We start from the raw sequence: 115,343 nt of genomic DNA on the forward strand, positions 1-115,343 counted from the left end.
TCACTCCGACTAGAATTTAACGGGATGAAAGGAAGAGACTGGTTAATGAAATGGCTTCCGGCGCGTGCTTATGATAATGGAATTTATGTCGTTTTTTCTAATCCTATCGGCATGGACGATGACCAACTTAAAAATGGCTGCTCCATGATTATTGACCCTTTTGGCGATATTTTGAATGAATGTCAAAATTTTGAAGACAGCTTTGTCTCTTCTGTGCTCACAAAAGAAAAGCTGCAATTGGCAGGCGGTTATCGTTACCGGAAAGCGAGGAGACCGGATCTGTACCGCGATATTATCGGGCAGATACACCAGCCGGAGCAGAAAGTTATCTGGCTTCATAAAGATTCTGAGTAACAAATTTTTATTTTTGTTTTTTGCGTGGTAATTTTGCAAAAAAAGATTTGTACAAACTTATACCCCGTATTTTACTATTCCTTTTCATTCTGGCGCAATTATATTTTGTCATTGCTATTGTAAAAGAAAAGAATATTAATACCTGGTTTGTAGTGGTATTTATCCTGATGGCTGTGATTTTGTTTTTCGCATACCGAAAGCCACAGCGACTACATATAGAACATGAGAAAGAGCTCCATTATGAGCTTTTTCTCTTCTTTTTAGCTGGCAGCTTTACCACTTACTTTCTGCAACATAATATCGGATTCAATACAGTATTTTCTGCCGGACTTGTGGGTTTTACCGGAAGCTTGCTTCCTAAAATCAAGAAATTCAGATCTTCTAAAAACTGGCCTATAGCTATTTATTGCGGTGCATTCGTCGGAATGAGTAAACTGGAATTTGGTTATTATTACTTGTTTACCGCTACTTTCTTCACGGCTGTTTTTTATGCATTCACACAGCACCTCTTTCACGGAATTGGCGGAAAGTTAGGCACTCTGGCTTTTATGGGTGTAATGTACTCTTATATTATTTTTAAATTTTTCATGTAATGCTGCTTATTCTTCATATCCTTATCGTTATATCAGGCAGCTGGCTTACCTTTTATCTGAACCGCTATCTGAAACTCGGGGCTGTAAAATCTTCCAGTCTTTTAGCTCTTATTATTGGCGGAATATATCAGATTAATGAAAGTTTCTTACATTATGACTTACCACGGGATATTCCTTTTCTGGTAATAGGATCTACCTTCATTGGAATGATTACTTCCAGAAAACACTATAAAAATTTCAATCTGTTTATTGCTCCAATCGTCTTCACTATTATTTATTACAACATCAGTAAAGAGTTCAACGGCTTTGGTGGAGCGCTAGGTACAGCAGCATGTATTTCATTATTAATAAGTATATACCTTCGCTCATTAAAAGCAACAAAGAAAGTCATCAAACCTTTTCGGCATGTAAAAGTGGAAACAATGAAAAGAAACAGACATAGAAAACTAAAAGAGGCATTCAAATAACAAATTTTACTGGTAAACCTCCATAGATAAACAAATCCCTCACTTTTCAGTGAGGGATTTATTCTTTTAGTTACTTTTACGTTTAAACGGTCCCTGAGGAGCAATAATCTCTAAATTTGTTCCGTCCGGATCGCGAAAATAAGCTACAGCAGTACCAAATCCGGATTTCAATCCATCTTCTTCCTGAAATACAATAGGTTCACCTTCCGGTTCTATACCAATCTCTTTCAAACGTTCCATAGCAGCATCAATATCATCTACTTCAAAACATAAGTGCATTGCACTAATCTGATTGTTCTGATAAGATGTTTTTTCAGGAGCGGGCAACACATACTCCAAAATATCAATGTTCAGGTTATCCAGATGCAGATTGGCATATTTAATCCGGGTATCTTCCAACCCTTGAGTTTTAGCCATTCTTTCACCCCCAATTTCATCGATATTGGAGACTTTGACTCCTGTTAATGCTTCATAAAAAGCAATAGATTTTTCCAGGTTACTTACTGTGATTCCAACGTGATTAGCGCGTGAAAATCCTGTTAGTTTGTTTGACATTTGTTTTTGTTTTTAGTGATTCTGTAATTTGTTTGATTATATTCCTAATTTAAGAAAGTTTTCATTAGTAAATAGCAACCGGATTAACATTTACCTGGGTAGACCCCACATATAAAGGCTGTCCTAATACAAACAAAAATTCCCATACTTTTTCCTTAATCAAAGGTCTTGTATCTATTAGTTCAAGATTATAAATTCCTCTTTTAGCCAGCATAAACTGGTTAATAGGAAACTCTTCTTTACTCTTGGGATTCGGATAAATTTCGGATGCCCATGTATCACCTCCAAAAGCAATAATTCCTTGGTCAGCCAGCCATTGTGCAGCCTCCATTCCTATCCCGGGTTCTGTCTCCAGAAATTGATTGTTATCTTTTCCGATCAGTTCCAACCATCCGGTGTTAAATAACACAACATCTCCTTTTCTAAGGCTTAATCCTTCTTTTTTAAGAACATTCTGAATATCGGTTACCGTAAATTCAGTCCCTCCCGGAACAATTTCTTTTCCATAATATGCCGTCATATCCAGTACTACAGCGCGGGTAACCATTGGTGGGACTTTTTCTACTCCCAATTTTCTAACACCTTCTACAGTTACAAAGTCTGTCGCTTTGTTTCCGTTGTAATAGACGTTATCAATACCAATATGGCCAATACCATTTAGCTGTGTCCCAACACCGGTCCAGGCATTTACAAGTTCATCATTAAAGCTGAACTTATTTGTACCCAATGTCTTCCCTCCCTGTTCTCCGGGCTGAATATTATAAAGGTTAAAACTACGGTGGCGGAAAGCTGGTAAATGTTTGTCAACCGGAACAGCTAAAGGAAGTGTTTTACCTTTCTTCACCAGCTTTACTGATTGTAAAACCAATTCTGGCGTCATCAGATTAGCGGCTCCTATTTCATCTCCTTTTCCATAAGGCGAAGTATACCAACTGGTATCTTTAGGATCTATTAATGTTTTGTTCTGGGCATATATACCGGAAAATCCTGATATGAGCATTCCGGATAGCAATAATTTGCTAATTATATTTTTTTTCATTTGTATATTTTATGTTTCTAATAAAAGGAACTTAGCATATACTCCTCTTTATCGGAGTTCTAGCGTATATGCTATGTCCATCTTTTTTAGATTTTAGAAAGTTCAGTATTGATAAATGCTAATTCTTCAGCAGTAAGATCGATATCCATTGCTTTAGCATTTGCAGCAGCTTGTTCAGCATTTCTCGCTCCTGCCAGAACTACTGTAATTGCAGGTTGCAGACTTGTCCAACGCAATACCAGCTGAGAAAGTGTTGCATTTTTATCTTCAGCAATCGGGGTAATAGTTTCCAGGAATGTTTTCACTTTTTCAAGATCAAACTGTTGGAAGTAACCGTTTCTGTGGTCATTATCTTTTAGCTTACCATCTTTAAAATACTTCCCTGTCAACAATCCTCTTTCCATTGGACTGTAAACAATAATTCCAAGATCATTTTCCAATGCATATGGTACCAGGTCATTTTCAACACCACGATTCAGCATGCTGTAACCAATCTGGTTGCTGGCAATATTCAGACTTTGACGAGCCTCTGCAACCTGTTCTACACTATAGTTACTGACTCCGGCAGCACGTATTTTACCTTGTTGTAATAAGATTTCCAAAGCTTCCATTGTTTCTGAGATCGGAGTTGTAGCATCTGGCCAGTGAATCTGTAACAAATCGATATAATCGGTCTGCAGACGTTTTAAACTATCTTCTACTTCTTTAATTACACTAGCTTTAGAAGCATATTTGTATACAGGAATTGTTTTTCCCGCTTCTTCAGCATCGAAGAAGAACTCTCCTTTTCCCTGGTTGCTTCCATCCCATACCAATCCGAATTTAGTCAATAACTGAATTTTGCTTCTGTCGTAACCTTTAATAGCTTCACCTATCATTTCTTCACTAAGTCCGAAACCATAAAAAGGAGCTGTATCTAATGTTGTTACACCATTATCAATTGATGCTCTTACAGATTCTATTGAGTCTTTTTTTTCATTACCTCCCCACATATTACCGCCAATAGCGAATGCTCCATAAGTAATTGCTGATAACTCTAAATCTGTATTTCCTAATTTTCTGAATTCCATTTTTTATATTTTAATTATTTTGATTAATTTTTGTTGTATACTTCCCAATCGAGGTAGCCTTCCATAGTAAGACCATAATGCAGCTCTCTTTTAGGGGGTGTTATCGGCCAGTTATTTTTTAAACGTTCCACTAGATCAGGATTGGCAATAAAGTCTTCTCCAAATGCAGCAATATCAATAATTCCGGCATCCAAAAGCTCCTGAGATTTTTCTTTAGTCATTCCACCCGCAAGAATAATAACACCATCGTACCAATTACGGAAACGTTCCATAAAGCCTTCAGGTAAAGCAAAACTTCCTCTTGATTTCTGATCCATAATGTGGATATATGATATATTTCTTTTGGAAAGCTCCACTGCAAGATATTGGTAAGTCTCTTCTATTTCCTCATAATGCGGAAGTTCGTGCAGTCCTCCATATGGCGTTAATCGAATTGCAACTTTATCTGCACCTATAGCCTCAATACTGGCATCTATAGCTTCAAGTAAAAAGCGGGATCTGTTTTCAATACTTCCGCCATACTCATCTGTACGGTTATTGATAAACGGATTCAGGAACTGCTCGATAAGGTAACCATTCGCTCCGTGAAGCTCAACACCATCGAAACCCGCCTTTACAGCATTTTTAGCCGCTGCAGCAAAATCCTGAACTATTTTTTTTACTTCATTTGTTTCCAAAGCCCGTGGTTTAGAACTAATCACAAAACCTTCTTTTCCATTTTCATCATAACCCCAGGCGTTAGAATTTGCTGCCTGAATATCCGATGGTGCTACCGGAGCCTGTCTATCCGGCTGATTAGAAACGTGTGAAACTCTTCCTACATGCCATAACTGTGTATATATTTTACTTCCATTTCCATGGACAGCATGGGTTACCTGCTTCCATCCTTCTGTTTGTTCAGCAGTATATAATCCCGGAATATGAAGTACTCCTTTCGAAGTTGATGAAATTGCAGTTCCTTCAGTAATAATAAGACCTGCACCTGTTCTTTGCGCATAATATTCTGTATTAAAACTCTTTGGAATACCGTCTTCATTTCTGGCTCTGGTCATAGGAGCCATTGCAATTCTGTTTTTTAGTTGTAATGAACCTTTAGTTACTTCTTCAAAGATGTTAGTGTTCATGATAATAATATTTTATGAATGAATAATCTTATAATTAACATGCTTCAACAGCATATTTTTGTTTTTTGTTTCTCCGTAGATATAGTAGGGATATTACAATCCCGGCTGCTGCCATTGCTGCTCCTATCAACACTGGAGAAGTGTAGCCATAACCTTTTTCAATAGGAACACCACCAAGAAAGGCCCCTAAAGCATTTGCTATATTGAAACAGGCTGGTCCCAGGGATGCTACCAGCATTTCTGCATCGCTTTTTACTGAATTCAGTAATAATAATGTAAGTGAAGGTACAAGTGCAAAAGTGGTAACTCCGGTAAGGAAGGTCATTACAAGTGATGCCCAGGCGTTGGCGGCTGTGTAATAAATAGTCATCATACACACAATCTGAAATACAAGCACTGCAATAACAATAACTGAAGGTGAAAAGGCATCTGTCAGTTTTCCGCCTATAAGGTTGCCTACAAACATTCCAAGTCCGGCTAAGACCATAATATAAGGGAGATGTTTCTCTGCAATTCCGGACACGTCACTCATTAATGGAGCTATATAACTTATCCAGGCAAAAAGTGCCCCCGGAGCAACTGAAAAGATCAGTACCATAAACCATACATTACTGCTGCGGAAAATGGAGAAGTTTTTCCATGGACTTTGTTTGCTTTCTCTTGCTTCTGTCTTTGGCATCCATAACTTTAGAGCCAGTATTGTGAGTAATCCTATAATTGCAATAAGCAGGAAAGTATAACGCCATGAAAAATGATGTCCTATATAAGTTCCCAGTGGAACTCCCAAAAGATTAGCCACTGTTAGTCCGGAAAACATTGTAGCTACGGCCTGTGCTTCTTTTCCTTTATCAGCCAAACGGCTGGCAACAACAGACCCTACTCCGAAAAATGCGCCATGTGGTAATCCTGAAATAAATCTTGATACCATTAAAAGTTCATAGTCCGGAGCTATAATAGATAAACCATTAAATACCGTAAATAAAATCATTAACAGAATCAAAGTTTTGGTAGGTGAAAACTTATTCAGACCCACCACTAAAAGCGGAGCTCCTACAACTACTCCAAGTGCATAGGCTGTTATAAGATAACCTGCCTGTGGTATAGAAATACTAAGGTCTCTTGCTACGTCGGGCAGCATTCCCATAATGGTAAATTCTGTAATCCCGATTCCTAATCCTCCTAATGCGAGAGATAGCAGACTCTTTTTCATTTGTATAATTTTAATAATTGATAGTGCAAATTTCTATCAGAATATTTTATAATACAAATAATTTAAATTGTATATTTGTATCATAAAAATTATAGTTATGCGTTGGAATCTGGAATGGCTTCGTACTTTCAAAGCTATATACGAAACAGGAACCCTGTCTGCAGCTGCACAGGAGCTATTTATATCACAACCGGGAGTTAGCCTGCACCTCAACTCTCTGGAAGCATTTACCGGAAACAAATTATTTGACCGGCTTGCACGAAAGATGGTCCCTACAGAAAAAGGAAAGATCCTCTATAATTATATATTGGATTCCATGAAAAAGCTGGAGGAAGGAGAGCAACATTTTCATAAACGCACACAAAATGAACGCCCTACAATTAGTGTAGGAATGTGTTTTGAAACCTTTCAATATACACTGGAAGAACATATCTCCGAACTTCCTTTTAATCTGATTATTAAATTTGGGGAGTATCCACAAATGCAGCATGATCTGGATAGTGGTATGCTGGACCTGATCATTACTCCACAAAAAGGATCTCAGCAAAATCTTCAGTATCAACCTTTTTCCAAGGAAAGAATTGTTTTGATTGCCGGAAATGAAACGGATACAGCTGATTTGGAAGAACTACTGCATGAGGGAAAGATCAAAGACGCAGCCAATTTACTAAAGCAACAATTATGGTATAGTACCGCTGCTGATATGGAACATCTTAAAAACTTCTGGTTAAAACATTTCGGCGAACATCCTGACTTTAGTCCTAATTATATTGTTCCGAATATAAGCTCAATTATCCGCTGTCTTAGCGATAGTAAAGGTTTTTCAGTAGTTCCGGATTTTCTTTGTGCCGATGTTCTTAATTCCGGAAAAATAAAAATGGTCTGGGAAGGAACACATCCTGTAGAAAATACGCTGTACTTCGGTACCAGAAAAAAAACAATGTATCAGGAGGAAATTAATCAGCTTGAAAAGCTACTAAAGGAAAAATGGGAAATGATTGAAGAGATTCTGTAAAATCAATTTCTGTCCATTATAAATAAAGAATGCAGCTTTTTGGGGCTGCATTCTTTATTATGTAAATTCTTGTCTTCTAGTTTTCCATAGACTTCGGCCAGCTCTTAGGATCCTTTCCAAAGTTCTTATTAGGTGTTGCTCCCATATTAAAGATTAGATTACCACCTTTCAGCATTTCGTCATGGGTAATATATACTTTATCGTATGGTTTACCATTTAAGGTTACCGACTGGATATAGATATTCGTCTGCGAGTTATTTTTAGCTTCAATTGTAAAGGCTTTACCGTTAGGCATTTTGATTTCAGCTTTATCTAGCGAAGGACTTCCAAAAACATATTCCCCGGTTACCGGATTTGCAGGATATAATCCCATAATAGACCATACTGCCCAGGCACTCATTTGTCCTGCATCTTCGTTACCCGCATATCCATCCGGTTTATCACTGTACATGGTATCTATAATCTGTCGGATGCGTTCCTGTGTTTTCCATGCCTCACCAATATAGCTGTACATGTAAGCTATGTGATGGCTTGGTTCGTTACCATGAGCATACTGTCCAATAAATCCGCTAGCATCCGGAGAGGTAAAATCTCCATGCATTACAGAAGGTGCTACAAAAAGAGCATCCAGCATTTTACTCAGTCCGTTTTTAGCCGGGAATAGTTTTGCAAGCCCTCTTACATCATGAGGCACAAAGAAGGAATGCTGCCATGCAGTACCTTCAATATATTGGCTCTTATCGAATTCGTGTTCGGAATAAAAAGGATCAAAAGGCTCTACAAACTTACCATCTTTGTATCTGGCTCTCATAAATCCGGTTTTAGGATCGAAAAGCTTCTGGTAATTTTTTGCTCTTTTACTAAAAGTTTCAAAGTCTTTTGTTTTACCTAATTTCTTAGCGACTAAAGAAATTGCATAATCATCGAAGGTATATTCCAATGTTTTGGTTACGCTACCTCCTCCTATATCCTGAGGAACATAACCATATTCATTATATGCTGGTACTTCTCTTACTTTCTGGAAAGCGCTCGCCAGCATTGCTTTGTATGCTTTTTCTTTATCAATTCCCGGAATGTCTTTCAGTATCGCGTCTGCCAATACAGGAATAGCATGATATCCCGTCATTGTATTGGTTTCGTTTGTACTTAAATCCCATACCGGAAGCAGACCATATTCATCATAGAAAGCAAGCATACTATTGATAAGAGAGGTATATTTTTCCGGTTGTGTAATTGTTAACAAAGGATGTTCAGCACGGAAAGTATCCCATAAAGAATACAATGTATAGCGTTGTTCACCGTTCGACATTTTCTTTATTTCATTTTTATAATTGCCATATTCTCCGTCTTTATCCGAATACAAAGTCGGCGTCAGGGCTGTATGATACAAAGCAGAATAGAAAATACGTTTCAGAGATTTGCTTTTAGCTTCGATTTTAATTTTGGAAACTTCATTTTCCCATACTTTATCTGCGTTAGCTGCTACCTGATCAAAATTCCAGTTCGGAATTTCATTTAGTGCTGCCAAAGCTTTATCAGCACTGGTTGTAGAAAGTGCTACTTTTATTTCTACTGCATCCGAAGGATTAAAAACTAACTGTGCATTTACACCTGTTTCCTTAGATGAAATTTCTTTGTCTTTAGATTTCTTACCGTTCAGCAAAATTTCTTTGATCGGTTTAGATGTTTTTAAAGCAAAAAAAACTCTCTGGTTTTGCGCCCAGCCTTTAGAGAATCGTTGTCCAATAATGGTATTATTATCTACAATAGTTAACTTGGTATCTGTTGGCTTATCCCAGTTAAAAGCATGATGCAGATCCAGACGGATAGTTGGTTCAGTTGTTCCTGCCGGGAATGTATACTGGTGATATCCTACTCTTTCTGTAGATGTCAGTTTTGCTGTTATTCCGTTATCCAACTTTACCTGATATAATCCGGCGGCAGCTTTTTCATTTTTATGTGAATAGAATGTACGTGTATCTACTACAGACTGTTCTACAGGTTTTAATAAGGGCATTACAGCTATATCCAGCCAGTCACCAATTCCGGTTCCGGAAAGGTGCATATGGCTAAACCCCGCTATATAATCGGATGTATAATGATAACCACTCACCCAATCCCAATCGCCACGCCCGTTATCCGGACTTAGCTGGACCATGGAAAAAGGAAGTGATGCCCCCGGATACGTATGGCCGTGTCCTCCTGTTCCGATCAGTGGATCAATATATTGGGTTAATTTTTCCTGTGCAGAAAAGTTAGCAATGGCTAACGACGTTAATAAAATGAGTATCGGTTTCTTAGTTTTACTTTTCATTCTCAGATTTTAAACGACTAAAATACTGGATTTTTAACTGAAAAAAAACTATGTCTCTAAAAATGATAAGCTTTTTAAGCTTTTCGATGTTAATTAGTTTTATTAAGCAGAAAGTTTTTGTCAGCTTCAACATAAGGAGGCAGATTCTTTCGGATCATCGCCTGAAAATCTTTGGTCATTTTGGTAAAATCCTGTACTTTCATTTCTTTATCTTCATAAACAATTTCATTACCTTTCTGAGCAGATTCCCTTTCTTTTTGGTAAGGATTTTCATAAAAGTCAGATAATAACTTATTATATTTTTCCCAGGTAATATTAACTGCATTTTTAACATTTAATGTTGGCTGTACCGAGGATTTGGACAGATTTTCAATTTTCATCAATGAATATTTAAATACCCCATCTGTATCTTCTGCTTCAAAGACCAACCCTGGTAATCCGTTAAATTTATAAGGCCCTTCTGCAAGCGGAATTTCATTACAAAACCAAACATTCCAATTTCTCCCTCCGAATGATGCCGTTGCTTTCTGTAATTTGTATTTCTCTACAGTTTTATAATCATTCGTGAGCTTCCAATCCAAAATATCGGTTGTTTTGATTCTGAAACTATTGAGTTTAAAATCCTGTACCAGAATTGTATTTTCAGATGTACCACTTTTTCTTTCTATAGCCTGTACCAGACCAGAAGGCTTTTGTCCCGGTGTTATAAACCTGGCCTCATAAAAATCAGCTTTATCATTATTAATGTCCAGATATACGGTGGAATTCTTTTTTAAGCCATCAGGATAAGTTACCTGAATATTGTATAATATTCTTTTCTGAGCTTGCAGGCTTAATCCCGATAAAGTTAGAATGAAAAGAAAAAAGTGAATAATAGTTTTAGTCATATGTTATTAGTTGATAAAACGAAAATAGCAGATTTTCAGAATATAAAAAAACTCTGCCATTTTTAATGGCAGAGTCCTTATATATTTTATACTTTCTGTAAGCTTAGTATTCGAATAAAACACTACCCCATGTAAATCCACTACCAAAAGCGGAAAGACATACAAGGTCACCTCTTTTCATTCTTCCTTCTTCAATGGCTTCACTTAGTGCGATAGGAATAGAAGCTGCAGTTGTATTTCCGTATTTCTCAATATTCACCATTACTTTCTCGTCCGGAAGTCCGAGTTGCTGCTGTACATATTGTGCAATACGCTTATTCGCCTGGTGTGGGATAAGAAGATCGAGGTCTTCTACTTTTTTACCAGCTTTCTCCAGTGCTTCATGAATAGTTTCCGGGAAACGTGTAACAGCATGCTTAAATACAAAATTACCATTCATGTGCGGGTAAATTTCTTCATCCGGAATAGCATCAGGTTCGTTTTTCAAACGTACACTCCATCCGTATTTTGTTCCCGGGAATTTTGTACAAAGTTCATCAGCATACTTTCCTTCAGAGTGCATATTCGTTGCAAGAATTCCCTGTACGCTGTCATCTTCTGATGCAGATAGTACAATAGCACCGGCCCCATCACCAAAGATTACAGATACACCTCTTCCGCGATCGGTGAAGTCTAATCCAAAGGAATGAATCTCTGCACCAACCACTAAAATATTTTTATACTGCCCCACTTTAATAAAAGCATCGGCAACACTCATTGCATAGACAAAACCGGAACATTGATTCCTTACATCTAATGCACCAATAGTATCGCATCCCAGCATTTCCTGTAACAATACTCCGCACCCCGGAAAATAATAATCCGGAGAAAGTGTTGCAAATACGATGTAATCAATATCTTTGGCGGTAAGCCCTGCGCTTTCGATAGCTTTCTTTGATGCCTGCAAACCTAAATAAGCAGTCGTCTCTTCAGCATCATTTATATTTTTACGGTAATGACGTTGTTTTATACCCGTTCTTTCGGTAATCCACTCGTCGTTTGTGCTCATTAATTTAGCCAGATCGTCGTTTGTCACAACTTTTTCCGGCACATAATAACCAAAGCCTTTTATGACACTTTTCTTCATGTTTCTTTTTTTATTTATAGGGTCTTATACAATTTTGGAACAAACATTATGGCCCTAAAAATTGCATTCATTTAAAAAGTTCGGCAAAAATAGCACTTTATTCTTTACATAGTAATATTTAGTTTTAAATATCTGTGGACATGTTGGTTATGAAGGTAAATTTGACTCACAAAATAGCTGATAGTAATACATCGAAAGAAATTTTATATTACATTTGTCTCATGCCTATCAAAACTTTATTTCACAATCATAACTGCGAATGGATAGATGTAGAATCGCCTACAGAGGAAGATTTAAACTTTCTGCAAAACAGATATGAAATTAATAAACTCTTACTTCAGGATACAGTAGATCCGAATCACCTTCCAAAATATGAGGAGGCAGATCATGTTAAATTCTTTCTGACAAGGGAGAATACAGAACTGGAGCGGATAAATCTAAATTCCATTAGTGATGTAAGCACCAAACTGGGCATATTTATTATAGGCCAGACCATTATTACTGTTCACAGACTTAGTACCAGCAGTGTAATAAAAACTAAAAATGAACTGGACAGCAGTAAAACTCCGGATTTGATTACTGTGGAAAGAATTGCACTAAGATTGGCACACAAGGTTATTAAAACTTTTGATGCAGAAAGTGAAAACCTTCTGGAGCTTCTTGATAAAATTGAGTCTGAAATATTTTTGAAGAAAACATCTCATACCAATCAGATTAAGCGTCTGTATAAACTAAAACGTAAAACAGGACTGAATCTCCGTATTCTGAATATTTCGTCTGACTGGGTTCAGAATTTCAATAAACTTCCGCTGGAACATGTAGAAGTAATGGACCTTGTAGACAAACAGAAAGATGCTATTGCCGATTTTGAACATCTGAACCAGCAGGTAACTAACCTTATCGGTATGTTCCTGGCGATCAGTGATCAGAAAAACAATGAAGCGATGAAGATCCTTTCCATGTACTCTATCTACTTTCTACCCATTACTTTTATTGCCGGAGTATACGGAATGAACTTCGATGTTATGCCGGAACTTCACCATAAAAGTGGTTACTACGTAACTTTAGGTGTTATGGCACTGGTTGTTATTATTACCTTTATTTATATGAGAAGAAAAAGGATGTAATACATTTGTATTTCTTAGAGCCTGTTTAAATTTTAATTCAAAATAATATTAGACTTCGTCAGGCTTACTATAAATTCAGCTCGGTAAGACATTATAATAGTTCACCTCAGGTACTTTAGATTAATAATCTCAAGTACCTGAGGTATTTTCTATTTAAAACTTGAACAGGTTAATCAGCTTCATATAGCAGTTAACTTGCCGACCTATGGATATAACGGGTTAATTTGATTCCCATATCTGTCCATATAATCTTAGCATTTCCGTTTCGGTGCAGGTGAAGATTTGCTTCTGATAATTCTTCCAGAATAGATTCAATGTTAGCACCATGGATAAAGCGGGAAAAACCTTCCCATTTAAATCCATTTTTATTTAATGATTTGTATACCAGATCGTCTGCAGCATAATTGTGTAATAATGCCAAGCGGAATATTTCTGCACAATAGTCCAGGAATTTTTTCTGTTTCTCTCTGCTCCATGAAGAAATTTCACGAGCCCATAAGATAAGATCTTTTATAACGCCTGGTTTTGTTTTAGCCTGAAATGCATTTCGAACCCACTGGATAAAAAGGGCCTCAAATTCTTCATTTGCAGCATTATCAGACATTAATTTCATGGCGAGATTCCAATCTCCCTGTGCCTGAAAAGCCAAAGCTCTGGCATTATCCTCAGAAATATTAAATTGCTCTGTCAAAGCATTTTCTAAGTCGGCAGGCGGTAGTTTGGGAACATTGACCAGCTGGCAACGCGATAAGATTGTAGGTAAGACGAAATCTATACTTTCTGCCAGAAGCAAAATAATAGTTTTTTCAGGTGGTTCTTCCAGAAATTTCAGAAACTTATTGGCCGCCTGATCATTCATCTTTTCAATCTTGGTCATTACTAAGACTTTATAGCCACCTTCAAAACTTTTAAGCTTAAACTTGTCAATAATTTCTTCCACTTCATGAACTGAAATGATCATTTGCTTTTTTTCAGAATCCAGACGCATAATCCAGTCATCGTCACTGGAATAAGGATTTTCCAAAATCATGTTTCTCCATTCCTGCAGAAAATTCTTGCTTAGAGCTTTTCCTCCTTCTGTATAACTTGGGAAACTAAAATGAAGATCGATATGGTTAAGGTTTTCTACCTTGTGTCCGGCAGATGAATTTTCTTTGCCAAGAATCTCTTTTACATAAGCTAAAACCAGTGGTAATCCTCCGTATCCTTCTTTCCCGACAAATAATTGGGCGTGACTGATACGGCCTTCTGTTACCGAATCCTGAAGCATTTTCTTTATGGCATTCTGCCCGACAATTTCATTCCAGTGCATAGCACAAAGATAAGCACCGTAATAACAAAACACAAACCTAAATGAAAGGCAAAAGCAACAAATGAAGTATCAAATTATACTGCTAAAGCAATAAATTGTAGTAGAAACTGGCATAAGCCTTTAGCTTTTTCACATTATTTAACTTATTTTAAGGGGTAAATAATTTTTAGCTTTCATTATTTATTATGATATTTGCGCTTTGTTAAGCAAATCGTACATGAACAAAATCTTTGTTTTCGCTTTAGTCGCATTAGGAACAACTCTTAGTGCTCAGTCTATCGGAAATTCTCCGTATGCAGTATTTGGGCTTGGAGATGTTAAATATAATAATGACCTCAATATATCTGCTATGGGTGGTATTTCTGCAGCATATATCTCAGATTTCACCAACTCATTTAACTTCGGCAACCCGGCAGCCAATTTCAATTTAGAGCTTACTTCTTTAAGAGGTCAGGTTACTAATGAGAACAGCTTCTATAAATCCGATTATAATAATTATAGTAAGACTAAACACTCTAACTATCTTTCTAATATATCGATAGCAGTTCCATTATCTTCTAAAGTTAAATTTGGTCTGGGCTACCAGCCATACAGCTCCAAAACCTACAATATCTTAACAACTAAAGATATAGGAAATGAAGGTAATCAGCAGGCTAATTTCTTTAAAGGTGAAGGAACAATCAGTACAGTAGAGGCGGCTTTATCTTATCAGGTTATACCTGGTTTAGGTTTAGGTTTAAGAACTAACTTCTATTTCGGTAAGGTATCCGATATCGAAGAAGTTACTTTTAAAAATGCCGAACTTATTAATGGTTATCAGACTACCAATAAAGTAAAAAGTTTCAACTTCACTTTAGGTGCCGCTTATCAGCATAAAACAAGTACTGATCATAAAATTACAGCCGGTGCGACTTATCAGTTCGGAAACGGAGGTACAATGGAATCTACATATACCAATAGTACATATTTCTACACTGGTGAAAACAGACAGAATGTAAATATTATAGACCAAAACGTAAGTAAGTCTAAAAACCTAATTCCTCAGATATTTACAGCTGGTATTGGTTATGGTAGAGACGCGAGATGGTTTGCTTCTGCTCAGGTAGATTACACAAAAGGAAGAACCATTAATTTCCTTGGAAATCCTTTCGAGTACAAAGATGGTTATAAAGTATCTGCCGGTGGATGGTTTATCCCGAACGCAAATGACTTCAGAAGTTATTTTTCTCGTGTGATTTACAGATATGGAGCGTTCTATGAAAAAGGAGGACTTAACATTAATGGTAAAGACATCAATGGTTACGGATTAAGTCTTGGTGCTAATTTCCCTATCAAACCTTCTATTAATTCATTCAGCAGTATAGATTTTGCTGTAGAATTAGGTAAGAGAGGAACTGTTCAAAATAATCTTGTACAGCAAGGATTTATCAACTTCAAAATTGGATTTAATTTTGCAGACCGTTGGTTCATTAAAAACTTATACAACTAAGATGAACATCTTACATAAGATATTTTTTAAAAATTTAGCCGGAGTATTTCCTTTGGCTATTTTTTTTCTGCTTGTATCTTGTGAGGAAGACCAGAGTAAAGCTGGTGGAAAAAAGAAAACAAATTTCCCGGCACAGGTCTTTTACAATGCCAAAATCATTCAACGTGATTCCGGGCGTATTTCTATGAGATTCAATGCGCCACTAATCGAAAAGTATGAATTTCTTGATACCCCTTATGTAGAAACCAGAAAAGGTCTTTACATAGAGTTTATAGATCATAAGAAACCAAAAACTCCTGGCAAACTATGGGCAAACTATGCCAAAATGATAGAAAAAAAGGATTTTTATTTTGCAAAAGGTGATGTGAAAATCATCAATCCGGAGGGACAGACTTTCAAAATGCAGAGTATCTATTGGGATAAGAAAAATAAAAAAATGTATACTAAAGATACAGTATTCATTACCGATAAAGACGGAAACATACTGATTGGTTCTCACGGTATGAAAGCTAAAGACGATTTTAGTCAATACAGCTTATACAGCAGCTTCGGAGAAGCAAACTCCGAAACGATGCCGGATATGAAAAAATAAATGAAGGATTACCACTGCATAGGTCTTATGTCCGGTACCAGTCTGGATGGACTGGACATCTGCTATGTTCGGTTTACTAAAAATCCGCAATGGGACTTCAAAATACTTAAAAGCTCTACATTACCCTACTCTTCTGTATGGAAAGAAAAGCTAAGGTCTGCTGTAAATTTATCATCAGAAGATCTTCTGGCACTGCATTCTGAATATGGCTTTTATTTAGCAGAATGTACACAAAACTTCGTTCAGGAAAATAAAATAGAGAAGCTTGATGTAATTGCTTCCCATGGGCATACTATTTTTCATCAACCACAAAGACATTTTACCCTTCAGATTGGCGATGCAAGGGCTATAAAACATATCACCAGTAAAACTACGGTATACGATTTTCGTTCTCAGGATGTTCTGATGGGCGGAAATGGCGCTCCATTAGTGCCGATTGGTGATCATTTATTATTTTCAGAGTATTCAGCCTGTCTAAATTTAGGTGGGTTCACCAATATCTCTTACGATGAAGCAGGTAAGAGAATAGCATTTGATATTTCTCCGCTTAATGCCGTTTTAAATACTTTGTGCAATAAACTGGGACAGGAATATGACCGAAACGGAGATATTGCCAGAAACACAGCTATTGATGAGGTTCTTCTCCAAAAGCTTAATGCCTTATCATTTTATAAACAGCCTGCACCAAAATCACTAGGCATAGAATGGGTAAATGCTGAAATTACACCTTTGCTGCAAAATGTCTCTGTTGAAACTGCTCTGGCTACATTAACCCATCATTCTGCGGAACAAGTAGCAGCTGTATTAAATCAGAAACAACTCAAAAATATTCTGGTTACCGGTGGTGGTGTTTACAATCGTTTCTTTATAGAGTCTTTACAAGCTTTAACTTCAACTCAATTAATCATTCCGAACCAACAGACCATAGAATTCAAAGAAGCGCTGATATTCGCTTTTATGGGGCTTTTAAGGATATTGGGTGAAAACAATGTCCTGGCATCTGCGACAGGAGCAGCAAAAGATCACAGCAGCGGAATTATTGCTTAGTACTTTCTTTTATTTTCAAATCAAGACATTGGGCTACAAATCCGAAACATCCTTCTTTTTTGGATTAAATAGCCTTGCCAAGGTATTAAATAAAAAAACCGAAAGAAACTTCTTCCGGTTTATACTTTCTGATAGAAAATTTATATTTATAAGCTTTCGATCTTGTCGGTTAATGAGTTGATGAAGTTTTGAAGTGGTTTTTCAACCATCATTTTAAGAAACGGATTGAATTTTCCTTCGAATAATAATTGTACCTCAGTCTGGGTATCATTTACCGGATTCATCACCCCTCTTAATGCAAAATCCAAAGAAGAACTTGCTGAAGCCAATACTACACCTTGGTCTGTAACCTCCTGAATCTTAAGACCAATCTTAGGAAGACCACTTAACTCAAAGTTAAAGCCACCTTCTTTTACTTCAAAAGTTTTAAGACTGTCTGGCATTAGCGCTTTATAGTCCTCCGGCTTTTGCAGCATTTCTTTTAATTCAGCAACCGATTTATTTACGACAACTTTTCTACCTTCTAAATTCATTATTTTTATATTTTTGTACTTAATTATAAACCCTAACAAATGTATAAAGTTTTTATCAATGAACGAAAATTATCCTTCACAAATGCTATTCAGCAAATTGATAAAAATTTAGAATTTGTGGATGTCAATACTTTTAGTATTGCTATAGACCTGTTAGAGAACACTTCAACTCCTTCTGTCAATATTTATGCTGAAAATGTAGAAGAGGTTTGGAATACTTTTTCTGCCACATTCAGAAACATCGAAGCTGCCGGTGGTGTTGTACTGAACACAAAAGATGAAGTTCTTTTTATCTACCGCATGTCCAGATGGGATCTTCCGAAAGGAAAAATGGAAAAAGGAGAATCTAAAGATTTAACAGCTTTGAGAGAGGTTGAAGAGGAATGTTCTATTACAGATCTTTCTCTGGAAAAATTCCTGAGTTCTACCTATCACATGTATACAGAAAGAGATGGCAGCAAGATTTTAAAGATCACACATTGGTACAAAATGCGTCACCAAGGCAATCAGCAGCCATTACCACAGGAAATAGAAGGCATTACCAAAGCGGAATGGAAACCACAAAGTGATATTAAAACAGAAGTTTTCCCAAATACATTTCAGAATATCCGTCTGATATTGGATGAAGCACTGGATTGGGAATAACAATAAGTAATAAATAAAGGGCAATGAATATTCATTGCCCTTTATTTATTATCTGTAATTTCTTTTATAAAAGCTCAATTAGTCTTTCCAAAGCTATCCCACGGGAACCTTTAAGCAATATGTTCTGAGTAAGAACAGGGTTTTGTTTCAGATAATCTCCGGTAAGAGCTGTAGTTTCAAAAGCCAGCTCGGAAGCATTAACTTCTTTAAACTTGGGACCTACAGTGATAATACTGTCAAAATTTAAGCTTTCCGCCAGGGCAAGAATTCTTTCGTGTTCTCCCCTGCTTTCATCGCCAAGCTCCAACATATCCCCTATAATAATAGTTTTGGTACCTTTATACTGACTGAAATTTCTGAGTGAAACTTCCATGCTGCTTGGATTAGCATTGTAAGTATCTAATACCAATGTTTTTCCTTCTCTTTCTACGATCTGGGAGCGCATATTCGTTGGTGCATAAGTCTCTATAGCTGTTTTCACTGCTGTGTCTTCTACTCCGAAATATTTGCCCAAAGAAATTGCCGCACAGATATTATTGAAATTATACTCTCCTGTTAATTGAGAAAGTGCTTTCTGGTTATTAAATAAAATACCAATCCTGTTGTTTTCTGTAAACATCTGAAACTGGTAATCGGAAACATCAATGCCAAAAGTTATTTTTTTACTGTAAGCAGCTGTCTTTTCTTCCTGTATAGCATCTGCCTGATTAACCAGAATAGTTTTATCATTGGCTTTTAGGTAATCGTATAACTCCGATTTACCTTTAATTACGCCTTCAAAACCTCCGAAACCTTCTAAATGTGCTTTACCAAAGTTGGTGATATAGCCATAATCCGGTTGAGCAATACTGCAAAGTAGCTCAATTTCTTTTTGATGGTTGGCTCCCATTTCCACTACAGCCATTTCATGTACTGGCTGAATAGATAAAAGTGTTAAAGGAACTCCAATATGATTATTCAGGTTTCCCTGTGTATACTGAACATTATATTTCTGAACTAAAACAGCATGAATAAGCTCTTTAGTTGTTGTTTTACCATTACTTCCCGTTAAACCTATAATTGGAATATTTAGATTTTTACGGTGTTCTTTTGCCAGATCCTGTAAGGTCTGAAGTGTAGACGGAAAGCTGAAAATATTATTTTCCGGATTATTAAAATCAGGATTTTCAATTACTACAGCTATAGCGCCTTTATTTATAGCCTTTTCAGCTTGTGTTGCCGCATCAAAACTTTCACCCGAAAAAGCAAAAAACAAATCTCCTTTTTCAATTTTTCTGGAATCTATTACAACCTTATTACAAGTTTTGTAAATAGCGTATAACTGTTCAGTATTCATGGGCTCAAAATTATAAAAAAGAAATAAAATATTGGGCAATCAAAGCAAAAGTATTGTTTGTATAAGCCTACATTTTTTCTAAAAATTCAATATAAGTCGGAATGCTTTTTTCAATCCATTCCGGTGATGCATTCCGCTCAATCCCATAATATGCATATAATGGTTTATAATCAGCTTTAATATATTTAAAAGTAAGTTCAAATGGTGTTGTCAGTTCTTTAAGTGTATAACTGTAAATACCCGCTTTAGAATATTCTTCTTCATCAATTCCTACGCTGATTGCCAAGGCAACCTTCTTCTCTGCAAATTTATACCCGCTTTTACTGCCATAAGCCCAACCGTATACCAATACATCGTCTAACCATTTCTTCAATAAAGGCGGAGCACTAAACCAATAAAACGGAAATTGAAAAACAATTTTATCATAGTCTTCTATAAGCATCTGTTCCCTTTCAATGTTTAACTTCTCATCCGGATAAGCTTTATATAAATCATGAATATCGTATTGATCAGGGTATTTTTGCAGCTCTTCTATCCATCGTTTATTAATTACTGATTTTTCGATATCAGGATGAACCAGAATCACTAATGTCTTTTCTTCTTTTTTCATATTAAAACTAGAATTATATTGAACAAAAGTATTTACAAAACCCTTAATTCACTATATTGTACACCCATTGTAAGGTCCTATAAAAAATGTAAGTGATGACAAAAATTAAAGACACTTCAACAAATTTTGCCAATAAAAAAGCCCTGGCTGAAGAATGTCAGGAAGTATATGCAGTTAATATTATTGGCGGACAGTGGACACTCGCCATTTGCTGTTACCTCATAAACGGAAAACTACGTTTTAGTGAGCTAAAACAATGCCTTCCCAATATTACAGAAAGAATGCTAGCACTGGAATTGAAAAAGCTGGTTAAGCATAAAATAATTCAAAAGTTTGTATATGCTGAAGTGCCTGCACGGGTAGAATATGAAATGACTCCTATAGGCTATAAGCTTCATAATATTATAAAAGAATTAGGCACATGGGGTAATGAACATCAAGAATTAACAGGAAGCAATAAATTTAATTGAAGATGATTTAACAAAAAAATCATATTACCCCGTCATAATCGCTTTCATTCTTATACCAGCTTTGCTAAATTTGCAAAATGAACCGAATCGCCGAATTGAAAAAATTCATGACCAGCCAGTATATCTATTATGGCATCAGAATGACCTTTGCAGTAGTAGTTCCCTGCATTATTATGGCCTACTATGGTATTCTGGCTGAATACTTTGCTTTCCCGCTTGGTACCATGCTGATGACAAATATGGATCAACCCGGCCCTTTTGTAAGACGCCGGAATACTTTTATTATCGGGATTGTATGTTTTTTCATCGTATCACTGGCTATTGGGCTTACCTACCAATACCCCGTTATTGTTGCCGGAGAAATTATCCTCTTTGGGATGTTCTTCTCCCTTATCGGTATTTATGGTACCCGGCTTTCCGCAATGGGATCATTAACCCTTGTGGTATTTGCAATTCTTATCGATGGGCATTTTGGCGGTGGAAAAGTTATTCAGACATCGGTTACACTAACTTTGGGAGGCTTATGGGCTTTTCTTCTGTTTTTTATACTATCTAAGATTCAGCCTTATATACTTGTAAAGCAAATCCTGGGAGAAAACTTTATAGAACTGGGGAATTTTATCCGGATAAAATCTAAATTTTACCGAACAAAGCCTGATTTTGATGCACTTTTTCATGAAATGATGTCTTCACAGATCAAATTGAAAGAACATCATGAGGATCTGCGTGAAATACTGTTTACTACCCGGACATATGTTAACGAATCCACGACTACCAGCCGTATCATCATGCTGATGTTTCTGGAGAGTATAGATCTTTTTGAGCAGATACTTACTTCTCAGCAGGATTATAAAACCATGCATGAAAAGTTTGACGATAAAAATATTCTCCCTTCTATTCATCGCTATATTGAAATTATTTCATCTGAACTTATCAATATTGGTATAGCAGTACAGGCTAATCAGAAAGCTTTTCCTATTGCCAATCTCGACAAGGAGCTTATGAAATGTTATCAGCTGTATTATGATCTTCGTAATACAGAAATGAATCATGAGAACTTTCAGGACTTTATGATGCTTCGTCAGATTCTGATGAACCTTAGTGAAATTACCAAAAAGGTGAAAACTGTATACCGTGCATCGGGCTATGACGAGAAGCTGGCAAAGAGTTTATCTTTTGGTCTGGACTTTGAAAAATTTGCACCTAAGACTGAAAAGATCAATCTGAAGCTGCTGAAATTTAACTTGTCTTTAAAATCAGCCCACTTCAGACACGCCTTGCGTATAACCATTGCATTGCTCATCGGTTATATTGTTTCGTTGGTAACATTCGTACAAATCGGGCATTCCTATTGGATTCTAATCACAATACTGGCAATACAAAAACCTGCATTCAGCATTACTAAATCCCGAAATTTGCTAAGGCTTGGCGGAACACTGGCTGGTGCTACGCTCAGTTTTGCTATTTTATACTATATCAGTAATACAACTGTACTCTTTATTATCCTTTTGGTTAGTATGGTATTGTGCTATACTTTCCTTAAGCATAAATACATGACTGCTATTTTCTTTATGACAATCTATGTATTTATGTCCTTTAATTTCCTTTCACCAGGAAACTTTCAGATAATCTTTGCAGACCGTATTATCGATACGCTTATTGGTGGGGCTATCAGCTTTTTGGTTTCTTATTTTGTATTTCCGGTATGGGAAAGAACACAGAATAAATCCTATGTTATCGACGCTATTAATGGCAACAAAGCTTACTTTAAAATTGTCTGTGAAATGATTACTGAGAAAAATGTTAATATTACTCAGGATTTCAAGGAAACCAGAAAAGATGCAATCATTGCATTGGCCAATCTTTCAGATAACTTCCAGAGAATGCTGTCTGATCCTAAATTCCAGCAGCATTTAAGAATAAAACGCATTCACCAGTTTGTCAATACCAGCCATCTTCTCACAGCATATATTGCTTCGCTTTCTATGTATGCTCAGAAAAACGATACTTTCTCTGAAGTGGATCTGAAAAACTGGAGGAAGAAGATTATGCTGGAATTCACCAAAATGCAGCTTCTGTTAAATGTAGAAGGTATTACTGAAGATAGTCTGAAAGAATTCGAAGATTATCAGGAGCCTTCCGACAAAATAGAAACCTTACTGGAAAAACGCCGTCGTGAGATTATGGAAAAAGAAGTTCCTTTTATTTCCAATCCGGAAAAAATAAGCAGATTAACAGAGCTAAAAAGCATGAACGAGCTTCTAGCTCTTATCAATAACGTAACGGAAGAACAGGTAAAAGTGATTGAAAGATTCCTTCGGAATCAGGATTCCACAACTATGGAGAAAAAGAAATCATCAAATCTCTTCAGTTGGGCCCAAAAGTAATCGGAGAAAGTATCATCATACACCTTACACTTTACATTATCCAGATAGTGTAACTGAAAAGCTTCAACTTCATAATTCTTTTTCAGGGACCAGAATTTGGAGTGATGCAACTTGTAAAGAGATTCTTTTACACACCAAATGGCAGTGAGATATTCTTTTTCCTCTTCAGGTACTATAAAAGAAGATTCGTTAAGGGTAAATTTGTGCTTTATTTTCACAATTTTATCCTTTACCATTTCCAGATCTATTCCTACTTTTTTATCTGAAATAGCAATAGCTGCTAGAGGGAAAGAATGACTTATTGATATTTCTTTATCAGCAGGCATCAGATAAGGTTCTCCATTCTCTTTATACAGTATTTTATGCTCTGGTAAAAGCTGCTTCAGCATTTTGCGGACCATCAGCACTTCTGCTATTTTTTTAGGATGATAATGGGTAACTTTCTCATAATTTTCGGGCTCCAGAAGTTCCTGTGGGTTCAGTTCTTCACTCTCATCATACTTCCATACCCATACAACGGCTTTATTATCGGAGAAATTCTGGTACAACGGCATATTTTGCTAATAGGATTATAGATTGTAAATTTGCAAAAATATATTAATTCAAATTAATGGAAACTAAAACACAATACGTTCCTTACAAAGTTAAGGATATTTCTCTTGCTGAATGGGGAAGAAAAGAGATAGAACTAGCTGAGGCAGAGATGCCAGGTCTTATGGCTATCCGTGAAGAATATGGTCCACAGCAGCCTTTAAAAGGTGCTCGTATCGCAGGATGTCTTCACATGACGATCCAGACAGCTGTTCTTATCGAGACTTTAGTTGCTCTTGGAGCTGACGTTACATGGTCTTCTTGTAATATCTTCTCTACTCAGGATCATGCTGCTGCTGCTATTGCTGCTGCCGGTATCCCTGTATATGCATGGAAAGGTATGAACGAAGAGGAATTCGACTGGTGTATCGAACAGACTCTTTTCTTCGGAGAAGACAGACAGCCACTAAACATGATCCTTGATGATGGTGGTGACCTTACCAATATGGTTTTCGACAAATACCCTGAATTAACAAAAGACATCAAAGGACTTTCTGAAGAAACAACTACAGGAGTTCACAGATTATACGAAAGAATGCAGAATGGTACATTAGTAATGCCTGCAATCAACGTAAATGATTCAGTTACCAAATCTAAATTCGATAACAAATACGGATGTCGTGAATCTGCAGTAGATGCTATCAGAAGAGCAACAGACGTTATGCTTGCTGGTAAGCGTGTTGTAGTTTGTGGTTTTGGAGATGTAGGTAAAGGTACTGCAGCTTCTTTCAGAGGTGCAGGTTCTATCGTTACTGTAACTGAAATTGATCCAATCTGTGCATTACAGGCTGCAATGGAAGGTTACGAAGTAAAACAACTGGATACAGTTGTAGACAATGCTGATATCATTATTACAACTACTGGTAACTTCGGTATTGTAAGAGGTGAGCATTTCGAAAAAATGAAAGATAAAACTATCGTATGTAACATCGGTCACTTCGATAACGAAATCGATATGGCATGGTTAAACAAAAACCACGGTGCTACTAAAGTAGAGATCAAACCTCAGGTTGATAAATACAACGTTAATGGCAATGATATCATTATCCTTGCTGAAGGACGTTTGGTAAACCTTGGTTGTGCTACTGGCCACCCTTCATTTGTAATGTCTAACTCTTTCTCTAACCAGACATTAGCTCAGATTGAACTTTGGGTACATTCTGACAAATATGAAAACAAAGTATATACTTTACCTAAGCACTTAGATGAAAAGGTAGCTGCACTTCACCTTAAAAAATTAGGTGTAGAGCTTGAAACACTTTCTGAAGAGCAGGCTAAATATATCGGTGTAACTGTAGATGGACCTTTCAAACCAGATTACTACAGATACTAAGATATAGTATACTAAAACTTATAAAAAAACTCCCGGAATATTCCGGGAGTTTTTTATTTTTATTATCCTGTTCAGAAGGAATGCTGTAATACAATTATAAATATATAAAACTATAATCAGGATTATGAAAACATCGCGTTTAGAAGCGTTTAGTGACGGCGTTATTGCCATTATTATAACGATTATGGTTCTGGAGCTAAAAGTTCCTGACACCACTAGCTGGTCTGCTTTATACAGTTTACTGCCTAAATTTATCTGTTATATCCTCAGCTTTATCTATGTTGGTATCTACTGGAACAATCACCACCATATGTTGCATTATTGTACCTGTACTAATGGCAGAATTATGTGGAGTAATCTGTTTTTTCTATTTTGGCTATCCCTTATGCCATTTGCTACTGCCTGGATGGGAGAACACCACTTTGATAAAAACACAACCATTACCTACGGCATCCTCCTGATACTTGTCGCTATAGGCTATACGATACTTTCCTATCAAATACTGAAACAGGAAGGAAAAGACTCTCCATATGCAAAAGCTATTGGCAGCAGTTATAAAGAAAAAGCATCCATAATACTATATATTTTAGGAATTGCCAGTTCATTTTATCAGTCATATCTGGCACTTTTCTTTTATTATGTCGTTGCCATTATATGGATTATACCAGACCGCAGATTAGAGAAAAATGTAAATCATAAAGATTAGTCGGATAGCAGGAAAATGTTTTGTGTAAGCAAAGCATTTTTTTATTAACTTCACATAACATGAAACGCTTTGTTATTATTTTACTAATCTTTATAACTGCTTTTTCTAAAGGCCAGAATAAAATGGAATTTGGAAAAGCTACAAAAGCTGTTATACCGTTTCAGTTAATCAATAGTCTCATCTTTATCCCAGTACAGCTTAATGGTGTAAACCTAACTTTCCTGCTCGATTCGGGTGTCAGCAATACTATTATATTCAGTACTCAGGACAAGGATCTTAGTCTCAATGACGTTTCAAAAATGAAATTCACGGGATTAGGCGGTTCTGCAGAAATAGAAGGTGTTCTTTCCCAGAAAAACATTCTTAGCTTCGGAAAGGATCTCACAGACAAGGAGCATACAATATACCTGATACTGAACGAAGAATTCAACTTTTCTTCTCATATCGGTATTCCTGTCAATGGTATTATCGGATCAGAATTTTTTAAAGACTATCCTGTTAAAATTGATTATCTCAAAAAGAAAATTACTGTATTTTCCAATCAGAAGGATTTTGAAAAAGCAGCCAGGAAAGCATCTCCTTTCAATATCACTTTAGAAGGAGAAAAACCATATATTATGGCAGATATCCAGATGACTACAATACCCAAACCTTCTAAGCTTCTCATAGACCTGGGAAATGGCGATCCTGTATGGATATTCCCGAGCCTGATTAAAAATTTCGTTTACAACAGACCCAATATTGATGACTATCTGGGCAGAGGCTTTAATGGTGATATTTTTGGAAAAAGAAGCCGGATCAGAAAATTTTCCATAGGTGAATTCAGTTTTGATAAACCTTTAACTGCTATGCCCGATGAATTTTCAATTCAGCATCTGAAGCTTGTTCCGGACAGAAAAGGTTCAATAGGTGGGGAAATACTAAGACGGTTTACTGTTTTTTTCGATTATCCGAATTCTAAAATATACCTGAAGAAAAACAGAAATTATAACGACCCTTTTCATTTTAACATGAGTGGCCTGGATCTTCGTCATGATGGTATGATATGGGATAAAGATCTGGTTTCTATACCTACCACCAAAAGTAAAGACTCACCCAGAGAAGGAACGGAAATTAATCTAGGTGATAGTTTTCAGTATAGATTTGTACTCAAACCTTCTTATTCTATTGCGGGATGCAGAGAAGATTCCCCTGCTTATAAAGCCGGATTAAGAAAAAATGATAAATTAGTAACGGTAAATGGTAAACCTGCTGGCAGCTATACACTGGAACAGCTCAATGAATTATTCAAATCCGAAGAGTTTAAGGTTATTAAAATAACAGTTACCAGAAATAGTGAGACACTTAGTTTCAGTTTCGCACTGGAAGACCCTATACCATACCAGGAAAATTAAAATTATGGAAGAAGCCACACTCAATAGTATACGAAACAGACCCCGGTTCAAATTCAGTACAAAACTCTCTCCGGTTGAATACGAGCAGCACCTACTGGACATGATACGGGCAAATCCTCTTATTCACGGAAAAATAAACAGAGAGGTTGCCAGTATATGGGTGAATAATAACATCGATAACTACTGGAAGCCTTACCTAGCCATAAGAATAGAAAAAAGCAGTGAACAGGAAGACCATACCGAGATAAGAGGTATATTCGGTCCAAGTTCTGCTGTATGGACATTCTTTATGTTTTTATATTTTCTTTTCGGAATATTTTTCATGGTTTTCATTTCGTTATACTATGTTGAAATTCAGATTAAAACCGAAAATTATCCATGGGCTATTCATGCCAGTATAGCCTGTATTATATTGATTCTGTTGACCTGGCTGGCCTCACAGTTTGGTCAAAAACTAGCAAAAAAAGAAATGGAAATTCTGAGAAAGTTTGCTGAAGAAACTTCCGACAGTATAGAAGTTAAAAAAGAAGAATCTTTATAAAGTTAGAAGTACGAAGTTAGAAGTATGAAGCTGGAAACTCAGATACAATTATCTACTTTGATTGAACCACAAAAGAAACAAAAGCTTTACAAATGGTGATACCATATACCATCTTCCAAAATATTAAGGGCCAGTTTAAATTTTGATTAAAAAATATTAGACTTCGACAGGCTCAGCCTGACACTCCTAAAAGGAAGATATATTGGACGAATAATGTCACTCTGAGCCTGTCGAAGAGTATTAACAATAAAATTTAAACAGACCCTAACTATTCTATTGGACATAAAAAAACCGGAGATTACTCCGGTTTTTTCAATTATATTGTAGTTTTAGGCTTTGCAGTATCCTGCTGTTGCTTCGCCTGTTCTTTTTCTTTTTTAACTTCATCAAGAACTTTTACCCTGTTGTCCTGCTGTTTTTTAATTTCCGCAAGAAACGGTGTTACAATTTCGGTTAGCTGTTCTTCAGAAATATCATTCGCTTTAGGATCATCCATTAGCTTTTTCCAGGGCCTTCTTTGTCCCCATGGATAATCACCGTATACAATAACCGGATTTCCTTTTGCACGTACTGTTGCTCCGCCTTTATTCAGTACCCATTGATCGCCCCAGTCATACATCCATTTAGCATCTTCTTCCAAAAGTCTCAGACATGAATGCGATGCCGGATAGCCAGGCATTGAATACTGATGCCAGCCTATACCTTCCTGATTAGCTATATTAAAGTTCCATTTCAGCTTCCATTCATCACTTACAGTACTGATAACCTCTTTGCCTTTCCAGTTAGTAAAATGCAGTCCTCTTGTTGTTTGGTGAGCTTTGGATCCCATACTTGTAGGTCCCCACTTTACCAGTTTTCCGTTTTCATATAAAGCATAAGCCTGGATAGGATAAGAGAAAAAAGCAATTTTTGGTATTGAAGTCATGGCTTCAACATATTCCGGGAATGGTGAATAAGCTAGGAAATTAGACTCCAGCTTATTAGGTACAATCAATGTATCTGCCTGTCCCATATTCTTTCTGTCCAGACGGTTTAGCGCCAGGATATTGTGAAGTTCTTCTCCTTTATAAGTATTCAGAAAGACTTTTCTCAGCGAGTCATTTCCTTTCATAGGCCATGCGCTATAATCAGAATTACTTTTAATGCTAACTGTAGGTCTTTCAACTTTTACAATTGTGTCTTTTTTCGGAACCTCAACAGAATCTTTTTCCTGTTTAGGATCATCTACTACAGTAGATGTAGTGTCGGTGTGATCGGGTGTAGATGATACTGTTTCATTTTGCTTTTTACACTGCAATACGATAGCACTTATCATCACTAAACCAGCAAGTTTAAAACTTTTTTTCATAAACTGATAGTTGTTAAAGTTTTGTTAAAACAATAATGATACCAAGATTTAAAAATTACGAAAAAATAAAATATTAATTCCCGATAAAGTGATAAAAAAATATAAAATTTATATTATAACCCGACAAAAATCATTTAACAATCAAATTCAGATATCCTTGCTTTTTAGTATCTTAGTTTCATTAATAAGAATTTTCATTTATAATATATCCGGAAAATGTTTCAAATCTTCAGAGCCCATGTGGACAAATTTATTGAAATAGATGATCAGGAATTTAAAAAAATTTCTTCCTTTTTCCGGGTTAAAAGATTCCGAAAAAAGGAAGACCTGATGACTGCAGGTGAAATTTGCAGGTATCATTTTTTTGTTCTGAAAGGATGTCTCAGAAAATTTTATATTACCTCGAAAGGTTCTGAACAGACTACAGAATTTGCTATTGAAAACTGGTGGCTTACCGATAATATGGTTTATGAACACCAACTAAGAACGGACTTCAGCATTCAGGCTGTTGAAAATTCAGAGGTTTTGGTCATAGAACATCAGGATCAGGAACGTCTGTTGAAAGAGTATCCTGTAATGGAGCGTTATTTCAGATATGTTTATCAGCGTTCCTATGCAGCAGCACAAATGCGGGTAAGATACATCTACACATTTTCCAAAGAGGAAATGTATCTTCACTTTCTGGAACAACAACCTCAGTTTGTACAGCGGATACCACAATATCTGATTGCTTCTTTTCTGGGGCTTACACCTGAATACTTAAGCGAAATAAGGGCTAAAAAGATTTCTTAAACCAGCTTAAGATTTTTCAGATGCAGATTTTTCAACTTTGTAACATCAATATCAAAATACTTGGAAACAATGGAAAAACGCATCAACATTGCTCAGACAGAGCCACAATTGTACAAAGCGATGTACGGTCTGGAAGCAGCGACTGCCAAAACGGAATTATCAAAAACGTTAAAAGAGTTAATAAAAATCCGCGCCTCACAAATTAATAATTGTGCGTATTGCCTGGATATGCACACTAAAGATGCTATCAAAAATGGTGAAACCCAACAACGTATATTTGTACTAAGTGCATGGCGGGAAGCGACATACCTGTTTACTGAAGAAGAACAGGCAGTACTGGCTATGACTGAAGAAGTTACATTAATAAGTAATAACGGAGTATCCGAAGAGACTTATCAAAAAGCATTAAAACATTTTACTAAAAATGAAGTAGCTCAGATTATTATGGCAATTATTACCATCAACGCATGGAACAGAATAGCTGTCAGCACTCATTTACATATTGGTGAATAACCAATACTCAGTAAAACTTAGAAATCACGAAGGCACAGGTATAATACCCGTGCCTTCGTGATTATATTTATAAAGATTTCGGCTACATAATCTCCTGCCACCATTTATCCCATTTTTTATTAAGCTCATTCAGGTTCAGCTTCTCTCCTATTCTGGGAGTTGCTACCGGAATACTTTCCGTTTCTGCAGCAGCGGTTACCTTTTCCAATGGTTCATACCATGGGTGCTGTGCCAGTTTAAACTTGGAATTGTGTACCGGAATAAAGCTTTTTGCTTTCAGTTCTTTTACTTCGGTCATCATTTCATCCATAAGCGTATGGATATATGGCCATTTATCACCGTATTGTCCACATTCCAGTATAGCAAGATCAAAAGGTCCGAATTTCTCTCCAATATCTTTAAAATGCGGCCCGTAACCACTGTCTCCTCCTAAAAATAATTTCATTGCAGGAGTCTGTAATACAAAAGAAGTCCACAAAGAAATATTACGTTTAGTCAGTCTTCCGGAGAAGTGTCTTGCTGGTGTTAGGGTTACATTGAAACCATCTCCAAGATCAATACTGTCATACCAGTTTTTTTCAATAATTCTGTTTCTGTCCCAGCCCCAGTATTCAAAATGCTGAGCTACTCCAAGTCCGCAGATTACCGTTTTAACTTTAGATTTTAAAGCCTGTACTGTTTTATAATCTAAATGATCCCAATGGTCATGGGAGATAAATAGAACATCTATCACCGGCATATCTTCTGCCTGATAATGATTGGATCCTTCAAATGCTTTTACAGAGCCTGGTACAGGCGAAGCATTGCCACTGAAAACAGGATCCACCAGGAACCTTTTCCCATCCAGTTGAATAAAGTAAGAACTATGGCCAAACCATATCATAACATTTTCTTCCGGCGCAAGATTCTTCAGATCAGTATTCACAAAGGGAATCGCCTTTTTAGGTCTTGTATCCGGGTATTTTGTTTTCAGAAAAGTCCACAATACTTTACCCATTTTCTCTCCTTCTGCCAATGCAGGAGTAGGAATAAGATTATGAAACTGCCCATTTTTATAGTTAGGTAATGTCTCGAAGAACATTCTCCGTTCGTTATCGGGGAATTGCCCCATCTGTTTTATCAAACTCATTTTGTCGTTTTCAGCCGCTTATAATGCAGCCTTTGAAATTTATATTCTATATCTTAATACAGACTGTGAATAGCCCAATATTATAGTAAGACGATTAAACTTATAAAATACTTTAACCAATCTTTAATCTTTCTTCTTCAAGATCCAGTTTTACCAGATAATGCCTTACATACTCTTCGTCAATTTTCGGATTATTACGGTTTTCTTCTCTTAGCCATATCCTTTGCTCTTCTAAAGCATTGAGATACATTTCTCTTGTTTCATCCGAAATTTTACGGGAAGATTCTTCCTTGTCTTCTTTTTCCCATTGATCCATCATCTTCCGAAAATATTCATTATCACTTTTCTTATGCTGGTAGTTTTCATTCAGGTAGGTAAAAGCGGCATGCCGCATTCCTTTTCTTAAGAATTCTTCTGTCTCATCTTTTGATAAATAATCACCTTCCCTTTCTGTAATGTTTAAAACATTAATAAGTCCCGGCAAGGTTAATCCCTGCAAAATAAGTGTCACCAGAATTACAATAAACGTAATAAAAAGTATCAGATTCCTGTGCGGAAACAATTCACCATTATCCATTTGCACAGGAATAGATAATGCCGCCGCCAGCGAAACCACTCCGCGCATTCCTGTCCAGCCAAAAAGTATTGGCGCTTTAAATCCCGGATTCCTGTCCGCTACATTAATAAAATTACGGGCTATAAGGGTTACAATAACTGCACCAAAGGCTGCAATGAATCTTACAATAATCAAGGTAAGGGTTATTATTAATCCATATCCTACAGCTTCAGAAAGCTCCACTCCTTCATTTTGTAATCCTTCCTGAATTTCAGGCAAATCCAGACCTATAATAAGGAAAACAATACCATTGATAAGAAAAGCAAAACTTTCCCATACATTCAGCCCCCTAAGGCGTGATTCGGAGGTACGTAAAAATTCATGTCTTCTTACGGAAAGAAATAAACCTCCACTAACTACAGCCAGTACACCGGAAGCATGAACTTCTTCTGCCGCGATGTACATAATATATGGTGTTACAAGGCTTAGGATAGTATCCATATTGACATCGGAAGGGAATATCTTGTGAACTTTTAAAAAGATAAAAGCAAGTAAGACCCCTATTCCAATTCCACCAATAATCATCCAGCCAAAGCTTGTAGCGGCATCCTGCCAGATCAATTGTCCTGTAGCTACTGCTACCATTGCAAAACGGAAGATAATAAGTGAGGAAGCATCATTAAATAAACTTTCACCTTCCAGTACTGTAGAGAAGTTTTTGGGTACTTTCACAAATTTTAGAATAGCTCCGGCACTTACTGCATCGGGTGGTGAAACAATCCCGCCCAATACAAATCCTAAAGCCAATGAAAATCCGGGGATATAAGAATTGGCTACAAAAGCTACGGACAAAGCGGTAAGAAAAACCACGATGAAAGCAAAGCTGGTAATAATACGCCTCATGCGCCATATCTCTTTCCACGAAACGGAAAAGGCAGCTTCATAAAGCAACGGTGGCAGGAAAATTATAAAGATTAATTCAGGATCTATTTTTATTTTAGGAATACCAGGAACGAAACTAATCGCCAAACCGGCTACTACCAGTAATATGGGATAAGCAATTCGCAGCTTATTTGCCAACATTATAGCGAGTACAATTACGATAACCAGTCCAAGGTAAAAGACAAAATTTTCAATCATACGAATATTTATAAAGTATTAAATGATTTGGTTTATAGTACAATATTATTTTTTGGAGTAATAGGTTGTGGAAGGTCTTTTTCATCCAGCATATCCCGCATATCGATTTCTATGGTCCGGCTAATCTGAGTAATCGGAACATCATTCGCACTTCCTTCAAAAGGATTAACCGAACTCTCCCCCACCGTATCCAGTGTATGAAAAGCCCAGGCAATAATTGCGGAAAACGGAATATTAAACCATACTGTATAGCCTTGCAAAAAGGTTCCTTCACCCAATTTATCCATTTCTTTTACCAGTCCAAAAGGTGCCAGTATTACAAAAATAAAAAGCAGATAGGTAGCAATAGAAGCAAAATTTCGGGGATATGGAAAATTCTTGATACGCTCTGCTTTTCCCTGATCATCTGTAAATTTTATAATAGATTGCTGTAGCAATGTCCACTGAAAGTCATTGATCTCACCTGCTTTTTTTAGTTCTCCAAACTCTTCAGATTGTAATGCGGTAAGCTGTGTTGCCTTATTTTTTTTAGAAAGAATATACTCCAGTTCTTCTCCGGATAGGTATTGCTTTAGCTCTTCTTCCAGATTAGAGTTGAGTTCAGGAATTTCATACCTGCTGTTGCGATAAACAGAATTACTTTTTTGGCTCATATTCTCCCATGTACGAGGCTCCCGCAGTTGAAATCTAAGTGCCGTAAGCCAAGCAAAATGCCGGTAGAAAATTCTTTTCACAACAGAAGATTCTTTTCCCCCCAGTGTATCCCGGACTGAATAAGCAAAACTTCGGCTATCATTAATTATTGCGCCATAAATTTGCCTCGCTTCCCAAATCCTGTTGTAACTGGCATTGTTTTTAAATCCGACAATGAAGGCTACTGCAGTACCCAAAATAGCAACAGGCTGCCAGGGCAATCCTATAAATTTCCATCCTATAACATATAGAACCGTCGGAACTGTAGCAATAATCAACATTAAAAAGGTATCTCTTTTAGTCCATTTTGCGAACTCAAAAGGGGTGTAACGTTTTCCGGTGTGCATCGTGTGTTTTTTGTTAGTGTTTTTATTCTGTTTCTATTAATTATTTCTCATCATATTTAATCTGAAAATACAGGTGACAGTTCTTCCTGATACTTTTGAGGAAGAATTATTTTTTTGTTCTCCATATCTACCCGAAATTTATATAGTTTCGTTCTGTCTTGATTTCTAAGATCGATCCACTGATTATTATACTTTATATCCCAAATGCCATAATCACCATTTACTACAAAGCTTTTACTAAGGTTTTTCCGGTTCCAAATCTTTGTTTTTCCACCTGTGGATTTTCCTTTCCACCAAAAATCGCCCGCAAAAACATTGCTGACACTTGGAGGCCGCAATACCTGTTTGTAATCCTTTTCCATTATGTCGTTAAGATCTCCCAATCCGGAAGCATTTCCTTTGTAGCTTTTAATCAGTTTTAGATGATCGTTATATACATTTACTATTCCTTCACCGTAAAATATATGCAGTTGCTTTACCTCCGAAGTTCCGGTTTTTGTATAAAAGTCTGTAAAATATTCAGATGCTTTCACATCTTTTATCAAAGGTTTTGTTATATCAGAACTCTTATAAATATCCAGTTTATGGTCGTGTACGCCGACAAAATATTTTCGCCCTTCTTTAAAAAACTGATTGCCCACAGCCGAATATTTACGGGGCAAAACTATTTTTTCTTTAAATCGGTCAGCAATAAGGTAACTATTATTGGCATCCTGAAAATGTTCATATTTCTTATCATTCAAATAAACATTCTGCCATTTTACTCTGTCCAATACTGTTTTTTCTCCGGTTTCTCTGGAATAAAAACTTACCTGATTCCCATTTTGGAGTGACAGATAATCTGTAACCAATAAGTTAATATCGCTGTAATCAGGCGTCACATATTCTTTTTGATTCTGTATATCTACAATACCATATTTATTATTAACACCAAAAGCTTCATAGCGCTCCTGTGCTCCGACAAAAGCGGTAAACAAGCTTATACTCCATAAATATATTTTCCTCATACTTATTTGGTAAACTATACTTTAAAATTATCCAATTGAGAGTTTCTTGATATCACCCACTTCCAGTACATGTTTTGGGTAGCCGCGCAATGTAGCATTAATCATTGCCTTTCCTACTTCTTCCAGTGTAAGGAAATAGGTGGAACTAATAGCTCTTAAAAGCGGATAAACAGCATTAATAAATTTAAAGAAGCCTTTTATATTTTTAGCACCTTTCGTAGGTTTCATAAAGCCTGGACGGAAATTGTAAACAGCTTTATACGGAAGTTTCATCAGGTCATTTTCTGTTTTTCCTTTTACCCGTGCCCACATTTGTTTTCCTTTCTCGGTGCTGTCGGTACTGGCTCCTGAAACATAACAGAAAGTCATTTGTGGATTTACTTCTGCCAGTGTCTTAGCAAATCCCAGTGTAAGATCATAAGTAACTTTGGTATACTGCTCTTCATTCATTCCTATAGAAGAAACCCCAAGACAGAAAAAGCAAGCATCATATCCTGTAACCTGACTGGCAAGCACCGATATATTACTGAAATCGCTATGCAGTATTTCTTCGATTTTAGAATGGGTATAGCCGCTCGGCTTTCGGTTAATTAAAAGAATTTTCTCTATATTCGGATTACTGATGCTTTCCTGCAGCACGCCCTCTCCTACCATTCCTGTTGCTCCGGTTATAATCACCTTTAGTTTCATATCGTATTTTTGTTATTTAATCAAATTTAATTATTCTCATTTAATTTTTCACATCCACATTTTCATTACTTTATGCTTTATCGATGTAAAGCAAAAGTAAAATAACCACAGCATAAATCATTTAAACAAATCACGGTAATTATGAAACTTATTACTGGTAAATAAACTCCTTACCAGTGATGCTTTACAAAGTATATACAGAATATCAATTGGGTAAATAATATTAATTTATCAAAATTAAATTGTGTACAATTTAATTTTGATAAATTTGTATAAGAAATTAAGAAATGAAAAACCTACAGCAGCTAAAACTAGACAATCAGATATGCTTTCCAGTGTATGCTTTATCCAGAGAGATTGTAGGGCGCTATCGTCCACTTCTGGACCAACTGGATATTACCTATCCCCAATATCTCGTTTTGCTTGTTCTTTGGGAATATCAGGAACAGTCTGTTTCTCAGCTTGGAGAAAAATTATATTTAGACAGCGGTACCCTTACCCCACTACTAAAGCGTCTGGAACAAAAAAATTTGATTACCCGATCCAGGAGTAAAGAAGATGAGCGAATCGTGAAAATAAAGCTAACGTCTGAAGGCCAAAACCTGCAGAAAAAAGCAGCTAGTATTCCAAAACAGCTTTTTGAAGATATGAAAGTACCTGAAGAAGAGCTTAAACAACTGAAAACAACAATAGAAAAAATATTAACAACTTTAAATCAGTAAAAAATGAAAACATTGTATACCATAGGTGCTACAGCTACCGGCGGAAGAAACGGACATGTAAAAAGTGATAATGGCGTTTTGGAACTTGAAGTACGCTATCCAAAAGGATTAGGCGGCGCTAATGATGACTATGCAAATCCTGAGATGTTATTTGCGGCTGGTTATTCTGCATGTTTTGACAGTGCTTTGAATTTAGTTATTAAATCTGCTAAAATTCAAACCGGTGAAACAACAGTAACGGCTAAAGTCGGAATTGGACAGATTGAAAACGGTGGATTCGGTTTAGAAGTTGAACTTCATGCCAATATTCCCGGAGTTACAATAGAAGAGGCTCAGGATCTGATTGAGAAAGCACATCAGGTATGTCCTTACTCAAATGCCACAAGAGGAAATATTGAAGTAAAGCTTACCGTATCTAATAACTAAGGCCTGAAAAATGCAGATCATCGCTATTATCCTGACAGCTATTGTAGCAATAGAGCATTTATACATTCTCTGGATGGAAATGTTTGCATGGGAGACTGCTGGTAAAAAGGCATTTGGACGGGCTTTGCCTCATGACTTATTTAAGCCTACCAAAGGATTGGCAGCCAATCAGGGGCTTTACAACGGTTTTTTGGCCGCGGGTCTGGTCTGGTCATTTTTAATTGAGAACCCGGAGTGGAGCATCAACGTACGTATATTCTTTCTTGGATGTGTTGCTATTGCCGGAATCTTTGGAGCAATAACAGCCAGTAAAAAGATCTTTTTTGTACAGGCATTGCCAGCATTATTAGCGCTTGCATTTGTTCTGCTTTCGAGATAAAATTATTCATTATACTATTTAGCCTTGTCAAAGTTTGAAACTTTGACAAGGCTTTTCTTATGATATTTTCAATTATTAAATAACCCTTTATGTTGTTTACTTAATGCTCTAAATAACTAAATGGTAAAATAATTTTGTTCTTTTTTGGTTTGATCCAAAAGTCACAAAAGGAATTATTCAGGGTAAGGTGGAAAATAGTTATGCATCAAAAACTTCCGGTACTAGAAGTCCCTACTCTCTATTTTATAAATCACTCCTTTATGCCCATCAAAGTCAAAATCTCTTAAATACTTCATTCCCAATTTTTCCAAAACCTTTACAGAAGCAGTATTATCCTGCATTGCTCTTCCTATAATAGTATTCAGGTTAAGTTTTTTAAATCCGTAATCTATACATGCTCTGGCACTTTCAGTTGCAAAGCCTTTATTCCAGTAATGTTCAAAAAAGCGAAATCCAACATCTGTTTCATCTGTACTGCTGTTATATTTTAATCCGCACCACCCCAGAAATTCATTATTTACTTTACTTATTACAGCCCAACGTCCATATCCATTGAGTCTATAATCTTGGTAATTTTCCAGAAATTCTCTGGCTTCATCAATATTCTGAAACGCTTTATCTCCGGTATATTTTATAACATTTGGATTTTCATTCAGATTAAAGAAACCTCCAGCATCATCAGGATTGAGTTCTCTGAGCAATAATCTTTCTGTTTCTAATATTGGTTTCATAACTACTTTTCTTTCTTCCATTTTCTGATTCTTCCTCGAGCGTTGTTATAAGGTGAAGCTGTGTTAAACTGTATCATTCTGCCCAAAGTCCATTTCTCGTACCATCCGACTCCATATAATTCATCATTGGTTTTACTTTGAATAAGAGCTGTAATTTTCTTTACCGTATCATCAAGCTTTTGAATCAGCGTATTAAAATCATCGTTCTGATAATCTGCATAAAACTTTTGTGCCAGTTTACCCAGCTCATTCCATTTATAACCTGTTTCCGGAAAATCTACAGGTCTATTTTCAGCCCTGCTTTTATTCCATTTTAGCACTAGTTCACCCCATCCGATAAGGTAAGCTAAAAGATTATCAATGCTCATCAATGTACCTTTTGCATGGCCATCTAATTCTTTTACTGCCGTCTCCTCAACAGAAATAGTTTCCAGCTCTTTTTTTAGTTTGCTGTAATTTGTTTCTATAGCTTTTAATAGTTCTTCTTTATTTGTAGGAACAGGCATTATATTTGACTTTATTTTAATAAAAATTATGGAAATAAAATTAATCTTTTCATAATAAAAATGAATCAGCTTAATCTTTGTCGCAAAAATTTAAAAAAATTGAATTTTATTTTTTTATTATTTCCATTTCGAAGATTGCAAATTGTTTCTGTTTCAATTTTATTTCCCCTATTTTTAATGACTGTACCCGAGTGGTGGTCAAAATCTGAATTGATTTTTTCAAACTTTCCGAGGTCAGTCATAGTTTGATTTATTCTCACTCCGTCATGATAATCTTCATAAATTCCAATGGGTAGAGGATAATATTTAGAAGATGATTTTATATATTGAGTAAAAAAATAAGGATCAAGATCACCAAACTCTAATCCAAAAACAATAGAAACTTCAACATACTGCTTTGTTTCTGTATTAGTAAAGCAACAATGAAATCCATGAAAATAAAAATCCCATTCACCTAATCTGCCTTTTTGCTTATATTTTTGCCAATATCGAAGAAAAGCAAAATATGGAATTTCATTATGAATATCTACCTTTAAATAACCAGCTAAATCAAAAATTAATTGTGTTGCCAATTCTCTATAATCATAAGCGCACTTTTCAAAAAAATCCTGATTTGATATAATTTCTTCTTTTGTAATGAGTTTCCTTATTATTATTTCCGGTTTTATTGTATGTATACCGATTATATGATTAGGGAAAAATTCTTTAAACCTTTCTCCAATTTCATTTCGTTTATGTTCATTTTTTTCAGAAAACTTCAAGACTACCTTTTTATTTCTAGGTAGATTTAAAAAATATTCATCTGATGGAATATCATCAAATATTTTTATTTCTATGGTTTCTGTTATTGGCTCTAATGACATCTTCTTTGATAATTAAATTTTTTCAATAGTATGATTAAAAACTATTCCTCAATATTTAAATCAAGTAGGGGAAACACTGTCTGTTTTACATATCTCGCCAAATTCTTCTCTACAGAATAAACTACTGATTTACGTCTTCTTAATTCCCTAAGCAAACTCTTGACAATAGTTTTTCTTCGCTTATTTTCCTCAATTGTATAATCTTTCTCATTTCCAATATTATCATATAGAAGAATACATAATGAACAAATTAGTATCGTCATTTTTTTATCACTAAACTTCTTTTCGTCGATAAATCTCAGAATGATTTTATAATTATCATTTCCTGCTATTAAAATCTCTTCGTCCTGTCTATCAAATACATAATCTGGATTCCGCCCCCATAATTCAATCAATGATTTATCTATTTCAGGACCAATTAATGAAGTAAATTTTGCTTCTGATGAGCCACACTCAGAACAAGATGTTTCCCAGATTTGTTTAGCGTTATATAATCCAAATGCTGCTTCCTCTTTACTTAATGGGAATATATCTATGTAATTACAATTTCTACAGACACGTTCTATTCTATAATCTTTTATATTGATAATATTAAACATTTCCTCTTCAATCTCTTCTCTGTCAATTATTTTTTCAATAAAAGTAACTTCTATGGTTGGCTTTTTCCAGAAAGGATATAATAGTGGTCGTGAGCTACTCAGTGGATTAAAAGTACCATCAGGGAGTTCCATATCTACAGTTATTTTCGTCATATAACTTCCTCTGATTTCTCTGGTAATCCGTATTTTGCAAGTGAGCAAATTAAAAACTTCCTCAATACCCGAATCCAGATTATCATAATCCTCACTATAATGGCTATGATTTATTCCATAGCCAACAATCAGTTCCGTTTTGTTTGCTGTAAGCCAAAACTCTGAATCTTCTATTTCCAGAGTTTTATTATCATATTCTTCAGAAAAATTTACCCGCTCTCCAAGCTTTGAGATCAGAAGGTCCTTGATTAAATTAAATTTCTTTTGGTGCGATTCCATTATCCTCAAAGATATTCATAATATTAACAAACAAAAAACAAGTCCCTGTAGAGAGACTTGTTCAGAAGATATTTAAGGTTAAAATGGTTTACATAAAAGCAGGCTTATCACCTTCAGAGCCAGGTTTTTGAACACCTACACTGGCTTTCAGATCCTTATCGGGATTCAGAATAATGTTTGCAATGTAGCTGGCTACAGCTTTTCTGGAAACTTCAGTTCCGGTGAAGTCCTCACCCTTTTGTGTTGTTTCATAGTCCGTTTCTTCTTTATCCGTTAGCCACGATGGACGCACTATCGTATAATCGAGATCCGAGTTTTCTATAATGTCTGCTGCCTGACGGTAACGGACAAGATCGGCTCCGATAATGGCTTCATTCCATTCTCCGAATTTCCCGGGTACTTCTTTATAGATTCCCAGAGAGGTTACAAAGATGAGACGCTTTACAGCTTCATCATCCATTGTTTTTACAATTGCCTGAGCAAAGTGATTCATGGGTCCGGAAAGATTGGCGTATACAATATCCTGACCTTTTATGGCTTCCTCCAGATCAGCGGGATTTAATACATCACCTTTTATTATTTGTGCATCTTCATTTAATCCGTTAGTATTTCTGGCAAATAATGTTAATTCTATATTGCTGTTGTCCTTAAGAAAACTGACAACATGTTGTGCGATGGCGCCATTGGCACCCAATATTAATACTTTAGTCTTCATAATGTTTGGTTTTGAGTAAATATTCTCAATCATTTACAGACGGAATTATATTCCTTAATCTCTCAATCTAACCGGCACTGTTATAAGCCTCGTCGGCTACAGGCTCCTCCCAATTAACCAGCCCTTTTTCTGCATTGATACCAATAGCAGTATGAATCATAACGCCGTCGGGAGAAGCACCATGCCAATGTCTGATACCAGGCATGATATTCACATAACCTCCGGCTGAAATTTTCTGTACAGGCTGACCTTCTTCCTGATAGAAACACACTCCTTCACGGATCAGTAAAATCTGATTGCTGCCATGTGTATGCCAGTTATTTCTGGTACCCGGCTCAAATAGCACTTCACCAACATAAGCATCTGTTGTATCATCAGGAAAAACATATGTTTTTAACCATGCCTTTCCGGTAAAGTATTCCTGCTGTGCCGGAACAAAGCCCATATCTTTTATTTCCTGTTCTGTATACTTTTTCATTTTACAAATTTTCTTTAAAGAAAGGTATTGCTCTTTCCAACGCCTGCCTTACTGGTTCAGGCTGATCATAAAGATCATAATGGGAATATCCCTTCACAATTAAAAGTTCTTTCTTCTCAGACGCTGCACGGCGAACAACTTCAAAGCCGTCTCTGTATGCTCCAAAACCACCCGGCTTATCTCCGACAACAACCAATATAGGCTGTGTCAGCAAGGTTTCACACAGGTGGAAAGCATCCCAGCCCATTCCAATACCCATTCTGGAATACACGGCACTGGTTGCTCCTCCTGGAGTCTGTCCTCTGGATGTTTTATAATAATCTGTAGCCTCCAATACATCGATATCCTCAATTCCGGATTGTTTTCCTGCTTCAACAGAATCCGGTAACATATTGATCGTTAATAGATCTCCGCCTTTAGCTTCACTTGACCGCTGCTGTGCTACATTGTCAAGCACCTCCATAGGGCTTTCTCCTGCAAAACCATCACGTAATAGGCGTCCAAAATTAACTCCTGTAATAGATACTACAGCTTTAATACGTCTCTCGGTCATGGCAATGTTCAGTGCATAAGCTCCGCCTCCACAAACACCTAAGATCCCTATTCTCTCTTCATCGACATAAGGGAGGTTAATCAAATAATCGACAGCATAACGGACATCATCTGTACGCTGATATGGATTTTCAATATACCTTGGCACACCACCGCTTTCTCCCTGAAAAGAAGCATCGAATGCAAGTACTACAAATCCTGCTTCTGCTAAAGCTTTTCCGTATACATTTCCCGCTGTTTGCTCTTTGCAGCTGCCAATTGGGTGCATTGTAACAATTGTTGGGTATTTTTTGTTCTGGTCAAAATTTTCAGAAAAATAAAGAATTCCTGCATTTTCCCATGCTATATTACTGAATGTTATTGCTTGTGTATTCATTACATCTATTCTTAAGAATATTATTTTATATAAAGCCATGCCGAAGCCTGAAACTCTGACATGGCTTTACCGGATTAAAGTTTTTCTGCAAAGAATGGTGCCAATTGTCCAACCGCTTCATTTACATAGTTTTCTCTGTCATATAATGACATATGATTGGCTCCCTCTACAATATATTTTCTTTTATCAGTGGATGCTGCAATATTCAGCAAGTCATCACTCATCCATGCACTTCCGGCTACACTACCTACTACAGCTAATAATGGCTGGGTAAAGAAAGCTTCAGCTTTGTTATATGCATCGTAAGAAATAATTTGAGTTAAGCTCCTTGCCGTGGCAAAACCTGGCGCTGTTGGATACTGGCAACGATCGGTATGGTAATATTCCCATGCTTCTCTTAATTCTTCATTTGGCGCATCTTCTTCACGCATTGGTGCTAAAGGAATTGTCTGAATTCCTTCTTTTGCATCTGCAGTTCTTGCATTGGATCCTACGATTAAATAAGGAAGTGCATCGGCATCTTTTACATTATTTTCCCATCCGTTGCGGAACATAGAACCAATATTTACAGCACTTACCATTCCTACAGCTTTAATGCGATGATCATTAATCGCGGCATTAGCTGTATAACCTGCTCCGGCACAGATTCCCATAGCACCGATTTTTTCTGTATCTATATAAGGGAGTGTTGTTAAATAATCAATCACTGCACTTACATCTTCTGTCCGGATATATGGATTTTCGAGCTGACGTGGTTCTCCGGTACTTTCACCCTGATAAGAAGCATCATAGGCTATAGTAACAAATCCGTTTTCGGCTAATTTACGGGCATACAAACCAGCTGTTTGTTCCTTGACTCCACCACCGGGATGAGAGACAACTACTGCAGGATATTTTTTATTCTTGTCGAATCCTTCAGGGAAATTGATAATTGCTGATAAGGTAATTCCCTGTCCATTTTTGTTTTCAATGTTGATTTTTTCTTGTGACATGACTTCTGTTTTTTAATATTAAACTTTTAATGAATTATCTGTTTCTGATTTCTGAAGCAAAGTTATATCAGCTATGGAAGGAATAATGAAAACAAATTACGGGAATGATGAAACAAATTACTGTGACTGTTTAAAATTCCTTTCAATAAAGTCTTATAGCAAAATGAAAGAGCCAAGTTTCTTTTGTAGAGCCTGATTATCGCTATAAATATTCACAAATAAAAAATCACATCAAAGAGAATTAAGATATAAACTCTATATTTGTAATTCTAATAACATTAAATGAAAATCTGGATTTTAATTATTTCATTCCTTTTTACCAGCCTTATTTATGGCCAAAATTCAAAACAATTAATAGATCAATCAATTGTTTATCTAAAGAATAAAGATAATATAAAATTTGATCAGACCAGAGACAAAGTATGGTTTGCCTTTCTGAAAGAAAATATATCATATTACAACAACGCTATTGAAAATATAAAGAAAAAGCAGTATCCGGATGCATTTAAAAATCTTGACAGTATAATTTCCGAAGACTATTTTATCGATACAATTCTGGCTGATAAAAATTTCTCAGCATTACATCATATGGAAGGCTGGAAAAAATTCACCAATCAGATTAAAGCTAAAAAATCAAAATACAATAACGATGTCCGTTTAAAATTACTTGATGTACAGAGCAAAGATCAAAGTATCAGATTGATTTATCAGGAATTGAAAAAAACTTATACAGACGATAGTGATCTGGTAAAATCTGCAAGTGAAAAAATGAAAAAAATTGATCTTGAAAGTGTGGATATTGTTGCAAAAATAATTGACAAATATGGTTGGCTTGGAAAAGATAAGATCGGAAAAGAAGCTAATGAAACTCTGTTTCTGGGAATACAACATATAGACGATTTGGTTGTACAATCCAAATATCTGCCGGCTATTAAAGATGCTGTAAAAAAAGGAAATGCTGAGCCATGGCATCTGGCATTTTTAACAGACAGAATTTTAATGAATCAGGGTAAAAAGCAGATTTACGGAACACAGAAAATTATCACGAAAAAACCTGAAACTTCCTATATCATTCCTTTGGAAAACCCTGAAAAAGTGGATGAACTAAGAAAAGAAATTGGTCTGGATCCATTAAATGATGATCTGCAGGAAGATGGACTTTCCTGGAATCTTGAAGATTATAAAAAAGATTTACCCAGAATAGAAAAGCTCTATAAAGAAAGGGTTGAAAAACTCCTGATTAATAAAGGCTAATTGTTTATTTCTTAAGATCTTCCAATTGTTTTAGAGCCCTGTTCAGACTTCTTATAGTAATTCCTAAATAGGCAGCCATGTCTTCTTTGCTCATTGGTGTCCCCAATTGATCTTGCAGCGTAAGCAAACGGGACAGACTGTGTTCTGTTGTGTATAACTGCTGATAAGAAGCTCTGCTGGAAGTATTGACAATACGTTTTGAAAAGACTTCGAGTAACAGATTATTGAATCCAAGGTCTTTGGTGAGTAAGCTTCTGAAATATGGAACTGAAAGTGCATAAACAGTAACGTCCGTCATTGCCTCGATATTACACAAACACGGAATATGCTGCAACAGCTCTATCTCTCCAATAATTTCTCCTTTCCCAAGGAATTCCAGAATAAAATCTTTGTCATTTTCTTCCTTTACAAAACATTTGGTAATCCCTTCTTTTATCAGCATTACTTTGGTAATACTACTTCCCTGTTCCAGTAGTTTACTTCCTTTTTTAAATGTTTTTACAATAATGTCTTCTTTACGCTGCTGTTCTTCGTAAAGCTGTGCCATATAAGCTAAAAATGACTGATGGGTACGTAACATATTTTTGTCAGGACAAATGTCCTTTTCTGTATGGATTTTGTTTCCGAATTTTGAACCTGAAAATTACGAATTAAAATGAAAAATAAGATAAAAACCATTGCCTTTGATGCCGATGATACACTTTGGATAAACGAACCTTACTTTCAGGAAGCTGAAAAACAGTTTTGCAATATGCTTCAGGATTATTTGCCACATCATACTGTATCCCAGGAATTATTCAAAACGGAAATGAAAAACCTCCACTTATATGGTTATGGTGTAAAGGGATTTATGTTGTGTATGATAGAAACCATCGGCAGAATATCCGGAAATACAGCTCCAATAAACCTTGTAAATAAAACCATTGAACTGGGACAGGAATTATTACAAAAGCCTATTCAGTTACTGGAGGGTGTACAGCATACTCTGGAAAGCCTTAATGGTAAATACAGATTGGTAGTGGCAACAAAGGGAGATCTTCTGGATCAGGAACGCAAGCTTAAAAATTCGGGATTGCAGGATTATTTTCACCATATAGAAATTATGAGTGATAAGCAGATCAGTGATTATACAAAACTACTGAAACACCTGGACTGTCAGCCGGAAAATTTTCTGATGCTGGGGAATTCCATAAAATCGGATATACTACCTGTACTGGATTTGGGCGGCTATGCTGCACATATTCCATATCATATCACATGGGCACATGAACAGCACGAATCTACTCTGCAGCACAAAAATTTCATGGAATTGAAAAGAATAGATCAGGTATTGGAGTATTTGGATTAGCATTTAAAGAACATAGCTTTTCCCAACTATACAGCAATGTAAAACATTAAGAAATTAAGATTATTAAGGTCTCTCTTGTATAATTATCTTAATACCTAAATGATAAAATCTTGTGCATGAATACTAAAAAGCCCTGTAGAGGATTCTGACAGGGCTATATTTTTTAAGATTCTTCTGATTCTTCATCACTTACAAGGCTTAATTCTCCACGGAGATAAGCTTCATTCAGACTGTCAATATTCCGTTCCAGTCTGTTCCAGTAGCGGATTGCATTCTTATACTTATCTACAGCTGTAACAGATACCTCATAAAGCCTGGATTCGTAATCGTTGCCTTCCTGACTAAATAATACCGGAGCTATTCTTCCATCTACAGTTTCAACAAGATCAAAATGCCAGAAATCAAAAATCTCTTCATCACCTTCACTATATTCCTGACGGATTACACTTATACGGCTGCAATAATCTTCTTCAGAATTCCTTTGTCGGAATTGTAAATGCAGAGAGCCTAAATCCAGTGAAGCATCATCGGTATAATATTGCTTACTCTTTTCCTGTACCAATGGCAGGTTGAGTATTCTTTCTATTTTTTCGCGGGTAACAGTCTCCCGGAACAAATTTTTCAGATGTACCATTTCTGAATACTGCCATAAAAATACATTCCACTGGGTGTTCATAAAATCCTGAAGCTCCTGGGGTGCATTTTTATCCAGAACCAGCCATTTGTCTTCAGGGAAAATCTTATAAGCCTGTTCCACACGGTATTCTTTTCTTCCGGTTAATTTGCCCAGCATGTTCTGGTGTTCTGTAAAATAAACCATACAGGCAAACTTTTCTTCATACTGAAAGTATACAGCGGTTGTTTCGGGGCTACCAATAATTGTATAAACCCTGCGGAATACAGGTCCATCCCAATATTCCAAAGCAAAGCTATTCCCCTCTACAGGTGCTTTCCCTACAAGGATATCACTATCCAGAAAACGTTTCAGATTTTGTTCACTGGGGATATTATCTGCAAAAAAGAAAGTAAAATCTTCTTCCGGTCTTTTATAAGGTTTTATATTGTCCTGCAAAACAGGAAGATTTTGTTCCATAGCCTTCATTAACCCAGAAACAAACAACCAGTCTTTCCATGAATAAATTTCTTCTTCTATTAAGTCTTCTACAGGCAGCATATACTCGGGACGTAATAACTGGCGGATATGTTCGTCGTCTTCATAATCATCTTCAACATCATCCCATAGTAAGTGATCTATAAAAATATTTCTACGTTCTTCAAAACGTTTATAGTCTACTCCATAATCTGTATTAATAAAAACTTTTGCCTGTATAGAACCTTTTACCTGTAGATCACCGTGATTATAGTCACCCCAGAAAAGTTCATTTACAGTCAGATTGCCACCAACAAAAATTTCCTGACCACCGACAACTATATTATCAGCCGTAAGATTTCCCATCACCACAAGTCCTGTAGATCCGTCGGTTTCGTTGTTATAAATATTACCTGCTTTCACATTTCCTTCTACGAAAATAAAATAACCGGTATCTTCAGGTTCTTCTCCATCGAAAAAATAAGAATGAGGATTATCGAGATCCAATGGTCTGTCCAATACCAGATCTCCCTGATAATGTAAAACGTATGCTTCCTGAGAGTCGTAATACCTCTCATTTTTATAATGGGTATCCTCCGGAAGAAGATGTCTGATATCCTGATATTTTACTAGCTTCATCATAGCCTGACTTATAATTATTTATTGGTGTTTCAATTATTTTGCAAAGACATTGTCCATTGTTCTATTTCCTGCATCAAAGGAGCTAAACTACGCCCTTTATCTGTAAGTCCATAATAAACTTCCGGTGGAAATATGTTTACCTGCTTTCTATGGACAATACCATCCTCTTCAAGTTCTTTAAGCTGCTCCAGCAATACTTTTTTAGAAACAACAGGCATAATACGCCATAAATCGGTAAATCGTATATCACCGGATTCAAAAAAATGAAATAGAATAAGAGGTTTCCATTTTCCGGAAAATAATTTCATAAACCTGTTAAAAGCACAGTTTTCAAATTCCTTATAATTCATAGTGGTTACAAAATTGTGAACAGTTTACCTGAAAGTTCATTTCTTGAAAAGCCGAAACAATCGGATGATCTTTGCCCTATACAAACTTAAAGAAAATATTATGAAAGCAAGACTTATCAGAAACGCCACATTATGGATAGAAATTGAAGGGATTAAGATACTCGTTGATCCTATGCTTGGGCAAAAAGGCAGCCTTGGGTCATTTCCATGGACAGAGGATAATCGTACCAATCCTCTAAGCGATCTCCCATTTGATTCTGAAGAATTGTCGAAGATCATTCAGAATACAGATTTCGTACTACTCACACACCTGCATCCGGATCATTGGGATGAGGCTGCCCAACAACTACTGCCTAAGGATATGCTTATCTATTGTCAGCCTATGGATGAGGAACTGGTCAGAACTTCCGGATTTACCCGTGTGATTCCGGTTACAAACGAAATCACTTATAAAGATGTCTCGATTATAAGAACCGGAGGAAAACATGGCTTGGGTAAGATCGGTGAACTTATGGGTAAAGTATCCGGTTATATCCTGAAAACAAAAAATGAAAGCCTCTATATTACTGGCGATACAATCTGGTGCAAAGATGTTTCTAATGCTCTGGATATACACAATCCGGAATATATTATTGCAAATGGCGGCGGTGCCCGGTTTAATATTGGGGAGCATGTTACTATGAATGGTGAGGATATAAAAACTATGGCTGCATATACGAGTTCAGCTTATATAGCAATTGTGCATCTGGATGCTGTAAGCCCGGTAAGAGAAGATAGAGAACTCTTGAAGAAGTTCCTCAGCCTGCATGAGATTACTCAAAATATTATTATACCTGATGACGGAGCGGTAATATTTGATTAATGATAAAAGCCGGCTAATATTAGCCGGCTTTTATACTGAAGTAATATATTTTCACTGAAAATTAAATAGATGATTAGACCAGTCTTTACTTATTAAATCCTACTTTTGCATAAGTCATGCATACTCAGCTTATCCATCTCATTACACAACGGGTAAACCTTTCCATACAGGAAAGAGAATGGTGTGCTGCCAGTTTCGAGCCCGTGAGTATTGCAAAAAACACAATAATAGAAAAAGAAGGAAAAGTTCCCGAATACCTCTATTTTATTGTTTCCGGCTATATCCGTATTTTTCATCTCAATGAAAAAGGTGAAGAAATAACAACACATATCAATTGCCCACCGGGCTTTATCACTTCTTATTTCAATTATATCAATCAGGTTCCTTCAGATGAAAATCTGGAATCTATAACAGATTGTCAACTGCTAAGAATTACCAAAACTAATCTTGAATCACTAATTGGTAAAAGTACTGCCTTCAAAGATTTCAGTATTTCGGTATTTCAGGAATCAATTTCATACAATGAAAGTCGTTCCAGAGAACTCGCAACACTTACTGCAGAACAACGTTATCTGAAACTGATAAAAGAATATCCGGATATCCTCCAGAATGTCCCGTTACAATATATAGCCTCATTTCTGGGGATGAATCCAAAGAGCTTAAGCCGAATCCGCAAGCAAGTGATTAGGTAACATTTGTGAAGTGATTTTGAATCTGCAACGCTGAACTTTGCAGTATCAATTAAAATCAGCTACACATGAGTAATCATAATCTGGCACTGGTTTCCGGTGCCAACGGACATTTGGGAAATAATCTGGTGCGTTTATTACTAAAGAAAGGTATTCCGGTACGTGCCTCAGTCCGAAATACTAAAAATAAGGAGCCTTTTAAAGGGCTGAACTGTGAAGTCGTTCAGGCCGATATTACAGATAAAGCATCTTTTGTAAAAGCCTTACAGGGCGTTGAAACTTTCTATGCTGTTGGAGCATCTTTCAAATTATGGGCTAAAAATCCCGAAAAAGAAATCTATGATGTAAATATAGAAGGAACCCGTAATACTATAGAAGCAGCTGTAGAGGCTGGTGTAAAGCGTATTGTATACGTAAGTTCTATTGCTGCATTGGATTATACAAAACTCCCGACTAAAGAAAGCAATGGCTATAACCCTGACAGACGGGACATGTATTACAATTCTAAAAACGATGGTGAAAAACTGGCTTTTAAGATGGCCAAAGAGCTGGGAATAGAATTAGTCTCGGTAATGCCAGGAGCCATGATTGGCAGTGAAGCATTTTTTCCGTTAAATGTTTCATATGGCATTCTGAAGCTTATACTGAATAAAGAAATCCCGATGGATACAAGGATTACATTAAACTGGGTAGACGTAAAAGATGTAGCCGAAGGCTGTTTTCTGGCTGCCGAAAAGGGTCGCTCGGGGGAGCGCTATATCCTGGCAAATGAACAGTGCATGACCATTACGGATACCACTGTACTGGCGGGTAAACTATATCCGGAACTTCAGTTAAAGAAGCCTGCTGCCGTTCCAAAATTTATGCTGTATACCCTTGCGGGGATTATGCAATTCTCCGCAAAACTTAATGGCAAACCTCCTGTCCTTACTATAAAAGATATTGCAATGTTCTCGGGTTTGCAGCAAAATTTTGATATTTCCAAAGCCAGAAACGAATTGGGCTTTAATCCTAAAAAACCAGAACAAATTCTGAAAGAGTCATTTGCTTACCTAATGGAGCATAAAGAGCTTTTATAAACACAATCCTTATATATTACAGCTCGGTCCGATCGGGCTGAGCTGTTTCTAAACTAGTCTTTCAATATACTATTGATAAATGATTCTGTGGCCTTCAAAGTAAGTTCCGGTGATTCTTTATGAGGGGTATGCCCTGTTTCCGGTATTATATATTTTTCAGACCGTCCGCTTACCTGACTAATCGTTCTGTTTACCTGATCCATTGTCCCGTATTCATCTTTTTCTCCTTGTATGAATAACAGCGGACAACTGATCTTTGGCAGAAAATGCTCAATATTCCAGTTTCTGTAGTCACTTCCCGTCCAGGTTTCTGTCCATGCGCGAAATAAGGTTTCTGTTTTTTCTCCGTGATACTTTTTCAGACGTTCCGGCAGTGTTGTATTTTTATAAGCATCCATTGCCTCATAAATTCCTTTCAGAGTAACATCTTCCACAAATATGTGGCCGGCTTCACAGATTACCCCTGCTATATTTCCGGGATATTTAGCCGCAGCCAGCAGTGCTATAGTACCACCATCACTGTGTCCGAATAAAATAGCATTGGTGATCTTTAATTTTGTCAATATTTCTTGTAATACATCAGCTTCCAATTCCATATAATTCACTGCCCGTTCGTGTGTCGGCATCGGATCTGATTTTCCGTATCCCAAGCGGTCATATATCAGTACATTACACTGCGTGGCAGCTGCCAGCTGATGCGGGAAATTCCGCCATAGCTGTGTACATCCCAGACTATCATGCAAAAAAACTAAAACCGGACGATTCTCATATTCATTAACAAACTCAGTATATAATTGTTTGGCATTAACAGTCATAAAAGTTTCTGCATCATGTATCATAAATTCCATTTGTATGAAGCTGCAAAGATAATCATAATGCATTATAACAATCTAATTACAGAGCTTTGATCAACCCATATGTATATTAGTTTACAAACAAATAATACCAGTTTATAAGGCTTCGACAAGCTCAGCCTGACAATTTCAAATAATCAGTCTTTTGGTATTATAAACTCATTATTTCAGTTGATTTAAATTTTAATATATTATGTTTTATCTTCGTTCCAATAATAGCTGTCGGGATAAATCCGTTGACCAAATATGGCTGTTCCGACTCTCACTATAGTTGCTCCCTCTTCTACTGCGGTTTCCAAATCTCCGCTCATCCCCATAGACAGCTCTTTCATTTCTACTCCCGGAATATTATGAGATATAATCTGTTGTTGCAGCTCTTTTAACAAACGAAAACATGTTCTCACTTTCTCTGTCTCTGCACTAAACAAGCCTATAGTCATCAATCCTTTTATTTTCAGAGCATTTAATTCTGAAACTCGCTCAACCAACTGCAGCGTCTCTTCCGGAGAAATACCAAATTTACTTTCCTCACCGGAAGTATTTACCTGGATTAATACTTCTATTGTCCGGCCTTCAGCCTCTAATCGCTGCTGCAGCTTTTTTGCCAGATCAATGCGGTCAAGTGACTGTATACAGCTTACATCGTACTTCAGGATGTCTTTTATTTTGTTGGTTTGCAAGTGTCCTATAAAATGATTGATATGGGGTATTTCTTTTAAATCATCATATTTCTCTTTTAGTTCCTGAACTTTATTTTCAGCAATAAGTGTACTGCCTGCTACAAGTGCCTGCTTGATCCTACCTGCAGGAACTGTTTTTGTTGCCAGTAATAACCGGACTTCATCCGGACTCCTGTTACTACAGATACAGGCTGTTTCTATCCGCTGAAGAATATTTTGTAAATTATTAATGATCTGATCCTGCATTTTACATGAAGTATTTTAGTTTAAACAAAATATGGCGGACTTTAAAAATCCGCCATTTACTTTTTATTTCCACCAGTGATAATAGTTATGTAATCCGTCGTATTCAAAACCGCACCGTGGATATAGTGTATTGCCTATATCATTTGTTTTCTCTGTTTCCAGCATCAGCCCGCAAGCTCCGGTTTCTTCACACCATTGTTTACTTCGGTCAATTAACGCAACCGAAAGTCCTTTCCCTCTGTAATCCGGGTGCACAAACAAATCGCTTAACAGCCATTGTTTTTGCAGTTTTGTATAGTGGAAAAGCTTGTAAAGCTGAACAAATCCAACAGCCTTACCATCTACTACCGCTAAAAAGATATCGGATTCACTATTCAGAAATCTTTCTTTCAGAAAAGCTTTTCCTTTTTCCACATCAGATTCCTGTCTGTAGAAAACACGGTAAAGGTTAAATAGTTCAGCTGTTTCATTTAAGTCCTCAAGACTTGCTTTTGTAATTTTGTAATCCATAGTTAAATATTTTATTCTGATGCAAAAGTATCAGTTAACAGGACTACCAAACTGGTCCAGAATTAATATAATATCTGATCCAGCAAATTCACAAATTGTTTATCTAGTGAAAATTACACTTTTAATACCCCGCGAAATCCTCGCGCAGCATAATAAGAATCGGCTCCGTTATGGTAAAGAAATACTGTATTGTAGCGGCGATCACAAAAAACAGCTCCACCAAGTTCACGAATACCGGCAGGTGTTTTTACCCAGCTTGAAGTCTTCAGATCAAACTTTCCCAATTCCTGCAATAATCTGTACTCTTCTTCAGTTAATAATTCAACACCCATTTCCTGAGCGATATCTATGGCTGTATTCTCTGGTTTGTATTGTTTTCTGGCTTCCCAGGCTTCCCGGTCATAGCAAAGACTTCTTCGGCCTTTAGGGCTTTCTGCCGAACAATCGTAAAAGATATATTCGCCTGTCTTAGCATCATATCCTACAACATCAGGTTCTCCTTCTGTTCTTTCCATTTCATTCAGCGACCATAATTTAGCGGGATTAGCTTCCAATTTTTCCTGAATTTTATTCCAATCCAGCCCCTTATGGCGCGGAGTATTTTTATCGAAACGGGTTTTAAGGTTTTTTAATAATACTTCCTGTTGTTCCGGAGATAATACATTTTTACGGGTACTCATATAAGTTTTATTTTGTGATGGTTACAATGATACAAATATAATTATTTGGAAAATTTATAACCATAAAAGTTATAGGAGTATTCTACTGTTTTTCGGAGCATAAAGATTTAGAGCCTGTTTAAATTTTGATTAAAAAAAATATTTAGACTTCGATAGTTCGTCATGCTCACTATAAACTCAACCCAGCCTGACATTCCTAAAAGGAAACTATTTTGGACAGGCAATGTCACTCTAAGCCTGTCGAAGAGTATTAACAATATTATTATTTCCAACATTTAGGTATTAAGAATTTTTAGCCGCCTTCCGAAGTTTCATTAAATTTTCAAACCTTTACAAGACTATACTCTATTTTACAATCCTGTATCTAATAATCAAAACAAACCTCATAGGTCTTAGAGACCTATGAGGTTTAAATACAAAATTATTTTAAACATTTACATTAACTACTTTTGATACAAAAAACCCCGCCATAGCTTTATACTCTGACAGGGCCCTAAAAAAACTGATTTTTTCAATGTGAAATATTGTTATAAATACTTCACACTATATATTTTGATCGAACTTATGGGTGGCTTTCAATCTAAAGCCAGATATCGTATTGTTTATTTTGAATTTTTAAGCTGCAATGCCCGCTGATAGAAAGACTGGTTTGCGATTTTCTCTTCAGCTTCGTCAATGGCTTTCAGCAGGTTATTTTCATTATCTGCAATATCTCCCAGAATTTTTGACATAAGCTCCCATACCGGCTGCATTTTCTCAATAAGCTCTTTACCTTCAGAGGTAAGCATAAATAATCTTTTGCGTTCATCCTGCTTATCTTTTTCCCATTGTATCAGCTTTTTCTTTTCCAGCTCTTTTAGCAGGTTTATTGTAGAAGGATGGGTATAACCTATTTCGTTTGCAATCTCTACAACACCGGCTACTTCCTTTTTATAAATAGTGAAAATAACAGGGAACCATTTGAGTTCGAAGTCTATTCCGAAAGTCTGATAAATCATAGCACCATCTTTTCTGAGCTGTTCACTCAGGCGGTGAAGTCTCGTGGATATGGCAAGAATTCCTGCTTCATTGATTACATTCATACCTTAGTTAATATTTAAATGATAGAAAACATCATCCGCACTCATTAACGGAAAATGTACCGGAAGTTTCTCTTTCAGGGTTTTCACAAAATGATTTCGCTCATAGAAGCGCTGTGCTGCTTTTAGTACCGATACTGTCCCCAAATATATATTATCGATTTCATTCGCTTTACAATAAGAGATCAGAGTTTCCAGCAAATTCTGAGCAATATTATACTCTCTGCCTCTGAATTCTTTTTTTACAAACATCTTCCGTACCGCTCCTGCCCTTTCGTCAAATTTCACTACAGCAATAGATCCCACCAATTCTCCATCAATAAATGCTCCCCAGAAATTTCCTCCGGAAGCCTGATAAAAGTTTTCTATTTCAATAAGATCCGGTTGATCTTCTATGCTGACAGGTATATTAAACTCTTTCTGCTGAATGGTCAGAATAAGGTCAATAAGCGGTTCAGAATAAGAATTTCCTATAGAACGGATATCTGATTTCATCGTAATTTATTTTAAAGTACAAAACTACGTAGTTAAATACATATATCCAAATAAAATTTAATATTGGGTACATTACAGTTCCCTAAAGATCTTTGGAGCCATCCCTGTTCTCTTTCTGAAAAATCTGGTAAAATATGTAGGATAATCAAAGCCTAATTGATAAGAAATCTCGTTGACAGTCATTTCTGAGGTTTTCAGCATTTGTTTTGCTCTTTCAGTAATGTAATAATGAATATGATCTAATGGTGATTTTCCGGTAAAATGCTTGATAAGATCACCAAAATAATTCGCCGATAAATTTGCTTTTTGAGCAAAGTATGCTACAGAAGGCAACCCCGATACTTCTTCTCTGTTATTGAAATAGATTTCCAGTTCTTTTTGAAAGCTGTTGACTACTTTGTGATAAATACGGCTTCTGGAATCAAATTGCCGGTTATAAAAATGCTGAGTATAAGTAAGAATAAGAACGATATAAGAGATAAGGATATTCCTTTGAAAATCTTCTTTACAGAATTCGTAGTAAGCCTTATCAAATAAATCCCACAAGAGCACTTCTTCTTCCCTAGTCAGAAAAAGAGCTTCATGGCTATTATAATGCATAAAATTATAATCTTTCACATGTTTGCTCAAATAATCTGCACTGACCATAATACTGTATCCCGAAACTGGCGGTGTAAGATCCCATTCCATTGTATTATACGGGCAATCCAGATAAAGATATGAATCTGAAGTAAATTCTTCCTTTACAGGATTCTCTATGATGATATCTTTTGTGGATTTTATGGAAAGAAAATAAAAATCTATTCCTACCGGAGGCGACTGGTTACGCAGCTTACTTTCTTCATTGTATTTACAAATATGAAGTGTATCATTTTTCAGCCCGTGTATATTGACATATCGGGCAAATTCCGGAATATTAAAAAGATTTTTCAATTTCGTATATTATTACATATACAAAATTAGATTAATGCCTTACCACGGTGATGAAACAAACTCCCGAAATACTGAAACTATTTACAGATAAAATATTAATGTTTAAACTTTATAATTCTTCTTTCTTAATCCATTTGCTTACTTCCGGTGCTTTGTAACTTCTCATTTTATTGATCAGCCCCGCTATAGAGTCATCTACTAATAGCATGTCCTGATTGACAGATTTCAGAAAACCTTTATTTACCATTGTCTGAACAAATGCCAGCAGCTCATCATAAAATCCATTGATATTTAGTATTCCTATCGGCTTCTGGTGTAATCCCAGTTGTGCCCATGTAAGCATCTCGAAGAACTCTTCTAATGTTCCATAGCCTCCGGGAAGAGTGATTACTCCATCGGATAATTCATTCATTTTAGTTTTACGCTCATGCATTGTATCAACCAAAATCAGATCAGTAAGGTTTTCATGGGCGATTTCTTTTCCCTTCAAAAAATGCGGAAGAACTCCTATTGCTTCCCCTCCATTTTCGATAACACCATCGGCTACCGCTCCCATCAATCCCACATTAGCGCCACCATACACTAAGCCTATAGTATTCTGTACCAATATTTTTCCAAGCTCATAAGCCTGCTCTTCATATATCGATTCTGTTCCGAAGCTTGAACCACAAAACACTGTTATTCTTTTTATTTCATTATTCATTATATCGTTTGTGTAATTATTGGTTTCTGTATACTGAAGGGGTAAACCCTGTTTCCTTTCTGAAAAAACGGGTAAAATAAGTCGGATAATCAAAACCCAGACTATAGGCAATTTCACTTACCGAAAGGCTGGTCTGGCTTAATTTATTTTTTGCTGTCTGTATAATATTGTCCCGGATATGATCCTGAGGAGAAATTCCGGTAAAATGCTTGATGACATCTCCGAAATAATTAGCCGATAAATTCGCTTTTTCAGCAAAATAGGTAACAGACGGTAATGTAATTGTATCCTGATTCTCATTAAAGTAGGCATTCAGACGTAAATAAAAATCATCAACTACTTTATTATAAGCTGTTTTGCGGGATTCAAATTGCCTTTTATAAAAGCTTTCCACATAAGAAAGTATCAGTGAAGCATAAGAAACAATGATTCCCTGAGCATAATTTTCCTTTTCATATTCCTGATATGCTTTTTCAAATAGATCCATAAGAATCTGTTTCTCTTCCCATGTCAGAAATAAAGCCTCATGATTATTATAATTCATAAAGTTATATTCCTTCGCATATTTGTCCAAAAGCTCTTTGCATACAAAGATTCCATATCCTGTAAAAGAAATTTCGAAGTCCCATTCCAGAGCATTATCAGGGCGGTCAAAATAAGCAAACGCATCCGACATTTCTTCCGGCTGAACATCATTTGGATTTATCTTAATTGCCAGCATATAAAAATCTACCTCTATCGGATCGGACTTGCGCAAGACTTGATTTCCATGTACATAACTGGCAACATGAACCTTATCATTTTTAGGTTTCTCCAGATTGATGTATTGTAAGAATGCAGGAATATTATACTTGATGCTCATTTATAAATATCTTCTTTGCAATTTACAAAAAAGCCGGGAGAAATTTCTCCCGGCCAGAACTGTATTAAGTGGTTTTAATATGGCATTTAATTCTGAAAAAACGATCAATTATTTAACAACAGCAACGGGCTTTTTCTTATTCCGTCTCCCCCACCATATAAGAACACCTGTAATAGGTAGGCTGGAACAGATAATTCCTACAATAAAAGTTATTGTCTTCCCGATATAACCACCCCAATAACCTACATGCAGGTCGAAATTGGTATGTTCTATTTTTTCATGGTTTTCTAATATTTCAGGCATTTCTATTTCATTTCCGGTATACCTGTTCAGATTAATATCATGTCCGTCAACTGCACTTTTCAGCCCTATAAACTTTCCGACCAAAATAGAATAAGTTGTCGAATCATCACCACCGAAGAAACTCACACGTACCTGGTTATTTTCCGGATGTCTTACCCTTGTAATATCTATAGCGTCCTGCATTGTTATAAAGTCTTTGCCTTCCACAAAGGCAGGTTCATATTTTTTAGACAGCTTTCGGGCTTCAACAGCAGGCACGCCACCGAAAGTTTTCTGTGTAAAGCTTTCCAATACCTCATAAGCCATAATAAGTCCTGTAACAGTAACAAATATAGCCGGAATAACGACGTAAAATCCCAGCACATTATGTAAATCATAGTTGCGTCGTTTCCACTTTACCCCTCTTTTAAATTTGAATGATGAAGTTCTCGTTGCTTTAGTCCATTTCTGCGGCCACCAAAGAATAAGACCGCCCACAAGCTGAATAAAAAATATAATTGAAGCTATCCCTACCACTGTTTTCCCGAATCCTCCCAACAGCAATTGGCTATGGATATGAGCAACAACATAAAAGAAACGGTAGGCCATAGTACTTCCTATTTCGTTTCCGTTATAGGGGTTAATATAAGTATAGGAAAATCCACCTCTTTTAATCCCGGAAGCTATCCGGAAACTTCTTTCAGGATCCTTATACTCATCAATGTAGAAAGCTTTTCTTCCTTCTTCTTTATGTCTTGCATTAAACTGTGCGATTAATACATCGGCATCTATTTTCTGCTGTCCTTCTCTGTACTCTACATATTTATCGCTGCCGGCAACAAAATCGATAATCTCGTCGCAGAAAACAAATAAAGTACCTGAGAGCACAACAACAAAAACAATTAAACCGGATATCAGCCCCAACCATAAATGCAGCCAGCCTGTAATTTTTTTTACTAATGTTTTTCCTCTTTTTTTGTGATGTTTCTTTTGTAGTATATGTAAGTCTTTGTCCATACTGAAATAAAAACCGAAACCTATTGTTATTCAACAGGCTTCGGAAAAGTAAAATTTAAAATTTAAAAGAAAAGTTAGCCAATATCTCCCTCGGCTTCTGAGGTTGTCCGTAGAAGTTCCAATACGTGGTATTGCTCGCATTATTAAGCTTCAAACCGACTCTGTATCTGGATCTGTCATAGAATATCGTAGCTCCTAGATTAACATAAGAAGGAACTAAATATCCCGATACATAATCCAATTTGGTTTTATCTACAAAATTGGCTCCTATCCCCAATCCTAAACCTTCTACAGCACCACTCTGGAACTTATAACTTGCCCAAAGATTTCCGACATGCTTGGGAGTCCATATCAATCTTTTTCCATCATTTGCACTTCTGTCCTGTAACTTATTATCGTTGTAACCATATCCGGCAATAATATTAAAACCAGCTACAGGGTTTACAATAACCTCTGCATCTATACCGCGGCTCATGGTTTTTCCGTCCTGATAACTTCCGATACCATCCGGAGTAGCAATAAGCCTGTTCGTTACTCTAAGATCATAATAACTGATTGTTGCCAAAAGTTTCTTATTTAACACATCGAATTTAGCCCCGAATTCAAACTGATTTCCCTTCTCAGGAGCCCATTTTTCCATCACACCGTTTTGGTTTAAAGAAGGTGCGTTGTAGGTAAATCCATTTACATAATTGGCAAATGCTGAAATTTTATCTTTAACTACCTCGTACACTACACCAAATTTTGGAGAAAATGCTGATTTAGAAAATTCGGTTTTGGTATTCTTCACCCCATTCTCCAGGCTCGGATCACTGTTATAATGATCCCATCTCAAACTTCCCATTACATGTAAGTTTGGAGTAACATCCAGTACATCGGATACATACCCACTAATCGTACTAAAAGTATCGGTTTGGTTATTGGTAGCTGTTCTCTCTAGTTTATTGACTCCACTTCTGGAAATTCCCTGCCATGCAGTTGTATCGTCTAATTTTACCTGATCATAAACCGCGAATACGTTATTCTTGAACATCGGGTATTGATTTTTGGAATCCTGCAGAAAATAGTCAATTCCGACAACCATTCTGTTTCTCAGCTTTCCGATTTTAAAATCACCAACAAAGTTCTGTTGTATATTATTGGTCGTAATTTTATACATATCGAAGGGTCTGATCCCTCTTCTTACGGTATTATTATCCAGGTAAGTCAATACCAGGAAAATAGATTCATTTTCTACAGATTCTCCCCTTTGAAATGAAGTTCTGGAAGTCCATTGGTCATTGATCTTATATTCGACCTCTGCCATAGTATTGAATACATTTCTTCGGGATCCGATATCATTACTTGTAAACGAACGGTCATGTACACTGGTAAGATCTTTAAGCGATTTTATAGTAAGAACGCTTGAGTTTCTTACAAATGCATTCATTGTTTTATAAGGAGCATAGTAATCTGCATCAAAGCTAATTTTCAGGCGGTCTGATACTTTATATACTACACTTCCTGCGAAGAAGGTTCCTTTGCTAAATCCTGAATCCTGAAAAGAATCCTGGGAGAAGGTTGCAAAATTAAATCTGGCCAAGGCTGTTTTCTCTTTGTTTAGAGGTGTATTTACATCAGCTGTTACTCTGTTCATTCCCCAGCTACCCGTAGTATAAGTAATCAGGCCTCCAAATTTCTCCTGAGGCTTTTTGGTAATGATATTTACGACCCCGCCATATTTGGCCATAGTACCGCCAAATAAAGTTCCTGAAGGTCCTTTTACTACTTCTATTCTTTCAATATTGCTAATTTCGGTTTGTGTTCTCGGGTTTATGGCAAGACCATTTCTAAAACTGGCATTACTTGTAAATCCTCTTAGGAAAATATCGTTTCCGCTGTCATTAAGTCCATTATTAACTACCACTCCCGGAACTGTTGCTACAGCCGTATTAAAGTCTATTGCAGTAGTTTCACTAATCAGTTCTTTTGGTACCACACTATAAACCGTTGGATTCTCCAAGTTCTCCAAAGGAAGTCTTGCTACGGTTTCGGATTTTTTTGTTCTGAAGCTTTTTGTTCCCTGAAGACTCACTTCCTGAATCGTTCCTACACTTGCCGTATCGGTTTTCGTATGCTGGGCATAGAAGAACAATGGCGCTACCAACACCGACAAATGGGTAATTCTCTTAATCATAATATATCTGTTTCTGTAAAAAATAATAGTTGTAGTGTTATAGAGCCTGCAGTCAGGCTGCTCTTAAATTCATTTTCAATCTTTTTGAACTTTTATAAACAGCAAAAAGAATCATAAAAAATACCAGCCAGTCGATTCCTGCACAAGCGACATAGATGCTTCGAACCCCGAAGAAACGCGGAACAATAAGTAAAACCGGGATATAAAAGACAACCTGACGCAATAGACTGATCTGCGTGGCTGGTTTTGCATTTTCTATTGAAGGAAACCATACAAGTGCCATAAAAGTAAACGGCAATGCCAAAAGAACACTCATATAAATTCTGAAGTCTGTAAGCTGTACAGCAGTAAGTTTTACGGATGGAAGCATTACAGATAATACATCTGCCGGGAAGAACATGATAAAAATCCAGAACGGAATAAGAATACACAATCCTGTAAGTGAAAATAAGCGATAGGATGAAATTGTACGTTTGTATTTACCAGCTCCGTAATTCATTCCGGCAACAGGCTGCAATGCCCGCATAAGTCCCCATAAAGGAGTATTTAGCAATATATAGAATCTGTTGACTGCTGTAAAGAAAGTAATGTCTTCGTCTGTACCATATTTTGCAAATACATTGAATATGACAATATTCTGAACCACAATCATCACCATCATAATAAAACCAGGCATTCCCAGTGACATTGTTTCTTTAATGATTGCTTTATCCGGTGTCCACGACCAGAACTTAGAACTAAAAGAGGCTCTTTTACCAGCATAATACCAGATTCCGAGAACGGAATAGATAACCATGGATATATTAGTTGCCCATGCCGCTCCGGCTACACCCCACCCGAATGTATCTATAAAAACAGGTTTAAGTATAACATCTACTACCAGACCAACAGCAATCATCCATGCAGCGGTTTTCATGCGTCCTTCGGCACGGATAATCATATTAAGGGCCAATCCGTAGATCCAAAAAAACGTGCCTAAAATAGTAGCTTTAAAGTATTCAGCTGCCAGGATTCCTATTTCGCCTCTGCCCCCCATCATATACACCAGATCTTTGGCGAAAATGTAACAGGGAATTGTTACCAAAACAGAGAATAAAATAGCCAGAAAATTGACCGTTCCCAGAGATTTATTCAATCTATCCTGATCTCCTGATCCTATCCAGATACTAATCGCTGATCCTATTCCGGTACCGATAAGGGTACCAAATCCCTGAGCAAACTGTGAAAGTGGATAGGCTATTCCTACAGCGGCTAATGCCGTATTGCTGATAAGATGTCCTACAAAAATACCGTCGAGGAAATTATTGAGTCCATACAATACCATGGCTATTACTGCAGGCCAGGACATCTGCCACATTACAGAAGGCAGCTTGGAATGCAGTATAATAGATTTTTGCTGATTCATAACCTTACTGAATTGAATCCTTTTCCTGATGTCTTTCTATTGCACTCTTATCTTCAGCAACCCCGGATTTCCAGTAAGAATAAGCATAAAGCTGCTGTTGTTTCCACTGTCGCTCTTTCCGCAGATATGTCCTTATTTCTTTTACTGAACTAAATTCAGCAGCTACATAGCCAAAATGTTTTCCCTCCTGAAAGTCCTGTTGTTTTACAATCTCCGGTAATAAACTTCCTTTCTGTGGATTATTGTTGTAAACCCAGATAAACTCTATATCTGCACGGGTATCTATATTGTGTTCATCTTCTTTTCCGTGGACTTCTATAATACAGACTCCTTTGGCATTTTCAGGCAGATCTTCAAGAATTGTACTCAGTACCGGTATTGCTGTTGCATCTCCAGCAAGCAGATACCAGTCGGCTTCAGCATATAATTCTGTTTTACCATCGTGCATTAAAACTCCCAATACATCTCCTTCCTCTGCTTTTGCTGCCCAGGCAGATGCCGGACCTTCATCACCATGTGCTACAAAGTCTATCCAGATTTCTTTTCTTCCAATATCAATACCTCTATGCGTATAAGTACGGATGTAAGGGCGGATATTATCTGGTTGAGGCTTCCATTTCATAGCTTCGTAATCGTATTCCGGAAAGTGAATTTCCTGAAGCCCTGCGGGTGGAATCAGTATTTTATTGTTTACACCAATTGTGGTATTTGTAAATACCTCCATGTTATCACCTGTAAGATATACTCTTATGTAATGGGGTGTGATATACTCCTTTCTGCTTACTCTTAATTGTTCTTTGATTGTTTTGAACTCTTGTTTCTTCATTGTACATTTTTTTATTGTGTTAAAAAAATCGGAGCTATATGTTCTGTTTTTTATTGACTTTGTTACAGAAAACACAGGTTTTCTTTTTCGGCTATTCCTAAGTTTTGAATAATAAAATTGATGTCATGCTGAGCTTTTCTGAAAGAAAAAAATCGAAACATTGTCAATTTTATGTCTTAGCTTAGTCTTCGATACGAGTTTGTCCCCAAAATCACTCAGACTGCGATCTGATATGAAGAACCTGTCTATACCGAATTGCTTTTATGATAATAATCTTTTCGTTTTTGTTTTTATTTAGATTAATTATAAATAACTTTGCAAAACTAAAGCTTTTCTGTTTTCAGAAGGTTTCAATTACGGAGTAAAAACTCCGCAAAAAGGAATTTTAACACCTGATTTACGAATAAAATGAAAATACAGCTTCATCACCATGATCTGCCGGATCTATCTATAAAAAAGGAGTTCAGCCCAGCTGAAACAGGGCTAAAAGAAAATATCAGTTTTCTTACACATCCTTATATTCAGGGTTCATACAGAGAAATATCCTTCGAGGGCATACATATCGGTTATGGAGATATTCAGCTTCAACGAGAAGCACTGATTCATTTTGAAACTGATATGGAAAGTGTAGAATTGCATTTTGCCTTGAAAGGAAACAGTACTGCCGCTATAAAAGGAGATCAGCATGAAATCTCTTTTACACCTTATCAGCACAATATTATGTATGCTAATCAGATGAAGGGGCATTTCTTGTGGGAGAAGGGAAATATTCAGGTATTCGAGATTAATTTCATGCCCTCATTTTTCAAAAGATATCTGCCGGATGACTCATCACTGTTTGAACGCTTTAAGAAAACAATGGAGCAAGGTAATATGCAGCTTATGCTTCCACAGCATTTTATGATTACTCAGGAAATGTATTATACCATTCATGAAATTCTGAATTGTAAACGTACCGGAATTTATAAGAAAATGTTTCTGGAAGCCCGGAGCATAGAATTATTGCTTTTACAACTCGAGCAAATAAGCACTCCGGAGGATCAAACCAGTCTTTCTAAATCTGATTGTGAAAAGATGCATGCAGTTCGCGATTTTATCGAGCAGCATATTGCAGAAAGTTATTCGCTTATCGATCTTGCCCACAGGTTTGGTACAAACGAATATGCACTAAAAAAAGGATTTAAAGAGATCTTCAATACCACTGTTTTCGGTTACTGGAGTAATCTGAAAATGCAAAATGCAAGGAAACTGATTCTGGAAGAATCGCTTCACATAAATGAAATAGCACTGACTGTTGGCTATAAAAATCCAAGACATTTTTCTACAGCCTTCAAAAAACACTTTGGCCAGACCCCCACCGAACTGAAAAACAGAAGAAGATCATAATTTATTAGATTATTCTTCCGTAATAGCTTTACAACAGATTATATACAATGAAAGAAGGAAGACTTACAAGTCTTCCTTCCCTATTCTATTCTCAATTAATTCAGTACTATCCTGTTAATTATTTTTGCAATTCAAATTTAAATTTCTGACTATTTCCGGTACCTTTGGTCCATAGCTGTATTTTGGTACCGTTGGCTGTAAATCCGCCATTAACATCCAAATTCTTATCCGCAGCTATCTTGGGTATAACATTGTAATATCCATTACCCACAGAACTAATATTCCATTTCTGGTTATCTCCACCTGTATTTTCATAAACGATTATAGAAGCACCATTACTGGTATTGTTATCTTTTACGTCTAAAACCTTAGTATTATTAGCCATTGATTTAAATGTATAGCTGCCATCACTATTTTTTGATGCTATCCACTTTTGATTATTTGTAACCGGAGTGTTGCCAGACCAAAGTGAAACAGCTGTTCCGTTTGTTGGAGTATAACTGTTTACATCCAATACACTGGAATTATTGACAGCTGAAACAATTTTATATATTCCACCATCAATAATGGACTGAGGCTGCTTTGTAATTGCCTGATCAACACGTTTTTTCAATTCTTCTAAATTAACAGCCGGAGGTGTTGTCGATAATGGTATAGCAGCCGACTGTACTTTAATTGTAGGAGTATATCCTCCTGAGGACATATAAAACCGATTGGCATTATTCGGAGATATTCCTTGTTCATAATCTACACGCTGCCCAACGGCTCCATCTGTATTTGTAAAACCTGCCTTATTTAGGGAAATCCAGTTTCCAGAACTATTTTCTTTGGCCCAGGAATTAAAGTACTCTGCCTCTCGCCTCAGCTGTCCGTTTGAATATCCGAAATTTTCAAGAAAAGAGTAAAACCCATCAAAATATCTTTGTTCTTTTGGAGCTCTCCATGTAGCAATATAATTCCACCCTGTCTGATCCTCCAGCTTGTACCATGCTGATAATAATACAGAATTTGAAGTTTTTTCCTGCAAAACATTCATAATAAATGAAACAGTTTTTCCGGTTTTCCATTGTGCATTTATATAAGTCTGGCCACCTGTTCCTTCATTACCAAAACTATTATCTGTAACTCCATCCCCTTTATCTACTAATTTTACATAGTCGTCACCGGATATAGTCGGGTCATTATCTGCATCTTTACTATCCCATACAGAAAACAAAACTCTACGCTCTGTAGTAGAATTAGTTTGGATACCCAAATAACCTCTGTAAAAACCAATAGCCATATAAAATGTATATAATGGATCCATCCCTTCAGGAACTTTCACCTCCTGATACAGCCAGTCATAAGATTTTGAGGTTGAGCTGGCAGAACTATAGCTTGCATGTACAGAAGGTGAAGACTGATAGTTGGTTTGGTTTACCTGAGACTCATTTTGCAGTGCATTAAAAACAAGGTTATGTATAATAATTGAATTATTAGGTTCTGAAACAGGCTTCAGTTCGTATCTGTAATAGCCTGTTGTTCCTATTGTTACCTTTATATCCGATGTTGTACTCTTGGTTCCGGTCCCGGAAAAGGTAATTTGCTGCTGGTTTGGAGTAGCACTAAGCCCTGAATAACAACCTGAAATATTGATTTGATAATTTAAATTTTTCCCTTTGTTTACTGTATTTTCAATAGACAAATTATATTCACCCTTAGTCTGATAAAGGTAGTAAACAACAGATCTGCTTTTATTAGTCCAGTTAGAAACAACACCTTTGTCTTCAGGATATCCTATAGGGATAGATACACCTACCTGATCTGGTGCAAAAGGTTCTGCATAAGCCTTATTAGCAGGGATTATAAATGTATTTGTCAGGGTTACTGCCCGCGCATTGGCTGCTGAGGCCTGTGACTCCTGAAGCAAAGTATCATTTGTTCCTCTGCAACTCATAAAAAAAGTTGCAACTGTTGCCAGAGCGGCAATTCTCTTTGTTTTGAATAGTTTTTTCATAATTATTTTTTGTTTAAATAGTTTTGGTGCCGTTATCTGTATGCAATCATCCAGTCTATGTTTTAAAAATTTAAAACAGAGTTTTGAGACCTCATGTAAAACAGTATAAATAATGTTTTTAAAATTGGTTGTCTACAGCTAATACAATTAGCCGTCTGATAGCAAACACTTTTTGGATTGTTTTGTCAGGTAATGATAAAAGATTTCCTAACATAGGAAATGGAATGATCTCTGTTCATGAATAAATAATGTGTTTGGTTATATTTATTCAAAAATAATATAATCTGTTAGATAAAACACTTAATATAAGTCAATAAAACTAATTAATTATTAGATTTTTTAAATACGTCTGTCAGCGGATGAGCATCAATTTCTACGATAGTAACTCGGACCCGTGCCTACTTCATTTTTAAAAGCGACACTAAAAGAAGATGGCGATGAATAGCCCAGGTGATAAGCAATTTCTTTTATGGACATTTCTGAATTTTTAAGTAAATAAAGGGCTTCTTTCATCCTGAGTTTGGATGCATAGTGAAATACCCCATCCCCAAATAATTCTTTAAAACCATTCTTCAGTTTAAACTCATTAATCCCAAACTTTAGAGAGAGTTGTTCGATGGTGTAAAATGACTTTAGATTATTTTCTATAAACTCTTTTATTTCCAGCAGCTTCTGAGTTTCACTTTGGTTAATGTAATGTTTATTATTTACGATATCTTCTTCTGTCTGATTTTTAGCAAACTCAAAAATCAGCAGCAGCAGACTGAGTATTCTGCTTTTTATATAATAATCTCTGTAAAAGCCCTCCAAATCGCATTTTTTTATTTCTAATAAAATACTCATCATCTGTGGTGTAATTGGAAGTCCGTTTGGAAAAAGACTTGCAGATACTTCCATATCTACTTTATCTATGAACTTTTGGAGAGCAATGTTATTCTCTGCCAGTTTATGAAAATAGTCCCGTGATACATAGATGTCCAGATGTTTGTAACAGATATCTTTTTTAAAATAAATCTCGATATCGGCATATCCTGGTGTAAAGTAAATGTAATGATGCAATAATTTATAAGTTCCGGGATTTCCGTTTACTTTATCTTTTATCATCTCTGCACCCTCTAAGAAAAAAGCCAGTTCTATGTACTTCGCTTTTTCTATACGGAACTTCATTGTATAATCATTACTGTAGGAAGAAACATACTCTTTTACCAGGAATTCTTCTTCATTGTATAGGGTAAGTGATTCAAAATGTCCGATATCATTTGTAAAAACTTCATGTCTGTGGTCTGCATTATCTTCTGCGAAGAAATCCAAAATCTGCCTTGCTATTATATCTTCTTGCTCTGTTTCTCCCAAAATGAAAAGTATTTATCCTATACTCAAAAGTTTTTCAGAGTATCAACAACTAATTTTGCCGCTGTAAATTTAATTAAACTAATTCTAAATAACAACTTATGCATAAGAAGAAGATCCTTTTTTCCGCATTGTTTTTCCCGGCCGTTATATGGGCGCAAAGCACTGCACAGATAACAGGAAAAGTTGTCAACTCCGATAAAAAACCTGTTCCTGCATTAAAAGTAACATTGAATGATGGAGCTGCAGAAGCCATAACTGATGAAAATGGTGTATACCACTTCAATAATATCCCTGCTGGTCATTATATACTAAAAGTAGATGATCCGGAAGTAACAAAAACGTATTCATTTATATTAAAAGAAAACGATCAGTTAACTTATAACTTTGTACAAACCAGCAGTGCATATCAAATTCAAACCGTAAACGTTGTAGCCAACCGCAAAACAATGCCTTCATCTACATTAAGACTGGGAGAAAACCTTTTGGTAACACCACAAAATATACAGGTTATCGATCAGCGTTTATTAAATGATCAGCAAATACTAACTACCGCCGAAGGACTAAGCCGGAATGTAAGTGGTGTACGTACCATCACCCACCAGGAAGAAGGCAGTGTAGGTATTGCTGTTCGGGGATTTTCCGCCTCTAACCTGCGAAACGGGATGGATGTAAGCGGAAGCTTTGGGCCACTGCGGGAAGATATGTCTTTTGTAGACCAAGTAGAATTTGTAAAGGGTCCTGCCGGATTTATGATGGGTAATACACAGCCTGGCGGCTTTTACAATATTGTAACCAAAAAACCTGTTGGCCGGGAAAAAGGAAATGTCCAGCTGACCCTGGGAAGCTTTAACCTTTACAGAGCAGCAGCAGATATAGAGAAAAAACTAAGCAAAGATGGAAGATTCTGGGGAAGACTAAACCTGATGGGATCTAAGAACGGATCGTTCCAGCAATATGTGGAACACGAACAATATGTAATCAATCCGTCCTTTAAGTATCTTATTTCGGACAACACCAACGTCACATTTGAATATATTCTTTCCCAGAATAACTTCCAGGGTGGTTTTGCAAAATATGCATACGGCATAGATGGCTTCAAAGATGTGAAGAGGTCTTTCACTTTCTCGGATCCGATTATTGACCCTACCCGCTCATGGGAACATAATATTTACGGAACCATTAATCACAACTTTAATGACAACTGGTTAATTACCGGTCAGTTTGGTTATATCCGTTCTCAGATGCAGGGTGAGTCTTTATACGCTAATTACAATGACATCACGCTGGCAGATGATCCTAAAACCGGAAGAAAAAAAGGTGACACCAACCGTGGTATCAGTATCAATGATGCACTGAATACTTCTACTATAGGCCAGGTATTTACAAGAGGGAAATTTGATACAGGAAATATCAATCACAACATACTGGCAGGAATTGATATGGGTAAAAAGTTCTATGTAGCCGATTGGTCTGTACTACCGCAAAACGTGGGTCCTGTTTTCAACATATACAATCCGGTATACGGAAATCTGAAGAAATCTGATCTTCCGGTTTACGACCGCTCCAAATCACTTCGTGAACGTGGTGCCAATTACCTGAACGATTACTCTTACACATCATTCCACCTTCAGGACGAAGCCCGCTTTTTAGAAAACAAACTCCGGGTAGCTGCAGGTTTCCGCTACACTTCTACTGTAAAAACTAGTGCCGCTGAAAAAGGTGCTGAGGTAAAGAATTCAGCAGTAACACCTCGTTTTAGTGTAACAGGCCTCTTATCCCCTACTTTCACTGTATATGCTTTGTATGATGAGAATTTCCAGGAACAAACCGGAAAACTTGTAAACGGAGGTTCTGCAGATCCTTCTTATGGAAAAAACAAAGAAATCGGGTTTAAAAAAACATGGTTTGGCGGACAACTGATGACCAACCTTACCTTCTATCATCTGACAAAAACCAATATATTAACTGCTGCAGGTATACAGTTCCCGGGACTTTCCGAACAAACCGGAAAAGCCACATCGAAAGGTATTGAGTTTGATTTAAACGGAAATATTGGAAAAAACTGGAGTATCTTATTCAACTATGCTTATACAGACGCTAAGATAACAGAAGATAATGATGCCAAAAAAATTGGCAGCATGTTATACGGAACAGCAAAACATATTACCAATGCATGGATAAAATATACTATTGCTGAAGGCGACTTGCAGGGATTAGGTTTCTCATTTGGATATGAATATCAGGCTAAAAGAGCTGCATGGCCGGTTGTATTAGGCAAACCTTACCTTCCGGATGATTATTTTACACTGGATCTGGGAGTATCATATAAAAGAGATAACTACCAGCTTTCTTTCCTTATAAATAATCTTACGGACCGTTATAATTACGTTGGCTTCTTTCCTGGCGCATGGGGTTACACCCATTACGGATGGAGAGCAACTAATCCTATAAATTTCAGACTGAATCTTTCTTATAATTTCTAATCTGAATGAATACAGGAAAGGCTAAGCCTAAAAAGAAACATAACAGAAGCTTATTCTACAGAATTTCGGCCTGGCTACATTTGTGGCTGGGCCTGGCTTCTGGAATTGTTATTGTCATTATCTGTCTGACCGGAATTACCTGGTCTTTCAAGGATGAAATAACAGACTGGTTGCATCCCGAATTGCAGTCGGATTATATTCCGGATAAACCTATGCTTAATCCTTCGGCATTATACCAAAAAGCAAAAAACCTCTATCCGGATCAGGAACCATCCTACATCTGGCGTCCAACAGGAAAAGCTGTGATGATAGGTTACGGGAAAAGAAATCCGGGCTATGTACTTTATCTGGATCCTTATACGGGAGCCATGCTTCAGAAACCCAGTTTTAAAGAGGAGTTCGATTTTTTTGAATGGACTTTAAATGGGCATCGCTATTTATGGTTACCATCGGAGATCGGCCGGCCGATTATCAACTACTCTACTTTTATATTTTTCATTACACTGTTTACCGGATTGGTACTCTGGTGGCCAAGAAAATGGACAAAGGCTATGCGCAAGCAAAGTTTTCTGGTAAAATGGGATGCCAAAACCAAGCGACTGAATTACGATCTGCATAATGTATTTGGGTTTTATGCTATGGTTATTTTACTGGTTGTTGCGATGACGGGAATGTATTATGGACTTCCATGGTTCAACAAATTCCTGTATTTTACAACTTCACTGGGGAAAACACAGAAAAAAGAGATAAGAGAACTAAAAAATACAGCTCCCTATCAACCTGAGAAATTATCTGAATCTGTACATACAGCCTGGGAAGATGCAGCTAAGAAAACTAAAGCTAAAGGCTATTACCTTTCGATACCACAGGACTCTACTGAAACTATAAGTTTGTTTTTGTATCCTTCTCACCGGCAGTTTTACAATCTTCAGAATTTCAGTTATGATCGAAATTCAGGAACTGCATTGTCGGGAAGTTCAACTCATGCACAGTCATTTGAAAAGGCTGACTTTGCAACCAAGGTAAGAAAGCTTAACTATGATCTGCATGTAGGATCCGCATTGGGCGGAATATGGGGTCGGATATTGTATTTTTTCATTACCATTATCGGAGCATCACTTCCTATTACAGGGTTTCTGGTCTGGTGGTTCAAGAAAAAGAAAAAAACTGCCTAATTTAACTATTCTGTTAGGAAAATAAACCTCATAGGTTTTCGAAACCTATGAGGTTTACGTAATAAAATATTAAATGCCAAAAAGTTAAAGAAGAAAATCATTTTACCATTTAGGAATTAAGAGATTTAAGTTGGATTCCCAATACGGAGTTATCTTCATTTCATTCCAGATAATTCCAATGATATAATAAAACCCCAAAGGTTTTAAAAGCCTGTGGGGTTTATATAAATACCTAATTCAGATTTAATCCGAAGTAGTGTTTTATTGAAATATTACTTCAAGTCGAAACGGTCAAGATTCATTACTTTACTCCAAGCAGAGACAAAATCTTTCAGGAATTTCTCATGAGCATCCTGGCTGGCATAAACTTCAGCAATAGCTCTTAGTTCTGAATGAGATCCAAAAACAAGATCGGCACGTGTAGCACTCCATTTTGCATTGCCGGTCTTGCGGTCTCTGCCCTCATATACTTCCTGAGCATCGCCTGTTGCATTCCATACGGTATCCATATCCAAAAGGTTGATAAAGAAATCATTGGTTAATGCACCTTCTTTATCTGTAAATACTCCATAATTCGAACCATTATAGTTGGTATTTAGGACGCGCAATCCTCCGACAAGCACTGTAAGTTCTGGCGCTGTAAGTGTAAGCAGCTGTGCTCTGTCTACCAGAAACTCTTCTGTTGAAGTCGTGGACTTCCCTCTTCTGTAGTTACGGAAACCATCTGCATAAGGCTCTAAATAGGAGAAAGATTCTACATCAGTCTGCTCTTGTGATGCATCCATACGTCCTGCAGTAAACGGAACATTTACCGTCACACCTGCATTTTGTGCTGCTCTTTCTACACCTGCATTTCCTGCCAGAACAATAAGGTCTGCTAATGAAACTTTTTTGCCTCCAGTTTGTGCTGCATTGAACTCTTTCTGAATACCTTCCAATACATTCAATACTTTGGACAACTGTTCCGGATTGTTTACCGCCCAGCTTCTTTGTGGCTCCAAACGAATACGTGCACCATTTGCACCTCCTCTTTTATCCGATCCTCGGAATGTAGAAGCAGAAGCCCATGCTGTAGATACCAGTTCAGAAACTGATAATCCCGATTCCAATACTTTATTTTTTAGCTGTGCCTCATCCTGAGCATCGATCAGCTGATGATCTACTGCCGGAATAGGATCCTGCCAGATAAGGTCTTCTGCCGGAACTTCTGGTCCAAGGTATCTTGATTTTGGCCCCATATCACGGTGAACCAGTTTGAACCATGCTTTAGCAAAAGCTTCTGCCAGTTCTTCCGGATTTTCATAGAAACGTCTGGATATTTTCTCATAAATAGGATCAAATCTTAACGAAAGGTCAGTTGTAAGCATATAAGCCGGACCTTTTTTCTCTACATCAAAAGCGTTCGGAATAATATCTCCGGCATCTTTTGCAATCCACTGATGAGCACCTGCAGGGCTTTTCGTTAGCTCCCATTCATAGCTGAATAAGTGCTCGAAGAAGTCGTTGCTCCATTTCGTTGGTGTTTTGGTCCAGGTAACTTCCAGACCACTGGTAATAGCATCTGCTCCGGAGCCTGTTCCAAATTTACTTGCCCAACCTAATCCCTGAGCTTCAATTCCGGATCCTTCAGGCTCAGCTCCTACTAGCGCTGCATCTCCGGCACCATGAGTTTTACCAAATGTATGTCCACCAGCAATTAGCGCTACAGTTTCTTCATCATTCATTCCCATACGGCCAAATGTATCACGGATATCTTTAGCAGCTGCCAGCGGATCCGGTTTTCCTTCCGGTCCTTCAGGATTTACATAGATAAGCCCCATTGTTGTTGCTGCCAGCGGATCTTCCAGATCACGATCCCCTGTATATCTTTTATCTGTTCCCAGCCAGGTTTTCTCATCTCCCCAGTATACATCTTTATCGGCTTCCCATACATCTGTACGGCCACCGCCAAATCCTTTGGTTTGTAATCCCATAGATTCCAAAGCAACGTTACCGGTAAGGATCAGTAAATCCGCCCATGAGATTTTCTTTCCATATTTCTGTTTAATAGGCCATAGTAAACGGCGCGCTTTATCTAAACTTACATTGTCCGGCCAGCTGTTAAGCGGAGCAAAACGTTGTTGTCCTCTACCACCGCCGCCACGGCCATCCTGAACTCTGTAAGTTCCGGCACTATGCCACGCCATACGGATAAATAAAGGTCCGTAATGACCAAAGTCTGCTGGCCACCAATCCTGTGAATCAGTCATCAGATCAGTAAGATCTTTTTTTACTGCAGCCAGATCCAGTTTTTTAAATTCTTCTGCATAATTGAATCCCTCATCCATCGGATCTGTCAATGAAGAATGCTGACGCAGGATGTCCAGTGTTAATTGCTTAGGCCACCAGTCTTTGTTCTGGGTACCATTGCTGCTTACATTTTGTTTCTCTAGTGTCCCATTGTGAAAAGGGCATTTGCTGATGTCGTTGGATTGGTTTTCCATAATTCTTTAAGTTATTCGTTACTGATTTCTATAAAGTTACCAAAATATTTTGAACTCCTGAATACACAAGAGCGAGAATTCTTGTTACAAATCTAATCAGATCATTTGCACCAAGAGCATAAAAACGAATAATCAATTTTTATAGTTTTAATAGAATAAAACTATTGACAATAAAATTATCAATCGTTAAAAACTATAAACAATAAAGTTATGATTTATTTTAATAATGCATAATTATGGAAAACATCAATCTGTAAAAGGAAATTTGGAGTATATTGCACATACACTAAAGATATAATAGTAAAATAAATTATCTAAACAGTATATTCATCAAATTATGTATAAATTATCATCAAATCTAAGTGACTTCAATAAAGAGCAATCTTTTGAAAGTACCAACCAGAAATGTATAAAGGATATTATAGAAAGTTGTCTAAATAACAACTATGATGGTGTACAAATAGATAAAATACTCGCTTTTTACAATATTAAAAGTATTGAACAGCTAAAGCTTTATGCAATGGACTATTTGCTATCTTATGCCAATAATATTCTTGATGACAATATCATTACAGATAGTGAATATTATGATTTTAGTTTTTTAAAAAAGATTTTTAGAATCCATGAGGGGGAATTTATGCAACATAAAAATTTCGCAATACGGGAAATCCTACAGCAGCAGTTCTTAAGACTTTATTCTGATAATTATATTAGTCATGATGAAGCTATACAAAGTGTACAATTACAGGGACTTTTTGATTTAAGTTATGATGAATTTGAAACTTTAAAAAAAGATGAAATTATTACGGCTTTATTAGAAGGGGCAAACCCCGAAGACTTGGATATATCTTCATTACCAAAAGGGTTTAAATTATAAATATATAATATAAGTTAAATTATTATTTAAATTCTGATGAAACTGGTCAATAGAATTACACTTACATTAATCTTAAGTCTTCTTTATAATTGCTCAAAAAAAGATACTATCCAAGATGTTAAAAAAATCAATGAAGTAATTACATTTACTCCTGCTGAAAGTATAAGTACATACATTAAACATCCTAATAAAGAGGACAGTTTATGTAATAGAGATATTGCAAGAGCAAAAAGAGATTTGAATAAGTATCCTAAAATATATGTGCAAATTTTTGGTGAAATATCTTGTTGTAAAATATATAATGAAGAATTAGAAAAGCTTGCAATAAAGAAAGGCTATACCTTAATACATGAAGAAATTAGCGATGTTTTACACCCCAAACAAAGACAAGGCTGCTATAGTGCATATGTAAAGAGTATAATGCAACAACGGTTAGGAGAAAATTATTTAAAGAAACTAGAATCTGAAGCAGATTCGTTATTAATTGAAAACATTAAAAACAAAGACAGAATTGTAAGCATCTACAAACTAGAAGATAATCAAAAACCATATCTTATAAAAAAAGATGAAGTAATAAGAGAAGAATATATTCCAGAAATAAAAACAGGATTAAAACTAAAGCAGAATATAGGAAATTATCTCTTTTTAGATCTGCAATTCATTATAAATAAGAAGGGAAAAATTCATGATTTAGAAGTTACGAATTGGGTGAATGAATATCCTGAAAATGAAAAATATAGGAAACAGCTTGAAAAAATTGCTAAAGAAACCATGTTAAAAAATTACAACAATTGGCATCCAGGAAATTATAACGGAAATTTAGTATCTGTAGAAAATAGTTTTAGAATTATATTTGAATGATCATAATATACCCAACTGGCAGCAAAATTGCAGAGGACACTATACATCATTTAAAATATTGGTATGAAATTATTATCTAAGATTGCTTTATCATTATTAGTTATGACCTCTGTCATGGCCTGCATCCGTTCAAAGCAGACACAACAGGAAACTCTGACAAGTATAAAGGGTAATGAGCAATATTATAAAGGCAAAGACCTATCTGAACTCTTGAAACAAGTTCCCGATATGATGTCTGTAAGTATCTTCAAAGACTTTCCGCAAAAAGGAATAACAAGTCTCAGAATTGCTTTTTTAAAAGATAAAGACTTTAATCAGGAGGCTAATCTTAACAAAAACCCTTCCCATATTGTTGTTTACACAGAGCAGAACCCCAATAAACCAGTTGAGATATCTGATGATAAAGGAAGTGAAGATTTGAATATGAAAGAAACAGCCTCCAAATATGGTAATTTAAAAATCACAGCTGTACATACTGTAATTTCTCAATAATACTTATAATCCCAAACCCAAATTTGTAATAGAGACTGTCTCAAAAACCAAAAGTACTATTTTTTGTCGTCCTGAGCCTGTCGAAGGATCTTTGACTATTAGTATTTTGTGAATGAAATGTTTCGACCAAGCTCAACATGACATCTTTTGAGCTGTTTTATTTTATAAATATTTTAATTGCAACTTAGTTGCATTAAAATAAAATATGCTATATTTGCGACTTAATTGCAATAGTCAATTTAATAATCAGCATCAATCTTTATAGCAAAATCTTATGCAGACATTAGTGAACAAATTACCGGTTACAGTTCTTAGCGGCTTTCTTGGAGCCGGAAAAACGACATTACTCAACCATATCCTCCACAACAAAGAGGGATTGAAAGTAGCTGTTATCGTAAATGACATGAGCGAGATCAATGTAGATGCCCGTTTGGTAGAAAATGAAAACACGCTTTCCCGTACCGAGGAAAAGCTTGTAGAGATGAGCAATGGCTGTATTTGCTGTACCCTTCGGGAAGATCTGATGATTGAAGTAGAAAAACTGGCAAAGGAAAAACGTTTCGATTATCTAATTATAGAAAGTACCGGTATCAGTGAGCCAGTTCCTGTAGCTCAGACATTCTCTTTTACTGATGAAGAAACCGGAACCGATCTTTCACGCTTTAGTTATATCGACACTATGGTTACGGTAGTAGATTGTTTTAATTTTTTCAGAGATTTTGGTACCCATGAATTGCTAGCTGACAGAGAGCTAACTGATATGGAAGGTGACTACCGAACCATTGTCAACCTTTTAACGGATCAGATAGAATTTGCCAATGTTATTATTCTGAATAAAACCGATATGGTAGACGCAGACACGGTTGGTCTGTTAAAAGCTACGATTCATAAACTGAATCCTGATGCCAGAATTATTACTTCAGAATTTGGGCGTGTAAAATCAGATGAGATTCTGAATACAGGACTATTTGACTTTGAAGAGGCACAAAACTCTGCAGGCTGGCAAAAAGAACTGGAATCAGACGGCCATACTCCGGAAACAGAAGAATATGGCATCGGATCTTTTGTTTTCCGTAACCAGAAACCATTCCACCCAGAACGTTTCTGGAATTACCTGAACACGGATTACCCTCAGAATATAATCAGAGCCAAAGGGCTATTCTGGCTGGCCTCTCGCAGGAATGATGCTCTGAATTTCTCTCAGGCTGGCGGCTCTTCCCGTCTGGAAAAAGCAGGTGTATGGTGGTGCAGTATGCCTTATGCAGACAGAATACGTTATGCTTCTTTTGTACATAGCAAAGATATCATTGAAGCCCGCTGGAGCAAACAATGGGGTGACCGACAGAATGAACTCGTCTTTATCGGCCAGGACATTGATACAGAAAAAATAACGGCAGAGCTTAATGCTTGTCTTCTGCAGGATAATGAAATCGAATTTTATGATCATGGCAGATTTGCAGATCCATTTCCAAGAAATATTTAGAGCCTGTTTAAATTTTATTGCTCATACTCTTCGACAGGCTCAGAGTGACATTGTTCGTCCAAGATATCTTACTTTTAGGATTGTCAGACTGAGCCTGTCGAAGTCTAATATTTTTTTTAATTGAAATTTAAACAGGCTCTTAGTTTTTCACATCAATAACAGGCCTCCGTCCACAGAATAAGAGCTTCCGGTTATATAACCTGCATCATCCGATAGTAAGAAAGCGGCGACGGAGGCCGCCTCATCCGGGCGTCCAATACGCCTGAGTAAAACTGTTTTTGCGAGCTCTTCTTCAAATTGTTTACGAAGATCAGCAGGAAGTTTAGCTCTGAGATTTGTTTCAAAAGGTCCTGGTACCAATGTATTTACTCTTATATTCCGGGGAGCCAATTCACTAGCCCAACAGCGGGCAGCAGAAAGCATTGCCGCCTTGCTGGCAGAATATAATGATACCCCCGGCTGCCCTTCATAAACCGAGCTTGAAGAAGTTACCAAAACGGATCCTCCATCTCTTATGTATGGTGCCAGCAAAGCCATTTGTAATATGGGTGTAAAAACATTGATCTGAAAAATTTCTTTCATAGTTTCTGTACTCACCTCTGTCAATTCTCCCCCTAAAGCGATAGCCGAATTAAGCCATAAACCATCTATATCCCCTGTCTCTTTTATCAATTCTGCTAGTTTTTCAGATGATTTTTCATCTTCAGCATTGTTGTAAAAAACAGTTGCTTTCTCTCCAAGTATTCTGGCTGCGTTTTTTAAATGACTTTCAGTTTTCCCTGTGATAATAACATCCGCTCCTTCTTCTGTCAATCTTTTTGCGCCCGCTAAACCAATACCACTGCTTCCGCCTGTAATCAGTATTCTCTTATTTTTAAATCTTTTCATTTATATATTTTGTGAGTCAAAACTACTGAAGCAAGGCTCCTCAGGATATATAAAATCACTTAAAGAATATCGAAAATCAATCAAATAGTGATCTTTCTAAAACAGATGTTGTAAATTTCCTTAATGAAACTACCAGACAGCATAGAAGATTTTTACAAAGAAAAGAATCTTGACATTCCGTCAGATATAAAATGGCAGTCTGGCTATTTTGATGTTATAAAAGTAACTTCTTCTTTGCAAAGGGAAACTTTGATCTCACAATTTAGTTTCTATAGAAAAAATCTGTATAAAATAAAACTGATAAAAGGGGAATGCAAATGTCATTATGCAAGCAGAACTGTCGATATTAAAGGATTTGCTTTAATATTCGTTGCCCCCAATAATCCATTTATACTGGAAGAAAAGAATGGTTCTATTGAAGAATATTTCATTGTCTTTAACAGCGATTTCTTCAATAACTTCGGCTCCATAACTTCTTATCCGGTTTTTCAGAACCCGGAGAACAGTATTTTTAGTTTATCCGAAAATGGATATTCTGAATTTCAGCTTTTATTAGATAATATACAAAAGGAATCTTTATCCGAATATGAGTACCGTACAGATCTTATACGAAACATGGTGTATCAGTTAATACATAAAGTCCTGAAGCAAAATGATTTTCAAATATTAAAAAGTATTGTTAATACAGCAGATCACAGAATTGCTGTATTATTTGAAGAATTATTGTCTCAGCAGTTTCCATTACATTCTTCGGCAGATCTTATACGATTAAAAAAACCTGTGGATTTTGCTGATAAGCTGGCAATATCTATAAATCACCTGAATAAGGCTGTGAAAAGCATATATAAAAAAACAACAACAGAAGTTATAACAGAAAGAATTATGCAGGAGGCTATGATCTTGCTAAAAGTGACCAATTGGTCGGTTTCTGAAATAGCTTATGTTCTGGGTTATGAAACCCCATCCAGATTTACTTACACCTTTCACAGATACTCGCAATATACTCCTTCTGTATACAGAAAAGAATTTTATAATAAATAAGTAAATTCTACGTTCACTCTATAGTGATTTATTGTACTTTTGCGCTCATATTCTAATTAATAAACCTTATATGAAAAAATTTATTCTTGGTACAGCCCTGCTAACCTCAGCTTTTACTACTATGCTTATGGCTCAGTCGAAACTATTAGCCAAAACAACCTGGAAAATAGAAAACATTGCTGCTAATGGCAACATCGTGCTGAAAAAAACAAAGCATATCAATCTCCTTGCGGAGGAGCCAAAATTTAATTACTTGCAGTTTACAGATAGCAAAAAATATAAAACCGGCAATTCGTGTTTCCAAACGGATGCAAGCTATAATTTGTACGAAGAAAGTAATAAAGTTGAACTTTACTCGGGTATTTCGGGTTCTTCATCTGATTGTAAAGAGCCAAAAAATATTGAAGGTACATATGTTTACAAGATAACTGGTGATCGTATGGATTTAGAGCGTATACAGTCGGAAAACATGAACAATGAAGATGCTCAGGCTGCTGAAGGAGCTGAAATAGCAGGTCCCGGAGAAGCGATAGATGCGGCATCGGAAACGGCGGTTGCAGCAGCAGAAGCTGCAGCTAAAGAATCCAATAAGCCTAAGAGTAAAAAAACAACAAAGAAAGCACGCAAATAAAAGAGTGTTCCATTAATCTTGTATCAGATAATAACAAAAGGCCGGGAAATAAATTCCCGGCCTTTCTGTTTGATATGAAGAATGTTTAAGTTAGTTTACTTTTGTAAGCGTAAAGCGCTGTTTCGTGTAAGGCTGTAGTGTCTGATCTGTACTGCCAATAACTATCGGAGTAAGATTAGTTGTCAGACCGTCTTTTACCTCTAGTCTTAAAGATGGAGCATTTTTAGGAGCAAAACCAAAACCTTCATTTCCTAAATTAAATAACAACCATTTCTGACTATCCATATCCGCATTGGTTCTTAGCTCTACAGCCGTTCCGTTTGCTGTTCCATTATTTCTTACCGTTAATACTTTTGTAGAATCCAGTATCGACTTAATGGTAAAATAACCATGCTCTGATTTGCGGAAGATAAATTTCTGATTATTTCCTGTAGAAGCCGAATATAAAATTACATTGGTGCCATCAGCTGTTGAACTTCCGGTAATATCAACATTTTTATCACCTGCTAAAGAAGTTGTAAGTGTATACGTACCGTTAGTAGCAGATGTGGAGTTTACTGGTCCATACAAATGATTGATACCTGCATAATCACCTGCAGACAGGCCATCTCTTTGCTTGCCGAATGTAGAACCATCCAGTTTTGTCATTACAGGCAGATTAGGATCTATAGCAAAATCTGTAGATTTATACATCATCACCGAACCAAAGTCGAATTCTCCGTGTCCTGCATAATCGTTATAAAGATTGAAATTGTGACGGGTACCGTCCTGTGCTCTATTGGTATCTACTATAATATACTGATCCCTGTCCGGACGGCACTGTTCATGCATAATCCCCATCGAGTGCATAATCTCGTGTGCAATAATTGCCGGATAAGTTGTATTGTATATTTTAATACCATTTACTCTGTTTTTTACCCAACCCAGTGGGGAACTGTTTCCTGTGGAATAAGTAAATGTAATGTATTCAGTTTGATTGGTACGTTGAATGAACTTAACACTGGTTTTTGAAGAGATCATATCAAACGCTTTGTTAATATTCGTAAGGAATGTATTATAGGCCTGAGTACTTAAGCTTCCCTGACTGGGTAAAGTATAGTAAACTGTTGCATTTGGCCAGGTTTTAATAAAAGAACTTACAATTGTACTACGCTCAACTGTAGATATATCCGGATTGGCCATTCTCTTCAACTGGTTAAACTGCTCTGCAGTGATTGTAATATCATCAGCGTAAAAGTACTCACCATTAACTTCATTTACATAAGTGTAAGCTCCATTAATTAGCAATTTATGAATGGTTGTTCCGTTCAGCTGGGTTGTTGTATGATCAACCGGACTTGCGGGAGTAGTTTCCATATCCGACTTACAAGAATTGAGAGCCAGAACCAGGCAGCCTGATAAGATTAATAGTTTACGTGTCATAATAAAAAATTTAGTGTTTAGTGTTATTTAGTTTTTTAAAAGTTGTTGTAAATACCCGGGCTATCGGAGCGAATACAAAATACTACTCAGTAATAATGATGCAGACATTCTGAAAGCCGGGTATTTTCTGTAAATGTTTTGTATACAAGGATATTATTACATAACCAATCAATATAGTCGGAGTTTAAACTGAAAATAAAAACACCTCCCGAATAAAATTGACTATTATGTTCAGCTAAATATTAGCAGAATATCTGGTGTACTAAAAACAGATTACAGTGGCCTCCGAATTACCGGTGCCATACTAGTTATTAAGTAAAAGTGATAGAGAAATTTTATTGTCAATACAGGGAACCTGCAACTGTGCTGTTGGAAAGAATTCCAACAATCGTGATTTAATTGCTTTTTTCATAATCATTATTGTAATTTGGTTGTGTTCTGCTAATATACAAATAATAATCATATTTCAATTTAACATAATAAAATAAATATTTTATTACAATAAATAGATTAAAACAGATATTTTACATACTATATAACAATCAATAAAACTCATTTACATCATAAAAACACAACACTAAATATTTGAAAAAAAATTATAATATGAAGAATTTAAATTATTATTTACATCTGGAACGATTGCCTACAACTAACATGCAATGAAATTTGTATTCTTATTTTTCTTAATTTGGCAAAACTGAAACAATAGATATGATACAATGATGAAACAAATTTTTATTTTTTCTCTCTTATGCATAAGTTCTTTAGCTTTTGCACAGGAAAAAGAATATGATCTTAAAGTAATGGGTTGCTATAAAGGTTCCGAAAGCAATCAACAAGTTGATGGTATTTCAAAATATTGGGTTTCTTGCCGACTGGACAAAGGAAAAAGTATACTTCTATTTGTCGCTATCGATCAAAACGGTAATGTCCAACAAACTACAGAAAATGGAAACTGGTGGACTAGTAATGGAAAGTATTATGAATTACACAAAACAGATAATGTAACAGATGTATATAGTTATTCAGTATTACCAAACGGGGATGTAAAATTTAAATCTATAGAACTTTTGGGGAAATTAGATACTACATATGAATTTATCGATTCTAAAATAGAAGATGATTAAATTATAGTATCCTTATATAAAACAAAAACTACAAAATGGGGTTAAAAAATTTTTTGCTGAGAAGCATTATCTCTATACTTATATTTGTTACAGGTACTACACTCTCCTATCGTAATGATATGCCAAAGGATGGTTTCGAAACGATGGGTTTCCCTCTTAGCTTTTATCGTAATAATCCCGACCCTGTAGATATGGCTGCTAAAGCAGATAACTTATATCCTTGGTATATGGTTTTCGATTTTCTATTCGCTATCGGATTAGCCATTGGAATAGAGAAAATGTTCCGTTTTATTTTTAGAAAGAAATAAAGTATTAAAATGAAGATCAGAACTATAAAAGAGAGCGATCATGGTGTTATATCAGATTTGCTAAGTCAGTTAGGTTATCCTGACACAGAACGGTTTATAAAAGAGAAAATCAGAACACTTCTGGAAAATCCAAATGAATATCTGGTCGTTATTGAGAATGAAAATGAACATGTATTTGGTTTTATCTCCGTTCATATTATTCCGCAAATTGCACTGGAAGGAGATTTTGCCAGAATAAGTTATTTTGCCGTAGACGAAAATTACAGGAGCCTGGGCGCCGGAAAAATCCTTGAAGAATACTGTACCAAAATCGCGAAAGAAAGAAACTGTGACCGTATAGAAGTTCATTGTCATACAAGAAGAGAGAAAGCCCACCTGTTTTACTACAGACAGGGGTATGAAGAGTCTCCGAAATACCTGATGAAAAAACTATAATTATTATTAATACTCCAATGAAACTAAAAATATTTCTGCTAAGGTGTATTTTAATTCTAATTGTATTTGTAATCTGTAATGCACTCTCCTACCACAATGGGATGGCATATGACGGGGACGATACAATAGGTTTTCCATTTAGTTTTTATGAAAAATCTGTTGGGTTCAGCCTGATTACTAAAACTATGCAGGAATCTGAGAATTTCTATCCCTGGTATCTGTTTTTTAATTTTTTATTCGCAGTAGTATTAGCCATAATATTAGAAAAACTATATTATCTTATCATCAAAAAGACATCCGCCAAAACAAACAAATAGCTTATTCTCTTAATATCCGAATTCTAACTTTGTACTTCTGATTTCTAACGTCGCATTTTACATCATTCTTCATCTTCATACTCTTCATCTGTATTTTTAGTCGTTGCTGCTTTTGCTTTTTGTTTTACAGTATTCCCTGCAGGCTGTTGCTGAGTTACACAATGTACCATACCGCCATTTTCATATAAGTTTCTTACATCTATCCCGATAACTTTACGATCCGGATACTGTTTCTGAATAATTTTATTGGCCACCTCATCATTAACGTCTCCGTAATTGGGAACCAGTACAACACCATTAGCAACATAATAATTGACATATGATCCTTTATAATCCAGTTGTTTCCCATATGCTGTTTTTACATTATTTTTGGTAGCAGGCACATAAACTTTTTTGTACTGCTCCCCTTTTGTATTGCTGGCAGCATAAAGTGTATTTATATCCTTTTCAGATAATCCCATATCCAAAAGATCATCCTTTTCCATTGTAAGCATTGTTGAGGAATTGATGAATTTCATAAATCCATCTATATGCATATCGGTAATATCCAAGCCTGTTACCCCCTCAAGCCATATCACTTTAGAAACACCATAATACTTCTTAAAATAATCTTCGGCTTCCTGCTGGGTAATATCTTTATTTCTTATCGATCCTTTTTTCTGACTGATTACCGAACTTTTGCAGGCCATAAGAACACCTTTCCCATCAGTTTCAACAGAACCGCCTTCATTCACCATTTCATCATTCAGGTTAATTACTTTTATTCCCAGGTCTCTTCCAATTTGAGAAGGAACAGCATCGCAGCTTTCAAAATCAAACTTCTCCCCCCAGCCGTTGAATCCCCAATCTTCTATCAGAATATTATTATTTTTATCCTTTACGAATAGCGGACCATTGTCCCGTACCCATACATCATCTGTAGGATAGATTTTGAAATCGACATTCTTCAGACTTACGCCTGCTTTCTGTAACACTCCTATGATACGCTCTTTTTCCGATTCGTCATAAGCTATAATATGTACTTTTTCATTTACCTGCAATGCTTTTGTCATATCTATCCAGGTTTTTTCGACCCGGTTTCGGTAGGTTATACCGTGTTGATGATGATGAGGCCACTGCAGCCATGTTCCTTCATGCGGTGCAGATTCTTCCGGGAAGTGATAAGTTTGTGTCATACAGAACTGAAAGCTTAAAAAAACGAATATTGTCAATAATTTTCTCATTTGGATAATCTTGTGTTTCCTGATGCAAAATTAGATCTTCACAACCGATAAATGTTGTCCTAAAAAGACAATCTGCATATTTTCAGCCGGATTATACTATAGAAGCAAAAGAAATGGCTATTTTATATATGTAAAGGAAAATAAATATAAGTTGTATACTCTCCGGATTCAGAAAGCAGATATTCTTCAATTACAGGAGAATTATCTAATGGAAAGGGATGATCTGCGAGCCAAAAACGGTAAAACATACCATAAGCATCCAACAAATTGTCAAAATTTCCTTTATGGGCGAATCGCACATACTTTCTTCCGAAAATTGTTTTCTTTTGGTATCCTTCCGCCTGAGGCTGTTCTTCTATAGCTGCATCATAACGGCAGTATTCTTCACTGGTTATAAGGGGCTGATCTGTTACTATACCATAAGCTGATTCAAAATCCGTTTCTTTTTCAATCTCTTCCCACAGTATATTAATTTCTTCTGTATTGTAATTTCGGGACTTTATTCCTTTAACAAATACTTCGATACTTTTCTTATAGACAATCTCATAATCAAGAGACAGATCATCTTTTTCGAAAAAAGAACTGAATATTTCAGTCTTATTCTTTCGTGCTTCAGCCGGAGAAATACCATACTCTTTATGGAAAGCTTTTGAAAAAGACTGAAGATTATAATAGCCTACCTCCAAAGCAATAGACGAGATTTTTTCAGTGGTGTAAAGAAGTTTTTTATAGGCATTTTCCAGGCGAAGGCGCTTCTGAAATCCTGAAAGAGTCTCTCCGAATAACTTCATGAATACCCGTTGAAAATTCCGGTAAGAATAACAAGCAATATCTTCTATCTCTCCAGAAGTAATCTCCCTGGCGAAGTTTTCTTCGATATAGGCAATGGTTTTTTGTATTCTGCTAAGTTCAGTTGACACGACACAAAAATATAAACTAATATAATAAAGATATGACCTTTAAATAATATCTGCCATATTAAAATTCCAGTTATAGCGATCAGTCTGTTTTCTTTATCATAGAGAAAATCAATATTTATAATAGTTTATGCAATAAATCATAGTAATAGCCTACAGATTGGCATTAAAATTTCATATGCAGAGTTAGTTATACATGCTATAACTACTATTAGTTTTCAAATTAGAGTCTTGTTTTTCAAGACTCTTTTTCTTTATCATAAAAGCCGTTTCTTACAACTAATCATCTTATTATTCATTCGTATTATATTATCGGTATTTTCAACACTTCCACATACATACTACACTATGATTTGTTTAATATATTTTTATATTTCTTTCGGACAGATGACACCGGTAAAACAGCTTCTATAAAAGAAAATATAAAGATGTAGTACTTGTGTAGAATACTTTTTTTTTGCATACTCACATCTGATTTACTGACTTTTACGATATCTGAAAACACAAAAAAAAACTTTACTGCAAAATTTATTTTAGGATTTAGAAAACAATATCCTGAAAATAACTCAGTAAAAAAACACTAAAAAACACGTACAAATGATGAAAGAAAAAGAATCTGATAAAACAGATTGCAGGAAAAATTATGTTCCTCCTACCCTCAGCCTTAGCCTTATTGAAATGGAAAACGGAATTGCCGCCGGTTCTGCCAAAGTTATTCCACCTGATTCGGGCGGAAAAGTGCAGGAAGAATGGCAAAACGGTACCGATGATAACCGTACCATAGACTGGTAAACCTGTATTAAAAAAGCACAAACATAAATGATATGAAATTTAAAACGCAAACAGCCAGCTTTCTGGGGTTGATACTACTTCTTGCCAACACAGCATGCCGCAGTACCGATAACACACTAGACACTAACACTACTAACAATAGGCAGGTAAGTGTAAAAATGAATCTTTCAGGTAGTGAAGATGACATTGAAACATCTGAAAAGCTGGCTTCTGTTAAGAATAATCTGGTTTTTACAGGAATACAAACGCAGACAATTCCGTATGATAATAATTATTCCATTACCGCTACCCTTGTTCCGGTTAAAGCAGCTATTTCTGGCACAGCTGCTCTAAATCCCATGGCAGCAGTTACAGAGCTAAAATCCGGAATAAGATATAAAGTATTGGTATATGACAGTAATAATAAACTTGTAGATCAAAAAGAATTTGTATATAAACAGAATGAGACAGATGGCTTTCTGTTGGATGGCGGCAAGACCTATACTTTCGTTGCCTTTTCTGTAAACAGTACCAATGCTGCCGATACTCCGGCTGTAACCAACCCAAACGATTTCTCTACTGCAATGCTATCCAATATCAATAAGGATCTGATGTATTTTAAAACAGTGAAAACAGTAACCGGAAACACTCCTAATACTCTCGATGTAGTTTTAAAACATCAGTTTACCAGAATTACAACCAATATAGATGCCAGTCAGGTAGAGAGTACCGGAATTATTACAAGGGTAAATAATCCTGTGTTTTCAGGAGGTAACGCCTCCGCACAACTTGCTTTGAGCAATGATACTCAGCTTTCTTATACCGGAAGCAATACGACCTCTTTTAATTTTCCCAATATTAACCAGTCCAAAATTACAAGCGACCCTGCCATCATAATAGGCAATACACCAAATGGTGCTTCACTAAATATTGGAAACCTTATTATTGACGGGACTTCTAAAAACAATGTTCTATTCAGTAATCTTAAAATTACACCAAGGTCACAGTATAATCTGAATCTGAAGCTTACTCCCTGTACCCAATTCAATATGAACCCCACTCCTTTTGATCAGGATGCATCGCTACCTAATAATAGTAAATACTTTGGCTTTAATGGTATTCCGGACCGGTTTATTGTAGATTTTACTTATGTAGACAATTCATTCAGTTTTATTGTAAACAATACCAGAATCACCGCTGATGAAATTCAGTTTGACAACCAATCAGGAACAATTAATATTCAGTTTCCCGATGGAGCTAAATGGGGACAATCCGGAGGTATCCCTGCTATTTATAATATAGCAGCAAATTCTCCCACAGCTCCGGTTATCAGAGTTGTAATTGACCGAAACGGAAACACTGCATTCTACGGTAAAAGGCAATCCGGTGATTTGGTTCTACAGCCCCTAACCTATACCGGAAGTGGTGGAATAAAAAAAATAAACTGGACATCGGGATATAATGAGGTATATATTACTCAGGTAGCTTCCGGCCCAACCCGAATTAAAGGTACCGGCTATGGAAAACAAAATACAACATGTCCATAATTTAAACAGTCCCAAAACGCATAAAGTTCATTTGTTTGTAAAAACTGCTGACAGTTTTCCGGAGGATTTTAATAAATCCTCCGTTTTATAATTTAGAATAGTATAAAAATTCATAAATTACACCAGTTATACATGCTATAACTACTATTAGTTTTCAAATCGAAGCCCTGTAAATTACAGGGCTTCTTTTATTATAAAACAAAATTTAGATTCAGGGCTATCCTAAAAAATATCTTTTATATCAATATATGCTTATTTCCTACTTCGCTCCGTATTTTTCTCCTGCTTCAGGCAATTAATAAACTGAGATGGTGACATACCCGTTTCGGTCTTAAAAACACTTCCGAATTGACTATGGGTAGGAAAACCACACTCTTCTGCCAGATATCCTATTTTATAATTCAGATATTCGGGATGGTTTTTCAGTTTTCCTACAATATAATTAATCCGGTTTCTGTTGATATACTGACTAAAGTCTGAATCTCTATGCGTTTTAATAATATAGCTAAGGTAAGTTGTATTGGTTTTTAACAAAACCGCCATTTTAGGCAGCGTAATTCCCTTGGTGATATATTGTTCAGTTTTCTCGAATTTATCCAGTCTTCTGAGTAAAACAGCTTCCGTATTGGGGTCTTTTATTACCATAGCCCCTTCGGTTACTTTCTTCCTCTTTTCCGTATGTGCAACTGTTACAGGTTCTTTGGACTGCTTTAGTCGGGAAAGTGTATTGAGCAGCTTTGATCTTAATCTTATCTTACGTTTGTATAGATATAAAAAGCTCAGGGCCAGAACTGTTACAATGACGAGGAGAATATTAATTTTCTTATTCTGATTAACTACTTTAGTCTCTTTTTTATCAATTTCATTCTTTGCCGCCCTTCTCGCCTGTTTAATCTTGTCTTTATAAAATTTGGTATAATAATCTATGTTCTGGTGCTGAAGTTCCTTATTCGTATCTATATTGCTCAATAGTCGTTCCCTCACAATAAGTTCTTCATCATTTGTCAGTTTTTTTTTAACCGCAGTCTCAAAAGCCATATCAAACCAATGTTTACCTTCAGCCTTACTTCCTTCTTTTACAGCTATAATCGCCTTACTCAGATAATAACGGGGCAGTGATAGCAAGTGTTCGGCATCATAATAGTTTTCATAGATGTATTTAGCGTCCAACAAAGCCTGTTTCGCTTTCATAATGTCGCCACATTTTATATAATCGTAGGCCAAGCCACTATAATTTGCAGCATTATTAATCCTCTGAGCGCTGATGCCTATATCTGCCTTACTGATGTGCTCTATTAGTTTTAATCTTTGCTGTATAGCTTTACAATAGTCTTCATCTTCTTCCAGATTAGTTATACAACGCTGATCAATCATAAAGCCGGCAGGCATATACTTCTTTAGCTTTCCGGCCTCTCGCTTTGCCGTTAGCCAGCTCCTTTCCGCTTTTCCTGAAAATCCTACCTGAGCATACGCATCTGATAAATAAAAGTTAATAAAAAAACGTTCGTAGGTACTACCGCTTATCTGTGCATAATGGTCTCCTTTTTCCAATAGCTGAATAGCCTCTGCATAACTATTTTTATCATACATAGCCTTTCCCATTTTTGCATAAGCTTTTGCCCGCTCTTCATCTGTTATAGCCAGGCGCAATATATTCTCTCCTACAGCGTAGGATTCGTTTTCATCAGTGTTTTTTGTCATGTAAAGATCCATAATTTCTTTACGTATGGGTTCTTCACCGGTGTACTGGGTGTAGGAAAAAAATGATATACAGAAACATGTACTGGTAAAAAGCCGCCTGAATCTGCAGGGAATAAGTAAAGGATTTAACTCAAATACCATTTTACGTAAAATGTAGAGTATAAATCCGGTTTTAAATACAATCACAAAAAGAAATCAATTGATATTAATTTATAAATACTAAATAAATAAAATATTCATCTCTTTATATCTTAGATCACCAAATTGAATAATCGGATTAAATCAGATATTTTTACTTTCAAGAATGAACGGGCAAATATATTGCCCGTTCTTTTACAAATACAAACAAATAACAAATTTCACAAATGAATAAATAATGAGAAATTGTTTTTTTCCTTTACACGACAGAGATACACAGATCTGTCTGTTTATATTTCTGATTTGTTCAATCCTGATATACTGGAGGCAAGACAACATGGCAGTCGTCCTGATAAAATGAATAAAAATGTACTATACAGAATAGCCTTGTTAATTACTAATACACTATAACTATTGCAGATTGTCCCGCCTGCGGTCTGATCATAAAAATCTAAATAAGTATATTTTATTTAAGTTTCCGGTTTATGATACGTTCTTCATATTCTTTTGATAAGATCCGTTTGTATCATTAACAATACGTACCGGACCAGAAGTTATACCATGCCCCATTCTTATTATAGTAACTTCTAATCTGGGGGGAATATATTCTTTCTTATTTTGAAAAGATTTTTTAATTTCATTTTCTTCTTTCATAGTAATTTAGTTTTAGTTAAAAAATAACTGAGTATCATCAAGTTTATGTGTAGGGGGCAAGTTTGCCCAATCAATACAGATTATAGCAAAGCTTTGGGATCGTCTCAAATCAGGCATTGAATCTCTGGTTTAAAATTAGGCCTCTGACGACTGAAAAAAAAGTGTTTGGGTATTGAGATTTTAAATCCGAATAAAAAAACACGTCAACAAACATTTAAATATCAACAACATATATAGTTTTATTTTATAATTAAAGTATGATGGAAGACAGGCCTGTTTAAACTTTATAACGCCACAACCAGCATTAAACCCTCTCCCGTATTCTACCCATTGAGGAAACATCCACATCATATAACGAAAGAAATATCTTAAAATTGTATATATCTGAATTTAAAATACAGATATCTGAATTACAAATCAAAAGTATCCGAAAACAGAAATAAAAGCATTTTTTCACACATTCATTTTCACTATCCATTTTGCTTAACTGGATAACAATTTGCTATCTTTTTTAGACTCCAGAAAAGTCTATAACCGAATGTTAAATAAAAATTCATATTACATTCATTGATATTCTTTCAAAAAAACTGAATTTTACAAAAGTACTTTTTAAATAAGATACAATTGGTTAATGTCTTCTGTATATCAGCCTTAATTGGATATAACATAATTCAATAAATTAAATAGATATGAAAAAAAAGATCTTTACAACTGTTCTGCTGTTTTGCTGCGTTATCGTGTGTATGGCAGCAGTAATAATGGCTAACCTGAACGGTAAATGGAGCGGTGTAATCCATACTCCGGATGGCAATTCTTTGGATGCTGTGTACAATTTTAACGTAGATGGTGAAAAACTTACAGGTGTTGTCAGCTCACCTATGGGCGAAATAACTTTGGAAAATGGTAAAGTTAAAGACAACAACTTTTCATTTAGTGTAAATGTATCCGGCACTGATTACCCCCATACCGGTAAAGCTTATGCAGATTCATGTGCAGTAGATATAGACTTTGGTAGCGGTCAGAGTTCTCATGTTGTCCTGAAACGTGTAAAATAAGGAACAATTCACATACAGAATTTTTTTTTGGTTATTATACATAATAATCGGCTTGATTATTAAACTAAACCTCCTGTAACAGGAGGTTTAGCCTTAGTATAGATATAGTTTAATTTAATATCTCGATAGTTATTACCGCATTACTTTCTTGGTATTTCCGGGCGTGGCATCTTGTAATAGCTACCCGAAATGCTTTCCAGAAAAGCAACCAATGCATCTATTTCTTTTTCATTAAGCTTTAAAGGTTTTATCAGATGATCTGTTACCGGGAATTTAGGATCTGCCTTTTTCTCCTCCGGTGTAGGATTAATCATCTGCATTCCACTATTATATAAATTTACAATTCCATGAAGGTCATCCATAAGGCCATTGTGCATCCATGGCGCTGTATAAGCCAGATCTCTTAAAGAAGGTGTTTTAAACTTTCCGGTATCATTCGGATCTTTGGTTATATTATACCTGCCCAGATCTTCATACTCCCTTTTATAATATGTTAATCCTATATTATGAAAGGATTCATCAGTCATATATTTTCCATAATGACAATTCATACATCCCGCTTTGGTTCGAAACACATGCATTCCGTAAATCTCTTTATCCGATAATGCTTTATAATCTCCCTTTATAAACTTATCCATTTTACTTGGCTGGCTTCTTATTGTACGCTGAAAAGTAGCCAATGCTTTAGCTATTTTATCAAATGTAATATGATCGCTCTGATATACCTCTCTGAAAAGTTTTCTGTATTCAGTATACTTAGCCAGTTTGGACGCCAGTCTTTCAGGTTCCATATTCATTTCATTATGTGCCGAAATTGGCCCTACAAGTTGCTCCTCTAATGTCTTCGCACGTCCGTCCCAAAAGAATGATTCCCGTTCCGCTATATTAAACAATGACTGTGTATTCCTTTTCCCTTGCAAATGATCATTTCCTAAAGCTACTTCCTGACGATCTGCCCATCCCAGTTCAGGATTATGGCAGCTGCTGCATGATATCTGGCTGGAGGCTGATAATTTAGGATCGAAAAAAAGCTTCTTACCAAGTACAACTTCCGGAAGCTCCTGTGTTTCGTAATAATTGGAGTCCTGCTCTATTGCTTCAAATTCCTTCCACTGTACACCAGGATCCACTACCGGTTTGGGCCAGTATTTTGAAGGCTGCTTATACTGCTCCACAACCTCTCCATAATCTACACTATACCGCTGTATAGTATACTGCATAAAGAAGAAAGACAACCCTCCTATCAGCAATATTAATTTGAGATCTGAAAATTTTCTCATTCTTTTAAATTTAAAACACACTTCCTATAGTGGCTGCAAACAGCATATTATTGCCATTTTTAAAACCATTGTATATCATTTTTCCGCCTACAAAAGCATTTTGGATAACAGGTAAGCTGAAATGAAAATTAATATCCAGTTTTGCCTGCCAGAAATTGGCCGACTGAAAGCTATAATTATCCTGCAGCATCTGATAGATCGCAGGTTTTGCAACATTACTAAAGAGCGCGTCTTTTTTATAGACCTCCGTAACAGAAAAACCAAGATTGGCAGAAAGTGCCAGTTGACTATTAAAAGTCTTCCACCACTGATAATCGGCACCAAAAACCATTTTATTCATGTTGACTGCTGATAACGGATTGTTGTATTTTTCCTTTTCCTGGATTATTCCAAAAAATGGAATTAGTGAAGATCTTTTATTCCGATGTTCTGTTTGCAAAAAGCCTTTAAATAATAAATTATTAATTCTGTGATTGTATCTTTCCGCAGATCCAATCTGTATATAGTTCCTGGAGTTATCATTTAGAAACAGATTCTCGGTCCCTTTCCTTTCTTTTGTATTTCCTTCAGCCATAAATCCCCAGAAGAACTTTCCGGCCGTAAAAAACTTCCCAATAGAAAAGCCAAGTTGCTGCTCGTCTATTTTCGAAGCATTAAGATCTGTATACTCAGTAAGGTATTTGTCCAATTGGAATTTCCTGATACTCAGATTCAGATACCAATTTCGGCTGTTGGCATCATATATTTGTATTCCTCCGCCATAAGACCAGCCTTCATAATAAGCCTGACGAAGTTTTCCGGAAAGCAACTCATTGTAGTTTCCCAGCCCGCTCATATTATAGATCATTGGGAATCCCTGGCTATTCACAAAGCTCAGGTAATGCTTCTGTGTATACTTTTCTCCTTCCAGATATGCCCCTAGCCTAAATTTGTCCATTATAAGCTTATTACCACCTATTGCCAAGGCAATGTTCGCCGTAGTATTTTTCGGTCTGGGATCTATAGCTCTATAGCTCATACTGGCTCTGTAGCTCCCGGTTACACCGATAGTATAGGCACCAAGCATTTTTGCATATCCCCCTGAAAAAGCATAGTTTTCAAACTTCATATCACCACCCACACTATCTGCTGCTACATAAGGATAGATTACATCATAATCTGCATTTTCATTCCACAGCATCTTTTTATGTTTCCCGTTATTATAGGAAGCAGTACCCCATACCAGTGTTTTGTGATCTAGTAGTTGTGTTGTATGGGTTTCTGCTCCCCAAATACTCTTCCCCTTACCTTTTTGTTGAAGTTCGTAAGGTGTATTGGCATTCTCTGTGGACAGACTGAAAGTGGTGATACTGTATTTCCGCGCTCCCATATAGTTCGCAGGGTTTACATTCACCGTATTTTTCAGTAACCTTTCCGGGCTATATTCCTCATACACCTTTTGGACAATGGTATCATTACTCTGAGCACTGAGCTTTGTTCCCACCAGAAAAACAGACAATAAAAGCAGAGAAAGAGAATATTTCATTTTAATTGAATAATGATGGTTTTACACCGTGGTCAAAGTCCACAGTAGAATTGTTGGTGTCTTTATAAATATTCTTACCATTTGCAGACTTCCCGATAATCTTTCTGCGAACAGACTTTCCAAAACGATTCTGGTCTCCATCAAATGCTGCTACTGAAGTCCATCCCATGTCCAAAGCCGGAGATGTTACAATCCATTGGAAGGAATCTTTCACACTAAGGTTTACCGCATCCGTTATCCATTCATTTGGAATTTTTATCCCGGTGCCATCCATAGGATAAGTATCTCCGCCAACCACAAGATTATAGGTATAAGAATAAGTATTTTGGCTAACCAGAGCGTCATCAGTCATCCCTTTAGGCATACGGGCTAAAGCATAAGCATAATACCCCTGCGTATGGATAACCATTTTATTTCCATTATCCATATCATTATCAGTATACTTATAGTTTACATTAATCATTTTCGGCACCTGTGGATTATCAATATCATCTCCGCCTTTAAATATTTGGAAGTTCGCCTTAGTAAGATCTATAGATAATGGGTTGAACTCTTTATGGTTAATTGCATCTTCTGCGATAATAATAGATTCCCCCGGCTGTACAGGATAAGTATTACCCGTTCCCGGGATTTTAATGATTGCTCCGGCAGTTAAGAAACTACCCACAAGATTCGGTTTATAATCCTGCTTTTCATTTGTCATAAAGCTGGATTGTATCAAAAGCATACCGTCTGCATACAATACCTGATCGGTATTATTGGTAATCTTAAAATATTGATCTCCAAAATAGAATTGCCCTTCTGGTGTTTTGCTTCCGGTAAAGAATATCTCCTCTAAAATAAGATCATTACTCGTAGATTTCGGAGCAATAGTAATAGATTTACTCAGTTCATTTCCGTTTACCACAAGACCGGATTGCACTCCGCCTATCTTTGTTTCAGCCACTCCGGAATCATCTGTATAGGATATCGTTCCTTCCACCGTTACATTATAAGTTCCCGCAGGAAGCACAACCTGCAGAGTGTTGGTATTCTTTAATTCCTTGCTGGTAGAGAATCCTGTATTCAGTTCTTTGAAACTAACTGTAAGCTGTTTATATTCTTTAACTTTAATATTTTCAGGTGCTTTTAATTCAAGTTTCAGAGTAGTCTGCTGCTCCGAAAAATCACGATCGGAAGAACAGGCTGTAAAACCTGCTACAGCACACAATAGCAATAGTGTTCTTAGTAAATGTTTTAGCATAATTTTATGTTTAATTATATTGGTTTATAAATTGAAATTGACTTCCATACCGAAGTACGGATCGTTTGCTCCTTTCCTGTTGATACGGATTCCATTTTTCCAATAAGGCGCATAGTAACTGAAAAGCCGGCTGGCAAACATGGAGACTACAATACTTTTGTTTCTGAAGCTTTTAGTAACCTTCAGATTAAGATTCATCTCCATAGGTCTTCTCGAAGCATTGTATAAATCATTATTCTGAACAATGATTAATTTATCCAAAGGAGTTCCTTTCACTGTTTGCGGATCAAAAGGAAATATATTCCCTGCTCCGTCTACATAATGGCTTGGTACGCCATTCATGGGTAGTACTCTTCCGGCTGAATACCATGAAAACTGGAATGAGGAAGAAAAAATAAGATCCAAACGCGGAATATAAGTATCCATCATCAGATTTGTATTCAGCACTTCGTTTACAGATCGGGTCTCCATCCCGTCGTACAAACCTATATATGGATACAGACTTTCTCCTGTTGCATAATCGCTCCTTCTGTATAGCGGAAGACTGTTTTCATATTTCGTGCGGAACCAGGCACCACTTAGTGTAAACCGGGTATTGATTACCGGAACTCTATTGGATGAATACTGAAACTCCACACCCTCTTTATCCATTCTGCTGCCATTTTGCTGAGTTGCATAGATCAGATTTTCATTAACCGTCTGATAAGGCAATGCATTAATATCCGGAGGTGCCGTAACAGCATTGTGATTCAGTACCGATGTATCATATTTTTTATACTGGTAAACGGCATACTGATTCATAGAGCGGAATCCATTGTTCATTTTTTCCTTAAATACCGTAACCGATAGCTGATGCAGCCCGAAAGCTAAATCGGCTCTTGCTTCAAATTTTTCATTGACGGCTGGTTCTATTTCCGGATTCTGAGGATTATAAATTATTGTTTTATAATTGACCCTTCTGTAGGCCGGATTATTATGAAAATAGTTGAGTTGCTGAACATCTCTGTAATACAGTTCCGGATATAAGAGATTTAAATCCGGAAACAGGCTTTGTTTACCATACCCCAGCGTAAAATCTATTTTTGTCTTTTTGTTCAGTAATTCGAATGCAGGTAGCTCCCATTGAAAATTTGCCCTGGGATCTGCATATATTTTTCCGTGCATTTTGAAATGAGAGGGAAGATTCATCATTGTATTTCCTCTGATTCCCAAAGACAGTATTAGTTTGTGCCTTCCAACATCTACTGAGTTTATAGATTCCAGAAACAATGCTGAAGTTACATACGCAGGTACATCGCGATATGCGCGTGGTCTGAAAGTAGATTTAGGGTCTATAGGTCTGAAAATATCATACTCCTGCCCTCTGCCCCAGTTCTTACTCAACTGCCAGTCAAAACCTGCATTCAGTTCATTTTTATAAGCTTTATAGTTAAACTGAAAATTGTTGACCATTTTTACAAAAACATCCAATGGCTTACCGTCTACAGTATAGTCAGCAATATATTTAGCCTCAGGATAATAACCGTCATATTCTCCTTCAACTCTTGACAAGGGAAAAGCCATTGCATTCTCCAGTTGGACAAATTTGGTCTGTTTTATCTTATCAAATCTCTGATTAGCGGTTATCTGGATATCTGTTTCTTTGTAAAATGACGGCTGATTTCTGGTATAAGTAAACTGATTAGAAAAACTTACTAAGTGATTATTGACTTCATAAGAGTTAAGATTGGATAAATCTGTATCCGGATCTGTTTTGGATCCGTCCAGAGAGCCGGTATAGCTTATATTTGTCTGCCATCTTGTTGTTGCTTTTTCCGATGTATGTTCTTTTGCAACAGCCAGATTAGCGGTGATTCTTTTATAACTTTCCAGCCGGTCTCTGGGATCGGATTTAGCATCGAGGTAATTAATTCCTGTATTAATCTTCAGCTCGTTATCCTTATCCTCAAAACCTTTACTCAAAGCAAAAAGCTTACTGTAACCATCTGCTTTAAATCTGGATTTCCATCTTGTATAACCAGATTTATTAGTAATCTTCACAATTCCTGATGTCAGGTTGCCATAGATAACCGAAGGAATACCGCGCAGCACTTCAACTTTCTCAATCTGGTCTGTGGCAATGCTGCGCATGTCCACACCACTCGTTAGATTAAGTCTGCTCTTTAATCCGTTTCTTGTTTTATCTAAAAAGTCATAGGTATATTGCAAGTTGGCATTAGAATTCAATGGTGCTCCGTTTACCAAAAACGTGGTTCCCATGGATGAGGTATTGTAGTCATTACCTGCAGAACCTGCCTCACGAAGTCGTATTCGGTTCATCTGGTTAAGGGCCGGATCACTAGAACGACCACCAGGGAGCAGCTCCAGCAAATCTGTAAAACTAGAGGGTTGCAGATGTTGCATGGCCCGTTGATCGATAATAGTGGATGAAGTTAAGCCCTTTCCTTCCTTAGCCGTGATAACGACTTCTTCAATATTGCTGATCTTTTCAGCCATCCGAATATTAAGTCGGGCATCATTTGAAAATGAAATTATGTTAGAATAATCCTGATAAGAGAGTTTTTTAACATGAATCTTATACTTTCCCGGAATAACATCCAGTACCACGAGGCCTTTATCATCAGTATGGACTTCATACCGATTAGCATCAGATGACAGTACAAGCTTTGCACCACCAATAGCTACAGATCCGGCATCAGTTATTTCAAACCTGATATGAGCAGATCTGTCCTGAGACTTTACTGCTACAATACCAACAACAAAAAAGAGGAGATTAAAAAAAAGAGTTCTTAGAGTAAATTTCCTGTCATTCCCTACCATCTAGCATTATTCTTTCGGCAAAAATAAAAAGTTGAATAAAGCTATACTAATTTTATTTAGACTAATTTAAAATAATTGATAAATATCATTTTATCTAAATTTAAAACAGGCTTTATAAACTTGGAAGAATGTAAAAAAAAGGGAACTAAGCAGATGATTATCAACACAATCACTTAGTTCCCCAGTAAACAGCAGCTTCTGATCCGGCTGCCGAATCAATTTGCCATGGATTCGTTTTATAGGTGCATAGCCTATTTCGAATCAGGGTAATACTGCTTTTGCAAAGCTTCAAATTCCTTTACAACGGCAGGAGTTGCTCTTTCCTTAGCGATATCAATAATCTTTCTGAAAAATGTTTCTGTAGGCTTAAAAGTATACCCCATCTCTTCGGATACCTTTCGGTAATGCTCACTGATAAGCGCTGGATTTTTCAGCGCATCTCTGAAATTCCACTTATAAGATTTGAATATAAAACGCAGACCATCATTATTTCCAGGTAACGGTACTGTTCCATGATCGTCTTTCTCGTAGAAACCATATTTCCATTGAAGGTTCTTTAGCTTTCCCTGCTCCAACAGGTTTTTAAACTTTCCGATTGCAGTTTCATGCTCATCTTCTTTTCCATTTCTTGCCTCAGCATTATTCACCTGCGCTAAAAAGAACTTGATATTCTTAAAATCTCTTGTAGAAGCCTCAGCTTTCTTTACCATGAGTTCGTTATCCCACCAAAAACTCGGGTCATTCGCAATATAAGCATTGAACAAAGGTTCCGTAAGCAGATTATTGACAGCCGTAAGCCCGCCAAAAGAATGACCTACAAATACTTTGTAACCATTGGTCCGGTAGTTCTTTTCAATGAACGGAAACAATTCCCCTTTAATGAATTCCATAAATGCAGCATTTCCTCCACTCTCCGTAAACATCGACTGCTTTTTACCGCCTAAATCCATTTCCTTAGAAGATTTTGTTGGTGTAAGATCACGGGTTCTGTTCGTATTGGCTACAGCTACAAGAATTCCTTGTGGTAATATTCCGAATGGTTCTTTGCTAAGATAATGGTAAACGGATGACAAATAATTGAAGTTATTTTCTGCATCCAGTACATAGATTACAGGATAAGCTGTTTTTTGGTCTTTTTGATAGCCTTCCGGCAACGATACCCATACAGAGCGACCTTCCTTTAGTACTTCTGATTTCAATGGGATTTTGACGCCTATATTAATGTTTTCTGTTTGGGCATAATTCAGCACCGAAAAAAAAGATAATGTTACTGCATACAACAATCGGGATTTCATGAATCAATATAATTTTTGGTTAGGAAAAACTATCAGATCTGCATACTTCAAATTTGTCAGGTTTGCTTTTTTACAGCAACAATTTCTGATCCACACAGACCAACTGATAGCGTGAGTTATTTTCCGGCAAATATATTGTTTTTATTTATTCTAAATAATACAAAAGATATCAAACACCTATATATCCTAAAAAATTGAGCCGAAAAATTCAGTTTCAAAGAAGAAACCAAATCGTAAAAAACAATACTAAACTAAATTATAAATAAAATATTCTAAAACACTCATTAATAATTATTTAAATATATTTAAATAAAGTCAATTTTATTATTGCAAAAAAATTGAAAAGCCCAAAAACACTTGTTTTAACCTCAAATATAAGCCCTAACAAAATCATAAAAAAAATATAGATTTCACTAAAACAATTGTCCTGAAAAATAGCAAACCCTAACAAAACCAACCTCTACTCTCTTATAAAACACACAAAATTTATAACAAAAAAAAGCATGTCAAGGCATAAAATCTTAACATGCTTAGCTATAAATCGGACGTAAAAATCGGTCTGATTAACGGGTATATTTCTTCTTTAGAATTGCAATTTCATTAGGACCTATTCCCATCTCAATCTGAAAGAAATTCTCTATACTTCCATACTTCTTATCAATACTATTAAAGAAGTTTCTGATAAGCTCAGGACGCAATTCCATCTGCTGTTTTATTTCAGCATCGCTTAATCCGGACATCTTCGAAAGGCCTGTATACATATTCTTCATTGTAGGATTCTTTGCAAGATAGAAGTTAGAGGCAACATAATCATTCTCAATAACATCCTGCGGAACTCCCAGTATTTTCAGAAATAAGGCGGAAGCCATTCCTGTTCTGTCCCGCCCTCCTGTACAATGGTACAAAAGAGCCTCATCAGGTTGCAAGGTCAGCAACTTCACAAACAATGACCTGTACCTTTCTCCAAAGAAAGGTAATCCACCTTCTCCATACATATCGAACAGAAAGTTCTTGTTCTTCAGCATGTTTGCAATGCTTTGTGCATTAGGAAGATCATTACTTCCTGCAGGGCAAAGCAGATAGCTTGTATGATCCGGAAGCCTGTCCGGAGCTTTTTTAGCTTCTTCAACTCCTCTAAAATCTACAACAGTACTTATCTTCTTATTTTTAAAGGTCTTCAGATCACGATCCGACAATTTATCAATTGCATCACTACGGTAAATCTTCCTCAGAACGACTTCTTTTCCATCTGTGGTTTTATAACCTCCTGCATCCCGGAAGTTAAATGCTCCTTCCATTTTCACAACACGACGAAGACTGTCATTGATCTGTCCATACACACTCATACTACATACTGATAATGAAGTTATTAAAATTAGTTTTTTCATATATTATAAATTTTAAAATATTTGCCAACGGATTCCTAATTGCCCTCTGCTTCCATACCACTCATGTGAGGTAATTCTCTTTTTATTATCCCCCATATACTGCCTAAGACTTTCATTACCTAAATTATTGAGCTCAACAAACAGTTTGACGCTTTTGCTAATATCATAACTGGCTGAAAAATCGATTGTAAAATTCTTATCCGACCAGATATAGTACTGTGGCCCAAGGTTCTGATTAATTGTCTCAACCGATTTCCCTCTGTAATTCCCAGCCAGACGAAGCATTAGTTTTTTGTTTTCGTAATACAGAATAGCATTAAAGAGGTTTTTAGACTGATTAGGAAGTGATGTTTTATCAAAATACTGTACACCATTTTTGTCTGTTCTCGGCACTTCTACATTCGAATTGATAAAAGTGTAGTTAAATTCAACCCCGAATCCATTCCAGAACCCCGGCAAGAAGTCAAAACGTTTATTAATTCCGGCTTCAAAGCCTATCAAATTTGAATCTTGTAAATTCTTAGACTGAGTTACCCTGTAGTCTGTACCTCCGATATTCATTACAGAAGTATCTGAAAAAACAATATCCGAGATCTTTTTATAGAACACGCCACCAGAAAGGATGCCTATATTTTTGAAATAATATTCTCCCATAAGATCCAAATTATGACTGAAAGTAGGTCTTAGATCCGGGTTTCCTCTTGTAATAGTAAAAGGATTTGTCGTATTATCTATACTGGATCCGGGCGACATATCTCCAAAATTAGGACGGATAAAAGATCTGGTATAGGCAAACCTCAGATTAGCCTGAGAAGACAGATTATACCGCAAATGAAGCATCGGGAGGAACGCATTATAATTACCCTCTACAACCGACGGACTGATGACAGTTGAATTTCCTTCTTTTGTAGATTTTGCGCCGTTTAAAGTCAGCCTTGTTGTTTCATTTCTGAATCCACCGATAATTTTAAGTTTGTCTCCTGCTTTGATTTCTGCCATTGCATAGGTTGCAAAAACAGATTCTTCACCAGTATAAACACTTGTTGCATTACTTGCCACATTCGAAAAATCTCTGAAACCATTCTTTTGCAAAAACTCTGATGAATACATCTGAAACAACTGATCTTTGGAAGGCGGATTCATCACATATGAGCTGTAATCACCGTTCATCCCATTTAAGAAACGAACCCCTTTAGCCGGTTCTGTTGTAGACAACTGAGAAAGCGCCAGCAAAGCCGGTGCATTTGGAATACCCACTGAGGCTCCAGGCAGATAGACAGCACTGTAACCATAGGTACTATTTCTATCTTTTTCTCTGTATTTAGCCCCGATTCTCAATGTAACATCAGGGCTGATATCATATTTTAAATTCAGCCTTGCAATCTTATCCAGCTCACTATTATCCAGCTTTGCAATAACCAGCTGAGAAAGCAAAAGCTTATCAGGGCTCATTTTTTCATTCTGATCTTTCACATCAAAACCGTAATCCAAATACTCTCCACCAATCCCCTGTGGAGAATCAAATCCCCAATAACGTTTACCATTTGTGAGATTGTTAAAACCACTGGTAATTTTCTGTCTGAATGTTGCTATTGGAAGCCCTTTTGTTTCGTTTGTCGGCGGTGTATTCAGAAAATAGTCTGCTTTATAATTACTGAGCATCCAGTCTAGACTTATTTTTGAAGACAGACTATGTTCACCACCAAGCTCCATTCCGTACAATTCGGTCTGATAGTGGGAATATCTAAAGTTATACTGATACCTGCTATTGGTATAATCTACATAGGATTCATAAACCGGGCGGATATCATCAAACTTATTGAACATTCCCCGGAAGTAGATTTTATTATTTGCATTCAGTTTATACTCAAGCCCGCCATTCAGACCAATAGTTCTTCTTGTTCCCATATACCTCTTCATCATTACAGTACTAATGGATTTTCTTTCAACTTCATTAGTTGCCCCCGTATTGTAAGAAGCATCGAAAGAATCGGCACCCCATTGCCTGTCCCATATAGCACCGGATAGGATTACGCCTAATTTATTCTTGAAAAACCTGTCCCCGTATACTATAGACCCGTTATAGGTTCCGTTGCGCGAAAATGTATTGTAACCACCTGCCCCGCTTACACTTAGCATCTTTTTAGCAGGAGCAGTCCTTGTAATAAAATTAATACTGCCTCCTATAGCATCACCGTCCATATCCGGCGTAACGGCTTTAGAGACCTGCACATACTGTATCAGCTCCGAAGGAACAACATCCAGCACAAAAGATCTGTTCCCTAAAACATTGGCGCTCGGAAGACGATTTCCGTTGAACAATGTCGATGTCCACGCAAAAGGAGTCCCCCTTACTGTAGCCTGATCTGCTTCACCATGATACCTGGCAACAGCTACTCCCTGAACCCTTTGTACTGCTTCTGCTGCATTTCTGTCCGGAAGTTTACCGATAGCATCTGCTGCGATAGCTTCCATAATAGCATTCGAATTTTTCTTTATTTCATAAGCTTTTGCCTGCGTAAGAGCATTAGCCCTTGTAGAGATAACAACTCCTTCAATACTGCTTATTTTATCTTTGCTTTTCTTATCTTCAGGTTCTATACTCACATAGCCTATATCGTTTGTTCCTTCCTTCAATACAACAGATAATGTTTGGGTCTGATAACCAATATATTCTACTTTCAACTTAACCTCACCAAGTCTTGGCGAAAGCAAATTAAAATCACCATCCAAAGACGAAACAGCCTTAGCATCAGCATCTATAATAGATATATTAGCACCCGGAAGCGCTCCGTTTACTTTGCTAACCACAGTTCCTTTAATCGTCTGTGCATGAATACTTCCAAAAGATGCAAGCAAGAAGAACACCGATACTTTAATCGCTCCTCTTTCCCATTTGTGAAAACCAGTAGAATCTTTCATATTTTTTATTTTGAAGCAAAATTGAAGTTCCTGTCTCTTCATTTCGTCCCTCAGAAAAAATCACGATTCCAGAAGTATCACTCGTTGGAAAAACACTAGTACAATACTAACAATCAATAAGTTAAATGGTTTTAATTATTTGTTATTTAATTATGAACTCAATATTAACACCAGCGCAGCATTTTTAATAGATAAATAATAATCAAATAATGATAGTGTAATATTTATGTCCTTCCTTTGTAACAGAGCAAGGAGAATATGCAATATATAGTTATTATCGGCGCTTTTCAGGCATTAATATCACTTTGGTTTTTAAGAGCCAGAGAAAAGAAAGCTATCTCCAACAGCCTTTTTATTATTCTTCTTTCTGCTATTGCTGTCCATCTGATTATTAAGTTTGTCATCTTCAAATTCATACCAGACGAGAGTATCAAACAACAAATGAATACTTTTATTTCTGCATGCTATGGACCTTTGGTGTACCTCTATACGCTGACTAAATCTACAAAAGACTTTAATATTGCGGCCAAATGGTATATTTTCATCCCATTTTTTGTTCTGATGATTGGTTATTTTACGATTTCAGGTGTTTTCATCATTATTGACAGGGTGGATCAAAAACTACTTGATACATACAACAATATCAGTATGATTGTATTATTTGCCATCAATTTATATTATCCCCTGAAAAGTATATTTATTGCAAATAAGACACACAACAGAACCCTTAGTAACAGTGACTATTCCATTATTATCAGAATCTCCGGCTGCCTGCTACTAATGGATTGTATCGTTATTATTTCCAAAGTCTTACTCCATATTCTGCCTCAGGACACACAGATTATTAATGATATTGTAAGAAGTGCAGCTTACATACTTCTCTTAATTATATGCCTTCTTATTCTGAGAAAAAATCTTGTACAGGAAAACGTTTCGCATACTTCTACCAATACATTCGAAAGCCTGCTTTTACCAGCTAACAATCAGACAGAAACAGTTACAGAAAATAAAACCATAGATTATGAATCCCGATTTCGGGAGCTATGGGAAAAACTGGATAATTTGGTCGTTAAACAGCAGCTGTTCAGAAATTATGACCTTACGCTGGATCTGCTCTCTGCACAGACCAGCATCAACAAATATCAGATCAGCGAAATGCTTAATGGATACAAGCACAAATCTTTCTATTCTTACATCAATGAATACAGAATAGAATACTTTAAACACATCGTTAATAAGGCCATAGAAAAGGATGAGGACATCAATTTCCTTTCCCTGGCTTATGAAGCCGGATTTAAATCCAAGTCCTCATTTAACCGCTATTTTAAAGAGATCAACGGCGAGACACCTTCCGAATATTATAAAAATATAGTCCAGCAGAAAACCGAGGATCCTGCTGTTTTTTAGAAACTACTCCCACAATTCACGTATAAAGCGCAGTGCATTCTGATGACTGATTTTACCTATAATTTCTGGCTCATATACTTTCATTAGCCCCTCATTGATTGTATTATAAGCAGTAGCATCATCTATTCCTTCAAAGAAAAAAGGATATCTCGACTTATCCGGATGATCCTTATCATAGAAGAAATCACCACCATACGCCAGATTATTTTCAGCTCCCAACTCTATTCCATAGGCAATATGATCATAGATAACCTCCGGATTGGTTTTATGGATATAATCTTTAATGAAATTGATCCCGATCAGCCCCTTTCTGGCAATCAGTTCTTTAACCAATTCATCAGGGAGATTCCTGTTATTAGGGTATACAGAACGGAAATTAGAATGACTTGCCAGAATAGGAATTTTATAATTCCGTTGTGCAGTATAATTGAAAATATCATGTGCCAGCTGGTCGCTTGTATGTGCCAGATCTATAGCTATTTTTTTATCCGACAGATAATCTATCAGTACCTTACCATCGCCCTTCAGACCCGCCTGAGAAAAGTTACCGCCACCAAAGCGGTTTTCATGGTGATGTGTGATTCCTATATAGAAAATACCCTTTGTATTCTCAATAATCTTTTCAAGGTTTTCGAATCCTTCATCCAGATTCATATCTTCTTCACAGAAGTTAGAGGCATTTTCCAGTGACGCTATAACGCCCACACCTTTTTGATTCTCCGGATTGCTTAAAGCCTCTTTATCAAACAGATAAAAACCTTCTTGTCGGGTAAGTTCAGCAAAAATTTCACTCTGCTTCAATCCCTCTCCCCTACTCCCTTTCGCCGTTGCAGTATACAAAGCCATTACCTGCAGCAGCACATTTCCTTCTTTCAGAAAAGGCAACGAACAGCCAATTTCCCCGTCATCAATTCTGGTTTCAGGTCTTAGCAGATAATACAACAGATCACAGTGAAGGTCTATATTATAGTTTTTCATAATTATAAGTCTTAGGGAGAATAAAATTCATATATAAAATCCAAATATACAAGATACAGTATAGATACAGTCTATATATTTAGTCCAAGCACAACTATATAATTTGAAGTGATACCCCCCTGATTTAAAAGAATTTTATTTAACTTTACGACATTAATAATACATCAATCCAAAGTCTAATGATAAAGCTCGGATATACTATTTTCTATGTTAAAAATGTTTCAAAATCAATTGAATTCTACGAAAAATCATTTGGATTTGAAAGAAAATTTATAACACCGGAAAATGATTATGGCGAGCTCAATACAGGTGAAACAAGCATTGCCTTCGCCTCTTTAGAACTGGCAAATACTAACCTTGCTGATGGCTTTACACCAGCAAACCTCAATAACAAACCATTTGCAACAGAGATCGGGTTAATTACCGATAATCCCGAAAATACAGTTCAGCAATCCTTACAATACGGAGCAACACTTGTTCAGGAACCTCTACAAAAACCCTGGGGACAGACTGTTGCTTACATCAGAGATATAGACGGATTCCTTATAGAAATTTGCAGCCCAATGCTGTAGCACTTTTAACACCAAAATTACCTTATGAAAACAGCATTACTTATTTGTCTTACATTCTCCGGAATCATTTTCTCCCAGACGCAGAAAGCTCAAAAAATACAAGCTGTATTTGAAAAAGCAGCAGCAAACGGACTTTTTAATGGTAACGTTTTGGTTGTAGATCATCATCAGGTGGTTTACAAAAAAGCAATTGGCTACACCGATGCTCATAAAAACACTCCACTGACTACCGACTACAGGTTTCACATAGGCTCTATTTCCAAAGAATTCAATGCCGTAGGTATTATGCTGTTACAGGACAGAGGCAAGCTGAAACTGACTGATAACGTATCTCAGTACTTGCCTGAGCTTCCGGCCTGGAGCAAAAGCATCACCATAAGGGATTTACTAGGCTATACCAGTGGTATTCCCGATGTTCAGTGGAAAAGTGTAAAATCCGATCAGGAAAACATGGACAATCTGATAAAAACAGAAAAATTAGATTTTGAACCAGGTACGCAATACGCCTACAACAACAATAATGTATTCTTACAACGCAGGATTATCGAACGCATTACCGGACTTTCATTTAATGATTTTGTATATAAAGAATTACTTATTCCCAACAAAATCACCCATGCTATAATTGACCCTACAGAAAAAGAACCATTAGTAGCACGTGCTTTTGATGATAAAGGGCAGCAAGATCCTATGGATCTTCCCATTTCCGGATGGACAGCGGTTAATCTCGACGACTTCTATCAATGGTCTCAAAGCATAGTTAACTTCAAAATTATATCTCCGGAATCTACCCGCTTCCTCCTGATACCTTATTCACCAAGCAAACAATCCGGACTGGGCTCTAAAGGCCAAATGGCAGGCAATAAGATTATTCATTACGAACACGATGGTACTGCACGAAACTATCAGGCATTACTTGTATGCAGCCCGGAAGAAGGCAGAGCTATTATTCTGATGACCAATAACAAGCAAAATAATCTGTTTAATTTCAACCTGGCTATTCAGAATATCCTTGACGGAAAACCTTACAAACAAATCAAAAAGCAGGTAATGCCATTGCTGCAAAACGATATAGACCAGTTACACGGTAAAGAGATCATTACCCGCTATCTGCAGCTAAAAAAACAATATCAGGACAGCTATGCTTTTGACAGCGAAGATAGTCTGAATACTCTTGGCTATTACCTGCTCAATAAAAAGCGTACAGATGATGCTATCGAGGTTCTTCAATACAACACCCTGCTTTTCCCAAAATCAGGCAATGTATTCGATAGTCTGGGTGAAGCTTATCTCACCAAAGGAGACCATCCCAATGCACTAAAGAACTACAAACGAGCTGTAGCACTGGACCCTGCAAATGAGAATGCTAAAAATATTATCAATAAGATTGAAAACAAATAAGTTTAACTGATTTATAACAGTATTAACATATACACTTTACAAAATTTCAAAAAAAGTATGTAAGTTTGTAACGTGAAGCATTTAGGACTTATACTTGCTGTATTTTTTACATTCCTGCTCACTGTATCCTGCAGTGACGCATCGGTCTATACAGGCAGTACACAAACCACAGTCCAGAAAGATTCACATTCTCAGGACGATTACCATAGCGATTTATGTTCACCGTTTTGTACATGTTCATGCTGCGGTATGCACATTACAGCAACCAATTTTGCTGCTCTCAGCATCAGTACCGTTTCACCGGTGTATTATGATAAAATCGTTAGTTCGCCTGTTATGTCAGCATTCGATATCACTTACGGAATCTGGCAGCCTCCCAAAATTTAATTTTTAATCATTTAATGGCCATTTTGTGGCCATCAGGAATTGCTACAGAAACTTTGCAATAGTGTTGCACGGTCATTCTGTTGAATCTTTGCAGTACCATCAGTTAACTTTCATACTCAGGTTTGAAACTGATACTGTGGACGTTAAATCATTAAAAATTAAATTATAATCCGTGTTAGATAAAATCATCAAATTTAGTATCAATAACAAAATTGTTATTGGTATTATGACACTCTTACTGGTGATCTGGGGGGTATGGAGCGCTACAAAGCTTCCGATAGATGCCGTACCGGATATTACCAATAATCAGGTACAGATTATTACTGTAAGTCCTACTCTTGCAGGCCAGGAAGTAGAACAACTTGTAACCTTCCCAATAGAACAAAGTATTGCCAATGTACCGGGCATACACGAAACAAGAAGTATTTCACGCTTTGGACTGTCTGTTATTACTGTTGTATTTAACGAAAATGTAGACATTTATTTTGCCCGACAGCTTATAGGTGAAAGGCTAAAAACAGCTTCCGAAGAAATTCCGAAAGGTGTGGGAACTCCCGAGCTGGCACCCGTAAGTACAGGACTGGGGGAAATATACCAGTACATTCTGCACCCTAAAAAAGGAAGTGAGAAAAAATACAGCGCCAAGGATCTTCGTACTATGCAGGACTGGATTGTCCGCAGACAGCTAAACGGAACACCCGGCGTAGCAGAAATCAACAGCTTTGGCGGCGAGCTAAAGCAATATGAAGTAGCCATAGACCCTAACCGTTTGCGGGCGATGGGCATTAGTGTTACCGACATCTTCAATGCACTGGAAAAGAATAACCAGAATACCGGAGGTGCTTATATAGACAAAAAACCCAACGCCTATTTTATACGTGGTATTGGCCTTGTTACATCATTGGATGATGTTAAAAATATAGCCGTAAAAGACGAAACCGGCAGTGTCCCAATTTTTATAAAAGACGTTGCCGATGTACGTTTTGGCAGCGCTGTACGTTATGGTGCTTTAACCTACAACGGAAAAGTTGATGCTGTAGGTGGTATTGTTATGATGCTGAAAGGTGCTAACAGTAACGAAGTCGTAAACAATGTAAAAGCTAAAATCCCGACCATTCAGAAGTCTCTTCCGGATGACGTTGTTATAGAACCATTCCTGGATCGTACAGATCTGGTAGAAAGAGCAATAGGTACTGTAGAAAAGAATCTTATTGAAGGAGCTCTTATTGTAATTTTCGTACTGGTTGTATTCCTTGGGAACCTCAGAGCCGGCCTTATCGTAGCTTCTGCTATTCCGTTGTCTCTGTTGTTTGCCTTAGGAATGATGAATGTTTTTGGCGTTAGTGCCAACCTGATGAGCCTTGGAGCGATAGACTTCGGTCTTATTGTAGATGGTGCTGTTATTATTGTAGAGGCTACACTCCACCACCTCGGCCTCAGAAAGTCCGTCAACAGGCTTACCCAAAAAGAAATGGATGAAGAGGTATTCCTTTCAGCTTCCAAAATCAGAAGCAGCGCCGCCTTTGGTGAGATTATTATCCTTATCGTATATATTCCGATCCTTACCCTTGCAGGTGTGGAAGGTAAAATGTTTACACCAATGGCTAAAACAGTAGGTTTTGCTATTCTGGGTGCCTTAATCCTCTCTTTGACATATATCCCTATGATGAGTGCTTTGTTCCTTTCTAAGAAAATCTCTCACAAAGAAACTTTCTCGGATAAGATGATGAATAAACTACAAAGTATTTATCAGCCTTTACTATTGAAAGCAATTAAAATAAAATACTGGCTGGTAGCAGGTACTGCTTTTATATTCTTTGGTACGCTTATCATCTTTAAAAATATGGGTGGCGAGTTTATACCTCAGCTGCAGGAGGGTGACTTTGCTTATCACTGCATTCTTCCACAGGGAAGCTCACTTAGCCAGAGTATCGAAACCTCTATGCAGGCATCGCGAATCATCAAAAGCTTCGATGAAGTAAAAATGGTAGTCGGAAAAACCGGTGCTGCCGAAGTACCTACTGACCCCATGCCGCCTGAGGCCACAGATATGATTGTCGTCCTGAAACCACAAAGCGAATGGAAAACCAAAAAGTCTTATGATGAACTGGCTGATGAGATCAGTGAGAAACTGGAAACTATTCCGGGTGTATTCTTTGAAAAAAACCAACCTATCCAGATGCGTTTCAACGAATTAATGACGGGTATCCGCCAGGATGTAGCGGTAAAGATATTTGGTGAAAACCTGGATTCCCTTGCTGTATATGCCGATAAGGTAGGTAAAGTGATTCAGACCGTTCCCGGAGCTACTGCGCCGCAAATTGAAAGAGTAAGCGGTCTCCCACAGATCAATGTACAATACGACCGTACCCGCATGGCCAACTACGGACTCAGCATTCAGGATGTCAACGATGTCCTCAGTACTGCCTTTGCCGGTAAAGCAGCAGGACAGGTTTATGAAAACGAGAGAAGATTCGATCTTGTTGTACGTTTGGATAGCCTTCGCCGTACCAATATAGACGATGTAAACAACCTGATGATCTCCACAAAATCTGGTTTACAAATTCCACTTTCACAGGTGGCCAACATCGATTACAAATTAGGTGCAGCGCAGATAAGCCGTGAGGACGGAAAACGAAGAATTGTAATCGGATTCAATGTAAGCGGTCGAGACGTTGCCAGCGTTGTAAAAGATATTCAGCAAAAACTGGATAAAGAAATAAAACTCCCTTCCGGTTATTACTTTACCTACGGAGGTCAGTTCGAAAACCTTAAAGAAGCCAGTGACCGGCTTATGATTGCTGTACCCATCTCATTACTTTTAATTTTTATGCTGTTATATTTCACCTTTCACTCCTTCAAACAGGCCGCTTTAATCTTTACAGCGATCCCGATGAGTGCTATTGGTGGTGTATTTGCCCTTCTGATTCGGGGAATGCCTTTCAGCATCAGTGCCGGAATCGGATTTATTGCCCTGTTTGGTGTTGCGGTTCTTAATGGTATTGTTCTCATAGGCACCTTTAACCAGCTGAAAAAAGAAGGTGAAACCGATGTTCTGAAAAGAGTTATTGAAGGAACCAAAACCAGACTTCGTCCGGTTCTGATGACCGCTACCGTGGCTTCTATAGGTTTCCTGCCAATGGCTATATCTACAGGAGCAGGTGCCGAAGTCCAAAAACCTCTGGCCACCGTAGTTATCGGCGGACTGATTACAGCAACTTTCCTTACCCTATTTGTACTCCCTATGTTATATATTATTTTCAGTGAAAAAGTAAAGGGTCGTATTCTAAAGATGAAACCTAAGGCTACTGTAATCATACTATTCATTATGTTATCAGGATTGGCAGGACAAGGTATGAAAGCTCAGACCAGAACTATCGATATTCAGCAGGCCACACAGATAGCTGTAGAAAACAATCTGTTGATGAAGTCTAAGGATCTGAATATTATGACTTCCAAAGCACTAAGGCCTACGGCCAAAGAGCTTCCACAGCTAAGCGTATCTACACAGCTGGGGCAATACAACAGTCCGAAGTTCGACAATTCATTTGCGATCTCTCAGACAGTACCCTTCCCTACGATCTTCAAGGCGAGAAAGGAGCTGATAGAGTCCAACATCAAAAGCAGACAGATTGAGAAAGAAGTCTCCATAAATGAATTGTTGAGACAGGTAAGATCTTATTATTACCAGATTGAATACCTTCAGTTTAATAAAACCAAACTGGAGAGCCTGGACAATCTCTATCAGGATTTCATTCGTATCGCTACTGTAAGGTATAATGCCGGCGATATCAAGAAGATTGAAATCAGCACTGCAGAAACCCAAAAAGGTGAAATCAACTTATTGCTTAAACAGAACCAGGTCTATCTGGACAATGCTTACAAGAATCTGAAAACCTTACTGAACACTTCAGAATCTATAGAAGTAGCTCCTAAAGAGGCGTATCTCCCTTTAAAAATAGATTATGTTCTGGACAGTAGTGTAATTGCCAATAATCCATCGGTAAAAGCTTTTTATCAGGAAATGGAAATTGCTGAGAAAAACAAAAAAATAGAAAAAGCTCAGGGCTTACCGGAATTTACATTAGGTGTTACCAGTCAGTCGCTTACGGGTATGCACCCAACCAATAATGGCGGTGAAAAATACTACAATGGCTGGAACCGTTTTAACTCGGTAAATGTTGGTGTAAGTATTCCTCTTACTTTTGGTGCTACCAAAGCCAGAATACAATCACTGGAATACCAAAGACAGGCTGCGGAAAACAACGCCAGGCTGCAGCAGCAACAACTTACTACACAGTTTGATACTGCTATGCGCCAATACCAACAGGATGTGGATCAGTACAATTATTATGTGCAACAAGCCATTCCTAATGCCGAAAAAATTGCTAAAGCAGCACAACTCGGTTACCGCACCGGAGATATTTCTTATGTAGAATATCTTTTCGCCCTGCAGACAACAACCAATATCCAGCTGAAATATCTGGAATCCATACAGCAAGTAAACCAATCTGTGGTTATTATTAATTCTATAATTAATCAATAAAATGAAACTGAAACAAACCATAATTTACCTGATAACCGCTTCTTTAATTTTCACCAGCTGTGGTAAAAAAGAAGCTGCTCCCGAGGCTAAGACTGAACAGCCGGCAAAAGCTAAGGATCATGAAGAGGCAGCACCTACTATTGCCAGCCTTACTGAAGATCAGATCCAGTCAGTAGGTGTTACTACAGGTCCAATAGAAATGAAGGAACTAACGGCTACTGTAAAAGCCAATGGTCTGCTTCGTGTTCCCAATAACAATAAAGCTACTGTAGCAGCTCTTTTCAGCGGGGTTGTAAAAACACTTAATATTCTGGAAGGTGACTATGTTCGCAAAGGCCAGGTTATTGCCACCATTGCCAACCCGGAATACATCCGTGTACAGGAACAATATCTTACTACTATCAGCAGAATTGCTTTTGCCGAACAGGAATACAGAAGACAAAATGAATTGTATACTAACGATGCGGGAACCAAAAAGAATTTGCAGAGTTCTTCTTCCGAACTCAGAACATTGTCTACCCAAAAGGCTTCTTTAGCGCGACAACTGCAAATGATGGGTATCAATCCGGCTTCTGTCACCAATGCAAGTATGAGAACAGGTTTGGCTATTACTGCTCCTATCAGTGGGACAATTAGTAATATCAGAGCGCAGATTGGCAGCTATGTAGATGTATCTGCCCCTGTTGCCGAAATTATAGACAACACTTCGCTTCACCTGGATTTACAGGTTTTTGAAAAAGACCTGCCAAGAATGCGTATTGGTCAGATTGTACACTTCAAACTCACTAATAATCCTGAAACAGAATACGATGCTAAGGTATACAGCATTGGATCTTCCTTTGAGAACGAAAGCAAAACAATTGCAGTACACTGTACTGTAATCGGTAACAAAACCGGACT

At 36.6% G+C, this 115,343-nt stretch carries 106 protein-coding genes (2 of these 106 cut by a window edge); 46 read left to right on the forward strand and 60 right to left on the reverse strand.

The genetic code is table 11. From position 1 onward, the window contains the following. The 3 genes in view from ATE49_RS06485 to ATE49_RS06495 are tightly spaced (at most 47 nt apart) and all read left to right on the forward strand, a layout consistent with a single transcriptional unit that may run on beyond the window. Positions 1-354 carry the 3' portion of a nitrilase family protein gene (locus tag ATE49_RS06485; protein WP_065081505.1) on the forward strand. It extends 603 nt beyond the left edge of the window, so 354 of the gene's 957 nt are visible here — the last part of the coding sequence; its start codon lies beyond the left edge, outside the window; it ends in the stop codon at positions 352-354. A gap of 47 nt (positions 355-401) precedes the next feature. After that, positions 402-947 carry a hypothetical protein gene (locus tag ATE49_RS06490; RefSeq protein ID WP_065081603.1) on the forward strand — a complete coding sequence of 182 codons (546 nt, stop codon included), beginning with the start codon at positions 402-404 and terminating at the stop codon, positions 945-947. Further along, on the forward strand, positions 947-1,414 hold the full coding sequence (locus ATE49_RS06495; RefSeq protein ID WP_059155673.1) for a hypothetical protein: 468 nt from the start codon (positions 947-949) through the stop codon (positions 1,412-1,414). Before ATE49_RS06490 ends, ATE49_RS06495 begins: the two co-directional genes overlap by 1 nt. A 66-nt stretch (positions 1,415-1,480) precedes the next feature. Here the strand turns inward: ATE49_RS06495 and ATE49_RS06500 are convergent, their stop codons facing one another. From ATE49_RS06500 to ATE49_RS06520, 5 genes are all read right to left on the reverse strand, one after another. Next, positions 1,481-1,969 carry a VOC family protein gene (locus tag ATE49_RS06500; protein ID WP_065081506.1) on the reverse strand — a complete coding sequence of 163 codons (489 nt, stop codon included), beginning with the start codon at positions 1,967-1,969 and terminating at the stop codon, positions 1,481-1,483. A gap of 64 nt (positions 1,970-2,033) precedes the next feature. Then, on the reverse strand, positions 2,034-3,008 hold the full coding sequence (locus ATE49_RS06505; RefSeq protein ID WP_065081507.1) for a cyclase family protein: 975 nt from the start codon (positions 3,006-3,008) through the stop codon (positions 2,034-2,036). Between the two features lie 86 nt (positions 3,009-3,094). After that, positions 3,095-4,078, reverse strand: a complete 984-nt coding sequence (locus tag ATE49_RS06510) for an aldo/keto reductase (RefSeq protein ID WP_065081508.1) — start codon at positions 4,076-4,078, stop codon at positions 3,095-3,097. Positions 4,079-4,101: 23 nt separating this feature from the next. Continuing rightward, a complete protein-coding gene (locus tag ATE49_RS06515; RefSeq protein WP_065081509.1) occupies positions 4,102-5,202 on the reverse strand; it encodes an alkene reductase in 1,101 nt (366 codons plus the stop codon). A gap of 34 nt (positions 5,203-5,236) precedes the next feature. Further along, positions 5,237-6,412, reverse strand: a complete 1,176-nt coding sequence (locus tag ATE49_RS06520) for an MFS transporter (protein WP_065081510.1) — start codon at positions 6,410-6,412, stop codon at positions 5,237-5,239. Between the two features lie 97 nt (positions 6,413-6,509). Here ATE49_RS06520 and ATE49_RS06525 point away from each other — a divergent pair, with 97 nt between their 5' ends. Then, positions 6,510-7,427 carry a LysR family transcriptional regulator gene (locus tag ATE49_RS06525; RefSeq protein ID WP_059155668.1) on the forward strand — a complete coding sequence of 306 codons (918 nt, stop codon included), beginning with the start codon at positions 6,510-6,512 and terminating at the stop codon, positions 7,425-7,427. A 76-nt stretch (positions 7,428-7,503) separates the two neighbouring features. Here the strand turns inward: ATE49_RS06525 and ATE49_RS06530 are convergent, their stop codons facing one another. The 3 genes from ATE49_RS06530 to ATE49_RS06540 all read right to left on the reverse strand — a co-directional run bounded on the left by ATE49_RS06530 (position 7,504) and on the right by ATE49_RS06540 (position 11,754). After that, on the reverse strand, positions 7,504-9,741 hold the full coding sequence (locus ATE49_RS06530; protein ID WP_065081511.1) for a GH92 family glycosyl hydrolase: 2,238 nt from the start codon (positions 9,739-9,741) through the stop codon (positions 7,504-7,506). 89 nt (positions 9,742-9,830) lie between these two features. Further along, on the reverse strand, positions 9,831-10,628 hold the full coding sequence (locus ATE49_RS06535; protein ID WP_065081512.1) for a GLPGLI family protein: 798 nt from the start codon (positions 10,626-10,628) through the stop codon (positions 9,831-9,833). A gap of 103 nt (positions 10,629-10,731) precedes the next feature. Beyond that, positions 10,732-11,754 carry a 3-oxoacyl-ACP synthase III family protein gene (locus ATE49_RS06540; RefSeq protein ID WP_045179734.1) on the reverse strand — a complete coding sequence of 341 codons (1,023 nt, stop codon included), beginning with the start codon at positions 11,752-11,754 and terminating at the stop codon, positions 10,732-10,734. A gap of 221 nt (positions 11,755-11,975) precedes the next feature. Here ATE49_RS06540 and ATE49_RS06545 point away from each other — a divergent pair, with 221 nt between their 5' ends. Continuing rightward, on the forward strand, positions 11,976-12,881 hold the full coding sequence (locus ATE49_RS06545; protein WP_059155665.1) for a magnesium transporter CorA family protein: 906 nt from the start codon (positions 11,976-11,978) through the stop codon (positions 12,879-12,881). A 190-nt stretch (positions 12,882-13,071) separates the two neighbouring features. On the opposite strand, the gene ATE49_RS06550 is transcribed toward ATE49_RS06545, so the two are convergent. Then, positions 13,072-14,193 (reverse strand): DNA polymerase III subunit, encoded by a 1,122-nt coding sequence (locus ATE49_RS06550; protein WP_065081513.1) that lies wholly within the window; start codon positions 14,191-14,193, stop codon positions 13,072-13,074. A gap of 217 nt (positions 14,194-14,410) precedes the next feature. Here ATE49_RS06550 and ATE49_RS06555 point away from each other — a divergent pair, with 217 nt between their 5' ends. Genes ATE49_RS06555 through ATE49_RS06565 form a run of 3 tightly spaced genes read left to right on the forward strand, consistent with a single transcriptional unit; the run spans position 14,411 to position 17,321 of the window. Continuing rightward, positions 14,411-15,682, forward strand: a complete 1,272-nt coding sequence (locus tag ATE49_RS06555) for a hypothetical protein (RefSeq protein WP_065081514.1) — start codon at positions 14,411-14,413, stop codon at positions 15,680-15,682. Position 15,683: 1 nt separating this feature from the next. Continuing rightward, on the forward strand, positions 15,684-16,274 hold the full coding sequence (gene lptC, locus ATE49_RS06560; RefSeq protein WP_065081604.1) for an LPS export ABC transporter periplasmic protein LptC: 591 nt from the start codon (positions 15,684-15,686) through the stop codon (positions 16,272-16,274). Beyond that, on the forward strand, positions 16,275-17,321 hold the full coding sequence (locus tag ATE49_RS06565) for an anhydro-N-acetylmuramic acid kinase (protein WP_065081515.1): 1,047 nt from the start codon (positions 16,275-16,277) through the stop codon (positions 17,319-17,321). It abuts the gene before it with no gap. Between the two features lie 146 nt (positions 17,322-17,467). Here ATE49_RS06565 and ATE49_RS06570 read toward each other — a convergent pair whose 3' ends face one another. Next, a complete protein-coding gene (locus ATE49_RS06570) occupies positions 17,468-17,854 on the reverse strand; it encodes an SRPBCC family protein (protein ID WP_059155829.1) in 387 nt (128 codons plus the stop codon). Positions 17,855-17,893: 39 nt separating this feature from the next. On the opposite strand from ATE49_RS06570, the gene ATE49_RS06575 reads away from it, so the two are divergent. Then, the gene (locus tag ATE49_RS06575; protein ID WP_065081516.1) at positions 17,894-18,499 is read left to right on the forward strand and encodes an NUDIX hydrolase; all 606 of its coding nucleotides are present in this window, start codon (positions 17,894-17,896) and stop codon (positions 18,497-18,499) included. A gap of 64 nt (positions 18,500-18,563) precedes the next feature. Here ATE49_RS06575 and ATE49_RS06580 read toward each other — a convergent pair whose 3' ends face one another. Further along, the gene (locus tag ATE49_RS06580) at positions 18,564-19,835 is read right to left on the reverse strand and encodes a UDP-N-acetylmuramoyl-tripeptide--D-alanyl-D-alanine ligase (RefSeq protein WP_065081517.1); all 1,272 of its coding nucleotides are present in this window, start codon (positions 19,833-19,835) and stop codon (positions 18,564-18,566) included. 67 nt (positions 19,836-19,902) lie between these two features. After that, positions 19,903-20,445, reverse strand: coding sequence for an NAD(P)H-dependent oxidoreductase (locus ATE49_RS06585; protein ID WP_065081518.1), 543 nt, complete (start codon positions 20,443-20,445; stop codon positions 19,903-19,905). 95 nt (positions 20,446-20,540) lie between these two features. On the opposite strand from ATE49_RS06585, the gene ATE49_RS06590 reads away from it, so the two are divergent. Further along, on the forward strand, positions 20,541-20,915 hold the full coding sequence (locus tag ATE49_RS06590; protein ID WP_065081519.1) for a winged helix-turn-helix transcriptional regulator: 375 nt from the start codon (positions 20,541-20,543) through the stop codon (positions 20,913-20,915). Positions 20,916-20,992: 77 nt separating this feature from the next. After that, entirely contained in the window at positions 20,993-23,302 is a 2,310-nt protein-coding gene (locus ATE49_RS06595) for an FUSC family protein (RefSeq protein ID WP_065081520.1), read from the forward strand. Here ATE49_RS06595 and ATE49_RS06600 read toward each other — a convergent pair. Continuing rightward, on the reverse strand, positions 23,239-23,856 hold the full coding sequence (locus tag ATE49_RS06600; protein WP_065081521.1) for a 4'-phosphopantetheinyl transferase family protein: 618 nt from the start codon (positions 23,854-23,856) through the stop codon (positions 23,239-23,241). The genes ATE49_RS06595 and ATE49_RS06600 overlap by 64 nt on opposite strands. 56 nt (positions 23,857-23,912) lie before the next feature. Here ATE49_RS06600 and ahcY point away from each other — a divergent pair, with 56 nt between their 5' ends. The 4 genes from ahcY (at position 23,913) to ATE49_RS06620 (ending at position 27,867) form a co-directional block, all read left to right on the forward strand. Then, on the forward strand, positions 23,913-25,226 hold the full coding sequence (gene ahcY, locus ATE49_RS06605; protein ID WP_009084409.1) for an adenosylhomocysteinase: 1,314 nt from the start codon (positions 23,913-23,915) through the stop codon (positions 25,224-25,226). Between the two features lie 124 nt (positions 25,227-25,350). Then, positions 25,351-25,932, forward strand: a complete 582-nt coding sequence (locus ATE49_RS06610) for a TMEM175 family protein (protein WP_059155655.1) — start codon at positions 25,351-25,353, stop codon at positions 25,930-25,932. Positions 25,933-25,991: 59 nt separating this feature from the next. Continuing rightward, positions 25,992-27,326 carry a retropepsin-like aspartic protease gene (locus ATE49_RS06615; protein ID WP_065081522.1) on the forward strand — a complete coding sequence of 445 codons (1,335 nt, stop codon included), beginning with the start codon at positions 25,992-25,994 and terminating at the stop codon, positions 27,324-27,326. Between the two features lie 4 nt (positions 27,327-27,330). Then, entirely contained in the window at positions 27,331-27,867 is a 537-nt protein-coding gene (locus ATE49_RS06620; RefSeq protein ID WP_059155653.1) for a hypothetical protein, read from the forward strand. Between the two features lie 316 nt (positions 27,868-28,183). Here the strand turns inward: ATE49_RS06620 and ATE49_RS06625 are convergent, their stop codons facing one another. Further along, complete coding sequence (locus ATE49_RS06625; protein WP_065081523.1) at positions 28,184-29,215, reverse strand: L,D-transpeptidase; 1,032 nt, start codon at positions 29,213-29,215, stop codon at positions 28,184-28,186. A gap of 216 nt (positions 29,216-29,431) precedes the next feature. On the opposite strand from ATE49_RS06625, the gene ATE49_RS06630 reads away from it, so the two are divergent. Both ATE49_RS06630 and ATE49_RS06635 read left to right on the forward strand, forming a co-directional pair. Continuing rightward, positions 29,432-30,007 carry a Crp/Fnr family transcriptional regulator gene (locus ATE49_RS06630; protein ID WP_065081524.1) on the forward strand — a complete coding sequence of 192 codons (576 nt, stop codon included), beginning with the start codon at positions 29,432-29,434 and terminating at the stop codon, positions 30,005-30,007. 69 nt (positions 30,008-30,076) lie between these two features. Beyond that, complete coding sequence (locus tag ATE49_RS06635) at positions 30,077-30,520, forward strand: carboxymuconolactone decarboxylase family protein (protein WP_059155650.1); 444 nt, start codon at positions 30,077-30,079, stop codon at positions 30,518-30,520. Positions 30,521-30,602: 82 nt separating this feature from the next. Here the strand turns inward: ATE49_RS06635 and ATE49_RS06640 are convergent, their stop codons facing one another. The 5 genes from ATE49_RS06640 to ATE49_RS06660 form a co-directional block, all read right to left on the reverse strand. Then, on the reverse strand, positions 30,603-31,649 hold the full coding sequence (locus ATE49_RS06640) for an MBL fold metallo-hydrolase (protein WP_065081525.1): 1,047 nt from the start codon (positions 31,647-31,649) through the stop codon (positions 30,603-30,605). 112 nt (positions 31,650-31,761) lie between these two features. Beyond that, on the reverse strand, positions 31,762-33,345 hold the full coding sequence (locus ATE49_RS06645) for a Na+/H+ antiporter (RefSeq protein WP_059155648.1): 1,584 nt from the start codon (positions 33,343-33,345) through the stop codon (positions 31,762-31,764). A gap of 32 nt (positions 33,346-33,377) precedes the next feature. Further along, entirely contained in the window at positions 33,378-34,385 is a 1,008-nt protein-coding gene (locus tag ATE49_RS06650) for a bestrophin family protein (RefSeq protein WP_059344363.1), read from the reverse strand. A 56-nt stretch (positions 34,386-34,441) separates the two neighbouring features. Further along, positions 34,442-35,392, reverse strand: a complete 951-nt coding sequence (locus ATE49_RS06655; protein ID WP_065081526.1) for a hypothetical protein — start codon at positions 35,390-35,392, stop codon at positions 34,442-34,444. Positions 35,393-35,419: 27 nt separating this feature from the next. Continuing rightward, the gene (locus ATE49_RS06660; RefSeq protein ID WP_065081527.1) at positions 35,420-36,082 is read right to left on the reverse strand and encodes an NAD-dependent epimerase/dehydratase family protein; all 663 of its coding nucleotides are present in this window, start codon (positions 36,080-36,082) and stop codon (positions 35,420-35,422) included. Positions 36,083-36,369: 287 nt separating this feature from the next. Between ATE49_RS06660 and ATE49_RS06665 the strand changes: the two genes are divergently transcribed. Genes ATE49_RS06665 through ATE49_RS06675 form a run of 3 tightly spaced genes read left to right on the forward strand, consistent with a single transcriptional unit; the run spans position 36,370 to position 37,609 of the window. Further along, positions 36,370-36,804 carry a MarR family winged helix-turn-helix transcriptional regulator gene (locus ATE49_RS06665; RefSeq protein ID WP_065081528.1) on the forward strand — a complete coding sequence of 145 codons (435 nt, stop codon included), beginning with the start codon at positions 36,370-36,372 and terminating at the stop codon, positions 36,802-36,804. Between the two features lie 3 nt (positions 36,805-36,807). Then, positions 36,808-37,230 (forward strand): organic hydroperoxide resistance protein, encoded by a 423-nt coding sequence (locus ATE49_RS06670; protein WP_009084380.1) that lies wholly within the window; start codon positions 36,808-36,810, stop codon positions 37,228-37,230. A 10-nt stretch (positions 37,231-37,240) separates the two neighbouring features. Then, the gene (locus tag ATE49_RS06675; RefSeq protein WP_065081529.1) at positions 37,241-37,609 is read left to right on the forward strand and encodes a DUF1304 domain-containing protein; all 369 of its coding nucleotides are present in this window, start codon (positions 37,241-37,243) and stop codon (positions 37,607-37,609) included. A 221-nt stretch (positions 37,610-37,830) separates the two neighbouring features. Here the strand turns inward: ATE49_RS06675 and ATE49_RS06680 are convergent, their stop codons facing one another. The 8 genes from ATE49_RS06680 to ATE49_RS06715 all read right to left on the reverse strand — a co-directional run bounded on the left by ATE49_RS06680 (position 37,831) and on the right by ATE49_RS06715 (position 43,853). Then, entirely contained in the window at positions 37,831-38,340 is a 510-nt protein-coding gene (locus ATE49_RS06680; RefSeq protein ID WP_065081605.1) for a GNAT family N-acetyltransferase, read from the reverse strand. A gap of 2 nt (positions 38,341-38,342) precedes the next feature. Continuing rightward, entirely contained in the window at positions 38,343-38,846 is a 504-nt protein-coding gene (locus ATE49_RS06685) for a ClbS/DfsB family four-helix bundle protein (protein WP_065081530.1), read from the reverse strand. A 65-nt stretch (positions 38,847-38,911) separates the two neighbouring features. After that, on the reverse strand, positions 38,912-39,709 hold the full coding sequence (locus tag ATE49_RS06690) for a DUF6896 domain-containing protein (RefSeq protein ID WP_065081531.1): 798 nt from the start codon (positions 39,707-39,709) through the stop codon (positions 38,912-38,914). A 41-nt stretch (positions 39,710-39,750) separates the two neighbouring features. Then, positions 39,751-40,740, reverse strand: coding sequence for a hypothetical protein (locus tag ATE49_RS20535; RefSeq protein ID WP_260255787.1), 990 nt, complete (start codon positions 40,738-40,740; stop codon positions 39,751-39,753). 88 nt (positions 40,741-40,828) lie between these two features. Then, positions 40,829-41,455, reverse strand: a complete 627-nt coding sequence (locus tag ATE49_RS06700) for an NAD(P)H-binding protein (RefSeq protein WP_065081532.1) — start codon at positions 41,453-41,455, stop codon at positions 40,829-40,831. A 67-nt stretch (positions 41,456-41,522) separates the two neighbouring features. Continuing rightward, positions 41,523-41,933 carry a cupin domain-containing protein gene (locus tag ATE49_RS06705; protein WP_065081533.1) on the reverse strand — a complete coding sequence of 137 codons (411 nt, stop codon included), beginning with the start codon at positions 41,931-41,933 and terminating at the stop codon, positions 41,523-41,525. A gap of 1 nt (position 41,934) precedes the next feature. Beyond that, positions 41,935-42,861: an alpha/beta hydrolase gene (locus ATE49_RS06710; RefSeq protein WP_065081534.1), complete on the reverse strand. Its 927-nt coding sequence runs from the start codon at positions 42,859-42,861 to the stop codon at positions 41,935-41,937. Between the two features lie 74 nt (positions 42,862-42,935). Next, complete coding sequence (locus ATE49_RS06715; protein ID WP_065081535.1) at positions 42,936-43,853, reverse strand: alpha/beta hydrolase; 918 nt, start codon at positions 43,851-43,853, stop codon at positions 42,936-42,938. A gap of 282 nt (positions 43,854-44,135) precedes the next feature. Between ATE49_RS06715 and ATE49_RS06720 the strand changes: the two genes are divergently transcribed. Continuing rightward, positions 44,136-45,107 (forward strand): DUF6624 domain-containing protein, encoded by a 972-nt coding sequence (locus tag ATE49_RS06720; protein ID WP_065081536.1) that lies wholly within the window; start codon positions 44,136-44,138, stop codon positions 45,105-45,107. Between the two features lie 4 nt (positions 45,108-45,111). Here ATE49_RS06720 and ATE49_RS06725 read toward each other — a convergent pair whose 3' ends face one another. Then, the gene (locus ATE49_RS06725; RefSeq protein WP_034867460.1) at positions 45,112-45,687 is read right to left on the reverse strand and encodes a Crp/Fnr family transcriptional regulator; all 576 of its coding nucleotides are present in this window, start codon (positions 45,685-45,687) and stop codon (positions 45,112-45,114) included. Between the two features lie 75 nt (positions 45,688-45,762). Here ATE49_RS06725 and ATE49_RS06730 point away from each other — a divergent pair, with 75 nt between their 5' ends. Beyond that, on the forward strand, positions 45,763-46,455 hold the full coding sequence (locus tag ATE49_RS06730) for an HAD family hydrolase (RefSeq protein WP_065081537.1): 693 nt from the start codon (positions 45,763-45,765) through the stop codon (positions 46,453-46,455). 163 nt (positions 46,456-46,618) lie between these two features. Here ATE49_RS06730 and ATE49_RS06735 read toward each other — a convergent pair whose 3' ends face one another. Further along, positions 46,619-48,187 carry a hypothetical protein gene (locus tag ATE49_RS06735; RefSeq protein WP_260255789.1) on the reverse strand — a complete coding sequence of 523 codons (1,569 nt, stop codon included), beginning with the start codon at positions 48,185-48,187 and terminating at the stop codon, positions 46,619-46,621. A gap of 29 nt (positions 48,188-48,216) precedes the next feature. Then, entirely contained in the window at positions 48,217-48,495 is a 279-nt protein-coding gene (locus tag ATE49_RS06740) for a winged helix-turn-helix transcriptional regulator (RefSeq protein WP_260255790.1), read from the reverse strand. A gap of 142 nt (positions 48,496-48,637) precedes the next feature. Here ATE49_RS06740 and ATE49_RS06745 point away from each other — a divergent pair, with 142 nt between their 5' ends. The 3 genes from ATE49_RS06745 to ATE49_RS06755 all read left to right on the forward strand — a co-directional run bounded on the left by ATE49_RS06745 (position 48,638) and on the right by ATE49_RS06755 (position 51,167). Beyond that, a complete protein-coding gene (locus ATE49_RS06745) occupies positions 48,638-49,399 on the forward strand; it encodes an MBL fold metallo-hydrolase (protein WP_065081539.1) in 762 nt (253 codons plus the stop codon). A 116-nt stretch (positions 49,400-49,515) separates the two neighbouring features. Next, entirely contained in the window at positions 49,516-50,091 is a 576-nt protein-coding gene (locus tag ATE49_RS06750; protein WP_065081540.1) for a Crp/Fnr family transcriptional regulator, read from the forward strand. A 65-nt stretch (positions 50,092-50,156) separates the two neighbouring features. Further along, entirely contained in the window at positions 50,157-51,167 is a 1,011-nt protein-coding gene (locus tag ATE49_RS06755; protein WP_057267753.1) for an NAD-dependent epimerase/dehydratase family protein, read from the forward strand. A gap of 53 nt (positions 51,168-51,220) precedes the next feature. On the opposite strand, the gene ATE49_RS06760 is transcribed toward ATE49_RS06755, so the two are convergent. From ATE49_RS06760 to ATE49_RS06820, 13 genes are all read right to left on the reverse strand, one after another. Beyond that, positions 51,221-52,006, reverse strand: coding sequence for an alpha/beta fold hydrolase (locus tag ATE49_RS06760; RefSeq protein WP_065081607.1), 786 nt, complete (start codon positions 52,004-52,006; stop codon positions 51,221-51,223). A 206-nt stretch (positions 52,007-52,212) separates the two neighbouring features. Next, complete coding sequence (locus ATE49_RS06765; RefSeq protein ID WP_065081541.1) at positions 52,213-52,947, reverse strand: YggS family pyridoxal phosphate-dependent enzyme; 735 nt, start codon at positions 52,945-52,947, stop codon at positions 52,213-52,215. Positions 52,948-53,010: 63 nt separating this feature from the next. After that, positions 53,011-53,457 carry a GNAT family N-acetyltransferase gene (locus tag ATE49_RS06770; RefSeq protein ID WP_059155629.1) on the reverse strand — a complete coding sequence of 149 codons (447 nt, stop codon included), beginning with the start codon at positions 53,455-53,457 and terminating at the stop codon, positions 53,011-53,013. Positions 53,458-53,570: 113 nt separating this feature from the next. After that, positions 53,571-54,137: a DUF4256 domain-containing protein gene (locus ATE49_RS06775; protein WP_065081542.1), complete on the reverse strand. Its 567-nt coding sequence runs from the start codon at positions 54,135-54,137 to the stop codon at positions 53,571-53,573. A 602-nt stretch (positions 54,138-54,739) separates the two neighbouring features. Further along, the gene (locus tag ATE49_RS06780) at positions 54,740-55,219 is read right to left on the reverse strand and encodes a MarR family winged helix-turn-helix transcriptional regulator (protein WP_021346797.1); all 480 of its coding nucleotides are present in this window, start codon (positions 55,217-55,219) and stop codon (positions 54,740-54,742) included. 3 nt (positions 55,220-55,222) lie between these two features. Further along, positions 55,223-55,711: a GNAT family N-acetyltransferase gene (locus ATE49_RS06785; RefSeq protein ID WP_065081543.1), complete on the reverse strand. Its 489-nt coding sequence runs from the start codon at positions 55,709-55,711 to the stop codon at positions 55,223-55,225. Between the two features lie 72 nt (positions 55,712-55,783). Beyond that, positions 55,784-56,644: a helix-turn-helix domain-containing protein gene (locus tag ATE49_RS06790; RefSeq protein WP_065081544.1), complete on the reverse strand. Its 861-nt coding sequence runs from the start codon at positions 56,642-56,644 to the stop codon at positions 55,784-55,786. Positions 56,645-56,753: 109 nt separating this feature from the next. Further along, positions 56,754-57,347 (reverse strand): LOG family protein, encoded by a 594-nt coding sequence (locus ATE49_RS06795; RefSeq protein ID WP_065081545.1) that lies wholly within the window; start codon positions 57,345-57,347, stop codon positions 56,754-56,756. Between the two features lie 16 nt (positions 57,348-57,363). Then, positions 57,364-58,209: a helix-turn-helix domain-containing protein gene (locus ATE49_RS06800; protein WP_065081546.1), complete on the reverse strand. Its 846-nt coding sequence runs from the start codon at positions 58,207-58,209 to the stop codon at positions 57,364-57,366. Between the two features lie 108 nt (positions 58,210-58,317). Next, positions 58,318-59,508 carry a PepSY-associated TM helix domain-containing protein gene (locus ATE49_RS06805; protein WP_065081547.1) on the reverse strand — a complete coding sequence of 397 codons (1,191 nt, stop codon included), beginning with the start codon at positions 59,506-59,508 and terminating at the stop codon, positions 58,318-58,320. A gap of 55 nt (positions 59,509-59,563) precedes the next feature. Further along, entirely contained in the window at positions 59,564-61,684 is a 2,121-nt protein-coding gene (locus tag ATE49_RS06810; protein WP_065081548.1) for a TonB-dependent siderophore receptor, read from the reverse strand. A gap of 52 nt (positions 61,685-61,736) precedes the next feature. Continuing rightward, a complete protein-coding gene (locus ATE49_RS06815) occupies positions 61,737-63,089 on the reverse strand; it encodes an MATE family efflux transporter (protein ID WP_065081549.1) in 1,353 nt (450 codons plus the stop codon). A gap of 4 nt (positions 63,090-63,093) precedes the next feature. Next, a complete protein-coding gene (locus ATE49_RS06820; RefSeq protein ID WP_059155619.1) occupies positions 63,094-63,915 on the reverse strand; it encodes a siderophore-interacting protein in 822 nt (273 codons plus the stop codon). Between the two features lie 408 nt (positions 63,916-64,323). On the opposite strand from ATE49_RS06820, the gene ATE49_RS06825 reads away from it, so the two are divergent. Continuing rightward, positions 64,324-65,301 carry a helix-turn-helix domain-containing protein gene (locus ATE49_RS06825; RefSeq protein ID WP_065081550.1) on the forward strand — a complete coding sequence of 326 codons (978 nt, stop codon included), beginning with the start codon at positions 64,324-64,326 and terminating at the stop codon, positions 65,299-65,301. A 118-nt stretch (positions 65,302-65,419) separates the two neighbouring features. On the opposite strand, the gene ATE49_RS06830 is transcribed toward ATE49_RS06825, so the two are convergent. Both ATE49_RS06830 and ATE49_RS06835 read right to left on the reverse strand, forming a co-directional pair. Then, positions 65,420-67,297, reverse strand: coding sequence for a DUF3472 domain-containing protein (locus ATE49_RS06830; RefSeq protein ID WP_065081551.1), 1,878 nt, complete (start codon positions 67,295-67,297; stop codon positions 65,420-65,422). A 366-nt stretch (positions 67,298-67,663) separates the two neighbouring features. Beyond that, positions 67,664-68,650, reverse strand: coding sequence for a helix-turn-helix domain-containing protein (locus tag ATE49_RS06835; protein ID WP_065081552.1), 987 nt, complete (start codon positions 68,648-68,650; stop codon positions 67,664-67,666). Between the two features lie 98 nt (positions 68,651-68,748). On the opposite strand from ATE49_RS06835, the gene ATE49_RS06840 reads away from it, so the two are divergent. Further along, a complete protein-coding gene (locus ATE49_RS06840) occupies positions 68,749-71,133 on the forward strand; it encodes a TonB-dependent receptor (RefSeq protein ID WP_065081553.1) in 2,385 nt (794 codons plus the stop codon). A 5-nt stretch (positions 71,134-71,138) separates the two neighbouring features. Next, on the forward strand, positions 71,139-72,308 hold the full coding sequence (locus tag ATE49_RS06845) for a PepSY-associated TM helix domain-containing protein (RefSeq protein ID WP_065081554.1): 1,170 nt from the start codon (positions 71,139-71,141) through the stop codon (positions 72,306-72,308). Between the two features lie 272 nt (positions 72,309-72,580). On the opposite strand, the gene katG is transcribed toward ATE49_RS06845, so the two are convergent. After that, positions 72,581-74,791 carry a catalase/peroxidase HPI gene (katG, locus tag ATE49_RS06850; RefSeq protein WP_065081555.1) on the reverse strand — a complete coding sequence of 737 codons (2,211 nt, stop codon included), beginning with the start codon at positions 74,789-74,791 and terminating at the stop codon, positions 72,581-72,583. 337 nt (positions 74,792-75,128) lie between these two features. Here katG and ATE49_RS06855 point away from each other — a divergent pair, with 337 nt between their 5' ends. From ATE49_RS06855 to ATE49_RS06870, 4 genes are all read left to right on the forward strand, one after another. Continuing rightward, the gene (locus ATE49_RS06855; protein ID WP_065081556.1) at positions 75,129-75,668 is read left to right on the forward strand and encodes a hypothetical protein; all 540 of its coding nucleotides are present in this window, start codon (positions 75,129-75,131) and stop codon (positions 75,666-75,668) included. Between the two features lie 36 nt (positions 75,669-75,704). Then, positions 75,705-76,529 carry a hypothetical protein gene (locus ATE49_RS06860; protein ID WP_065081557.1) on the forward strand — a complete coding sequence of 275 codons (825 nt, stop codon included), beginning with the start codon at positions 75,705-75,707 and terminating at the stop codon, positions 76,527-76,529. A gap of 63 nt (positions 76,530-76,592) precedes the next feature. Further along, on the forward strand, positions 76,593-77,021 hold the full coding sequence (locus ATE49_RS06865; protein ID WP_065081558.1) for a hypothetical protein: 429 nt from the start codon (positions 76,593-76,595) through the stop codon (positions 77,019-77,021). Positions 77,022-77,295: 274 nt separating this feature from the next. Further along, positions 77,296-78,504 carry a GTP-binding protein gene (locus ATE49_RS06870; protein WP_081278419.1) on the forward strand — a complete coding sequence of 403 codons (1,209 nt, stop codon included), beginning with the start codon at positions 77,296-77,298 and terminating at the stop codon, positions 78,502-78,504. Between the two features lie 147 nt (positions 78,505-78,651). Here the strand turns inward: ATE49_RS06870 and ATE49_RS06875 are convergent, their stop codons facing one another. Beyond that, on the reverse strand, positions 78,652-79,392 hold the full coding sequence (locus ATE49_RS06875) for an SDR family NAD(P)-dependent oxidoreductase (protein WP_065081559.1): 741 nt from the start codon (positions 79,390-79,392) through the stop codon (positions 78,652-78,654). Between the two features lie 123 nt (positions 79,393-79,515). Between ATE49_RS06875 and ATE49_RS06880 the strand changes: the two genes are divergently transcribed. Both ATE49_RS06880 and ATE49_RS06885 read left to right on the forward strand, forming a co-directional pair. Next, positions 79,516-80,433 carry an AraC family transcriptional regulator gene (locus ATE49_RS06880; RefSeq protein ID WP_065081560.1) on the forward strand — a complete coding sequence of 306 codons (918 nt, stop codon included), beginning with the start codon at positions 79,516-79,518 and terminating at the stop codon, positions 80,431-80,433. 70 nt (positions 80,434-80,503) lie between these two features. Beyond that, positions 80,504-81,064, forward strand: coding sequence for a hypothetical protein (locus ATE49_RS06885; protein ID WP_065081561.1), 561 nt, complete (start codon positions 80,504-80,506; stop codon positions 81,062-81,064). A 90-nt stretch (positions 81,065-81,154) separates the two neighbouring features. Here the strand turns inward: ATE49_RS06885 and ATE49_RS06890 are convergent, their stop codons facing one another. Then, positions 81,155-82,486, reverse strand: a complete 1,332-nt coding sequence (locus ATE49_RS06890) for a M12 family metallopeptidase (protein ID WP_065081562.1) — start codon at positions 82,484-82,486, stop codon at positions 81,155-81,157. 719 nt (positions 82,487-83,205) lie between these two features. Between ATE49_RS06890 and ATE49_RS06895 the strand changes: the two genes are divergently transcribed. From ATE49_RS06895 to ATE49_RS06905, 3 genes are read left to right on the forward strand one after another with little or no spacing between them, the layout of a single operon-like run. Then, complete coding sequence (locus ATE49_RS06895) at positions 83,206-83,613, forward strand: hypothetical protein (RefSeq protein ID WP_065081563.1); 408 nt, start codon at positions 83,206-83,208, stop codon at positions 83,611-83,613. 35 nt (positions 83,614-83,648) lie between these two features. Further along, positions 83,649-83,921, forward strand: a complete 273-nt coding sequence (locus tag ATE49_RS06900; RefSeq protein WP_081278420.1) for a hypothetical protein — start codon at positions 83,649-83,651, stop codon at positions 83,919-83,921. A gap of 9 nt (positions 83,922-83,930) precedes the next feature. Beyond that, positions 83,931-84,356 carry a GNAT family N-acetyltransferase gene (locus tag ATE49_RS06905; RefSeq protein WP_065081565.1) on the forward strand — a complete coding sequence of 142 codons (426 nt, stop codon included), beginning with the start codon at positions 83,931-83,933 and terminating at the stop codon, positions 84,354-84,356. A gap of 379 nt (positions 84,357-84,735) precedes the next feature. On the opposite strand, the gene ATE49_RS06915 is transcribed toward ATE49_RS06905, so the two are convergent. Both ATE49_RS06915 and ATE49_RS06920 read right to left on the reverse strand, forming a co-directional pair. Beyond that, positions 84,736-85,896: an agmatine deiminase family protein gene (locus ATE49_RS06915; RefSeq protein ID WP_065081566.1), complete on the reverse strand. Its 1,161-nt coding sequence runs from the start codon at positions 85,894-85,896 to the stop codon at positions 84,736-84,738. A 122-nt stretch (positions 85,897-86,018) separates the two neighbouring features. Beyond that, positions 86,019-86,816, reverse strand: coding sequence for an AraC family transcriptional regulator (locus ATE49_RS06920; protein WP_065081567.1), 798 nt, complete (start codon positions 86,814-86,816; stop codon positions 86,019-86,021). A 594-nt stretch (positions 86,817-87,410) separates the two neighbouring features. On the opposite strand from ATE49_RS06920, the gene ATE49_RS06925 reads away from it, so the two are divergent. Both ATE49_RS06925 and ATE49_RS06930 read left to right on the forward strand, forming a co-directional pair. Next, entirely contained in the window at positions 87,411-87,605 is a 195-nt protein-coding gene (locus ATE49_RS06925) for a hypothetical protein (RefSeq protein WP_059155602.1), read from the forward strand. 32 nt (positions 87,606-87,637) lie between these two features. After that, entirely contained in the window at positions 87,638-89,131 is a 1,494-nt protein-coding gene (locus ATE49_RS06930) for a hypothetical protein (RefSeq protein ID WP_065081569.1), read from the forward strand. Positions 89,132-89,383: 252 nt separating this feature from the next. Here the strand turns inward: ATE49_RS06930 and ATE49_RS06935 are convergent, their stop codons facing one another. Together ATE49_RS06935 and ATE49_RS20145 are read right to left on the reverse strand one after the other, a co-directional pair. Then, a complete protein-coding gene (locus ATE49_RS06935) occupies positions 89,384-90,832 on the reverse strand; it encodes a helix-turn-helix domain-containing protein (RefSeq protein WP_260255803.1) in 1,449 nt (482 codons plus the stop codon). A 621-nt stretch (positions 90,833-91,453) separates the two neighbouring features. After that, positions 91,454-91,624, reverse strand: a complete 171-nt coding sequence (locus tag ATE49_RS20145; protein WP_155604398.1) for a hypothetical protein — start codon at positions 91,622-91,624, stop codon at positions 91,454-91,456. A gap of 689 nt (positions 91,625-92,313) precedes the next feature. Between ATE49_RS20145 and ATE49_RS06940 the strand changes: the two genes are divergently transcribed. After that, positions 92,314-92,679, forward strand: coding sequence for a hypothetical protein (locus tag ATE49_RS06940; RefSeq protein ID WP_059155600.1), 366 nt, complete (start codon positions 92,314-92,316; stop codon positions 92,677-92,679). Positions 92,680-92,819: 140 nt separating this feature from the next. Here ATE49_RS06940 and ATE49_RS06945 read toward each other — a convergent pair whose 3' ends face one another. The 7 genes from ATE49_RS06945 to ATE49_RS06975 all read right to left on the reverse strand — a co-directional run bounded on the left by ATE49_RS06945 (position 92,820) and on the right by ATE49_RS06975 (position 105,152). Beyond that, positions 92,820-93,959 (reverse strand): cytochrome-c peroxidase, encoded by a 1,140-nt coding sequence (locus tag ATE49_RS06945; protein WP_065081570.1) that lies wholly within the window; start codon positions 93,957-93,959, stop codon positions 92,820-92,822. A 10-nt stretch (positions 93,960-93,969) separates the two neighbouring features. Beyond that, positions 93,970-95,484, reverse strand: a complete 1,515-nt coding sequence (locus tag ATE49_RS06950) for a DUF6850 family outer membrane beta-barrel protein (protein ID WP_065081571.1) — start codon at positions 95,482-95,484, stop codon at positions 93,970-93,972. A 1-nt stretch (position 95,485) separates the two neighbouring features. Then, positions 95,486-96,727, reverse strand: a complete 1,242-nt coding sequence (locus tag ATE49_RS06955; RefSeq protein ID WP_065081572.1) for a DUF4876 domain-containing protein — start codon at positions 96,725-96,727, stop codon at positions 95,486-95,488. 24 nt (positions 96,728-96,751) lie between these two features. Continuing rightward, on the reverse strand, positions 96,752-99,547 hold the full coding sequence (locus tag ATE49_RS06960; protein WP_065081573.1) for a TonB-dependent receptor: 2,796 nt from the start codon (positions 99,545-99,547) through the stop codon (positions 96,752-96,754). Between the two features lie 251 nt (positions 99,548-99,798). Next, positions 99,799-100,842 (reverse strand): alpha/beta hydrolase, encoded by a 1,044-nt coding sequence (locus ATE49_RS06965; RefSeq protein ID WP_065081574.1) that lies wholly within the window; start codon positions 100,840-100,842, stop codon positions 99,799-99,801. Between the two features lie 563 nt (positions 100,843-101,405). Continuing rightward, the gene (locus tag ATE49_RS06970; protein WP_081278421.1) at positions 101,406-102,230 is read right to left on the reverse strand and encodes a tyrosine-protein phosphatase; all 825 of its coding nucleotides are present in this window, start codon (positions 102,228-102,230) and stop codon (positions 101,406-101,408) included. 12 nt (positions 102,231-102,242) lie between these two features. Continuing rightward, positions 102,243-105,152: a TonB-dependent receptor gene (locus ATE49_RS06975; protein WP_065081576.1), complete on the reverse strand. Its 2,910-nt coding sequence runs from the start codon at positions 105,150-105,152 to the stop codon at positions 102,243-102,245. 258 nt (positions 105,153-105,410) lie between these two features. On the opposite strand from ATE49_RS06975, the gene ATE49_RS06980 reads away from it, so the two are divergent. Then, complete coding sequence (locus ATE49_RS06980; RefSeq protein WP_065081577.1) at positions 105,411-106,559, forward strand: helix-turn-helix domain-containing protein; 1,149 nt, start codon at positions 105,411-105,413, stop codon at positions 106,557-106,559. A 3-nt stretch (positions 106,560-106,562) separates the two neighbouring features. Here ATE49_RS06980 and ATE49_RS06985 read toward each other — a convergent pair whose 3' ends face one another. Then, complete coding sequence (locus tag ATE49_RS06985; RefSeq protein ID WP_065081578.1) at positions 106,563-107,537, reverse strand: dipeptidase; 975 nt, start codon at positions 107,535-107,537, stop codon at positions 106,563-106,565. A gap of 179 nt (positions 107,538-107,716) precedes the next feature. Between ATE49_RS06985 and ATE49_RS06990 the strand changes: the two genes are divergently transcribed. The 5 genes from ATE49_RS06990 to ATE49_RS07010 form a co-directional block, all read left to right on the forward strand. After that, positions 107,717-108,109, forward strand: a complete 393-nt coding sequence (locus ATE49_RS06990; RefSeq protein WP_065081579.1) for a VOC family protein — start codon at positions 107,717-107,719, stop codon at positions 108,107-108,109. 24 nt (positions 108,110-108,133) lie between these two features. Beyond that, the gene (locus tag ATE49_RS06995; RefSeq protein ID WP_065081580.1) at positions 108,134-109,510 is read left to right on the forward strand and encodes a serine hydrolase domain-containing protein; all 1,377 of its coding nucleotides are present in this window, start codon (positions 108,134-108,136) and stop codon (positions 109,508-109,510) included. 72 nt (positions 109,511-109,582) lie between these two features. Then, positions 109,583-109,897 carry a DUF6660 family protein gene (locus ATE49_RS07000; protein WP_059155592.1) on the forward strand — a complete coding sequence of 105 codons (315 nt, stop codon included), beginning with the start codon at positions 109,583-109,585 and terminating at the stop codon, positions 109,895-109,897. Positions 109,898-110,069: 172 nt separating this feature from the next. After that, on the forward strand, positions 110,070-114,443 hold the full coding sequence (locus ATE49_RS07005) for a CusA/CzcA family heavy metal efflux RND transporter (protein ID WP_081278422.1): 4,374 nt from the start codon (positions 110,070-110,072) through the stop codon (positions 114,441-114,443). A 1-nt stretch (position 114,444) separates the two neighbouring features. Next, positions 114,445-115,343, forward strand: the 5' portion of a protein-coding gene (locus ATE49_RS07010; RefSeq protein WP_065081582.1) for an efflux RND transporter periplasmic adaptor subunit. Its footprint extends 358 nt past the window's final position; only the first 899 of its 1,257 coding nucleotides appear in the window; the start codon lies at positions 114,445-114,447; its stop codon lies off the right edge, out of view.

The organism is Elizabethkingia miricola (genome assembly GCF_001675285.1).
GTDB lineage: Bacteria > Bacteroidota > Bacteroidia > Flavobacteriales > Weeksellaceae > Elizabethkingia > Elizabethkingia miricola.

What these genes read in the sequence shown, in the direction of transcription:
- ATE49_RS06495 (WP_059155673.1), top strand. Translation starts at nt 947, where the DNA reads ATGCTGCTTATTCTTCATATCCTTATCGTTATATCAGGCAGCTGGCTT.
- ATE49_RS06500 (WP_065081506.1), bottom strand. Translation starts at nt 1,969, where the DNA reads ATGTCAAACAAACTAACAGGATTTTCACGCGCTAATCACGTTGGAATC.
- ATE49_RS06505 (WP_065081507.1), bottom strand. Translation starts at nt 3,008, where the DNA reads ATGAAAAAAAATATAATTAGCAAATTATTGCTATCCGGAATGCTCATA.
- ATE49_RS06510 (WP_065081508.1), bottom strand. Translation starts at nt 4,078, where the DNA reads ATGGAATTCAGAAAATTAGGAAATACAGATTTAGAGTTATCAGCAATT.
- ATE49_RS06515 (WP_065081509.1), bottom strand. Translation starts at nt 5,202, where the DNA reads ATGAACACTAACATCTTTGAAGAAGTAACTAAAGGTTCATTACAACTA.
- ATE49_RS06520 (WP_065081510.1), bottom strand. Translation starts at nt 6,412, where the DNA reads ATGAAAAAGAGTCTGCTATCTCTCGCATTAGGAGGATTAGGAATCGGG.
- ATE49_RS06525 (WP_059155668.1), top strand. Translation starts at nt 6,510, where the DNA reads ATGCGTTGGAATCTGGAATGGCTTCGTACTTTCAAAGCTATATACGAA.
- ATE49_RS06530 (WP_065081511.1), bottom strand. Translation starts at nt 9,741, where the DNA reads ATGAAAAGTAAAACTAAGAAACCGATACTCATTTTATTAACGTCGTTA.
- ATE49_RS06535 (WP_065081512.1), bottom strand. Translation starts at nt 10,628, where the DNA reads ATGACTAAAACTATTATTCACTTTTTTCTTTTCATTCTAACTTTATCG.
- ATE49_RS06540 (WP_045179734.1), bottom strand. Translation starts at nt 11,754, where the DNA reads ATGAAGAAAAGTGTCATAAAAGGCTTTGGTTATTATGTGCCGGAAAAA.
- ATE49_RS06545 (WP_059155665.1), top strand. Translation starts at nt 11,976, where the DNA reads ATGCCTATCAAAACTTTATTTCACAATCATAACTGCGAATGGATAGAT.
- ATE49_RS06550 (WP_065081513.1), bottom strand. Translation starts at nt 14,193, where the DNA reads ATGCACTGGAATGAAATTGTCGGGCAGAATGCCATAAAGAAAATGCTT.
- ATE49_RS06555 (WP_065081514.1), top strand. Translation starts at nt 14,411, where the DNA reads ATGAACAAAATCTTTGTTTTCGCTTTAGTCGCATTAGGAACAACTCTT.
- lptC (WP_065081604.1), top strand. Translation starts at nt 15,684, where the DNA reads ATGAACATCTTACATAAGATATTTTTTAAAAATTTAGCCGGAGTATTT.
- ATE49_RS06565 (WP_065081515.1), top strand. Translation starts at nt 16,275, where the DNA reads ATGAAGGATTACCACTGCATAGGTCTTATGTCCGGTACCAGTCTGGAT.
- ATE49_RS06570 (WP_059155829.1), bottom strand. Translation starts at nt 17,854, where the DNA reads ATGAATTTAGAAGGTAGAAAAGTTGTCGTAAATAAATCGGTTGCTGAA.
- ATE49_RS06575 (WP_065081516.1), top strand. Translation starts at nt 17,894, where the DNA reads ATGTATAAAGTTTTTATCAATGAACGAAAATTATCCTTCACAAATGCT.
- ATE49_RS06580 (WP_065081517.1), bottom strand. Translation starts at nt 19,835, where the DNA reads ATGAATACTGAACAGTTATACGCTATTTACAAAACTTGTAATAAGGTT.
- ATE49_RS06585 (WP_065081518.1), bottom strand. Translation starts at nt 20,445, where the DNA reads ATGAAAAAAGAAGAAAAGACATTAGTGATTCTGGTTCATCCTGATATC.
- ATE49_RS06590 (WP_065081519.1), top strand. Translation starts at nt 20,541, where the DNA reads ATGACAAAAATTAAAGACACTTCAACAAATTTTGCCAATAAAAAAGCC.
- ATE49_RS06595 (WP_065081520.1), top strand. Translation starts at nt 20,993, where the DNA reads ATGAACCGAATCGCCGAATTGAAAAAATTCATGACCAGCCAGTATATC.
- ATE49_RS06600 (WP_065081521.1), bottom strand. Translation starts at nt 23,856, where the DNA reads ATGCCGTTGTACCAGAATTTCTCCGATAATAAAGCCGTTGTATGGGTA.
- ahcY (WP_009084409.1), top strand. Translation starts at nt 23,913, where the DNA reads ATGGAAACTAAAACACAATACGTTCCTTACAAAGTTAAGGATATTTCT.
- ATE49_RS06610 (WP_059155655.1), top strand. Translation starts at nt 25,351, where the DNA reads ATGAAAACATCGCGTTTAGAAGCGTTTAGTGACGGCGTTATTGCCATT.
- ATE49_RS06615 (WP_065081522.1), top strand. Translation starts at nt 25,992, where the DNA reads ATGAAACGCTTTGTTATTATTTTACTAATCTTTATAACTGCTTTTTCT.
- ATE49_RS06620 (WP_059155653.1), top strand. Translation starts at nt 27,331, where the DNA reads ATGGAAGAAGCCACACTCAATAGTATACGAAACAGACCCCGGTTCAAA.
- ATE49_RS06625 (WP_065081523.1), bottom strand. Translation starts at nt 29,215, where the DNA reads ATGAAAAAAAGTTTTAAACTTGCTGGTTTAGTGATGATAAGTGCTATC.
- ATE49_RS06630 (WP_065081524.1), top strand. Translation starts at nt 29,432, where the DNA reads ATGTTTCAAATCTTCAGAGCCCATGTGGACAAATTTATTGAAATAGAT.
- ATE49_RS06635 (WP_059155650.1), top strand. Translation starts at nt 30,077, where the DNA reads ATGGAAAAACGCATCAACATTGCTCAGACAGAGCCACAATTGTACAAA.
- ATE49_RS06640 (WP_065081525.1), bottom strand. Translation starts at nt 31,649, where the DNA reads ATGAGTTTGATAAAACAGATGGGGCAATTCCCCGATAACGAACGGAGA.
- ATE49_RS06645 (WP_059155648.1), bottom strand. Translation starts at nt 33,345, where the DNA reads ATGATTGAAAATTTTGTCTTTTACCTTGGACTGGTTATCGTAATTGTA.
- ATE49_RS06650 (WP_059344363.1), bottom strand. Translation starts at nt 34,385, where the DNA reads ATGCACACCGGAAAACGTTACACCCCTTTTGAGTTCGCAAAATGGACT.
- ATE49_RS06655 (WP_065081526.1), bottom strand. Translation starts at nt 35,392, where the DNA reads ATGAGGAAAATATATTTATGGAGTATAAGCTTGTTTACCGCTTTTGTC.
- ATE49_RS06660 (WP_065081527.1), bottom strand. Translation starts at nt 36,082, where the DNA reads ATGAAACTAAAGGTGATTATAACCGGAGCAACAGGAATGGTAGGAGAG.
- ATE49_RS06665 (WP_065081528.1), top strand. Translation starts at nt 36,370, where the DNA reads ATGAAAAACCTACAGCAGCTAAAACTAGACAATCAGATATGCTTTCCA.
- ATE49_RS06670 (WP_009084380.1), top strand. Translation starts at nt 36,808, where the DNA reads ATGAAAACATTGTATACCATAGGTGCTACAGCTACCGGCGGAAGAAAC.
- ATE49_RS06675 (WP_065081529.1), top strand. Translation starts at nt 37,241, where the DNA reads ATGCAGATCATCGCTATTATCCTGACAGCTATTGTAGCAATAGAGCAT.
- ATE49_RS06680 (WP_065081605.1), bottom strand. Translation starts at nt 38,340, where the DNA reads ATGAAACCAATATTAGAAACAGAAAGATTATTGCTCAGAGAACTCAAT.
- ATE49_RS06685 (WP_065081530.1), bottom strand. Translation starts at nt 38,846, where the DNA reads ATGCCTGTTCCTACAAATAAAGAAGAACTATTAAAAGCTATAGAAACA.
- ATE49_RS06690 (WP_065081531.1), bottom strand. Translation starts at nt 39,709, where the DNA reads ATGTCATTAGAGCCAATAACAGAAACCATAGAAATAAAAATATTTGAT.
- ATE49_RS20535 (WP_260255787.1), bottom strand. Translation starts at nt 40,740, where the DNA reads ATGGAATCGCACCAAAAGAAATTTAATTTAATCAAGGACCTTCTGATC.
- ATE49_RS06700 (WP_065081532.1), bottom strand. Translation starts at nt 41,455, where the DNA reads ATGAAGACTAAAGTATTAATATTGGGTGCCAATGGCGCCATCGCACAA.
- ATE49_RS06705 (WP_065081533.1), bottom strand. Translation starts at nt 41,933, where the DNA reads ATGAAAAAGTATACAGAACAGGAAATAAAAGATATGGGCTTTGTTCCG.
- ATE49_RS06710 (WP_065081534.1), bottom strand. Translation starts at nt 42,861, where the DNA reads ATGAATACACAAGCAATAACATTCAGTAATATAGCATGGGAAAATGCA.
- ATE49_RS06715 (WP_065081535.1), bottom strand. Translation starts at nt 43,853, where the DNA reads ATGTCACAAGAAAAAATCAACATTGAAAACAAAAATGGACAGGGAATT.
- ATE49_RS06720 (WP_065081536.1), top strand. Translation starts at nt 44,136, where the DNA reads ATGAAAATCTGGATTTTAATTATTTCATTCCTTTTTACCAGCCTTATT.
- ATE49_RS06725 (WP_034867460.1), bottom strand. Translation starts at nt 45,687, where the DNA reads ATGTTACGTACCCATCAGTCATTTTTAGCTTATATGGCACAGCTTTAC.
- ATE49_RS06730 (WP_065081537.1), top strand. Translation starts at nt 45,763, where the DNA reads ATGAAAAATAAGATAAAAACCATTGCCTTTGATGCCGATGATACACTT.
- ATE49_RS06735 (WP_260255789.1), bottom strand. Translation starts at nt 48,187, where the DNA reads ATGATGAAGCTAGTAAAATATCAGGATATCAGACATCTTCTTCCGGAG.
- ATE49_RS06740 (WP_260255790.1), bottom strand. Translation starts at nt 48,495, where the DNA reads ATGAAATTATTTTCCGGAAAATGGAAACCTCTTATTCTATTTCATTTT.
- ATE49_RS06745 (WP_065081539.1), top strand. Translation starts at nt 48,638, where the DNA reads ATGAAAGCAAGACTTATCAGAAACGCCACATTATGGATAGAAATTGAA.
- ATE49_RS06750 (WP_065081540.1), top strand. Translation starts at nt 49,516, where the DNA reads ATGCATACTCAGCTTATCCATCTCATTACACAACGGGTAAACCTTTCC.
- ATE49_RS06755 (WP_057267753.1), top strand. Translation starts at nt 50,157, where the DNA reads ATGAGTAATCATAATCTGGCACTGGTTTCCGGTGCCAACGGACATTTG.
- ATE49_RS06760 (WP_065081607.1), bottom strand. Translation starts at nt 52,006, where the DNA reads ATGATACATGATGCAGAAACTTTTATGACTGTTAATGCCAAACAATTA.
- ATE49_RS06765 (WP_065081541.1), bottom strand. Translation starts at nt 52,947, where the DNA reads ATGCAGGATCAGATCATTAATAATTTACAAAATATTCTTCAGCGGATA.
- ATE49_RS06770 (WP_059155629.1), bottom strand. Translation starts at nt 53,457, where the DNA reads ATGGATTACAAAATTACAAAAGCAAGTCTTGAGGACTTAAATGAAACA.
- ATE49_RS06775 (WP_065081542.1), bottom strand. Translation starts at nt 54,137, where the DNA reads ATGAGTACCCGTAAAAATGTATTATCTCCGGAACAACAGGAAGTATTA.
- ATE49_RS06780 (WP_021346797.1), bottom strand. Translation starts at nt 55,219, where the DNA reads ATGAATGTAATCAATGAAGCAGGAATTCTTGCCATATCCACGAGACTT.
- ATE49_RS06785 (WP_065081543.1), bottom strand. Translation starts at nt 55,711, where the DNA reads ATGAAATCAGATATCCGTTCTATAGGAAATTCTTATTCTGAACCGCTT.
- ATE49_RS06795 (WP_065081545.1), bottom strand. Translation starts at nt 57,347, where the DNA reads ATGAATAATGAAATAAAAAGAATAACAGTGTTTTGTGGTTCAAGCTTC.
- ATE49_RS06800 (WP_065081546.1), bottom strand. Translation starts at nt 58,209, where the DNA reads ATGAGCATCAAGTATAATATTCCTGCATTCTTACAATACATCAATCTG.
- ATE49_RS06805 (WP_065081547.1), bottom strand. Translation starts at nt 59,508, where the DNA reads ATGGACAAAGACTTACATATACTACAAAAGAAACATCACAAAAAAAGA.
- ATE49_RS06810 (WP_065081548.1), bottom strand. Translation starts at nt 61,684, where the DNA reads ATGATTAAGAGAATTACCCATTTGTCGGTGTTGGTAGCGCCATTGTTC.
- ATE49_RS06815 (WP_065081549.1), bottom strand. Translation starts at nt 63,089, where the DNA reads ATGAATCAGCAAAAATCTATTATACTGCATTCCAAGCTGCCTTCTGTA.
- ATE49_RS06820 (WP_059155619.1), bottom strand. Translation starts at nt 63,915, where the DNA reads ATGAAGAAACAAGAGTTCAAAACAATCAAAGAACAATTAAGAGTAAGC.
- ATE49_RS06825 (WP_065081550.1), top strand. Translation starts at nt 64,324, where the DNA reads ATGAAAATACAGCTTCATCACCATGATCTGCCGGATCTATCTATAAAA.
- ATE49_RS06830 (WP_065081551.1), bottom strand. Translation starts at nt 67,297, where the DNA reads ATGAAAAAACTATTCAAAACAAAGAGAATTGCCGCTCTGGCAACAGTT.
- ATE49_RS06840 (WP_065081553.1), top strand. Translation starts at nt 68,749, where the DNA reads ATGCATAAGAAGAAGATCCTTTTTTCCGCATTGTTTTTCCCGGCCGTT.
- ATE49_RS06845 (WP_065081554.1), top strand. Translation starts at nt 71,139, where the DNA reads ATGAATACAGGAAAGGCTAAGCCTAAAAAGAAACATAACAGAAGCTTA.
- katG (WP_065081555.1), bottom strand. Translation starts at nt 74,791, where the DNA reads ATGGAAAACCAATCCAACGACATCAGCAAATGCCCTTTTCACAATGGG.
- ATE49_RS06855 (WP_065081556.1), top strand. Translation starts at nt 75,129, where the DNA reads ATGTATAAATTATCATCAAATCTAAGTGACTTCAATAAAGAGCAATCT.
- ATE49_RS06860 (WP_065081557.1), top strand. Translation starts at nt 75,705, where the DNA reads ATGAAACTGGTCAATAGAATTACACTTACATTAATCTTAAGTCTTCTT.
- ATE49_RS06865 (WP_065081558.1), top strand. Translation starts at nt 76,593, where the DNA reads ATGAAATTATTATCTAAGATTGCTTTATCATTATTAGTTATGACCTCT.
- ATE49_RS06870 (WP_081278419.1), top strand. Translation starts at nt 77,296, where the DNA reads ATGCAGACATTAGTGAACAAATTACCGGTTACAGTTCTTAGCGGCTTT.
- ATE49_RS06875 (WP_065081559.1), bottom strand. Translation starts at nt 79,392, where the DNA reads ATGAAAAGATTTAAAAATAAGAGAATACTGATTACAGGCGGAAGCAGT.
- ATE49_RS06880 (WP_065081560.1), top strand. Translation starts at nt 79,516, where the DNA reads ATGAAACTACCAGACAGCATAGAAGATTTTTACAAAGAAAAGAATCTT.
- ATE49_RS06885 (WP_065081561.1), top strand. Translation starts at nt 80,504, where the DNA reads ATGAAAAAATTTATTCTTGGTACAGCCCTGCTAACCTCAGCTTTTACT.
- ATE49_RS06890 (WP_065081562.1), bottom strand. Translation starts at nt 82,486, where the DNA reads ATGACACGTAAACTATTAATCTTATCAGGCTGCCTGGTTCTGGCTCTC.
- ATE49_RS06895 (WP_065081563.1), top strand. Translation starts at nt 83,206, where the DNA reads ATGATGAAACAAATTTTTATTTTTTCTCTCTTATGCATAAGTTCTTTA.
- ATE49_RS06900 (WP_081278420.1), top strand. Translation starts at nt 83,649, where the DNA reads ATGGGGTTAAAAAATTTTTTGCTGAGAAGCATTATCTCTATACTTATA.
- ATE49_RS06905 (WP_065081565.1), top strand. Translation starts at nt 83,931, where the DNA reads ATGAAGATCAGAACTATAAAAGAGAGCGATCATGGTGTTATATCAGAT.
- ATE49_RS06915 (WP_065081566.1), bottom strand. Translation starts at nt 85,896, where the DNA reads ATGAGAAAATTATTGACAATATTCGTTTTTTTAAGCTTTCAGTTCTGT.
- ATE49_RS06925 (WP_059155602.1), top strand. Translation starts at nt 87,411, where the DNA reads ATGATGAAAGAAAAAGAATCTGATAAAACAGATTGCAGGAAAAATTAT.
- ATE49_RS06930 (WP_065081569.1), top strand. Translation starts at nt 87,638, where the DNA reads ATGAAATTTAAAACGCAAACAGCCAGCTTTCTGGGGTTGATACTACTT.
- ATE49_RS06935 (WP_260255803.1), bottom strand. Translation starts at nt 90,832, where the DNA reads ATGACAAAAAACACTGATGAAAACGAATCCTACGCTGTAGGAGAGAAT.
- ATE49_RS20145 (WP_155604398.1), bottom strand. Translation starts at nt 91,624, where the DNA reads ATGAAAGAAGAAAATGAAATTAAAAAATCTTTTCAAAATAAGAAAGAA.
- ATE49_RS06940 (WP_059155600.1), top strand. Translation starts at nt 92,314, where the DNA reads ATGAAAAAAAAGATCTTTACAACTGTTCTGCTGTTTTGCTGCGTTATC.
- ATE49_RS06945 (WP_065081570.1), bottom strand. Translation starts at nt 93,959, where the DNA reads ATGAGAAAATTTTCAGATCTCAAATTAATATTGCTGATAGGAGGGTTG.
- ATE49_RS06950 (WP_065081571.1), bottom strand. Translation starts at nt 95,484, where the DNA reads ATGAAATATTCTCTTTCTCTGCTTTTATTGTCTGTTTTTCTGGTGGGA.
- ATE49_RS06955 (WP_065081572.1), bottom strand. Translation starts at nt 96,727, where the DNA reads ATGCTAAAACATTTACTAAGAACACTATTGCTATTGTGTGCTGTAGCA.
- ATE49_RS06960 (WP_065081573.1), bottom strand. Translation starts at nt 99,547, where the DNA reads ATGGTAGGGAATGACAGGAAATTTACTCTAAGAACTCTTTTTTTTAAT.
- ATE49_RS06965 (WP_065081574.1), bottom strand. Translation starts at nt 100,842, where the DNA reads ATGAAATCCCGATTGTTGTATGCAGTAACATTATCTTTTTTTTCGGTG.
- ATE49_RS06970 (WP_081278421.1), bottom strand. Translation starts at nt 102,230, where the DNA reads ATGAAAAAACTAATTTTAATAACTTCATTATCAGTATGTAGTATGAGT.
- ATE49_RS06975 (WP_065081576.1), bottom strand. Translation starts at nt 105,152, where the DNA reads ATGAAAGATTCTACTGGTTTTCACAAATGGGAAAGAGGAGCGATTAAA.
- ATE49_RS06980 (WP_065081577.1), top strand. Translation starts at nt 105,411, where the DNA reads ATGCAATATATAGTTATTATCGGCGCTTTTCAGGCATTAATATCACTT.
- ATE49_RS06985 (WP_065081578.1), bottom strand. Translation starts at nt 107,537, where the DNA reads ATGAAAAACTATAATATAGACCTTCACTGTGATCTGTTGTATTATCTG.
- ATE49_RS06990 (WP_065081579.1), top strand. Translation starts at nt 107,717, where the DNA reads ATGATAAAGCTCGGATATACTATTTTCTATGTTAAAAATGTTTCAAAA.
- ATE49_RS06995 (WP_065081580.1), top strand. Translation starts at nt 108,134, where the DNA reads ATGAAAACAGCATTACTTATTTGTCTTACATTCTCCGGAATCATTTTC.